Source organism: Saccharopolyspora sp. NPDC050389 (assembly GCF_040655595.1).
Classification (GTDB): domain Bacteria; phylum Actinomycetota; class Actinomycetes; order Mycobacteriales; family Pseudonocardiaceae; genus Saccharopolyspora.
Genome location: NZ_JBFAKG010000036.1, coordinates 1 through 95,390 on the forward strand (window position 1 = coordinate 1; position 95,390 = coordinate 95,390).

The window sequence follows — 95,390 nt, forward strand, 5'->3', positions numbered from 1 at the left end:
ACAGCTCATCAGGCACCAACCTCCGCGACAGCTCATCAACCACGAACCAAGATCATGCCCGCAAACCCGACCAAGATCCAAATGAGACACGCCCTTAGTGCATCCTGTTCAGCACCATTCGTAGTTTTCCTTTAGATTTTGTTCGCTGTGGTCCGAGCGTTGCCCGTCCCGGTATCGCGCGGACGTGCCCGTCACGTCCAACCCGCACCGACCCGTCCCCTGCCATGAAAGGCGGATACCCCGTGAGCCGAGCTTTGATCGTCATCGACGTGCAGAATGACTTCTGCGAGGGCGGCAGCGTTCCGGTGACCGGCGGCGCGGATGTGGCCGGCGCCATCGCCGATTTCGTGGACCGGCAAACCGGCTACGACTTCGTCGTCGCCACGCGCGACTACCACATCGATCCGGGCGATCACTTCTCCGAGCGACCTGACTTCGTGCACTCCTGGCCTCGCCACTGCATTGCGGGCAGCGAAGGCAGCGAGTTCCATCCGAACTTCGCGCCCGCCGTCACATCGGGGGCCGTCGACGAGGTCTTCCACAAAGGACACTACGCAGCCGCCTACAGCGGGTTCCACGGCGTGAACGAGCCCGGCAGCCCGCTGGCCGACTGGCTGCGCGAGCACGACGTCCGCCAGGTGGACCTCGTCGGCATCGCCACCGACCACTGCGTGCGGGCCACGGCCCTGGACGCGGTCCGCGAGGGCTTCGAAGTGCAGGTCCTGCTCGACCTGACTGCGGCCGTCGCCGCGAAGACCACCGACGCGGCCGTACAAGAGTTGCGCAAGGCCGGTGTGAAGCTCACCGGCAGCCCGGTGCTCGCGAACGACTGACCGGCCGCCAAGGCACAAGACAGCACAGTGCGCAGACGACTGGTCTGGAACGCACCGCCGTCACTACAGTGGCGCTTTGCGCGCCAGCCAGTTGCCGGTGAACCGCGCCGCCTGCACCATCCCGATTAATGATCATCACTGCGAATCGCTGGTGGCCGGAGGCGATCGCGATGTCCCCGAGGCCGCCGCCACCGACCACGCACGCCACCGCGCGCTCAATGTCCACCCCAGCCCTGGCAGCCAGTTCGTTCCCGGCTGCGGCGTGCGGCACGGACCCATCGGCCGTGCGCGGTGCGGAAACCCTTCGGTGGCGCCGGACTCGCCGGGCACCACCGACGCCCGATCAAGGCGGACCGCCAACGTGTGTTGAACGTGATCCAGCACGTCATCGTGGCGCGGAGTGGCGTTGGTTGGTGGCCGGGTCTTGCGGATGCAGACCCGCGCCCTGTGTCAAAAAGGTAGGCATCAACATCGCCCTGATGCGATGAAGGAGCGGGGCCTCCGCTCCTCGTGGGTCCGGAGGATGCTCGGGTGCTCACGTCACACGACGAAGGAGGCCCTTGTGTCTGAGCATGACAGCAAACAGTTCGTCGGCATCGATATCCACCGACGCCGGTCGGTGATCGTGCGGCAGAACCCAGCGGGACAGCGACTGGCGGTCACCCGCGTCGACAATGACCCGCTGGTTCTGGCGGCTGAAATCGCCAAGGCCGGCACCGACCTCGAGGTGGTGCTGGAAGCGACCTACGGCTGGTACTGGGCCGCCGATGTCCTCGCAGAGGCCAGGGCGCACGTGCACCTTGCCCATCCGTTAGCGGTGAAGGGATTCGCTTATCGGCGAGTCAAAACGATGTGCGTGATGCTAGCGATCTCGCTGACCTGGAGTTTCAGGCGTTCAGAACGCTGCCGCCCTTACGGCGCGCCCACCGTCATCCGAGCCATGGCGAAGTACCTCTCCGCCAGCTCGCGCGGAGTGAGTTCGCCTTCAGCGCGGTTCCACTGGGCGACACCGGTGCACATGGTGATGATCGCCCGGCTGACCTCAGCGGTCAGGAACGCTGCGAGATCCCGCGTGTAGCCCGACTGTGTGTTCTTAGCGCTGGCGACCATCTCCGCGCTCTGGAAGGGTTGCGTGGGCAGGTAATCATGAGGTGCTGTACTGCCCACACCAGCGTCCAGGTGATCAGAGGTTCGCCCGCTTGAGCTTTCCTGCCTGGTTGACGGTGGCTGCTGGCACGCTTGGCTCGACGGTTTCCGACTTCGCTGAACGCTCTGTCAGCGCAGCTGCGGACGGCCCCGGCATCCCAGCCGACGCCTCCGGCGCATCTTCGACCGCTTCTACCGGGCGCACACCCGAAGCTCACCGCCAGCCGGGCTCCGGCATTCGGCCTGGCCGCGTCAGTTCACTGCTCGATCATCGCCGCGTCGTGCCGCTCCTCCTCACTGGGCATCTCTCCATTCCGACCGAGCGCGATGTTCACCTGTTCCAGACGACCTCGATATCGGTTCTGACTCGGTAGCGTCGGGTATTCGTCGGTCACTGGGGTGCCCCGGTCACAGCCCACGTCCATGGTCTCGGACACCGAGAACTGATGGCTCACGGTGTGTTCAAGTCTGCATGCCGCCACCTCGACCCGATCGACGAACAGATGAACAGTGCCGCCCTTCCCGAGTCCACCGCCGTCGTAGTCGAACTGGATCTCCACGATGCGCGGCCCCGGTGCCAGCGGCGCAGTGCCGCGGACATAACTGCGGGTGCCACACCAGTTGTGGCAGTAGACCGGGCGGCCATCAAAGGACGGTCGGTACTGGTATTGGTCCGGCTTCAACTGGCTGGCTGTCGGCTGGACGATCACCGGCTTCCTGGTGTACTTGGTGTTGCCTGACGCCGCGGTACCATCCATGACCTGCCTGGCGATCACCGGCGCCGGCTACCTGATCACTACGTAGCGGCTCGCCGCGCGGTTGCCGCGGTTGCGCGCGGCCAACGGGCCCGTTACCCGCGCAGCACGCGCTGCGGCCACACCTCATTGCTGGCATTGGGAAGCCCTTTCAACCCGTCGCAGCAGGGGGCTTGTTGATGCCGTTGTACTGGCGAGCGGACCGCCATGCCTTGGGACTTGAGCCGAATTCAGAGCGGAACCAGCGGGAGAAGGTGCTGAGTGCGGAGAAGCCGAGCAGTTCTGCCACCTGGGTCAGGGGGCGGCTCTGGGAGCTGATGTATTGCTGGACGAGTTGCCTGCGGGTGGAGTTGAGGACCGACGAGAATGTTTCGTTGAACCTGGCGAGGTGTCGGTGCACGGTCTTTCGGTCAACTCCAAGACTGTGCGCGACCTGCTGGAGTGAGCAGCGTCCGGTCGGGAGCAATGCTTCGATGAGGTCCCGGATCCGGTCGACGTCGGCAGCGGGTAGCGGGGACGCGATCGCTTCGAGGTACTGCCGGGCATAAGGTCGCAGCAGGGGGTCGGAAAGGGTATTGGGGACGTCAAGATCACTGGCGTACACGACGACGCCGTTGAACTCCTCACCGAAGCGGATCGACCAGCCAAGCACGCGATGGTGGGTGGCGAGGTCTGCCGGTCTGTCGTGGCTGAAGCAGACGGCGACCGGCTTCCAGCCGTGGCCGGTGAGGCTGCGGATGTTGCAGAGAATGACGCCCACGATTAGTTGGGTGGCCTGGCGGCATTCGGCGAGAGTGCCCAGGACGTTGTCCACCTTGATGATGACAAGGCCGTTGGTTTCGACCATCCGGATCCGGAGTGCCTCGTTGTGCAGGTGCAGGTAGCGCGTGATCATCTCCAGCGCGCTGCGCACATCCGGCTCCTCGCGTGCAGCGAGGCTGACGGGGCCCAGATTTGAGAACGGCCGGTCTTCGGCGAGTCTCAAACCGAAATCGTCTCGACCGGTCGCGATCGCGGTCAGCTCCAGGAGCTCAGCGACCGCGTCGGCGGAGATCCATTTGTTGCGCACGGCCAGGTCGGTGGCGTGCAAGCCGACCGATCTCAGCAGTGGCAGCGGGTCGACGCTCAGGGTGCGGGTGAGTTCCAGGTAGCCGTTCAGCGCGGCGTTGCGGACAAGCGGTCTCACAAGGCACCTCCAGATGCCACAGAATGTCAAGTATTCTGCCACGTCAGGTCAAGCACCCTCGGTTGATCGCGCCTAATCTTCGGGCTATCCCGACACCGGAGCGGGCTGTGAACCCGGAGGATGCGCATGGTCAGGTTGTCGTGGCGCCGCGATCCACCGTTGATCTTGGACACTTCCGGTTCGGCGGCGCATCTCGTCTCCCGGCGTTATGCGTGGGGCGTGTTCGCGATGGCGTTCGCATTGGCTGTCACCGACTACGTCGACCGGCAAATCATCGTCTCGGCGTTCCCCTACCTGAAGACGGAGTGGGGACTGTCGGACACCGCGCTCGGTGCGCTGATGTCGGTGGTCTCGATCGTGATAGCCGTGGCCGCGCTGCCCACCGCGCGGATGGCGGATCGCTGGGGCCGGGTGAAGACCATCTCTGCGATGGGCTGCTTGTGGAGCCTTGCGACGATCGCGTGTGCCGTGTCGGGCAACTACGCGCAGCTGTTCGCGGCTCGGGCGCTGCTCGGCGCGGGCGAGGCGGGCTATGGAGCGGCCGGCGGAGCACTGCTGTCCAGCTACTTCTCCCAGCGGTTGCGCGCGACCGTGCTGAGTGCGTTCCAGGCGGCCGGACCGCTTGGAGCGGTCCTGGGTGTCCTACTCGGCGGCCTGGCTGTCGTGCACTGGGGCTGGCGCATCAGCTTGGCCCTCTTCGGTATTCCCGGCCTGGTACTGGCGCTGTTGTTCCTGAGGGTGCGCGACTACCGCACGCCCGTTCTTGCCGCCAAAGCTCCCGCGGGCGCCGAGAAGCGCGCTGGTGGGACGAGGACGGCCACGGCCCGACCAGGGATGTGGCTGACATTGGGTGAGCTGGTTCGTCCCCGCACGGCGATGGCGTGCTACGCGGGTGGGGCGTTGAACCTGATGGTGCTGTCCACTATGTACACCTGGCTGCCCAGCTACCTGGGAAGGGCTTACGGTCTGGCCACCGACAGGGCCGGCATGTGGGCCGCCATGGTGATCCTGGCCGGCTTCATCGGTGCTATCTCGTCCGGCTATCTCGCCGACCGCCGCGCCGCGGTGCGCCCGGCTCACAAGCTGGTTGTCCCTTCGGTGCTGGCAGCCGTGACTGCGGTGCTGCTGTGCACCGCGTTGGGCGCGCTGGCTCCCGGCGGCCTTCAGTTCACCCTCATCCTGGTGGCCGGATTCCCGCTTGCCACCGCGCTAGGCACAGCCCCGGCCGCCGTGATCGATGTCGTGCACCCCTCGTTGCGGGCCACCGCGGGCGGCATGGTGGTTCTCGTGCAGAACCTGCTTGGTCTGGCGGTCGGTCCGATCCTCACCGGGTGGCTCTCGGACGGCTTCGGCCTGCAGACCGCGCTCGCGGTCATGTCCCTGTTCTGTGTCGCCGCCGCCGCGGCCTTCTGGTTGGGCTCACGGACCTATGACAGGGATCTCGCCGCCGTGACCGGCAGTGCATCGGCGGCAACCACACCCCTCACCCGAGAAACGGAGTTGAACGGATGAACACCGACAGCGAGCCGACCCGTGCCGGGATCTTGAACCAGATGCGCGCCCGCGGCGCTTGGAACCCGTTGTGGGACAAGCTCTACGAGTGGGATCCGGCCTGGACCGAGCAGTTCATGGCCACTGGCATGCAGCCCTGGCAGAGCGGAGTGCTGGACCCGAAGGTCATCGAACTGCTCTGCATCGCCGTGGACGCTTCCGCCACGCACATGTACGCCCCCGGGGTGCGCCGGCACATCCGGGCGGCACTGGAACTCGGCGTCACTCGTGCGGAGATCCTCGAGGTCCTGAAGCTGGCGACGCTCGTCGGCATCCACGCGTGCAACATCGGCGTCCCCATCCTCGCCGAGGAGCTCGCAGCACGCGAGCAGCGCACCGACGACTGAGCACTCACCACAACCACGAAACCCACCCCAAGAAGGAGGCAGGACATGCATTTCCTCGACGACTCGCTGCTGCCGGAGAACCAGGAGAAGCTGGTCATCCAGGTCGCCCCGTACGGCCCCGAATGGCTGCCCGGTGACTCCGACGACATCCCGGTGACCATGGATGAACAGGTCCAGAAGGCCGTTGACTGCTACAACGCCGGCGCCCAACTGCTGCACATCCACGTTCGCGAGCTGGACGGACGCGGGTCCAAGCGGTTGTCGATGTTCAACGAGATGCTCGCCCGGCTGCGGGAGGCCGTGCCGGAGATGATCCTGCAGGTCGGCGGGTCCATCTCGTTCGCGCCCAAGGACGAGGGCGAAGCCGCGGAGTGGCTCGACTACGACACCCGGCACCTGCTGGCCGAACTCGACCCCAAGCCGGACCAGGTGACGATCGCGATCAACACCGGCCAGATGAACATCGTCGAACTGCTGACCCAGGACGACATCGCCGGCACCTCCATGCAGAACCCGCAGCTCTACAAGGCATACCGGGACATGGTCAGTGAGGCCGGCCCGGAGTTCTACCTCGAACATCTCAAGCGGCTTACCGAAAACGGAATCCAACCGCACTTCATGCTCGGAAACCTGCCCTCACTGGAAACCGTGGAGCGGTTGATCCGAGCCGGGGTCTACACTGGCCCACTCAATCTCAACTACGTCGCCATCGGCGGCGGAGCGGCGGCCTTGCACCCCGCGGACCTGGTCGAGTTCGCTCGTCGCAGCCCAGACGGTGCGGTACTCACCATCGAAAGCATCATGCGTTCCACACTGCCGATGAACACCATCGCCATCGCGTTGGGCCTGCACGTCCGGGTCGGCATCGAGGACAACCTGTGGGCGCCCCGCAAGGAGCGCATCACCTCCGTACAGCAGGTCCAACAGATCGTCCGCATCGCCAACGAGCTGGGACGCGACGTGGCCAGCGCCGAGGAAGCCAAGCGGATCTACCGGATCGGCGAGTACTGGTCCACTGCCGAAGAGACACTCACCTACCTTGGTCTGCCGCCGAACCGTCGCGCTGGTGAGCGGGGTGTCCCGCTGCGCCATCGTGCGCCGGTGAAGCCCGTCGGCATGCCGTCGGTCCACGAATCCGGCACCACTGGGACCGCCGGGGAGTCTCCGGTAGGGGATGCCCGCGCTCTGGTCTAGGACCGCGCGGCCGACCCCGCTCGATCAATTCGTGGGTGCGTCGGACCGTTCCCGTTCGCCGGGGCGGTCCGGCGCACCAGAACCTCTCCTCAATCGCGCCAAGCCCGTGGCGCGGCGTGCGCCGAGAACGCGACAACGGCGCACTGCACGCCAAACACCAACAGCTCTCCGCAGCGGGTGCTTGCGCTCGCCACCCATACTGCGAAAGACCCTGGAGTTCTCGATGCTCAACCTCGCCATCGTGTTGGAGGACAGTGCCCGGTCGGTGCCCGGCCGGGTGGCGGTCGTGTCGGGCGAGCAGCGGTTGACGTATCGACAACTTGACGCAGCGGCCAATCGGGTCGCTCACCTGTTGGCGTCGCGAGGAATCGTCAAGGGCGACAAGGTGGCGCTGTCATGTCCCAACATTGCGTGGTTTCCGGTGGTCTACTACGGGATCCTGAAGTCCGGGGCTGTGGTGGTTCCGCTCAATGTCCTGCTCAAGCGCCGCGAGATCGCTTACCACCTGGCCGATTCCGATGCGAGGGCGTACTTCTGCTTCGAAGGCGGTGCAGAGCTCCCGCTTGGCCGCGAAGGCCGCTCCGCGTTCGATGACACGGACGGTTGCGAGCACTTCTTCCTGATCGCCGGCGACCCAACGGCGCCGCCGAGCGCAACGCCCTCTGCGGGTGAAAGCGAGAACCTGGCCCACGCGCTCACCACGCAGCCCGCTGCCTTCGACACCGTAGTGGCAGAGCCCGGCGACAGCGCGATCATCCTGTACACGTCCGGCACCACCGGCCGGCCGAAGGGCGCCGAACTCACACACGCCAACATGATCTTCAACGCGCTGACCTGCCACAAGCTGTTCGGCGAGGTCGAGCACGACGTCCACCTGGTCGCTCTGCCCCTGTTCCACTCCTTCGGCCAGAGCGTGCAGCTGAATGCCGGGCTCGCCGCGCGGTCCACCCTGGTCTTGATGCCACGGTTCGACGCCCGAGGCGCGCTCGCGCTCATACGACGCCACGAGGTGACCTTCTTCGCGGGCGTCCCGACGATGTACTGGGGCCTGCTCGGCGAAGATACCGCCGATGCGGACGTGTCCGCCGTCGCGAGGAACCTCCGGATCGCCGTGTCCGGTGGCGCGGCCCTGCCGGTGGAGATCCACCGCAGGTTTGCCGAGACCTACGGATTGGAGATCCGCGAGGGCTACGGGCTCTCGGAAACAAGCCCGGTGGCAACCTTCTCCCCCCGTGGGACCCGGGTACGGCCAGGGTCCATCGGCGTGCCGATCTGGGGTGTGGAGGTAGACCTCGTGGCACCGGACTGGACCCCGGTCGGGCCGGGGCAGACCGGGGAGATCGCGATCCGCGGGCACAACATCATGAAGGGCTACTACCGCCGCCCAGACGCGACCGCGGAGGTCATGCGCGGCGGCTGGTTGCGCACCGGCGACCTCGCCTGCCGGGACGAGGACGGCTGGCTCTACATCGTTGACCGCGCAAAAGACGTGATCATCCGCGGCGGCTTCAACGTCTACCCGCGCGAGATCGAAGAAGTCCTGCTCGCCCACCCCGCTGTCAGCATGGCCGCTGTCGTCGGCATCCCCCACCACCGCCACGGCGAGGAGATCAAAGCCTACGTAGTCCCCACCCCAGGCGCGGACATCACCGAGGAAGCCCTCACCGACTGGGCCCGATCAACAATGGCCAGCTACAAATACCCCCGCCTCGTCGAGTTCCGCGACGCCCTACCCACGAATGCCACAGGCAAGATCCTCAAGCGGGAACTCCGCCGTACCGACCAGGCGACCCGCCCGCGGTAACCCATCAACCGCCAGACGCTCACCCCGCACCAAACCAGCCGGGGAAAGCCGGTTCGCCGCTCCCGGGCTGCACCGATCCACCAGAAGCATCCTGGCCCGCACGGTGCCATCGCCTGACCGGCGCGCTACCGCCGTCTGACCTACCGGAGGTTCTCATGGAGTTGTCCGGAAGGATCGCACTCGTCACTGGGGCGGGGCCTGGATTGGGCCGAGCGTGCGCGGTGGCGCTCGCCGCGGCCGGCGCGACGGTCGCCATCTGCGACGTGAACGAGACCGCGCTCACCGCCGCCAGGGAAGCGATCGAAGCCCACGGTCGTGAGTGCCTCGCGATCCGGTGCGACGTCTCCTCCAGCACCGAGGTTCGGACCATGTTCGAACGAGTGGCGGAACGTTTCGGCACCGTTCACGCCCTGGTCAACAATGCGGCACTGACACCCAGCCGCGAGAGTGACACCGCACGGCGCAACAAGCACTACGCGTACATGTCGACGCCCATGCCACGCCAGTCGCTGGGATTCACCCGCGAGATCAGCGATGAGGAGTGGCACCGCTACTGGGACGTCAACGTCCACGGAGTCTTCTACTGCACCCGCGAGGCGCTGAAGCTCATGGAGCCCCAACACGACGGAAAGATCATCAACATCGCCTCCGTCGCCGGACTGTCCGACCTCAGCGCGCACAGCCCGCACTACAGCGCCACCAAAGGTGCCGTCATCGCGTTCACCAAGTCGGTGGCAGCGGAGGTCGCCGGAGCCAACATCTTCGTCAACGCGATGGCCCCTGGCGGAGTGGCCACCCCAGAGTTCAACTCCTACCTGGACGACATCGGCGAAGAAGGCCGCAACCGCCTGTGGCAACATTGCCCGCTCGGTCGGCTCGGCACCGTTGAGGAATACGCCTCGCTCGTCGTCTACCTGGCCGGCGCCCACTACCTGATCGGTCAGGTCATCAGCCCCAACGGCGGCGCCGTCATCTGACCGACTCCGCTCGCACGTTCCACAGTAGACGCCGATACGTCGTAGCCGTCGGCGCGCATCAGGGCGTGGATCTTGCGGTGACCCCAGGCGGGCCAGTCCTGGGCGTATTTCTCCACGATCGGCTCGACGGCTTCCACCACTGGTGCCGGCCACGGACCTTTGGGCGGGTTCCCGGCCCGGCTTTTGATGATCCAGCGGGTGTAGGTGCGGCGCGGGATGCCGATCAACGCGGTGAACCTCGAGACCGGCATCGCCGCGTCTTGGCGGATCACCTCGAGGTCCTCGAAGGGGCCAGCCGCTCCGCGGATTTCTTCCACACCCGCAGCTCGACATGAGCCTCACCCAAGGCCGTGGTCAGCTCCTCGATCTGGGTCTGCAACTGCTCCTCACGACTCGAGGGCCCAGCCGTGCCGCCTTCAGCGATCCCGGCCCGGCCGCCCTCGAGGAACTGGGCCTTCCACCGCGCGACCTCAGCAATGGTCTTCTCGCCGGACAACACACTCAGCACGATCCGGATCTTGTCCTCAGCCGGCAACACCGGGGGACGGCTCATCGTCATACCTCCTGCTCAGGACCCTGCAAAACCCCTGAGCAACAAAGCCTGACGCACGACAATCCTGACCATCCCCACCCCTTAGTCGTCACTCGGAGAGACGGTCAACACGTGCTGTCGCAACGACTTCCGACCGGGTCGTCACCACGCGGAGGGGCTTTCCTGCGAGGCTGTGCGGCGCCCCTCCGCGTATCGTCAACTGCGCTACGCGCCCGCGCTGCTCACCACGCGGGCTTGGGGATCAACCGGATTCGGGGTGCCTTCGAGGTAGCGGACGCAGATGATGCCCTCCCGGTGACCGCAGGGGTCGAGTCGGTTGACAAGCTCCGGAGAAGTGCCGATCCGCACCACCATCTCGCCATTCGGTTCGGGCACGATCTGGGCGTCGTTGAGGCTGGTGACGTGATCGCGGAACTCAAGGGGCCCAAGCGGCCAAGGAAAGTTGCATTGCCTAGTTCAACGTCGACACCATGCGTAATCGGCGAAGAACAGCACAACGATGGACACATCCACAATGGACACCACTGCGGGCAGCACCACCTCGGCGGCGAACAACACCGCGGACTGACAGGGCCAACAGCTGGTTTGCCGTGAGGACAGACCGCACGCGGGACAACGTCGATGCGCCGGCAACTGCTCCGAGTCCAAGGTCCCCAGCAAGATCCCGTAACCAGCCGCGCCGAGATGCAAGGCTTGGTTACTCACGATCGGCAGCAAGGCCCAGGTGGCGCTGACCGGAAGGATGAACAAGGTAGCTCGGAGCAGGATTCGTCGCACCACCGAGGCGTAACGCACGTAGCAAGCACCGGCGTGCAGAGCGGGCAGGAGCCGTTCGGGGGTTGCGGCAGGTCGGCAGGAAGTCGTTTCCAAGACCCGAGCACCGCCACAATTCCCAAGAACGAAACCGCATTCACCGCGAACACGAGACTGGGACCGAACAGCGCCACGATCACCCCGGCGAGGGCCGGGCCGATCGCCCGCGCGACGTTGACATTCATAGCGCCCAGCGCCGCAGCTGCGGCGATCTGCTCCCGGGCACCGAGTTCAGGCTGCAGGGCCTGCCACGCAGGACCGGTCAACGTCTGGCCGCACTCCAGGAAGAACAACGGCAACAGCAGAACCGCCGGCGTCATCAGCCCCATCGCCGTCAGCACGGCCAGCGCGGTCGCGAGAACGGCCACGGCCTGCGGGGTTCCATAAGTCGGTTCATGGGCTGCGAGCTGCATATTTCGGTGTCCCCGGCAGACAGGGCATGATCGCGGGCCATGTCACTACGCCTGCTTTACCTGATCTTCGTGCGGATTGTGGGCTGGCTGTGGCTGCTCGGCCGTTCGCCAGCGTCCAAGGACATCGAACTCCTGGTACTTCGCCACGAAGTGGCCATACTACGCAGAACCAACCCGAAACCCCGGATGAACTGGGCCGACCGGGCCGTCTTCGCCGCGCTGATCCGGTTGCTGCCGAAAGCGCTACGGGCGCACCGATTGATCACCCCAGGCACAGTCCTGCGCTGGCATCGTCGCCTGGTGACCAGGAAGTGGACGTACCCCAACCACACCGGGCGCCCGCCCCTCGATGACGCCATCGCAGTGCTGATCGAACGCATGGCCAAGGAGAACCCCACCTGGGGATACCAGAGAATCCAAGGTGAACTACTCAAGCTCAGCTATCGAGTGGGTGCCTCGACGATCCGACGCGTCCTCAAACGATTACGCATCCCACCAGTGCCACTTCCGTTGCACGGATACGACCTGGCGGCATTTCCTGCGCATGCAAGCCTCGACCATGCTGGCATGCGACTTCTTCCACGTCGACTGCGCGGTCACCCTCAAACGAGTCTACGTATTCTTCGTGCTGGAAGTCAGCAGCCGGCGCGTGCACCTGCTGGGCACGACCACGAACCCGGACGGAACATGGACCACTCAGCAGGCCCGCAACCTGCTAACGCACCTTGGCGATCACATCGCCGAATTCCGATTCCTCATACGGGACCGGGCCGGCCAGTTCACTGCGTCGTTCGATGCGGTCCTCGCCGATGTAGGCATCCGCGTAGCCAAGACTCCCCCGCGCTGCCCGCGGGCGAACTGTTTTGCTGAACGGTTCGTGCGCACTGTCCGAGCCGAACTCACCGACCGCCTGTTGATCTTTGATGAACGGCACCTGCGTGCGGTGCTCTCGGACTACGTCCGGCACTACAACGGCAGTCGACCACACCGCGCCCGCGAACTCCGCCCACCGCGACCAAGCCACCCAGTTGCCAACCTCAGTCATGAGCGGATCAAGCGTCGACCGGTCCTGGGGGGCTTGATCAACGAGTACGAGCGCGCTGCGCAAAGCTAATTCTCGCCTTGCGCCATCAGATCACAGTGCTAGAGCATCAGCTCGGTCAAGAGAGGGTGCGGTTCGCCCCAGCTGATCGAGCGTTTCTGGCAGCGCTACCGCGCCGGCTGCCACGGAACGTGCTGCGCAGGCTGCGGCTGCCGGTGCGGACACCGTGCTGCGCTGGCGCCACGACCTCGTCGCACGCCGCCACGCTGCCCTTTCCAAACCAAAGCGCCCTTGCCGGCCACGCACCGTCCGATCCGTCCGGGCTTTGGTGCTGCGCCTGATAAAAGAGAACCCAAGCTGGGGATACCGCCGACTTCACGGCGAATTGCTCATCCTGGGCGTCACAGTGGCCGCCTCGACCGTGTGGGAAATCCTCAAGGAGGCGGGGATCGACCCGGCACCCGAACGGAACTCCAGCACCTGGGTGGACTTCCTGCGCTCCCAGTCCGACGCCCTGCTAGCTTGCAACTTCCTCGAAACCGTCATTCCATCCGGAGCGAGAGCGCACGTGCTCGCCGTCATCGAGCACACCACCCGGCGAATCCAGATCCTGGGCAACAGCCCGCACCCGACCGCGTCCTGGGCGACACAAGCCGCCAGGAATCCCGTCATGGACCTCGAAGACACCAGCTGCCGAGCGCGATACATGATCAGAGACCGGGACGGGAAGTTCCCCGCGCTGTTCGACGCGATCCTCAAGGACGCGGGCATCAAGGTCGTGCTCACCGGAATCCGTGTGCCCCGCATGAACTCCACCATGGCGAGATGGGTGCAGACATGCAGGCGAGAGCGGCTAGACCGCACGCTGATCTGGAACCAGCGCCATCTCCTTCACGCCCTACGTGAGTTCGAGAGGTTCTACAACAAACATCGACCCCATCACGGCATCGCCAACACCCGTCCGCTATGCCCACTCCCCCAACCGATCAGCGACCCCGAACAGATCAACCGACTCGACATACGAAGGCACGATCGCCTCGGCAGCATCCTCCACGAGTACCGGCATGCCGCATGACCAGTGCGGATGAGGTCTTTGGCAAGGGCACCGTCCGCTGTGTCCTGCCCGGCCGGGAAGGCGGGGATCGGCACGGTTGGGGTGACCAGAAGGTCGTACTACTCCTGGAAGGTGGCCGTGCGCTCGCACAGTGCTGCCCGCCGGACCATCGCTTCGAGATAGTCCAGGGCGGTGGTCGTGACGCCTGTGCGGCTGATCGCGGCCAGCCACGGGTCGAGCTGCCCCCGTTGCCGGGGCGTCAGACGTTCGACCACCTTGGCCGCCCCGGAGAACCACAAGGTGTGGTGGACGTCCTCGGGGTCGGGCTCGTCGATGCTCAGGCGGGGTTTCAGCAGGCCACCGATGAGCCTGTTGAACAGGGCGACCAGCAAGAGCGGGAGCGCGGCGCGGAAGGGGATGCGCCAGCCCATGCGTCGAAGTGCTCCTGCGCCAGTAGCAACATCAGGAGGTACTGCTGTCGAAGACGATGGCGGCGGCAGTGATGAAGAGGAAAAAGTCGTACCACTCAAGGGCGTTGCCGACGAGTGCTCCGACCGCGACCTTCGACGCGGTCTTTGTCATCGAGAACAGGAACGGGAACTGTGTTGGGGATTTCGCGGGAGGGCGTGACGTTGTCCATGTGTAAAGGGGACCTTCCGGCTTATGTCTCAGCGGGATGGCTGGACGCTAAGCCTTGCCCTCAGAGGCAACGTCAACGGGTGTGCGGGGAATAACGCGTCGGAAATAGGCTCGTGAGCAGCGGTCCCATGCGGCCGGGAAGCCGGCCGGGGTCATTCCGGGAGAAGCTCTGCGGTGCGGTCAGCGACCTCCTGCCGTAGGGCGTCGCGCACGGCCCGGACGGCGGGGTGGGTGGCCGCTTCCCGCCGCACGGCCAGCGTGATCGGCAGTCGGATGTCGACCTCGTTGGCCAGCAGCCGGCGCAGCTGGGCCCGGTGGGCCAGGAACGCCGGCAGCACGCCGATGCCCGCCCCCAGGCGGGTGGCTTCGAGCTGGGCGAAGACGTTCGTGGAGGAGAAGGCGGGGGTGAATCCCGGCAGATGGCGTTCGATGTCAAGGTCGCCGACCTGGAGCATCGACTCGATGTAGAAGATCAGCACGTGTTCTCGCAGGTCGGAAAGTGTCCCAGGGGACCCGCACCGGGCGAGGTACTCGTCGCTGGCGTACAGCCCCAACGTGTAGTCGGTGAGGTGTTCGGTCTCCAGGCGGCTCCCCGACGGTCTGCCGATGGCCAGGGCGAGATCGAAGCCGGACGCATGTAGGGCCAGCTGCCGGGTCGCCGTGATCAGTTCAGCCTGGAGACTGGGGTGGCGTCGGCGTATCCGGGTCAGGGCGGGCGTGGCGACGACGGTGCCGAAGCCGTCCGGGGCGCTCACCCGCACGGTGCCGTGAAGTGACGGCGCGTCCTGACCGGACACTGCGTCGACGACGCGCGCGAGGGCCTCCTCGATCGCGCGTGCGTTCTCCGAGACGGCCCTACCGGCGTCCGTCAGGGCCCAGCCCTCCGAACCGCGCTCGATCAGCCGCAAGCCCAGGCTCTTCTCCAATGCGGCGACACGGCGGGACACGGTGGTGTGGTCCACGCCGAGTGCGTCGGCCGCGGCCACCAGACGCCCCGTACGGGCGACCGCGAGCAGGTAGCGAAGATCGTCCGCGCGGAGCCAGCGCGGATCGAGCCTGCTGCGGTCCGCCTGCGGAGGCGGGGCCGGATCCCCGGCGGCTGGGCGGGAACGGGGGTGCACGGGAACACCCTATCTGCATTTCTGCACATCTCGTCTGCGTCATTGGCGATTGAACGCACATCGTCGCGGGTGTCACAGTCGAACAGCCCCGGCCGGAGCACCTAGCCACCCTCCCCTTCCTCCCACCGTTGAAAGGTTCTCCATGGTTGCCAGCCTGTCTCTGCCACGGATCATGCGCGTCGGCCGCGGCGCCGCCGACGAGTTGGGCGACGTCATCATGGGACTGGGGCTGAACCGCCCTCTCCTTGTGACGGATGCGTTCCTGGTCGGGACGGGCGCGGCGGAACACCTGAAGGCGACGCTGCAGAAGGCCGGGCTACGCCCGCGGCTGTTTTCCGACACCGTGCCCGACCCGACGACCGACTCCGTGGCCTCGGGCTTGAAGGCATTGCACGACCACGAGGCGGACTCGGTGATCGGGTTCGGCGGCGGCAGCCCGATGGACACCGCCAAGGCCCTCGCCCTGCTCGGCGTGCAGGGCGGTCACATGCGCGAGCACAAGGCGCCGCGCGTCAACCTCGGGCCGGCGCTCCCGGTGATCGCGGTCCCCACCACCGCCGGCAGCGGATCGGAAGCAACCCAGTTCACCGTCATCACCGACAGCACCACGGACGAGAAGATGCTCTGCCTGGGCCCGGCGTTCCTGCCGCTCGCCGCCGTGGTCGACGTCGAACTGACCATGTCGATGCCACCCCGGCTGACCGCCGACACCGGCATCGACGCGCTCACCCACGCCGTCGAGGCGTACGTGAGCCGCAAGGCCAACCCCTTCTCCGACAGCCTCGCCCTCACCGCGATCGGCACCATCGGCCGCCATCTCCGCCACGCCTACGCCGACGGCGGGGACGCCCAGGCCCGCGAGGCCATGATGCTCGCCGCGACCCAGGCCGGCATCGCGTTCTCGAACTCCAGCGTGGCCCTCGTGCACGGCATGAGCCGCCCGATCGGCGCCCACTTCCACGTCGCCCACGGCCTGTCGAACGCCATGCTGTTCCCCGCGGTGACCGCCTTCTCCGTGCAGGCGGCGCCCAGCCGGTACGCCGACTGCGCCCGCTCCCTGGGAGCCGCGGCCACCACGGACAGCGATGCCGTAGCCGCCGACAAGCTCGTCGACGCCCTCCGCAGCCTGTGCCGTGACCTGGAAGTACCCACGCCCCGTAACTACGGCATCGACCAGGACGCCTGGAACCGCCTGACGCCCCTCATGGCCGAGCAGGCGCTTGCTTCCGGTTCGCCTGCCAACAACCCCGTCGTGCCCACCACCGACCAGATCCAGGAGCTCTACTCCCGGATCTACGCCTAGAAATGGGTCTGATTCCCAGCCACTTGAGGAGCCGCGATGACCACGACAGCAACCGCCCCCGCACACATTGACCACTACATCGACGGCCGCCTCGACGACCGCGACGCCCAGCACCGCAGCGAGGTGTACAACCCGGCCACCGGCCAGGTGACAGGCCTCGTCGCCCTGGGAACGGCCGCGGACGTGGACGCCACGGTCCGGGCCGCCGCCGAGGCGTTCGAAACCTGGTCCGTCACCCCGCCACACGTCCGCGCCCGCATCCTGTTCCGGTTCCGAGACCTGGTGGAACGCGAGACGGACCGCCTGGCCGCGATCATCACGGCCGAGCACGGCAAGGTGCTCGACGACGCCAAGGGCGAGATCGTCCGCGGGCTCGAAGTCGTCGAGTTCGCCTGCGGCATCCCCCAGCAGCTGAAGGGGGAGTTCTCCGAGAACGTCGCCCGCGCGGTGGACGCGGTGTCCCTGCGCCAGCCACTCGGTGTGGTCGCGGGCATCTCGCCGTTCAACTTCCCCGCCATGGTGCCCATGTGGATGTTCCCCGTCGCGCTCGCCTGCGGGAACACCTTCGTGATGAAGCCGTCGGAGAAGGACCCCACCCTGAGCGTGGAACTCGCCAAGCTGCTCGCCGAGGCCGGACTGCCCAAGGGCGTGTTCAACGTCGTCCACGGCGACAAGACCGCCGTGGATGCGCTCCTCGCGCACGACGACGTCGAGGCGGTCAGCTTCGTCGGCTCGACTCCCATCGCCGAGTACGTCCACAAGACGGCTTCCGTCAACGGCAAGCGGGTCCAGGCGCTCGGCGGCGCCAAGAACCACATGGTCGTCATGCCGGACGCCGACCTCGACCAGACCGTCGCCGCGCTGATGGGAGCCGCCTACGGCTCGGCCGGCGAGCGGTGCATGGCGATCTCGGTCGTCGTCCCCGTCGGTGAGGAGACCGCGAACGCCCTGCGCGAGCGCCTCGTCGCCGCCCTCGCCGACCTCAAGGTCGGCCCCGGCACCGAGGACGGAGTCGAGATGGGGCCCCTGGTCACCAAGGCTCACCGGGACAAGGTGGCCGGGTACCTCGACGTGGGCACCGAAGAAGGAGCCGAGCTGGTCGTCGACGGCCGCCAGACCCCGTTCCCCGGGCACGAGGGCGGCTTCTTCATCGGCGGGTCGCTCTTCGACCACGTCACTCCGGACATGCGGATCTACCGCGAGGAGATCTTCGGCCCGGTACTCGCGATGGTGCGTGCCCAATCGTTCACCGAGGCTCTGAAGCTGGTCAACGACCACGAGTTCGGCAACGGCACGGCGATCTTCACCGCCGACGGCAACACCGCCCGCACCTTCCTGGCCAAGGTCAAGGCGGGCATGGTCGGCGTTAATGTACCGATCCCGGTGCCCATGGCCTTCCATTCCTTCGGCGGCTGGAAGCGGTCGCTCTTCGGCGACCACCACGTCCACGGCCCCGAAGGCGTGCGGTTCTACACCCGCTACAAGACCGCCACCACCCGCTGGCCCAACGACAGCCAGGTGCGCGCGGAATTCGCGATGCCGACCCATTCCTGAGGTGCTATCCGATGACGTTCAAGGCCGTTCCGACGCCTTTCCAAGGCGTCGGAACGGCCTTGCTCTCTGTGCCAAGCCATCTGCCTGGAATCCACCGGTTGGACCCGATGAGGGATTCGTTGTTTCAGAGGCGGGTTCCTGCTGGTGGGCAGGGCGAGTTCCAGGTAGCCGTCCCGGTGGCGGGGTAGACGAGGGCCTTGGTCGTGGCGGACGGAGCTGCGAGCATCAGCCGGTCCCGCCGTCGGCCAGCCTGAGCCCAGGTCGTCGATCGCGAACGTCGGGTGGCTGCGGCGGCGCACGGTCGCCCCGCCCGCTGGGACTCGGCCCAGCCGCTCCTGCGGAAGATGGTCGAGCCGTAGACCGCCTCGTCGTAGCCCCCTGCACCACTCCCAGACGTTTCCGAGCGTGTCGTGCAGACCCCACGCATTGGGTGCCTTGCCGCCAACGTCGTTGGCCCGCCCCCCGGAGTTGCCGACGTACCAGGCGACGGCGTCGATCTCCCCGTACCGGTAGCCGGTGGTGCCCGCCTTGCACGCGTACTGCCACTCGGCCTCCGTCGGCAGGCGGTAGCCCTCGGACGCCCAGTCACAGACCACGTCCCCGGTCGCCGTGTCGCAGGGGTATACGCCGGGGCGAGCCTGGAGCGCTCCGAGATCCGGCTGCCCGGCGGTCAGGACAAGCGCCATAGGCCGCAGTACGCCTCAACCTCAGTGCCGCGTAGCGCTTCAGAAATCCTTCAGCGCTGCTGACCTGGGTCCGTGGTCCGGCATGATCCGTCCTTGTGCTCGTACGGATGATCTACCTGCTCGCTGCACGGACCTTCGCGCGGCTCGCCCTGCTACGCCGGTCTACCGCAACGAAGAACGCCGAAATGCTCATCCTGCGGCACGAGGTCACGATGCCACGCAGACAGGTCACCGCGCCGAAGCCTGCCTGGCCGGATCGGGCGCTGCTGACCGCGCTCGCTCGGCTCCTGCCTCAGCGACTCCGCGGCCACCGGATCGTCTCACCACGCACCTTGCTCACCTGGCAACGGCGCCTGGTTAAACAGAAGTGGACCCAGACACCCTCACCAGGACGCCCGCCGGTATCCGAGAAGTTTCGCGACCTGATCATCCGGCTCGGCACCGCCAACTCCCGCTGGAGGTTCCGGCGCGTACACGGCGAACTACGCCGACAGGGATACAAGGTCAGCGCAGCCACCATCCGCCGCGCCCTGCGAGCCACCGGATTCCGTCCCGGGCAACGTCGACAGACGGCGCGCCGCGAATGGACCGCGTTCCTCAAAGCCCAAGCAAACGGTCTTCTCGCCACCGACTTCTTTCACATCGACACTATCGGGCTGCAGCGGCTATACGCCCTGTTCGTCATGGAAGTCCGCACCCGCACCGTTCACAAATCCTCGGCGTCACCGCCCACCCCACCGCCGCCTGGGCCACTCAACACGCCCGGCAGCCGCTGAGGCAGCTCGGCGACCGTGCCGCCACATTTACGCACCTCATCCGCGACCGCCACGCGAAGTTCACCGCCGCCTTCGACGCGATCTTCGCCAGCGAAGGCATCACGGTCACGAAAATTCCGCCGCGCAGCCCCAACTGCAACCCGCACGCGGAACGATTCATACGCTCCGTTCGCGAGGAGTGCACCAACCGAGTGCTGATCTCCGACAGAGGTCACGCGGAGAAGATCCGCCAGGAATACGCCTGCCACTTCAACACCCATCCCCCAAGCCCGCAACCAACGAGCACCCCTCGACGACCCGAACGCCATACCGCTGCCGACAGCTCGGATCGAACACCGACAAACCGTGGCAGGACTCATCAACAAGTACCGCCAAGCAGCCTGACGACCCGACGAAACCCCAACTCACAGCCAGCGAACCCTATTTGAAGCACTACGGGTGCTTGCGCTGTTCGAGGAGTACCTGGCCACCGTGCCGTGGGCGATCTACGACGTGCGCCGCACGTTCAGCCCGCGCAGCGACGGCCGGTTCAACCACGCTCGCACGGTCAAGATCCTCGACACCGGCAGTCGGGAAACCATGCACGCGCAACTACGCGCCTGCGCCCAAGCCGCCCGCCTCGAGGTCACCGTCGGCGATCATCGGTTCCCCGACGACCAGCACTCCCGCGCGTGGCGGCGCCGACGCAGGCCGGACAAGTCCCTGCTGATCAGCGACGCCGAGCACTTCCTCACCGTCGCTCCCGCCACCGCAGTCAACAAGACCGGCCCTGCATTCCCCCGCGCCTGGGCCAAGACCGGTTCCCGGCGCGGCGCAGGCTCGCCTCGCCGACGATCGCCAGCGCTCGACCACCAACCCCCGCCCGAAGGCCCGGCGCCGTTCTCCATGAACCGGCGCCGGGCCCAGTAAGCGCTCACTGATAGCGTTCGACCGCTGTGGGGCTGTCAAGTTTTGGGCTCTGTCGCTGATTGCGTGATCAACTTCGTGGGTCTGGTCGCCGGGGCTGATGGGGAGTTTGTGATCATGGTCGGTGTGTGATCACGAGTGGCTGGACGTGTTGCTGCCGCACCTGACCGGCGTGGTGGTGGAGCAGGTCGAGCGGGCCGAGCGGGGCGTGCTGGTCTGGGCGCGTGTCGAGGCTGAAGATGGTGTCTGCCCGTCGTGCGGCGGCCGGTCGCGGCGGGTTCACAGCCGATATCACCGTGGGCTGGCCGATGTCTCGGTAGCCGGCCACCCGGTGACGTTGCGATTACAGGTGCGCCGGTTCTTCTGTGATGACCTCGACTGTCCTATTCGGACGTTCGCCGAGCAGGTCGACGGCTTGACTGCCAAGCACGCCCGCAGGACGTCTCCGAGCCGCGCGGCATTGGAGCACATCGGGTTGGCGCTGGCGGGCAGGGCGGGGGCGCGTCTGGCGGCTCGGCTGGGGATGGCGGCCGGCCGGAGCACCCTGCTGCGGCTGGTGCATGCGCTGCCCGAACCCGAGGTCGGGACGGTCGCGGTGCTCGGTGTCGATGACTTCGCAATCCGGCGGGGCCGCAAGTACGCGACCTTGCTGATCGACGCGGTCACCCACCGCCGCCTCGACGTGCTCCCGGACCGCAAAGCCGACACTGTGGCCGCATGGCTGCGTGAGCATCCCGGTGTCGAGGTGGTCTGCCGTGACGGCTCAGCAGCCTATGCCGAAGCCATCCGCCAGGCCGCCCCGAAAGCGGTCCAGGCCAGTGACCGGTGGCACCTCTGGCACAACCTGGCCACGGCAGTGGAGAAGAGTGTCGTGGCCTTCGCCGCGTCCTGGAGCTCCACGCCCCGCGCGGCTGACTCGGCGCTAGCCGAGCGCACGCGGGAGCGGTTCGCCGCCGTTCACGAACTCCTCAACCAAGGGGTGGGCTTGCTGGAATGCGCCCGGCGGCTGGGCTGGGCGCTGAACACCGTCAAACGCTACGCCCGTGCCGAACGGGTCGAGGACCTGCTGCGCCCACCCCGTGCAACAGCGTGGAGGCAGGCGGCGCCCCAGGCGGGCGCCTGCGAAACCAGGCTTCGCCACTGGACGTTCTCGGCGTGGACAACCCGGTTCTGGCCGCGCCGATGGCCGGCGGTCCCAGCACCCCCGCACTGGTCTTAGCGGCGGCCCGCGCCAACGGACTGGGCTTCCTCGCCGGCGGATACAAGACCGCTGACGCGCTGGCCGAACAGATCACCGAGGTCCGTGGCCACGGCATCACCTTCGGGGTCAACCTCTTCGCGCCGAACCCCCTGCCGGTCGATCCGGAAGCCTTCCGACGCCATGCCGCAGCGATCGCCCCCGGCAGCGGACCGGCGCTCATACCTCGGCCGCTGCGTCCTGCGGCATCCGGGCACCCAGCAGGGCCAGGCAGTTCGCCCAAAGGACGCCCAGCTGGGACGTGTCGTTGTAGAGCTTCGCTAGCAGCACCTGTCCTTCGAGCTGCGCCACGACGGATCGCGCCGCATCACGGGGGTCGGCGACAGTGACCTCGTCGCGCTCACGCGCCTCGGCGACGACCGACTCCACCATGTCGACCTGGGCGTCGAATATCTCCTGCAGGCGCCGACGGATCGCTTCGGTCTGATTGCTCAGCTCCAGCGTAAGGTTCCCGAACAAGCAGCCGGAGACGGTGCCACAGCTCTGCTGCCCCGCGCGCTGACTCGCCTCGGTCTCCCCGAAGAGCTGCCGCAGCCGCTGCAGGGGTTCGGCGTCGCTGCGCAGGACGCGGGTCCATTCGCGGCGCTGGCCGGCCCAGTGCTCGTCGAGCACTGTCAAGGCCAGAGCTTCCTTGGACTCGAAGAAGTAGTAGAAGCTCCCCTTGGGAACCCCGGCCGTCTTGCAGATCTCGGCCACGCCCAGCGCCGAGTAACCACGCAGCTCGATGAGCGACTGCGCGACGCTGAGGATCACCTCTCTGGCATCACTGGTCCGTCCCATGGTTGCAAGTATACGACCGCTCGACTAATTTGTACTAGACCGGTCGGCTATTTTTCCAGAGGTCGCCCGGCCGCAGTCCGCGACCGCTCACCGCGGAAGCCGCTGCCCGCCGACACGCACAGACGAGAGCCGAAGCAATGAGCCATCCGATGCATGAGGTCCTGCGGCGCTGGAAGGCCGCTTTCGACAGCCTTCAGCCCGACGCCATGGCCGATCTGTTCACCCCCGACGCCCTCTTCCAGGGCTTCGGACCCGCCGTCCGCACGGGGCGGGACGCCGTGCGGGGCTACTACGAAGCCGTACCGGCCGGCCGAAGGGCCGAGGTGACGGTCCTGCATACCTACACGATCGGCGAGCAGGTCGCCGGAGGATTCGCGGACGTCACGTTCAGCGACGCGCACGGCTGGGAAGCCCATGTGCATCTGTCGCTGGTCCTCTCCCGGGACGACGGCGGCTGGCGGATCCGGCAGTACCACGTGTCCCGCGTCGACGCCGAGCAGTAGCAGGTCGACGCCGAGCGGCAGCAGACATGGTTGGGCCCGGCCGAGCACAGGTCGTGGACCGGCCTGCGCAGATCCGGGCCCTACGATGCCCTGGAGAGCCGTTGACATACACCGGCAGTGTCGATCCGGTACGCCGCGATCCCTGCCAGGACCACTCCAAACGCGAGCAGCAGCCCGTGCACCAGGGTCATGCCCAACGCCACCGCGGCACCGGCGCAGACCAGGAACGGCCGCCGGCACTGACGCGCGACGGAACTCGACTCCTGGACTGCCGTCACCAAGGCTGTCGACGCCTGATTCCTTCCACCGCCGTAAGGAGATCATCATGACCGCTACCGACCCGACCAGTTCAGCTCCGCATCGCGTTGCACTCGGCACCTGGCCCAGTCCTCTAGAGCCTGCCCCGCGCCTAGCCGCGGTTCTTGGCCTGGGCAAGGAAGATCTGTGGTTCAAGCGCGATGATCTGGTCGGGCTCGGTGGCGGTGGAAATAAGACGCGGAAGCTCGAGTTCACCGTCGCTTCCGCACTTGCGGCGGGAGCAGACACACTCGTGACTGTAGGTGCACCGCAGTCCAATCACGCTAGGCTAACTGCGGCCGCCGGGGCACGTCTCGGATTGGACGTCGTGCTTGTGTTTCCGGGATATCCCGGGGGAACGCGATCCGGCAACGTCACACTGGATGCCCTGTTCGGCGTGCGCGTGCATTGGGCCGGCAGCGTTGCCTACGAGCAGCTCGACCAAATCGCGAGAGACATCGCCAACCAGCTGCGCAAGGACGGCGCCCACCCCGCCGTCATTCCTTTCGGCGGATCCAGCCCAGTCGGAGCGCAAGGGTACGTCCGTGCTGGCGAAGAGTTGTTAAGCCAGCTGCCCGGCGCTCACACCTCCGTGGTTGCCCTCGGCTCCGGTGGCACGATGGCCGGCCTCGTCGCAGCTCTCGGATCCGAACATGTTCTCGGCATCGACACCGGCGCAGTCGCAGAACCAGCCAACGTCGTTTCTTCCTTAGCGACCGATACATCCGGCCAGACAATAACGGCGGAAGGGCTGCATATCCGCACCGACCAAGTCGGGGAGGACTATGCCCATCTCACCGAGGCCACTGCAGACGCGATCGAGCTGACCGCTCGTACCGAGGGCGTCGTACTCGACCCCACGTACACCGGCCGCGCCATGGCGGGGCTAATCGCCGCCGTACGTGACGGCATGATCTTGCGTGGCCAGACAACGGTTTTCTGGCACACCGGCGGCCTGCCGGGGCTGTTCGGCCATCCCAATGCGCTACATCGCTTCGAACGCACCCTCCGGCAATACCCTTGACCGCAGACCAGCGCGAGCTGCAGTTGGCGACGCGTGAGCTGGCGCAGAAGGTGCTTGGCCCGGTGGCGGAGCAGGTTCGTCACCTGCCGACTGCCCGAGGAGCAGTTCGCCGCCACTCGATCCGCGTACGAGCAGTTAGTGCAGGCAGGTTTGCTGCAACAGCTCATCCCAGCCCAGGCTGGCGGGAAGGGCAACGGCATGGTCGAGATGGCATTGGTGCACGCCGTAGACCCCAGCGTGTCGCTGACGACGTTCGCCACACTGCTGGGGCTGCTGCCGATGTTGCTCGGGGGCAGCCCTGAACAGCTCCAGGCCTTCTTGCCGCCGTGCCTGGCGCAGAGCGAGGCACCGCTGGCCTGGTTCTGCTTCAGCGAACCGGGTGGCAGCGCCAACTTTGACGTAGCAGCACCTGCCGAAGGAGTCCGCACCACCGCTCGTCTCGATGGCGAGGAATGGTTGATCAACGGCACGAAGCGATGGGTCTCCAGCGGCTCGGGCTGGGACGGTACGGGCGCGGATCTGCTCACCGTCGTCTGCCGCACCGCTCCCTACCCCGGACTCACTCATCTAGCCGCCACCGCGGTTTCGGCCTGAGGTCGATACCGGCCACGAGCACGCAAAAGCCTGACCGACCGGTGAGTTGCGAGGCCTGCCGATCAGCGGCGGCGGGCTCGCCACTAGCCAGGTGTTTCGCACATGTGTGAGAGTGGGCCGAATTCCGGAATGTGGCAAATGGCAACCCGAAGCTCAGGAGGACGCCTACACAACCCGGGTCGAACAACGGCTCCGGGAAAAGCCGAGGGCGAACAGCCAGAGGCAGCCGCAGCGCCGCCAGACCCACACCTGTAATGGACCTCCACGGGCCGTGGTCCTGGTGGCCGGTGGCCCGGACCGCTGGTGCTTGGCGTGTGTCGGTGTCCAAAGGCGTTCAGGTCTGAGAGGCCAGCCTCCGCAGGATCCGGGTGGCGGGCTCCGCGGTGGCATGGTGGTACCCGGTTCCAGCCCACAGATTGATCCGTTCGGGGTCGCCGGCTGCGGCGGCGGCCTGGCGCATCGGCCTGGTCAGATGGTGCAGGGCGGGGTAGCCGGAAGGGGCGAGGTCGCTGTAGTTATCGGTGAACCGGTTCGCCAGTGCCCGTGCGGGCCGGCCCGTGAACGCCCGGGTCACCACAGTCCGGCGGCGCGCCGGGTCGGCCAGCGCAGCCCTGTAGGGGAGTGACGTACCGGCTTCGTCCGCCCGCAGCAGGACCGTGCCGACCATCACCGCCTCGGCCCCGGTGCGCAGTGCCTCGGCCACCTCGGCCGGGGTAGCCAGCCCACCCGCGGCGACCAGCGGCAGCGACACCGCCGCCCGTATCCGCGCCAGCAGATCGGTCAGCGGGACGGAGGCCGGGACATGCTCCGGGGTGAGCGTGCCGGAGTGCCCTCCGGCGGCCGACGCCTGGACGACCAGCACATCGACGCCCGCATCCGCGGCCAGGCGGGCCTCCGCGGGGGACGTGACGGTCTGGACGACCAGGGTTCCGGCGGCGCGCAACGAGGCGATGACGGCTGCGTCCGGTACGGCGAAGGTGAAGCTGACGACCGGTACCGGCTCGGACAACAACAAGTCGATCTTGTCCTGCCAGTGGTCGTTGTCCTCGACGATTTCCGTCGCCCGGACGTCGATTTCGTAGGCCCAGGCCTCGGGGGCGATCGCTGCGGCATGGCGTCGGAAGGCTTCCGGATCGACCGGCAGGGGGTTCGGCGCGAAGAGGTTGACCCCGAAGGTGATGCCGTGGCCACGGACCTCGGTGATCTGTTCGGCCAGCGCGTCAGCGGTCTTGTATCCGCCGGCGAGGAAGCCCAGTCCGTTGGCGCGGGCCGCCGCTAAGACCAGTGCGGGGGTGCTGGGACCGCCGGCCATCGGCGCGGCCAGAACCGGGTTGTCCACGCCGAGAACGTCCAGTGGCGAAGCCATAAAGCATCTTCTTCCTCGTGAGATGGGGATGGACTTGATTTGGGACGGGAGAACGGCCCGTCCATCCGGTCACGGCAAGAGCTAATGCCGGTCGGTTCGCCGTCAGCACCAGACGCCCCGCCGGCAGCCGATTCCGGGGCAGCCGGCAGGGGCGCGGACGACGCGCCCCTGCCTCGGGCCCGCACAGGCAAGCCCAACCACATCTGCGCTCAGTACCCGGCGCTCTGGCCACCATCGACATGGAGGATCTCGCCGGTAACGAACGGGGCGTCCTCAAGGTAGACCACCGCGTCGACAATGTCGCTCACCTCGCCCATGCGACCGACCGGATGCAGTGCCGCGAGCGCCGCGTGGTTCTCCTCGGGATGCATCGGCGTCTTGATGGTGCCCAGCGACACGGCATTGCTGCGGATGCCGCGGCCGGCGTATTCGATGGCAAGCGCCCTGGTGGCGGACTGCAGACCGCCCTTGGTCAGGGAGGCGAGTACGGAGGTCACGCTGGAGTTGGCCTGGTCGGCGAGCGTGCTCGTGATCTGCACGACGTGCCCGCCGCCCTGCTCGAGCATGCGCTCGACCGCGAGCTGGGTGATACGGAAGAAGCCGTGCAGATTCACACCGAGCACCGCGTCATAATCGTCCTCGGTGTAGTCGGTGAAGGGCTTCGCGATGAAGATCCCCGCGTTGTTGACCAGCGTGTCGATACGGCCGAACCGCTCAACTCCTGCGGTGATGACGCGCTCGGCGGTCGCGCGGTCGGCGATGTCGCCCTGGATGGTGACGACGTCCGGGTCGCCCGACGCGGCGATGCGGCGCGAGGTGGCCACGACGCCGTAGCCCAGCTTTCGGTAGGCGGTGACAAGGCCCGCTCCGATGCCCTGCGACGCGCCGGTGACGACTGCGACCTTCTGAACCTGCGTGCTCATGATGACCTTCTTTGAGAGAGATGAGCCGACTGCGTACTAGCCGACCGGTCGCCTATAATAGTAGACGACCGGTCGAATTATTTCAACGGATGTGTGGTGCATGCCGCCGGGCGGCAGGGCGCGCGCCCGCGGAATGCATCGGCGGCGACCCCACCTCTACATGTCGTCGCCGGCGGCCGGCGAGGCCGCGCAGAGAGAAGGAGAAGCGTCATGAAGGAGTTCCTGGTCGAGCTCACCACCACCGTCCCCGAGGGCACCGACCCGGCCGAGGTCGACCGTCGTCGCGCCGCGGAAGCCGTACGAGCAAGGGAGCTGACTGCGACCGGTCACCTCGTCAGGCTGTGGCGCCCAGTCGGCGAGCTGCGCAGTATCGGCGTGTGGCGAGCCGCCGACGAGGGTGAGCTGTACGCGAAGGTACTCGGCACGCTGCCACTCTGGCCGTGGATGACCGCGGTGGTGACGGCCCTCGAGCCTCACCCCAATGACCCGGAGAGGACTGCTGTCACCGCCTAATCGCGCAGGCCCCAAGGGGCCGCCGCATCCGGTCTTTGACTTCATCTGGACCGGTCGTCTATAAATTAGTAGACCGGTCGTCTAGTTGACCGGATTCTCGATAACCCCCACCAGAAATCTCACAAGGAACGGAGCCGCCGTCGTGGCCACTCCCGTCAAGCTGTCGATCGTCTACTACTCCTCCACCGGCACCATCGCCGAGATCGCCAAGGAACTGCGCGATGCCGGGGTGAAGGCCGGCGCCGAGGTCCGCCTGGTGAAGGCCGCCGAGTTGGCCCCGCAGGCGGCCATCGAGGCCAACCCGGCGTGGGCGGCCAACCATGCCGCCACCGTGGACATCCCCGAGGCGACACCCGAGGACATCGAGTGGGCCGACGCCGTCCTGTTCGGATCCGCCACCCGGTTCGGCAACATCTCCTCGCAGCTCAAGCAGTTCATCGACACCCTCGGCGGGCTGTGGGCGCAAGGGAAGCTGGCCGACAAGGTCTACAGCGGCTTCGCCTCGTCCGCGACCCTCCACGCCGGCCAGGAGACGACGCTCCAGGCGCTCTACACCAGCGTCCACCACTTCGGCGGCATCGTGGTCGCCCCCGGCTTCACGGACCCGGTCAAGTTCGCCGACGGCAACCCTTACGGCACCTCGCATGTGGACGGGCAGGGCACGAACCCGGTGGACGACACCACCCGTGCCGCCGCCCGGCACCAGGCCGAGCGCATGGTGAGGATCGCCGCACAGCTCAAGGCAGCCTGACCGGCTGCCCGGAGCGTCAGGACAGGCCGGCGCCGCCACTACCGGCGGCGTCGGCCGAGACGTTCACCGCCCCGCCGCAGGGCGCCGACCCGGCCAGGCGACTCGGCCCGCCCGCGCTCATCGCAGCGTTAGGTCACGCGGTGCTCGCGCTCGCCGGAGTGATCGGATGAAGGCATGGCCGATGTTGCCGCGTCGGTCGGGAAGGCATCCGATGCGGCAAAGATGTCAAGCAGCCGCGGTAATCCGCTCACTAAATTGCGGCAGCTCGGTTGACGATCAACGCCCGGGCTGTTGACGGTCCATGGCCAGGTGCCGGTAGTCGCTGGGGGACATTGCCCTTGCCTATAACCTCATCCGAACTGGTGAGAAGCGGCGGGCACGACGAACGGGTAGATCGACCGCAGTCACTCAAGCAAGCGCTCCCATCCTGTCGCACCCCACGACATGATGATCGACTGCGCTGCTGCGACTGACCTACCTCACTGTGACCAACTCCCCGCAGCGGGTCAAGGTGGATCTTCAGTTCACGCTCTCGGAGTCCACCGGCGACGGCAACTGCTACCTGCCGGAGACCGAGCTGATCGCCGAGGCGGTGAAGATCTTCGCCGTCGACACCGGGCTGGTGATCGAATGCCTCGCCGAACTCGTCGCCGAGGAAGGTGTGGTCCGCGAGGAGATCCCCACCGATGACGACGAGGCGCCGACGGTCGCGATCTACCTCCGCAGGCGCCCAAAGCGAACGCCATCTGCGAGAGAGCCGTGGGCACCCTCCGCCGCGAAGTCCTCGACCGATTCCTGATCTACAACGAGGCCCACGCCCAAGCAGTCCTTGCCGAGTACATCCAGCACTACAACCGGCACCGCCCCCACCAGTCCCGGCAGCAATTGCCCCCAGACAGCGACGAACCTCTCGCCCCTGCCACCGTTACCGACCTCCAACCCCACCGGATCCAACGACGCCCCATCCTTGGCGGCCTGGTCAACGAGTACCGGCGCGCCGCCTGGACCAACGCCATCAGCACAGGTCACAGCACGATTCGTATTTTCGAGCGGGACAGGTTCAAGACACCCGTTGACCGCTCGATCTCCAGCACCGTCCGGGCGATGGTCTGGTTGAGGTGCCGGTCGCTGGCGTGATGTTCTGGCCGCTCGGGCGTCCTGCGGTGGTTGGGCCTTGCGGACCGGATTGAGAGCATCCCCCAGAAGCAGCAGCCAGATCGACCGGTGGTCGTCCAGCTTCTACTGGTTGCGGGAGCTGGCCTGCGAGTTTGGCGTCGACCAAGGCTGGTCCCTTGCCGCCGAAACACCGGAATGCATGCCACGGTCTGAGGGGAAGAGCCCAAGTCGTTGCGCGGCGTCGCCGTGGCGGAAATGGGCTCACTACCTGATGCGTGATGACCGCACGACTGCTTCTCGTACCCCTTCGAAACGGCGAGCATGCGCTGAAACTCGCTGCGATTCGTCGGCCTTCCAGATGCGCTCGGGTGCCGGGTCAGGCCGTGGCGTCGAGGTCGTCTGTCGATGTACGGGCGTCGGCGGTGACCTCGATCGCGGTGCGGACGAACGCGGCGACCGAGGCGGAGCGGGCCCCGCTGGGCCACGCGATCGAGATCGTGTAGGGGCTGGCGTCGGACACCGGCCGGTGGACGACGTCGTCTCGACGGTTGCGCTCGGCGAGCGAGAGCGGGATCAGGGCGACGGCCTGTCCGAGTGCCACCGCCTCCAGGAGTTGGGAGCTGTCGCGCACGAGGGGGCCCGGGGAGTCCGGGAGCGCGGCGGTCGGTGGTGGCGCGGGCTCGCCGGCCGGCCGGGGGGCGTGCGCCGGAGGCGTCGCGGTGAGGACGGGCCGGTCGGTGGGCGTGGCGGTGTCGCGGCCGGCCCAGTAGTCCAGTGCGGTACGGGAGGTCCCGGGCGGTTGCGGGAATGGCAGGCCCACGAGGTCGTGGCAGCTCAGGGACCCGTGCCGGGCGAGTTCGTGCCCGGCGGGCAGGGCGGCCACCCGCGGTTCGGATGTCAGCGGCTCCCGGTCGAGGCCGTGGTGGTCGGTGTTCGGCGAACCAAGCAGGGCGACGTCGGCGCGCCCGGTGCGGAGCATCGCGGGTTCCTCGCCGTAGCCGCTGATGATGATCTCCACGCGGGCGGCGTCGGGCCGTTTTCCGTACGTCTCGGCGATCCGCCGCAGCAGATCGGTCGCCACGCCGGGCTTGGCCGTGACGACCACGGTTGGTGTGTCGAGCGCGGCCCGGCGGGTGCGGTGAGCGGCCGCCGTCACCGCGTCGAGCACGCGTACGGCCTCGCCGAGTAGGACGAGCCCGGCGGTGGTCGGCGTGACCTGTCGGTTGCCACGCTCGAGAAGTTGTACGCCCAGCCGCCGCTCCAGCTGCCGGATCGCCCTGGACAGGGGCGGCTGCGCCATCCCGAGGCGCTCAGCGGCGCGAGAGAAGTTCCGTTCCTCGGCCACCGCACGGAAGTACCGCAGTTCCCGCACCTCCAGATCCGCCATACCGTCAGGGTATAGCGCAAGATCAAAGCCGTCCTTCCGGTTCTGGTGACATGGCTGCTGAAGTGGTCGGGCACGCAGAAGCGGGAGGAAGTCACATGACCGACAGGAGGGTGGCGCTGGTGACCGGCGCGAACAAGGGATCGGCCGGGAGATCGCCCGTCGGCTGGCGGCCGAGGACATGATCGTCTATCTCGGTGCCCGGGACGCAGAGCGCGGCCGGGCCGCGGCGCGGGACCTGAATGCCAGGGCGGGGGCCGACGTCCGCTTCGTCCGGCTGGACGTGACGGAAGAGGCACAGATCGCCGCCGCCGTACGGCGGGTCGACGAGGAGTGCGGCAGGCTCGACGTGCTGGTCAACAACGCGGGAGTCGTCGTCGAATGGGGAGTGCCGGTCCAGGAAGTCACGACCGAGCAGCTGCGGCGGGTCTTCGATGTCAACGTGTTCGGCGCGGCGGCGATGACTCGGGCCTGCGTGCCGCTGCTGCGCCGTTCCACGGCTGGACAGGTGGTGAACCTGTCCAGCCCGCTGGGGTCGCTGAGCCTGCTGAGCGATCCGGACGACCCGGTCTCGACCCGTGGCCTGTTGGCCTACAGCTCCTCCAAGGCTGCGCTCAACGCGATCACCGTGTTGTACGCCAACGCGTTGCGCGACGACAGCATCTGCGTCAACGCGGCCAACCCCGGCCTGGTCGCGACCGACCTCAACGCGCCCTCTCAGTTCGGCCGTGGTGTCCGCACGGCCGAGCAGGGCGCCGAGGTGCCGGTGGCACTGGCGCTGATGGGCGCGGACGGGCCAACCGGCGCGTTCTGCGGCGATAACGACAGCTCCGTCGACGCCACCGTTCCCTGGTGACCGGGCGACCGGCGCACGCGGTCGGCACGAGCAGTCGAGAATCGAAAAAGAAAGGGCTGACAATGGCTGACATTGAGCGGAACAAGCAGATCGCGACGGACTACCTCGACATGGCCTTCAACCGTCAACAGGTCGCCGAGGCGTTCGCGAGGTACGTCGGGGATGAATATGTTCAGCACAACCCGATGGCGCCGGACGGTGCGGCGGCCTCAGCCGAATTCCTCGCCGGGTTCGTCGCCCGATTCCCGAAGCTGCGGCTGGAAATCAAGCGTGTGATCGCGGAAGCGGACCTCATCGTCACCCACGCCCTGATGCGGACGTCGCCCGACGACCGGGGCACCGCCGTCGTGGACATCCTGCGCATCCGCGACGGCCGGATCGCCGAACACTGGGACGTCGCACAAGCGGTACCGGAAACCACCGCGAACAACAACACCATGTTCTAACGGGTGGTGATGTGCAGGTTCGATCGCGTGTCGTGAGGACTTCCGCGTCAAGTTGGGGAAGCGGTCGGGGTCAGGTGCGTGGGGCGAACAGCACGCGTCCAGGTCGAGCCGGGTCACCGGCGATTCCTCGGGCGGGGCAAGGTTGAGTACGAGGTCGCCCATGCGTCTCCCACCCACCGCGCGAGTGGGGCGGCCAGCTTCGACGGGAACTGGCCGACGCTCCCGTTGCGGACTCAGGTGTTCCACGCGCTGCCCGCCATCTCGGCGGAGCGAAGAAGGCATTGAACTCGACGTCGTACCCGTACCGGAGGGGAGATCAGAAGCGGCGTCCTGACCGGAACGTCGCCTTCCTTCAGCCACCCCGCCAATCCGTGGGCAGCCCTGCCACAAACCGTAACGAGGAAGATGGCTCCGGCAGATCAGCGGGGACGTATCGAACCTGCCATCCGGCCTTGATCACTGAGGGCAACGTAGCCAGTTCCCGGTCGTCGAGTTGCTCGTCAACACGCTGCCACACGCGCCAACGACCCATTCCGGCTACTGACCAGCCATGCACAAGTCATGTTATGGATGGGGTTTGCGGTTGACCGTTGACCGGAAGCGGCGGATTGGTCCAGGTGATCACGTGGTCAAGCCCGGTGTGAGGGTCATCGTGACGCCGCCCGTGTCACTGTGACGCGTCGGCGACCAACGACTTCAGAAGGCCGGCGATCCCGCGTCAGCGCGAACTCCACCGCGGACGTCTTTGATCGAATTTCGGTTGACCGACGCTCATGTGGTTGATTAGCCTTCCGGTCGTCGTCATGTCGAACTCAGGAGGATTGAGGCCAATGCCAGCGACCTCGGACAGGCCGCTGCGCACTGCCAGCTGGGCACTCGTGTCCCGCTGATCGGTTCGGGTTACGGAGCGGCCAGCTTGCCAGCACCGCGGTTTCGTTGCCCAACCAATGAAGGGTCTCTTTTCCGTGTTCGAATCCTTTGATTCCGACGTACACGCGTACCTGCGCGCGCTCGCGGGTGATCGCGCGCCTCGAGTCGGCCAGTTCGTGATGCTCCTCGACGCCACCGACACCGGTCCCTATCGCAACTACGCTGTTCCCGATGACGGCGCCGAACCAACGCCAGCCGACATCAACGCGCTGATCGCGGCCTTTGCCGAGCGCGAACGCAAGCCGAGGCTGGAATACCTCGCTACGGTGTGCCCGCGGGTCGAACCCGCCTTGCTCGACGCCGGGTTCGGCGTGGAGGCCCGGCTTCCGGTGCTGACCTGCGCACCCGATGACGTCGTGGCGGCCACTGTAGACAGTCCGATCGAGTTGGTACTGGCCAGCACCGATGACGAACTGCGGTTGGTCGCCGAAGCGCAGAACGAGGCATACGGTGCGCCGGACGCCACAGAACACGATGCGGCCAGGCTGCGTCGCACGCTCGACCGGGACGGCCTCGTTGCCCTCGCTGTGGACACCGCCACCGGGATCGGGGTTGGCGCTGGCCTGTGCACGCCACCGCACCGCGGGGTCAGCGAACTCGCTGCGGTCGGGGTGCGTACCGCGTACCGCCGACGTGGGATCGCCGCCGCGCTCACCAGCCTGCTTACCCGCGCCTGTCCAACGGTCGGCATCAACACGCCGTTCCTGATGGCAGCTGGCAGCGCAGAAGAACGCATCTACCAGCGGATCGGATATCGGCGCGTCGCCGAGAGCCTGCACATCTCTCGGTAGGCGGGTCACGTGAGCAGGCCGTGGGGTGAACCGAAGCACTACCGCCCCACGGCCATACCCGTGTACGTGCCGAAAATACGTCCGTGCAGGTCAAAGCTTTCGGCAGATGGTCGGTCAACGTCCGGCATGATCACGTCATGTGTTGGTCCGCTTCGTCTTCTCAGCTGTCGCTCACGCCTTCGCAACGCTGCGACTGTTGCCGATGACCGACCCGTGAGAAGGATGTTGAGATCCTGGCCTTACGCCACCAACTCACCGTGCTGCAACGGCAACTCGGCGACCGACGCCTGCAACTGCGACCTGAGGACAGGGCGTTCCTTGCCGCACTCCTCGTGCCGCTGGCTCGCTCGACGCTACGTCGGCTCCGGCTGCTGGTCAGCCCGGACACGGTGCTGCGGTGGCATCGGGAGCCGGTGAAACATCGCCACGCCTGCGCAAGCGCGAACCGCGGGCCTGGGCGTCCACGAACTCTCGCCTCGATCCGCCGTCTCATCCTCCGTTTGGCCACCGAAAACCCCTCCTGGGGGTATCGGCGTATTCACGGAGAACTCGCCCTCCTCGGTATCAAGGTCGCCCCTTCTACAGTGTGGGAGATTCTTAAGGCTGCTGGCGTCGGCCCGTCTCCGCAACGGACGACCATCACCTGGGCCAGTTTCCTGCGCTCCCAAGCCGAGGCCATCCTGGCGATGGACTTCATCGAGACCGTCACACTTTCCGGGCAGCGCCAATACATTCTCGCAGCCATCCACCACGCTGACAGGCTTGTCCGCATTCTCGGCACCACCGCGCACCCTACCCATGCATGGGTGGCGCAAGCCGTCCGCAACCTGCTGATGGACCTGGAGGACTCCGGAAACCTCTCGCAGATCAGGTTCCTCAACCGCGACCGCGACGCCAAGTACCCCGCCTTGATCGACAACATCCTCAGCGACGCCAGGATCAATACTGTGCTGACCGGTATCCGGATGCCCCGCATGAACGCAATCATGGAACGCTGGGTGAAGACGCTCCGCACCGAACTGCTGGACCGCACACTGATCTGGAACGAGAGACATCTCCGGCATGCACTGCGCGAGTACGAACGGCACTACAACCTGCACCGAACCCACCGATCACTCGCCGCCGCGGCACCCCTGCAAGCCCGGCCCCAGCCCCTTGAGCCCGACAGGATCGAACGCCTCGCCATACGCCGGTACGACCGACTCGGCGGAGCCATCCACGAATACCGACATGCCGCTTGAACTGCATGGACGTAGTTTTCGGCACCCACAACCGGCCAGCCTCACCAACTGCCCAGCCAGAGTGCCGCTAGCGGCAGACAACGACCTGGGCTGGCCCGATCAACACCAAGCGCACGGCACACCAGAACCACCCGTGCAGGTGAACAGCTGCGCCTCCCACAACGCGACCCCATTTCGGACCCGCGAAACCGGGCCTCCCAAAATCCTCCCAAAAATGCCGAAAAATCGAGTCGGCACCCTTCGGGACGATCACCCAAGATCCACATCGGGGCATGAAAAACCCGCTGACCTGCACTTTTGTGCCGGTCAGCGGGCTTCCGCGAACGTCGGGCTGACAGGATTTGAACCTGCGACCCCTTGACCCCCAGACATGTCCACAAGAGACACTGACCAGCGAAAATCCAGAAACCGCAGGACGAACTGGCGCTGCCCGCTGCCGTCCAGCGCAGTACAACGCGGTTCAGACCAACACGCTCCTCCCACTTTCCTCCCATCGCCAGCGTCAAAGCGGATCACTTGAACACCACTCGACGCGGATCCCATCGCACTGGCCCGAGCTCGCCTGTCCACCCACCTGCTGACACCAGGACACGGACGTCAAGCCAACATGGTCAGCAAAAACCAGTGATGAAGAACGCCAATCCCGCTCGAGCCATCTCCGCGCGTGCGAAGCCGACGCCGAACTACAGGCCCTTCTGGCGCTGCGCGAGGAACCGTCCCCACATACGCGGGGACGGTTCCCACACTCTTACGACCGGTTCCGGCTGTGGGGTTCCAAAGTTGGTCCGTGTCCTCCGAACTGCGGTGACGGTCCGCTTGGCAGACAGGGCTTGATCACGAGCCGTGTCGCTGCGTCTGCTGTACCTGATCTTCATGGGAGTTACAGGCTGGCTGTTGCTGCTCGGCCGCTCGTCGGCGTCCAAGGACGTCGAACTCCTGGTGCTGCGTCACGAGGTGGCCGTGCTGCGCAGAACCAACCCGAAACCCCGGATGGACTGGGCCGACCGGGCACTGTTCGCCGCGATGATCCGGTTGTTGCCGAAGCCGCTGCGCGCACACCGATTAGTCACCCCGGGCACGATCCTGCGCTGGCATCGTCGCCTGATCGCCAAGAAGTGGGCATATCCACACCGCATCGGGCGCCCACCCATTGACCACGATGTTGCCGTGTTGATCGAGCGCGTGGCCAAGGAGAATCACACCTGGGGATACCAGGGAATCCAGGGTGATCTGCTCAAGCTCGGCCACCGAGTGGGTGCCTCGACGATCCGCCGCGTTCTCCAGCGATTGCGCATCCCTCCAGCGCCCATCCGGTACACGGATACGACCTGGCGGCAGTTCCTGCGCACCCAGGCATCGACCATGCTGGCATGCGACTTCTTCCACGCCGACTGCGCGATCACACTCAAGCGGGTCTACGTATTCTTCGTGCTGGAGGTCGGCAGCCGGTAGGTGCACCTGCTGGGCGTAACCACGAACCCGGACGGAGCGTGGATGACGCAGCAGGCCCGCAACCTGCTCATTCACCTTGGCGATCACGTCACCGAATTCCGGTTCCTCGTCCGGGACCGGGCCGGCCAATTCGCTGCGTCATTCGACGCGGTCCTCGCCGATGCGGGCATCCGCGTGGTGAAGACAGGCCGGACACGACGATGTGATTGTCGGACATGGTGAGACCTCAGGTGGGTGGGTGCGGGCAGGACTTGGCCCCGCAGAAGAGGAATGGACGACGACATGGCCCTGCGGCGTCGCGGTCAGCAGCGTGCCGAGAGCCTGCAAGTCCGGGGATCACCCGGAGATGTCGTCTTCACCCACCACGTCGAGTCTCCTTCACGATGACTTCCCCCGAGATTAGCAGCAGCGGCCCGCGCGGGTCGTGCGGAGATGAGCCGGGCGACACCTTTGGGCAGCGGCCGCGGCTTCGCTGTGGAGCCGTGTTAGCTTTCCGCGCATGCTCATCGAGGTGGACATACTCCGGTCGCCGAGCCGCTGACGGCTCGCGACGCCCCCTCTCACCGAACACACCTTCGCCCCCGAGCGTTCCGCTGCTCGAACTCGGCGCGGTCGCATGCTGCGCGGGCTCACCACCACGCGCACCGGTCTCGGCGCGCGGTGAAGGATGTGCTGACTTCCAGGAGCAATCCATGACGCATGAAAAACCTCGGCACCCGTTCGATCCCGAACTGGCCGCCGTGTTGCCGGCGCTCGAAGGCCACGTTCCGGTCGGCATGAGGCCGGACCGGCTGGAGCACTACCGTTCGCTCCGCTTTCCCGGCATCGACGAACAGATCGGTGACCGTCCCGTCAAATGCGTCAGCCACACGATCCCCGGGTACGGCGGGGCGGAGATCGAGGTCTCCGTCATCTCCCGCGAGGACCACTGCAGCCGCGGGCCCGGGATCTACCACATCCACGGCGGCGGCATGGTAATGGGAAACCGGTTCTCCTCCGTTCATCCGCTCATCGATTGGGCGCTGAAGTACGACGCCGTCGCCGTCACGGTCGAATTCCGGCTGGCGCCGGAGCACCCCGACCCGGTCCCCGTCGAGGACTGCTACGCGGGCCTGCGGTGGATGGCGGACAGCTCGGACGATCTGCTCTTCGATCGCGACCGCTTGGTGATCTTCGGCGGTAGCGGCGGAGGCGGCCTCGCCGCCGGAACCACCCTGCTGGCTCGCGACCGCGGCGGCCCGAAGCTCCTCGGCCAGCTGTTGCAGTGCCCGATGATCGATGACCGGAACGAGACCGCGTCATCGCACCAGTACGACGGAATCGGCGTCTGGGACCGGACGAGCAACCTGACGGCGTGGACCGCGGTCTTGGGCGAGCGGCGGGGAACCGCCGATGTCTCGCCGTATGCAGCGGCTGCCAGGGCCACCGATCTCAGCGGCCTTCCTCCGACGTTCATCGATGCCGGCTCGGCCGAGGTGTTCCGGGATGAGGACGTCGCCTTCGCGAGCGCGATCTGGGCCGCCGGAGGTATTGCGGAACTCCACGTCTGGGGCGGGGCCTTTCACGGATTCCACGACATAGCACCGGAATCCGCGCTGGCCCGGGCCTGCGTAGCCGCTCGCGAATCGTGGCTGGAGCGCCTGCTCCGCCACTAGCGGATCGTGATCGGTTTCGACGGCGACCGACGAGCGGCCTGGCGCAGATGACGGCTCACATCGCCGACGAAGCGGATGCGGACACGCCGCTCCGCGAAACGCCATCGTCCGTCAGGGAGGAAGATCGAACATTGGGTGGGTCGAGATCTTGAGAGCGAGTGCGCTGCGCGCGGTTCGGCCTACACGCGCGGCGGTGCTGGCTCCGCCGCGTAGGCCGATGCCACTCAATTCAATTGTCCGGGCAAGAAATCTGGTACCGGTCGAGGATCGGGGTCTGGGGACCACCCCTCGTCGAAATGTCTGTAGGGCCACCGCGGACCGTTGCGGACCAAGTCTTGGAGTGCTCCCAGCAGCCGGTCGATGTGCTCAGTCGTAGTACCGAGGCCGATGCTGGCCCGCAAAGCTCTGTTGTGCTCGTGCCCGCCGATCCGTTCCAGCATGGAATGCACGGCTTGGTGCGCGCAGAATGCCCCGTCCCGCACGCCGACTCCGTGCTCCGCGGCGAGCGCGGTCGCGACGAGTCGCGGGTCCGCGGGTTCGCCTGCGCAGTCGGCGACGTCGAACGACACGACACCGATCCTGGGATGCTCCTCGTCCCACATCCCGAGCTGGCGCACACCGGGGATCTCGACCAGACCCCGCCGCAATCGGGTTGCCAGTTCCTCTTCTTGCTTGGTGATCAGGTTCCAGCCGATATCCGACAGCGTGTCGCAGGCGACTGCCATCGCATGGACGCCCACCACGTTCGGGGACCCGGCCTCGTGACGATGCGGCAGACTGGACCAGGTCACGCATTCCCGGCCTGCATCTTCGGCAACCCGCGCGGTGGCTCCGCCACCGGCCAGGTACGGCTCGGCGGCGTCCAGCCAATCGGTCGCTCCCACCAGGGCGCCTGCACCGAAAGGTGCATACAACTTGTGCCCGGACAGTGCCACCCAATCAACATCCCAGTCCGCCAGTTCCAACGGCCCATGCGCAGCCAGCTGGGCCGCGTCGAGCACGGTGCGCGCGCCATGCGCGCGGGCCACTTCTGCCAACTCCACCACCGGCCACAATTCCCCGGTGACGTTCGAAGCCCCGGTGATCACCACCAGTTTCGGTCCTTCTGGGGCAGCGGCCAGCTCGGCGGCCAGCGTCTGCACAGCGTTCGTCGCGCTGGTCGGCACCCCCATGCGGCACACCCGGGCCCCGGCCCAGGGCAGCAGCGCCGCATGGTGCTCGGTGGAGAAGCGAAACACCGTGGTGCCCGGCGGAAGCGCACGTCCGAGGAGATTCAGCGCGTCGGTGGTGTTCCGGGTGAAGAGCACCTCGGAATCCGGTGTGGCGCCGACGAATCGACGGACCGCTCCCCTGGCCTGTTCGAAGACCCGCGTGCACACCTGGGAGGTGAACCCAGCGCCTCGGTGCACGCTGCTGTACCAGGGCAGCAGTCGCTCGACCTCGCGATGGACGTCGGTCAGGCATGGAGTGCTCGCGGCATAGTCCAAATTGGCGTAGGGCACCGACTGCCCGGTCACCAACGGCACTTCCAGATCAGCGCCGATGACGCTCGGAACCTGCTCGAGCCCGGCAATCGAACTTGATTCGGTCAGCACGCTGTTCTCCTTCACCACCAAGGGAAAGCCTCAGAACCTCTGACCAGCTTCACCGTATCGGTCCGTGACCTGATCGCGAAGTCGTTCCGGGGAAGCTGCCGGTACCGAGATCGAGGAAGCAAAACCATCGTTCCCACCAAAACAAGGCATTTCGTCTTACTCGAATTGCATCCATCCACAGTAGGCAGGCACGAGTCAAGCGCGCTTGCATCGACCGCACCTCACGCACCAGCAGCGGCACGCCGGACGAGTCGCACATCCACGAACCGCCCGGCCTTCGCCGCCGACAGCGAGTCCAGACAGCCGCCCTTGCGCAGCGGGTTGTTGGCGACCACACCGACGCTTCGGCCACCGAGCCGGCCGAGGCCGACCACGATGTTCGGGGCCCACTTAGCCTGCAGTTCCTCGAAATCCAGGGTCCCGTCGTCCTTCTGATCGAGGATGCTGCGGATCACCGGCTTGACGTCGTAGGCGCGCTGCGGACGGTCCAGCAGCAACGCGCGCAGACCTTCCTCGCCCTGCACGGAGTGCAGGGCGAACAGCAAGTTCCTCAGATGAGGCTTGCGGCTACAAGAGCTATCGTGACGCTATGTCCGCCTGCCATCCGCGCAGTGCCGCACGTACGGCGTAATCGAAGGATTCCGTGTCTTGCCGGAGAAGCAAGTCACTCAGTTCTAGGGTGACCAGACCGTGCACTAGTGCCCACAACGCCGAGGCGACTGCCATCGGGTCCTCTTCGACAAGGCTGCCGGTCTTGATGCCGCGTTGCACGGTCTCCAGCAAAGGTTCGAAGGCGCTGGCTCCTGCTCTGATGAAGTCCTCATCCTTCTCGTCGTGGTGACGACTAAAGGTGGCCCGGTAGTAGTTCGGGTCCGCTAGCGCGCTGGCGCGGTAAGCGTGGGCCAGCTGCACCAAATGCTCGACTGGGCCAGGAGCCGGATCCACCGATCGGAGTCGCCAGCTCAACCGACGGAACCCCTCGATGTACAGCGCGCGCAACAGGTCGGACTTTCCACCGAACAGTGAATATACGGCGCTGGTCGAGGTGCCTGCAGATTTGGCGAGATCACGCAGGCTGAGGGCGTCGCTTCCGCCCTCAGTCAGGAGCTCGCCGGCGCGATCGAGCAGTCGGAGACGAAGCGTCTCGTCGTACACCTTCTTGCGTCCCATCCGCAACAGTGTACCATAACAGCGTTTCGCTCCACGATGGGGCGGCAACAAGCAGGCCCGGCAGCGTTCGCCTGGAGTTGTTGACGACCCCGCCGAAACAGTGTTACATAAAGGTGTTATGTCAGGATCGAATGGCGCATGGGGATCCTATGCGGGGCGACTTCCCGTGATCGGTTTGATCATGTCCGTCTCCATCGGTCCCTACGACCCCACAGCGGGCCACCGGCCGGCAAGCGGGGCACCAGATTGCCGACACCCCATGTGTCCATAGGCCAGGCGAATGCCGTTGCGCAACGATGTTTCGAACCTGAGGAGCGGTTTTGCAAGGTATGGAGCTTACGGACGCGTCGCGATACATCGCGGGAGCCGTGCTGCTGACGATCGTCGGGATTGAGTTCGGCGGGTGGTTCATGACCCAGATCGTCCGAGGCAAGGTAGCGATGACCACCTTCCAGAAGACCTTCGCGCGCGCCGGTCACGCACACGCTGGTGTGCTCGTCACGTTGAGCCTGGTGACGTTGGTGCTGGCCGATTCGGCCGGACTGCACGGAGCTTTGGGGTGGCTGGCCCGGATCGGAGTTCCGGCGTCGGCAGCGCTCATCTCCGCTGGGTTCTTCTTCTCGTCAATGGGACGCGGCGAGGTGACGAAACCGAACGGGCTGATCTGGTTGGTGTGGCTGGGCGCGCTCTCGTTGGGAGTAGGCGTGGTCACCCTGGGAATCGGTTTGCTGGCGGCGTGAACGGAGCCCAATCGGGCTTGTGGAGGCGCTCACCAGTGGAACGCTTGCTAGCGACGGACGTGACTGCACGCCAGTCCAGATTTGCACCGGAGGAGTCGATTTGACCACACACCGCGGTCAGTCGGACGTACGCACCGAAGGCTTCAGGAACGCGACCGAACAGCCAGTGCCCACGGAGCTCCCCAGCGAAGGAGTCATTCCTACCTGGCTCGCGGGAACCCTGCTGCGAAACGGCCCCGCTCACTTCGGCGAGGGCCGGACCGCTCTCCGGCACTGGTTCGACGGCCTGGCCATGGTGCACCGCTTCCATCTCGAGGGTGGCCGGGTGACCTACAGCAACAGCTTTCTGGATACGCCCAACAAGAGGGCGTTGGCCGATGCGGGCAAGCTGACCTACCCGGAATTCGCAACCGACCCCTGCCGTTCGCTCTTCAAGAAGATCTTCACCCACTTCTCCACCGACCGCCCTTCGAACTACAACGGTTCGGTCAACATCGCACGCATCGATGGCAAGGTGAGCGGGATCACCGAGACGCCCCTGCCGATCGAGTTCGATCCGGCCACGCTCGAAACGGTCGGCGTCGTCGACTACGACGATCGCCTCCGCGGCAACGTCACGTCCGCCCACCCGGGCGTGCACCCCGGCTCTGGCGACCTCGTGAACTACCTGATCCGCTTCTCCCGCCAGAGCTCCTACACCGTGTACCGCCAGCCCTCCGACTCTTCCAGCCGAAGCGCGGTCGCGGTGATCCCGGTGGACCGTCCGAGTTACATGCACAGCTTCGCGGTAACGGAGAACCACGCAGTCCTGGTTGAGTTCCCCCACGTCGTGGACCCGCTGTCGTTCGTCCTCCGCAACCGCGCCTTCATCAAGAACTACCGGTGGAAACCACGCCGCGGCACCAACATTCGTGTCATCGACCTCGAAACCGGTGAGGTCAACACCCTGCACCTGCCTGAGCCGCTCTTCGCTTTTCACCACGTGAACGCCTTCGCAGATCCCCACGCGCCAAAGCGGCTCCACCTCGATCTCGTCGGCTATTCAGACACAGCCATCCTCAACTCCTTCTACCTCGACAATCTGCGATCCGGGAAACCGATTCCGCACGCCGATCTCATCCGCATCGACCTCGACCTGGAGGAGGGGACTGCTGAACGCCGGATCCTGACCTCGATGGGCGCTGAACTGCCACGCATCGATCCTGATCGCGAGGGCCTCCCCTACCGCTTCGCGTACGGTATCCGAGCAAGCAGCGAGCGGGGCTTCTACGACCGCTTGGTGAAGGTGGACACGCACTCGGGCGAGCATCTCGTGTGGGAGCAAGAGGGGCTTTATCCCGGTGAGCCGGTTTTCGTCCCGTCCCCGGACCGGGATCCGCACGACGAAGACGATGGCGTGATCCTCGCGGTCGCACTCGACCTCCACGGACGCAGCTCGGTACTGCTCGTGCTGGATGCTCGGGACATGCGAGAACTGGGGCGAGCCAGGACACCTCAGACGATCCCCTTCGGTTTTCACGGCACGTTCATCGATCCGCAATAAGAACTCGAAACGACCGAGCCCGGCTCCGCATCCACCACCGGCGATGATGAAGAGGCGGCCACTTGCCCAAGGAGATCGCGGGGGGCGCGTCGCCGGATCACCATGGAAAGGCGATAAACGATGCTCCGCCGTTCTGCGCGCAAAGCGAAGACTCCCCTCCTGCGGCCGGCCCCAGAACACGACGCTTCCTGCGAGCCAGGCCAACGTTCGCCGAACGGGTTCATCGATGCCCCCGGGCCGGGCCGCAGTGCTGCCGAAAGCGCATGGCGGTGGTGCCGGGCCGCCCGCCGCAAGGATCTCGACGCAGCCAAGTCCTTGCTCGCGACGAACGTGGTCCTCCACACGCCGATGACGGACTCGTTCCGCTTCGAGGGGCGGGCGGAGGTCGGCTCCTTGCTGGGCATCCTCTTCTCGAAGCTGGACTACCTCGACTACCACACCGACGTCGGTGAGGGCGCGACCCGCGTAGTCGGCTTTCACGGACGATCGAACGGCATCGAGTTCGAGGAGTACCTCGTCCTCTCGTTCGACGAGCAGCACCGGATTCGACACGCCGTGGTGGCAGTGCGCGGCATGTCCGGTCTCGCTCTCATCTTCTCCACGATCGGGCCTGATTTGCTGCGCATGCACCACTCCCGATGGGGCGCCGGTCTGGCCCGCTTCGGCCTGCCCATCATCACGCGCGCAGTGGTCGCGATGGAGCGATGGCTGCTCCCGCTGGCGGAACCCAACCGGGACCGGGCATGAGGCCACCACATCCCTTTTTCACATGGGCGGCCGCGCTTGGAAGTTCCGTGCGACAGGTGCGGGTAGGTCCTCTTGCCCACGAGGTGTCCGGCCCGCAGCGGTCGTCAGGTTCATCCCACGGGTGGATATGGGTCCGGGAGCACTTTGGCGCGGGCCAGCACGTCAGCGATGCGAGTTAAAGTCTCCTCGCACATGACGAGGTCGCCCTCATCGACCTCGTCCCAAGCCGCAGCGGCGGCCTCGTCGGTGCGGCGCTCCAGGGTGGCTCGCTCTTCATACCCTGCGGCTGTCAGGGTTCCGTCGGTTGACATGAACTCGCGTTCGCACATCCGCTCCTGCGCCGCAGCTCGGTCCTGGTCGGAGAAGCCGCGGAAACGCAACCAATCGTGCGCCAGTCCGCCCGCAGCAATGGCTGACACGTGGGCCTCGCAGGCGTCGACACCGGCGGTCACGAGCACTGCGGCGTGCCCGTCTCCACGGTGCTCGCGCAGCACGGTCGATGCTTGCCAGAGGCGGGTCAACGGGTCGTCCGACCGGGGAAGGGCGCGATGGGCAGCGAACATCGCCCTACCGTGCGACGGCTCGCTCGCCAGAGCCGACTCGATGGTGATTGCCGCCGTCCACAACGCGTCCGCAGATGGCATCTCATCCCCGAGCAGCTCGAACAGCGAATCGCGAGCGCCGGCTTCGCGTGCTGCGAGCACGTTCGAAGCAGAGGCGAATGTCCACGCGCGCGGGAGGATCCGTTCAACGAGGGAAGGATGGAAGCTGAACAACACGGCCGACCCGAGGGCTGCACCGACCGGCCCGAGTGCGGCGACCCGGCCAGCGATGTACGTCATGAGACCGCCACGCAATCCCGCCTTTGCGAAGGCCTCGCGCGCCGGCCGCGCGAAATACGTCACCGCGTGCAGAGGCTCGCACTGCCGCCAGATGCGCCGCTGAACAGGTACCAGTCCTGAGCAGGTGGCTCGGGCCGTCACGGTGCCACCGCCGATGCCATCATCTCCTCGACCAGCCCCGTGGTAGCACGACCGTCGCGGAAGGCGGTCGTGTCAAGGACTTCGCGCAAGAAGGGGATTGTTGTGCGAACCCCTGCACCGCGCACGAGGAACTCGCTCAGCGCGGCCCGCGACCGGCGGAGCGCGGCCTCCCGGTCCTCACCCCAGCAAATCAGTTTCGCGAGCAACGAATCGTAGTGGGGGCTCACCGGCATCCCCGCGCTGCAGTGGGTGTCGACCCGGACGCCCGGCCCGCCGGGGAGTCGGAACTGTTCGAGGTGTCCGGTGGCGGGCCGGAAGTTGTGCTCGGGATCCTCCGCGTTGACTCGACACTCGATAGCATGCCCTCGCAGCACGACGTCGCCCTGCGCGAACGAGAGCGGTGCCCCGCTCGCCACCAGGATCTGTTCCCGGACCACGTCGATTCCCGTCACAGCCTCGCTCACCGGGTGCTCGACCTGGATGCGGGGATTGATCTCCATGAAGTAGGCGCGACCGTCGTCGTCGACGATGAACTCCATCGTCCCGGCCCCCTGGAAATCGACCGCCTTGGCGCCACGGAGCGCTAGCTCAGTGATCCGCTCACGTGAAGCTGTGTCCAGCGCTGGCGAAGGAGACTCCTCGATCAGCTTCTGGTTGCGTCGCTGCACCGAGCAGTCGCGCTCGCCGAGGTGGACAGCCCCTCCTCTTCCGTCGCAGAGGACCTGCACCTCGACATGGCGCGCGGAATTGAGGTACCGCTCGACGTAGACGGAGCTGTCCTTGAACAGCAACTGGGCGGTCTGCCGCGTGGTCCGGAAGATCGTCGGAAGATCTGCGTGCTCGCGCACCACCGAGATCCCGCGTCCCCCACCTCCCGCCGAAGCCTTCACCACCACCGGCATACCGATGGAGGAAGCGATCTCCTCGGCATCACGCACGCTTGGCACCGTGCCGATGGAGCCGGGGAGGATCTCCAGCCCGGCTTCCTGCATGATCGCGCGGACCGCCGCCTTGTCCGCCACCTCCTCCATCACCTCGGGCGGGGGGCCGACGAACGTGATTCCGTTCTCAGCGCACACTTCGGCGAAGTCCGAATCCTCGGCCAGGAAGCCGTAACCCGGGTGGATCGCGTCGCTCCCGGTCTTCAGCGCAGCTTCGATGATCGCGGGGATGCTGAGGTAGCTCGCGCGCGAGTCAGCTGGCCCGATGCACACGGTTTCGTCGGCAAGCTCCACCGCCAACGTGTTGGCGTCCGCTTCGGAGTAGACCGCCACGGTCGAAATGCCGAGATCACGGCAGGCCCGGACGACGCGGACGGCGATCTCTCCCCGGTTGGCGACCAGCAGCTTGCGGAACATCACAACTCCTCGTCAGGTGCGATGCTCACCAGGGCTTGGCCGTATTCGACCATCACGCTGTCGTCCACGTGGACGACCTCCACACGGCCGTCGCAGTCCGCGTAGACCGCGTTCATCAGCTTCATCGCCTCGACGATCCCCACCTGCTGGCCTGCCAGCACGCTGTCGCCGACCTCGACGAATGGCTTCTCACCGGGCGCCGGACAGCGGTAGAAGGTGCCCACCAGCGGGGCTTCGACGGCGACCAGGCCGTCATCCATCGGGACGTTCGCCTCGGCACGGGTCGCCCTGGCGCCGGTTGCAGAGGGAGCAGCGGCCCCGGGGCTTTCGCCCCACTCCAGGTCGATGTGGCACTCGCCGACGGCTGCTCGGACTTGGCGCAACGGCCCCGGCACGCGCGCAACGAGCTCCTCGACCTCACGTCGGAGCGCGCGCAGCGACTCCTCAGCACGTTCTGCACTCATTGAGTCCTCCCAGCTCATCTCACTCGGCCAGGCGGCCGAAATCGTTGTACCGCTGCTCGCGCTGGCGCATCAGCTCGTCACGGTCGATGCCCATGACGTCGTCGAGCGCCCAGGCCAAGGCCGCCCCGACGCTCTGGATGGCGCACCGCGGGTCGGCCCCTGCGCCCCCCTCCGGCTCCGGTACGACGGCGTCGACGATCCCGAGTTCGAGCAAGCGGGTGCTGGTGATGCCCAGTGCTTCAGCGATCTCGACGGCCTTGTCCGGAGTGCCGTGCAGGATCGTCGAGGCGCCCTCCGGACTGATCACCGAAAAATAGGAGTTCTCCAGCATCAGCAAGCGGTCGGCGACCGAAATACCCAGCGCCCCACCGCTTCCACCTTCGCCGGTGACGACGCTGACCACCGGTACTGCGACCCGCACCATCTCCATGATTGCTGTGGCAATGGCGTATCCTTGGCCGAATTCCTCGGCCTCCAGACCGGGATAGGCGCCTGGAGTGTCGACAAAGGTCAGCACAGGCATACCGAACTTCTCAGCGTGCCTTAACAGGCGGCGTGCCTTGGCGTAGCCCGAGGGCTGCGGCATCCCGAAGTTGTGCGTGATCCGGCTCGCGGTGTCGGTGCCCTTCTGGTGCCCGAGGACAACCACTGGGACGCCCCGGAACGCGCCGACACCACCGATGAGGGCAGGATCGTCAGCGATCTGGCGGTCGCCGTGGAGCTCAATGAACTCGTCAAGGAGGGACGTGATGTAGTCCAGGGTTGTTGGCCGCCCTACATCCCGCGAGAGGGTGAGCACGGTACGCGCGTCGAGCTCGGGTAACTCACCGGGAGCCGTCACCACAGCCCGCTCCTTTGTGGTGGGCAGGGGTGGGTGAGCAACCGTCCGGTGCAGGCGCAAGAGGGTCGTGATCCAGGAAACCAAGGAATCACGGGGGACGACATCATCGATCAGTCCTTGCTCGAGAAGCTTTTCGGCGGTTTGAAACCCCGGGGGTAGCTCGTCGCGGATGGTCTGGCGGATGACATTCGGCCCGGCGAAGCCGATCCGAGCGCCTGGCTCTGCCACGATGACGTCGCCGAGCATCGCGAACGACGCCGTCGCACCGCCGAAAGTGGGGTCGGTGTTGAGGTTGACGCACAGCATCCCGCTCTCGTGGACCGCAGAAATGGCCTGGGCCGTCTTCGCGAGTTGCATCAGCGAGGTCGTGCCCTCCTGCATCCGGGCTCCGCCCGAAGAGCTGATGAGCAACAGCGGGAGCCGGTGGGCTACAGCGTGCTCGGCGCCAGCTACCACCAACTCGCCGACTCCAGCACCGATGCTGCCCCCCATGAATCGGAAGTCGAGGCTGACGACCACAACCTCTTGCCCTCCGATCGTCCCTCGCACCGCCACCGCAGCGTCGTCGAGGCCAACGCGTTCTCGTGCCTCGTCCAGGCGCTCCCGGTAGTCGCGGGTGTCGCGGAAGCCCAGGACGTCGTCGGTGTGCGCCCACCCGGGCACGACGCGGATCGAGCCCGGATCGAGCAGGTGGGCCAGCCGATCTGCCGCCGAGAGCCGGTGGTGATGGCCGCACGCGGGGCATACGCCACCGGATCGGCGAAGGCGTTTGATGTAGACGTAGTCACCGCAGGATGCGCAGTGAATCCATGAAACTGCGTCGGGGCTGTTCCCTGGAGTGGGCAGCGCGCTCGTCCCCAGCGCCGGCACGATGGCACCATCCTCCGAAACCGGTTGGAGTGGTAACGCGGTCTCGGCGGTGGCTGGATCGCGGGAAACGATTCTCATGACCGCTCTCCTCTCGGGGTCGAACCCTCTGCAAGGGCAAGCTGGCGGTGGGAGAACAGACGACCTTCGCGGTGCAGGCGCAACATCACCGCGGCAGCTGAAGCGACAGCGTCGGCACTCACAACGCGCCCGCCGGGCTCGAACCGCTCCCACAGTCGCCCAAGGCACACAAGCAGGACTGCTGGGTCGATCCCGCCGTTGGGCAAAGACTCGGCGCTGTGAGCGGCGAGGGCCACAACGGCGGCGGCCGCGTGCAGCACCGCGTAGTCCTCGGCCCGACGGTAAGCCTCGTCGGAGCGTGGCCAGGACGAACCGTACCGTTCGGCGAGCTCCTCGACCTCGCGGCGCAGCACCGAAAGGCGTTCAACGAACCGACGTCCGAGGGAAACCGCTGCCCGCAGGTGGTCTGCCGACCCGTGCGCGCCAGAAGTGGACCGGTCCGAGGCCTCAGCTCTCGCCTCGAGCGCATCGAGTACGCCTGGCATCGCCGTGACCACGTCGTCACCGTGCCGGCTTCGCATCTGCAGCCGGGCCGGTTCGAACTGGGGCAGGGTGGCGTCGAAGTCGTAGATGACCGCACTGCGTCCGGCCGCCACGTCTCGAACTTCGGCGTCGACCTCAGCTGGTGCCTTGGTGAGCTCCCGCAGCGACGACACGATGTTCTTGAGGTTCACCACGACGTTGCCCTCGGCGAAGTGGGAGATCCACAAATCGCGGACGAACTTGTGGAACACCCCGTAGTGCGGGTCACTTCTGACGAAGTGGCGCGCGCCGAGCACCGTCGAGAGCGTGCCCATCGTGGCCTCGAGCATCGTAGGGACGAGGTACTTCGACACCGACGAAGTTATGCTCACCTGATCCGGTGCCGCTTGCAGCGCGCGCACCGCGCCCGTAGCCACGGCATCGGCAACCAGCAGATCAGCGAATGCGTCGACGAGCTGTCGGCGGGTGTAGGGCACCTCGATCACGGTCTCGCCGAAAAGCATCCGGGTCGAGACGAAGTCGAGGGTCAGACGCAGCCCGCTGTCGACGCAGCCGAGGGCCATCGCCGGAGCGAGCGCCCGCACCGCTAGGGCCGCTTTGACCGCGATCTCCATACCCGCGCCCTCGGCGCCAATGCGTGCCGAATCAGGAACTCGGCAGTTGACGAAGGCGACACCGCCGTTATCGATGGAACGCAAACCGTGCAGCCGAATTCGCTCGCGGGGCCGCACAGCCGACGCTGGACAGGATCGCCGGTCGACCATGAGGATCGAGAAGGCCGCCGGACCAACCCGCTCTCCCGTGCGGGCGAAGACCGCGATGACCTCGCCGATCGCGGAGTTGCCGATCGGCCATTTCTCACCGTTGATGACGTAGCCACCGTCGACCAGCTCTGCCCTGGTCTCATCAGCGACGATGTCGCTGCCGTGCGCGGCTTCGGAGAGCCCCCAAGACATGGCGGTTCCGTGACAAATCCGTTTGACCCACTGCTCTTTCTGCGCGTCCGTGCCCGCCACCCAGACCGGCATGAAGCTCAGGCTGGTAGTCGCGAGCGACGTGGCCAGGGATGGATCGCGTCGTGCCACGAGCCGGAAGAGTTCCAAGCTGTCCTGAACATCGACTGCGCGGCCGCCGTGGGTGGCCGGAACCTGGTACTCGTGCAACCCCCATTCCTGCAGGTGAGCCATGCCCTCGTGGTGGAAGGCCTCACGGTCGTCGTGGTCGAGTGCGGTCGCCCAGCCAACCACTGACGCGAGGTCTTGGGGCGCTCCGAGGTGCTTCTCGAGGTCGGCGGCGAGCTTTTCCACGTTGCGGACATCAGTCATACCGGGCTCCACGTCTTGGCCTCGGCCAGGCGGACCGGGAGCATCGTGAGCAGTGCACCGCCATCGATGAGCGAGCGGCCACTAGCGGCGATTCCCTCGGCGAGATCGTCAGCCAGCCGCGGCCAAGCCCGATCCGCAATCGCGAATAGATGGGTGAACACCGCTCGCAACCAAACCGTGCTACCCGGTTCGGTGCCGTAGAGCGAGCGGTCCTGGTTGAGGCGCCAGAGGTGCACAGCACTGGCCGCTCCGTGCAGCGCGGCGAACGTATCCGCCACTTCCACGAGGTCCACTCCCGGCGTGATCGCCACGAGGCGGAGCTCGCTGACCTTCCGGGCGAGTTCCTCGATCCACGGCACGAGCTCGTCCGGGACGGAGCGCAGCAGATGAGCTTCGTCGGTCGCGAACACCGAGAGAACGTCGTCCGGGCCACGGGATGCCATTCGCAACTCGGTGGGGTCGTAGTCGGGGGGCTCTGCCCCCAAGTCGTGCACCGCCTCAACTCGCTCGCGCGCACCGGCCGAAGGATTTTCGAGGTTCCTGAGCAAAGCGGGGATCTGCCCGGATAGAACCCGCGAGGTGGCCTCCGGCCCGGTGTCGACGTACCGCAGCACTTCGGCATCTCGCCGGACCTTGTCGAACAGCGCGCCTACGCCCTCGCGCACCACCGACCACGTGCCGAGCAGGTCACCGCATTGCCTGACCACGGTGTCGGTCGCATCCGTGACGACTCGTTTGACGACGCCGGACCAGTGCGAGACCGACGGCGGGCAGACCTGCAGCGCCCGCCCCGCCACTACGCTCGCGACGTCGGCGGCGAGGTGTGCTGAGATCGCCGTCGCGAATGCCCGACGCGGGCGGGGATGATCGAGCAACGGCTTGCCAGCCACCTCACGGCTCCGGCCGTACTCGTGCGTGAGCCGGAGCGCGCTATCCGTGCATGCGAGATTGGCAGCGCTTCCGACGATCCGGACGACTTGCAGCGCCCGCATGGCCACTTCGAGGCCACGACCGGCCTCCCCCACCAGTCGATCACGGGGGACCTCCAGCCCGCGGAACTCGTACCGGGCGAAGTCGATACCCCGCATGCCCATGCAGACGATGGGCTCGCTGTGCGACCGGACAGCGGCCAGGTCGTCGGCGCTGAGCAGAAAGCCGCTGAACGCCGCTGGCCCGCGCTCACCAGTCCGCGCGACGACGTATGCGGCTCCGGCTCGGTGCCCAAGACCGACCATCCACTTCTCGCCGTCGAGCCGAACAGGGTCCTCCCCCTCGCTATCGAGGGCCGCGCGGCATTGGCCCGAAACCACGTCGGCCCCATGTGCAGGCTCGGAAAGGGCGAAGGCGACTGGAGTGCCGGCGTCCAGCAGCGCGACCACCCGACGGACCTGTTCGACCGAGCCAGCCAGGACCACGCAGGTCGCGGCGGTGATGCTGAACATCGCCGCAGGCATCACCGCGAGGTCACGGCGGGCGGCCACCCGGACCTGCAACATCATCGCGTCCAGCGGCACCCCTGTGCCACCGACGGTCCGCGGAAGAAACCCGAGGTGCAGTCCGGCTCGGTCGGCCACCTCGGCCCGAAATGCCTCAGGGAACTCGCCAGCTTCATCGCGCACTAAGCCCTCATGGAACCCGAAGATGTTCGCCTCGTCCGTGGCGTCACCGAGGGCAGCGTCAAGGATCTCCGCGACGTGGGGCGCCGTCCTAGTCACGAGGACCGACCTCCTCCCGGCCGGTGCTCAACCCCAGCGGGCAGAACTGTGCCTGCTGCCCGAAGCGCGCAAATACGGCCAGCGAAAGCGGCGCCGTGCATAAGCTCACGCGCAACGGTGGCAACTTCGCGTCCGGCCGGGTGCGCAAGCGGGGTGCCCGCTACCCACTGGTTGAAGGCACCCATCGAGGGCCCGCACCAGATCTGGTAATCCTGCACCCGGTCCGCTTCGCCGACACTTGCCCACCGCGAGGCCATACCCAGGTACCACCGGAACACCAAAGCCATCCGGCGCTTCGGCGCATTTCGCGCCCTTTCGAGCTGGGCGGGGTCGCGACGGCTGAAGTACTCCTCGCACTGCGCCCAGACTTCGTCGACTGACTGGCCGAGTATCTTGGTCTCGAGGTGCTCGAGTTGGAGGGCCGGGATGTCCTCAAGCGAAGCGTGCGACGCGTAGAGCGCGTAGAGCTTCTTCGCCCGCATCGGGAAGAATGTTCCCCGTTTCAGGACCTGCAGTTGGACGCCGAGCTCGAACATGTCCGCCGCCGGGGCCATGTCGCAGTCGGTCGGCTCAGCCTCGGCGAGCAGGGCGCGGACCGCGTCGGAGGTGCCCGATTCGCGACAGGACTGGTTGACCGATCCCGTGACCACGTAGTCAGCACCCGCAGCGAACGCCGACCACACCGCTGCCGGTGTTCCGAGGCCCCCCGCTGCGCCAACACGGACGCTGTGGGCGCCGCTCCGGTCACGTTGACGCAGCATGGCCGGCAGCAGAACCGCCAACGGCTGGCGGTCGGTGTGCCCTCCAGAATCCGCCTCCGCCGTGAGGTCATCACACATCGGCACCAGCATCGCGAGCTCGGCCTGCTCGGCGGTGATCGCCCCCTCAGCAAGAAGATCGGTAACAATCTCGGACGGGGGCGGCGCTAGGAACCGCTGGGCCACCTGATCCCGGGAGACCTTGGCTATCACCCGGTTCTCGGCGATTGGCACCCCGTCAGGCCCGCGGCGCAGCCCGGCGACCCGGTACCGCACGATGCTCGGAGTGACGTCGAAGAAGGCCGAGGCCTCGACACAACGCACCCCGTAACGCAAGCACAGGTCTACAGTGGCGCGCTCGAGCTCGATTTCATGGGGGCTGTGAATGAGGTTGCAGGCCCACGGCCGGTCGGGAACCTCTGCGATGAATCGCTGCAATGCACGCTCAATGCGATCCGGGATCAGGCCGGCTGCGCCGAAGGAAGCGAGCAGCCCTTCGCGCGCCATCGCGATCACCAGATCTTCGGACGCAACACCACCCGCCATCGAGCCGGCCATGTAGGCCAGGTCAGTTCCGTGTGCGGTGCGGAACGCGGCCGATCCCAGTTGCGTTGGTGGGAGCGGACCAGCAACGGCAAGCAGGGTGTGCCGCGGGGCGGGGACCGCAGTGAGTCCAATCGTTCCGTCATCGTCGACGACGTAGCAAGGGCGGTCGGTGTCGCCGAGGAGGGCTCGCACCCCTTCCACGTCGGCGACCGGTGCAACGCAGTCGACCGCGGTCAGGGGATTCTCCACAACGGTCATCGCAATCCTCCTTCACGGGCCTCGACAGCGAGCCCACCGATCTCGTAGATGCGAAGGTCGCCCTTCCACAGGTGGCCGTCCGCGATGACGACGAACCTGTCGGCCTCGGGGCGGATCTCGGTGACATGAACCTCGAGGCGGGTCTCGCCGTCGTCGGGCAGGACCTGCCCGCGGTACCGCCAGGACATCTCGACATCGACCGGGACGTGGAAGACCGGCCGGTCGAGCACTCCCTCGGTGAGACCGCCCCGCAGGACGATCAGCTTCAGGGCGTGCAGCATGGCCTCGACGCCGAGCGACCCGGGCATGACCGGGTCGCGGTGGAAGTGGCAGTCGAAGAACCACTCGTCCGGCACGATGCGACGGCACGCCCAGGCATAGCCCAGGCCCTGGCGGCCGCCGTTGAGCACAACTCGCGCGCGGTCGAGCAGCGGGAAGTGGTCGACCGGCGAATCGTGCCGCTCCACCAGGATCAGCCTGCGGTACTCGTCGGCGCTGATTTCGACGGCCTCGTGGCCTGCGCCGTCGCTCTCCAGCCAGGAGGGCACCGCTGCACCGTTGTCGAGCCCGACCTGGTTCTCGAGGGCGCTGGCGGTGAAGTAGCCGAACAGCGACTCGCCGGCGTAGAAGGGCTCACCATCGACGCAGAGCTCGTAGGAGAACCTCTGGAGGATCGAGTTCATGTAGGACCCGGAGGACAGCATGGTGGTGCGGTGCTCGATCGTCTTGCCGCGCAGGTCGACTTCGCGCAGCAGCCGGGCCTTGCCATCGAGGTTGCGGATGCTGAACGACTCCTCCGGAGTGCCGAGCGTGACTCCGAGGTAGTAGCCCAGCAGGATGGCCGCCTGCAGCGAGGTCTCCATGAGCACGCAGTTCGGCGTGATGTGCGGGTTGGTCTCCCGGAAGTACCAGGAGTCCGCAGCCGCGTCGTATTCGGTGATCATGGTCTCGCCACCGCTGAAGGTCCCGCGCTCTCCGGTCATCTCCACGATCCGGTCGACGAACTGGAAGTCGCCGTTGGGGATGTGCGGCGCGCGGTGGTCGTGGTAGACGTCGAACTCGGGTCCCATCGCGGTGCCGAGATCCCCGCGTGCGGCGTGGGCGAGGTGCATTTCGTTGATCATCACGTCGCGCCCGTCGTGCGTGCGGCGTCCCAGGAATGGAGGGATGCCGCCAGCATCTGGGCGGTACGGGGTCCCCTCCTTCTCCCGCAGTTGCACCCCGAAGTTGCGCATGCTCACGATGGGCTTGCCCGTGTCGTCGTGAACGGTGATGTTCGCGATCACGGTCGGCCGCGGGACCAAGGTGAGGTCCTCGATGTCGACCTCGTAGCGGATCGAGCCGGTGTCGGGCGTTACCTGGCCCCGCACCTTCACCTCGGTCCGCAGTCCTGGGACCGTCTGGAATCGCGCGTCGGGCAAGCACAGGTGCATCCCGAGCGAGAGGGCGTAGACCTGCAGGAGGTGCACTCCACCCTCGGCCATCATCGAGCCCGCGAGCACCGGATCGTCGATGAAGTGGCAGGCGAAGTACCAACCCTCGGGGTCGAGGTGGGCCGTCGCACTCAGATGCCCCAAGCCGCGCGGCCCCCCGGTGCGGTCGATCAACGTGATCTCGTCGATCAACCGGAGCTTGGCGTCGGGCAGGCGCAGGGAGCGGTTGGCACCCTCGGGCTGGGCGTGAGCCGGTCCGAACACCGCGGCGCGCTCACCGCGGGCAAGTGCCTCGAGCTCTTCTGCCCCGAGGCGATCCACGTCCGTATGGGCGAGGGGTTTGAACCATCCCCGCGGACGATCCTCAGTGGACGGTGCTGCTAGGACCCCACCTGATGCTTCGAGTTCTTCCTGGGTGAAGAATCCAGCTGCGGCGCTCTTCAGCTCGAGGATCAACTCGCCATCGGCGTAGCAGAGGTAGGAGAAGAAGAACATCAACATGTCGCCGTTCCAAGCGAACCTGTCGATGGAGATGTCGTAGCGCAGGGTCTGCCCCTCATGAGGCAGGTCTCCGTGGAACACGAGCGTGCTGTCCAGTAGGCGGTAGCGGCGATCGCCCTTGTTGAGCAGATCGATGCCCAGGTAGCTGATGAGCAGCATGTCGCACTGTCCGGCCTCGATCGTGACGGCCGGCGGCGACAGGCCGTCCACCGAGAACCAGGCATCCTTCGGAATGTCGAACTCAGTGCTGATGGACGACGGCTCGAAAGTGCCGGTTCGACCCTCGAGAGCGACCACGCGGTCAACGAACAGGTAAGGCGGAGCAGGCAGTCGCACCCGGGACCGATATGAGTCGACCTCGGCGAACCGCTCGCCGAACACCGGGGCCACCGATCCGGTGGCGAACTCCAGGAGATCGTCGCGGTTCCAGATGATCCGCGGGTCCACGCGCACTAGTGATTGGGCGGGCTCCGGCGACCGCACCGCGTCGGGTGTCGGGTCTGCGGCGGCCGGGTCAAGGGCTCCGCCGACCGATGCGTCAGTCGCGGCGCCAGCCAACCCACCAACGCTGACGGCCCGTTCGAGCAGGTTCAGCGAAGCGAGCTGGGCCACCTTCTGCGACAGAAGCAACTTCTCATGTGCGGCGCGCACGCCGGTCCGCAGCTTTTCATCGACCAGCGATCGGACAGCCGCCTCCGAGACCGGGCGTCCCGCCGCTACGTCGGCGCGGGCGGTAGCGGGCTCCGCCGGGGCAACCATCGGCGGCCCAGGCTCCTGCGTCACGATTCGTGCAGCAGTGATTGGACTCTCCGCTTGCGTGCCGAACTCGATCGGCTGGTGCTGTACCGGTACGAAAGCCTTACCGACGAAACCGACACCTGCCGGTGCGGCCGGGACAGGCTCCAGGACCTGGGTCCGCGCTCGCTCGTCGACAGCGTCTCCTGGACGCGCGCCGTCCAGCGCCTCCTGGGCCCGCTGGGCGATCCGCTCCGGGATGGACTCCCCACCGCACTCGACGCGCACCCGGCGCCGCACTGCCTCGGACGTCAGCGGGCGCAGCTGATCGAGCCGGACTGGCACGCCGTGGCTGGCGAGCATCGCGACCGCACGTGCGAGGCCGTCTGCTGTCGAAATGCCCCGGCGATCGACCGCGACCGCGAGGTGCGGGAGATCGCCGAGGATCTCGCTGACCCAGCGCGTGCAGCTGGCGGCCGGGCCGACATCGATGAACACCCGATGCCCGTTCGCGTACGCCGCTCGCACGAGCTTCGGGAAGTCCACCGTTCTGCACAACGTCTCGGCGATTCGCTGCGAGAGTTCCCCGCGCCCCGCTCCTTCGAGCACCCCACCGTCGAAGGCCGAGAACAGCTCAAGACCGGCGGGCATCGTCGTTGGGTGGGAATTCAGCGCCGCCAGCTCGTCGAAGTGGGGCCGCACGATGTCGCAGTGCATGATGTGGCGAGTTGGGGTCCGCGCACCTCGGACGTCGAGGGCGTCGAGCAGGCCCTGGCAAGCCTCGGGTGCCCCGGCTACGACCGCCTCCGTCGGGGAGTTGATGTGCGTCAGGAACAGCCGGTCGGTCCGCTCGACATGCCGGGCGACCTCTTCGACGTCACCCAACACGAGATAGGACGACCACACCTGGCCGTCCTCGATGTCGGCCCCTAGCCCCCACGCGCTGCGCACAGTGGTGCGCGCGCCGGTGAGCAGGTGGCTGAACAAAGGAGACTCCCTCAGCGCACGGTCGTCGCGCGCCGCGGCCTCCCAGACTCCGAGTGCGAAGAGCATGCTGCTCTCGCCGAGCGAGTAACCCAGCGCTCCCCGCACCGGCAGTCCAAGCGCTGTGCGCAGCAGTTCGGTGTGCAGGACCGCGAGATTCGTGCCAGCAGCCAGCATCGTCGGGATGTCATCCAGCAGTTCGGCCTCGTACTGCATCGCCGTGCGGCGATCCGGGACGCGCCGCCGACGCGGGTGCAACCGGTCGGTCTGGAACTGGGCATCGGGCGATGCTGCAAAGGACTCGAAATCCGCGAGGAGCCCGGGCGCCAGCCGGAACAAGTCGGCCGCCGCTGTCGGGTACGCGCTGAACGCCCCGGGGAAGACCAGTGCCACGTCCTGCGCATGCAGTGGGCGCGGCGTGCAGTAGCTCCCTCGCGGCGAGTTCCAGATCCGGCCCTCGGCGAGACTGCTGGGCAGGTCGCGAGACGCGGCGTCAACCTCTGAACGCAAGCCGTCGCCGTCGTCTGCGACGAACACCGCGGTAAGTCCGCCGGTCCGGTGCTCGTCGAGGAACCGTTGCACGACCGAAGCCACATCCACGGCGCCCGCGAGCTCGTCGCGGAGGGCGCCAAGAGCGTTCACCAGGTCCTCAGCGTCCGTGCCTTGGACGGGGAGGACCAGCGGGCCGTTGGGCGACCATCGCAGCACAGACGTATCAGGGGCGGTGACACCTCGCCCGCTGACAATGGCGTGGGCGTGCGACCCTCCACTGCCGGTGATGCTGACGGCGGCAACCCGATGGTCCTCAGGCGTGCGCCGCAACCAGGGGCGCTCTGTAGGCGCCACCCACCACTGCGCAGCACTGCTCGCGGGAACCATCTCGGTGCCCTCACCAGCTTCGGGGAGCGGCCCTGGCGGCGGGATGGTTCCAGTCGAGACCGCCAACGCGGCCTTGACGACCCCGAGCAGCCCGGCGAGGTTCCGCGTGTCGCCTACGAGCGGAGCCAGTGAGGAAAGCGCTGGTCCCGCCGCTTCGTCACCAGCTGCGTCGGCGTAAACCCGCTCGAGCCCGAGGAGTTCGCCGGTCCCGACGTCGACCGCAGCACGGCTCTCGACAAGGCCCACCGAATCGGCACTCATACCTGCCGCTGCGAGGGCTTCGCGGGCGGACTGGGCCACGGTGTCGGCGTCGGGTTGACCCATGAGGCGGTCCGAATGGTGCGGATAGGCCGTCGCCAACGATTCCAGGCATGCGTAGGCCTCGCCGGATGCCCCAGCGCGGGTGAGCACAACGGCGGCGGCACCCTCACCTATGGCTGCAGGGCTCTCTGGTCCGTCATCGTCCGCAGCGGCTTCGACGACTCCCCCGGCGAGGTCTACCGCACCGACCAGCACGGCATCGATCGACGGGTCGGCGAGCAGAAGGCGACCCACGTCGAGGGCGGCCGCGCTGCCAGCGCCGTCCGAGGCCACGGTGAACGACGGGCCGGTGAAGTCGTAGCGGGAGCTGATGCGGCTGGCCATGATGTTGCCGATGTAGCTCATCACCTGGCCGGAATCGATCGGGCTGTGGATGCCGTCGCGCACGGCCTCCTCGAGTGCCGCCATCTCCTCGCTGTCGAGCGCCACCCCTGCCCGCGCGCACTCATCGCGAACGTGCGCCCCGATGTCGAACCGGGCCCGGTGCCCGTGGGCGTGCTGCTCCATCTCCATCGCGATGACGACGCCGACGCGCTGGCGAGCCGGGGATCCGGAGCGCGAGCCGGGCAGCTGGTACCCGGCATCGGCCAAGGCCTCGTCGGCGACCTTGACCATCAACAGGTGCTGCGTGTTGAAGTCGGTCAGCTGCGCGGGCGGGATGCGATACGAAAGCGGGTCGATGTCGAACGAACCACAGTAGGCGCCGGCTGGTCGATCGGCGGCCTGCACGCCGGAACATTCCCCCAGCCCGTACCAGCGATTCGGGAGCACCTGCCCCAACGAGGGACGGGCGGTGAACATACGTCGCTCGAAATCCGCCCGGCCATCGATGTTTCCCACGTGGACACCGATTCCCGTGATCAGCATGGGCGTTGTCCGAGGTGCCGGAGCCGAGGCAGCACCTGGTGGCACCGGGTCCGACTCCTCTTCCGGTGAGGACAGCACGAGGTGCGCGTTCGTCCCCCCGAAACCGAAGGCCGAGGCCGCCGCCCGGCGGGGCCCGCCGTCGCGTACCGGCCAGTCCCGAGTAGCGGAGACGACCTCCCCCGCCCCCAGACCGTTGATCACGTCCTCCACACCTGGCGTTGCCGGAATCACGCCCTCGTGCAATGACTTGATCAACTTCAGAACGCTGGAGAACCCCGCGACGGTCAGCAGGTGGCCCACGTTGGCCTTGACCGACCCCAAGGCCGGGCGCGGGCTGCTGAAGAAGCGGTGCAGACCATCGGCCTCGGTGCTGTCGCCGAGCGGGGTACCGGTGGCGTGGCACTCGATGTAGTCGATGTCCTGCGGATCGACACCGGCCTCCGCGTAAGCCAGCCGGTACGCCTCCAACTGCCCCTCGACGTTCGGGCTGAGGAGGTGCCTTCCCGCCCCGTCGTTGGAAAGTCCGATGCCGTCGACGACGGCGTAGATGCGATCGCCTTCGGCCAATGCGTCGGCGAGCCGCTTCACGACGAACATTCCGGCGCCCTGCCCGGTGATGATCCCGTCGGAGCGAGCATCGAACGGCTGGCTGACCCCGTTGCTCGGGTAGGCGCCGAGGTCGGAGAAGGACAGGTGCATCAATACTGGGTCGGGAGCACAGAGCGCGCCAGCCAGCATCACATCTGCGCGTCCGGCGCGGAGGTAATCACCGGCGAGCTTGAGGCTGTAGAGCGCAGAGGAGCAGGCGGCGTCGAGAGCCAACTGGGGTCCCCGGAGACCGAGGGCCTCGCCCACCACTCGAGCTGGCAGCCCGAACGCCCGCAAGTTGGCCGGGTCGGTCGCGGGCCGGCGGGGACGCCCCGAACGTGGCGGGAGCACCCCGGCCGCGCGCAGGCCGGCTGCCGCTCCCTCCTGCCAGAGGGGCAGCGCCCGTTCGCAGGACGACCAGGTGGGGAACGAGTAGTTGCCCAGGACCAGCCCCACTCGATCGCCCGACAGCACCTCCAGATCGGCGCCCGCATCTGCGATCGCCTCGCGACCGACGTGCAACGCCCAGTGGAAGGACCGGTCGAGCCTGCGCAACCAGGCCTCCGGAAGACGCAGACCGCCGAGGTCGATCTCCACGTCGTCGACGAAGCCCCCGCGGCGGGAGGTCACAGCGTGCCGGTCGTCTCCCCACCCACCGGGCGTTGCGGGATCAATCCCGAAGTCCGCGGCTTCGCCCTCACGTCGGGAATCCCGGCCTTCGAGCAAGTTCTCGAAGAACTGCTCCGGCGTCCTCGCCCCCGGCAGGATGCAGGACACGCCGACGATGGCCAGTTTGCTCATGTGTGCCACCTCCTCGTCACCGCTCGCGAACTGGCCTTCATGCGCGCTCTGGGAAGAAGCGGCGGGCGAGGTCCGGCGTGGAGACGAGCGTGACGTCGCAGAAGCGTGCGAGTACGTCGCCGTCGAACGTCGCGGCCGCGACGTCGAGGCCCCAGGTCGGACCGTCACCTACCGGAGGCTTCTCAACGACCAGTGCGACCGGCTGGCCAGGTGTGGCACGGCGGACGGTGCGGAATTCCCGCCATCGCATCGGGAGGCTGTGCGCGCCGCAGAGCTCGTGGACTGCGACCAACGCGGCCTGCAGCATGAGGTCGGCGAGCATCGGGTCGAACCGGGAGCCTTGGAAGGCCTCCAGCAGCGGAGGGACCTCGGGAATCATGCACTCGAGCGCGAGTCCGTCGGACGCCTCCCGGGTGACCCGAGTGATGTGGGCGAGCGCCGGCCCGTGGAACAACGACGATCCGTAGAGATCGTCGGCCTTCCTGCCAGTGCCAGCTCTGGGCAGTCCGACAGCGAGCGGTCGTTCTCGATTCGAAGCGTCCAAGCAGAGCCCGACCGAGTACGCCGGTGCGCCGTCATCACCGCCCGTGAGCCCCCGTGCTGCGACCTGCACTTTGCTCTCCGACGGCTCGTCCCGCACCGAGAAGCGCAGCCTGCGCGGCGCATCCGCGTCGAAGACGATCCCGCGCTCCACGCGGAAGTCGATGCCACCACCAACCTCGGCTCGGGTGATGCCCTCGACCACGCGGATGCAAGCTCCGAGTGCGAAGGTCGCCGGTAGCACCGGGTACCCACCGATGCTGTGATCAGCAATGGTGGGATCTGCGGACATGCCCGCGATGCGCCGCTCAACCTCCATGGCCACGGGCGGCCGGATCGTCTGCACGGCCGATAGCGGTGCCTCCGGGCCAACGAGGGTTACTTCGTCACCACCTCGTTCCCGGCTGAAGTGCGCAGCGAAGCACCGAGCACCGTAGTCGAGGTCGATGAGCTCGACTCCTCGGTCCTGGAACATGCGCGCGATCGAATCCGACACCATCCCGCCGTGCCACGCGCCCCAGTTGATCGCAGTCGCGTGGCACTGGGGATGCGCAGCGCGGAATGCTCGCGCAATGCCGTTGAGCGCGCTGTTGGCCATGGCGTAGTCGGCCTGCCCCCGGTTGCCGAACAGCCCAGCAGCCGAGGAGAACAGCACGAGATGGCGCAGTCGGTCAGCGTCCACCGCGTCGAGGATGTGGGTGAGACCGTCGATCTTCACCCCGAGCACGCCCTCCGCCTCCTCGCGATTCTTCTCTGCGATGAGTCGGTCGGCGAGAAGACCGGCCCCATGTACGACCCCGGTGATCTCGTTGCGGTAGGGAGCGAGGGCCTGCCGGACCGCAGCCGCGTCGGTGAGGTCGACCTGGAGGTACTCGACGCGGGCGCCTGCTGCGGAGATGGTCTCGAGCGTGTTCCGGACTTCCCGCGCCGCGGTAAGCGCCTCGTAGCGTCGGCCGACATCGACCGGGGTCGGTTTCGCGCCCTCTCCTGCGATCCTGTCCGCGATGGCCCGCTTGAGCTTCGCCTCCTCCTGCAACCCCCGAGTCCATTCCGGCTCGTCCTCGAGGCGGGTGCGTCCCAGCAGCAGCACCCCAACACCGGATCGCGCCACCAGCTCCTCCACGCACCGAGCAGTTACGCCCCGAGCCCCGCCTGAGACGACTAGGAGGTCGGATGCGTCCACTGTCAGCCGCCCGGTATTCGGCCCGACCGGTTCCACCCGATCCACCTGCCGGCGATCCGTGGTCGGGTAGCGGACATCGACGGGATCGACCGACGCGTCGAGGAGTTCCCGGACAACCAGGTCCGCGGCCGCTCGCGGTTCGATCCCGAGATCCAATGCGAGCGAACGAGCGAACACCGACGGCGTCTCGATCGCGAAGGTCTTCGCAAGCCCGCCTAGCCCGTCGAGCACAGCGGTCCCCGCCGCCGTCCCTCCGGATCGGTGAACGGCCAAGAAGGCCGCGCGCCGTCCCTCTGCTGCCTCCTTCAGAGCCGGCTGGGAAGCTCCGGCGACGAGGAGGGCGCGCACCAGCTCTTCAGCGGCCTCGGCCCAGCTAGGCAGTTCGGCAGGCGCGAGTACCAGCACACAGTCGAGGCGTCCCAACTGTTCGGCCGTGGCTCGGACGAGTTCGCGGACTGATGCCGTGTCCCAGCGGTCGAGCCGATGGCCGGGCTCAGTGGATTCCGAATTCGGACCTACGACAAGCCGGACCCGAAAGCCACGGTCCTCCAGTACCTCGACAACGGAAGTCGCGGCCGGGTCGCCCTGATCAACAACGAGAGCGACCGCGCCGTCGACGAAGGCGTCAACTCTTGCGTCCGGCCGGGCGATCTCAGATTGCACGACCCGCCGGATTGCGACCTCGCTCGCCCACTCATCACTGCCCGGAATCGACTCCCCCTGATCGACCGCTGTCTCCGCAACGGACGCAGGCGATTCCTCCACGCCGACAACGGAACCCGCGCCAGCATCCACAATGCCCACACCCGAAACAATCACACCCGCAATATCACGCAAACTCCGCAACTCAGCCATCTGCTCCGGCCCCACCTCAGGCATCCCGGGGAACCGCTCACGCACCGCCCCCAGAATCTCCACCCGCTTGACCGAATCGATCCCCAAATCGGCCTCAACATCCATCCCAGCATCAAGCATCTCCACCGGATAACCAGTCTTGTCAGCAACAACCTCCAACAACACCGACTCCGCCGAAGCCAACGCCCCCTCATCCACCGCTGTCTCCACAACAGACGCAGGCGATTCCTCCACGCCGACAACGGAACCCGCGCCAGCATCCACAATGCCCACACCCGAAACAATCACACCCGCAATATCACGCAAACTCCGCAACTCAGCCATCTGCTCCGGCCCCACCTCAGGCATCCCGGGGAACCGCTCACGCACCGCCCCCAGAATCTCCACCCGCTTGACCGAATCGATCCCCAAATCGGCCTCAACATCCATCCCAGCATCAAGCATCTCCACCGGATAACCAGTCTTGTCAGCAACAACCTCCAACAACACCGACTCCGCCGAAGCCAACGCCCCCTCATCCACCGCTGTCTCCGCGACAAACGCAGCATCGAGTTTCGTGGCAGCGCCGTCCGGCGGGACTGTCACCACCGATTTCCCGGTCGACCCGTTCGATGCGGCCTGCTTGTCCGCAGTCGACTCCGCGAGCGTGCTCGGCGCGCTCAGTGCCGGCATATCCGGTCGAATCGTTGGGAGGACCGGCTCGACCCCTTGAGCGTCCGTCAAGAACCTCAGTTGTGCTTCGCTAGCCCTCTCATGGGCTCTCGTGATGGCTGCAACCTGGTCGCCCACCGCGACGAGGGCCGCAGCCACGTCTGCGGAAAGCATGCCCCCGGCACTAGCCTGCTGCGTGATCTCGGCGAGCCGCTCGGCGACCTTTTCCTGGACCTGCAGCAACTCCTGGTGCACCATGGTCTGCTTCTCCACCGACTCTGCGATCTGCTTAGCCCCCTCCACCAGCCGCACGGTCTCCGCCGACGCCATTGCTGTCGATGGGTTGCCCGCAGCATTGGTATGGTCCCGGTTCGAAGTAGCGGCCGACGTCTCCTCAATTGCGGGGCTGGGAGCGGCAAGGGCGTTGGCGTAGGCCTGCCGTCGTTCGTCGGGAACGTAGTTGACCCCGCGCAGCGGAATCGCAAACTTGGGCTCGCGCTTCTCCATGACAGGTGGGAGGTACCGGTTAACTCGTTCGAGCGGTACCCCCGCCGTGAGCAGCTGCGCAACTGCGCCCATGAGGTCTTGGTCGCTCGTGTCCGGGCGCCCGGCGTCGGTCGAAACCACGAGGACTTCGTCGTGCTCCTCCGGCAGATTCGCCGACACCAAACTTGCCAGGATCTTCTTCGGACCGATCTCGACGAAGACCCGAACGCCATCGGCGTACATCGCCGCGATCTGGTCAGCAAACTCCACCGGTTCGACGATCTGGCGGACGAGCGTTTGGGCGTTTGCGTCTGCGTCCTCGATGTAGCTGGCTCCGTGGGTGTTGCAGTAGACACGCGATGCCGCACCGACTTGCACCCCGTTCAGAGTGCGCGCGAACTCGGCCCGCGCGGGCTCGACATAGCTCGTGTGAAAGGCTGCCGCTACCGGCAGCGCATAGGTCTTCAGCCCCGCCGCCTTGCACCTCTGGGCGAAGGCCTCGACCGCCTTGGTGCCGCCGCCGACGACCGTCTGAGCCGGCGAATTGACGTTGCAGACGTTCACGTCGCTGTGCCCTTCGAGCAAGCTCCGGACCGTCGCGCTGCCCGCGTCGACCGACAGCATCGTTCCCGGGTCGCTGCCGTCCGCCCCGCAGGCAGCCATTGCCGCGCCGCGGGCACGCGCGGCACGAAAGTAGTCCTTGCGATTAAGTGCCCCGGCAGCCCACAACGCAGTGAGTTCGCCGAAGCTATGGCCGACAAACGCAGTTGGTGTCAGTCCGAGCTCACACAGGAAGTCGTAGTACCCGGCCGATAGTGCGCCGATGGCGGGCTGAGCGTAGTCAGTCCGCCGAAGCATCTGCTCCTGCTCAGCGCGTGCTTCCCCGGTGTTCGCCGGCGGGGGGTACGTCACGAGACCGACCGGTTCACCAGACGCGTCGATCGCGTCGATCTCAGCGAATGCGGCGGAAATGTGCGGTACGACCAGGGAGGCGGCTCGCCCCATGTCCACGTGCTGGCTGCCCTGCCCGGCGAAAGCGACCGCCAGGGTCTCAACACCCGCGAGGGCTCGGCGACGGTAGTGGATGCCCTTCGGGTGGTCGAGCACGTCGCGGCCATTCGCCGAGCGAAGCAGTTCGCAGGCGAGTTCCCTCCGCTCGGCCAGGTCATCAGCCCCGTGGACGAGCACCAGGCGGGCGTGATCGGCCGGGACCGGCCCCCCGTCAGCCGGCGGCTGGTCCGTGACAGCTGCAACCAGGGTCTCGAGGTCCGGGGCGTGCCACAACGCCACACCGGACGCGCTGTGCCCGGCACGACCAGCCGCAGCCGTCGGAGCCTCCTCCACGACGCAATGGAAGTTGGTACCCCCGAAACCGAATGACGACACTGCTCCGCGACGGCGGCTCTCCGGGCTGGGCGGCAGCCAAGGACGCGCGGCCGTGTTCGGGTAGAAGATCGACCTCGAATCGGCGAGAGGAGCCGCTGGGGCCTCGACGTTGATGGTGGGCGGCAAGACCTGGTGATGCAGGGCCAAGGACATCTTGATGAGCCCGGCTGCACCTGCCGCCGCTTTCGTGTGCCCGATCTGCGACTTCACGCTGCCGATCGCGACGCTGTGGGGTGGGCAGTCGTGTTCGGCGTACAAGGACTTCAGCGCACCCAGCTCAGTTTCGTCCCCCGCTGGTGTCCCCGTTCCGTGCGCCTCGACGAGACCGATGTCAGCCGGCGTGCATCCAGCGTCGTCGTACGCCCGACGCAGTGCCCGGATTTGTCCGCTCTCCCGCGGCGCGTAGATGCTCTTGAAACGCCCGTCGCTCGACGACCCGATGCCAGTGATCACGGAGTAGATGCGGTCCCCGTCGCGCTCGGCATCGGCAAGGCGCTTCAGAGCGAGCATTCCGATGCCTTCGCCGATCATCGTGCCGTCGGCGTTGCGGTCGAAAGGCCGGATCTGCTCCGACCGCGACAGTGCTGGCGTCTTTGAGAAGCACATGTACATGAGGATCGTGTTCTCGGCGTCACAGCCGCCGACGAGCATCATGTCGGCCCGACGGTCGACCAGTTCAGCCACCCCATAGCGAACCGCAGCGAGCGAGCTCGCGCATGCGGCGTCGAAGGTGCAGTTGGTGCCGCCGAGGTCGAACCGATTGGCTATGCGTCCAGCCACGACGTTGCCGAGCATGCCTGGGAAGGAGTTCTCCTCCCACGGAGCGAAGGCTTTGCGGAAGCGCTCGACGACCTCGTCCGCGGCTGCGTCCGAGAGACCGCAGCTCTGCACCACTTCCCGCAGAACCGGTGCCTGGAGACGAGTCGCGAGTGGCTGGGTCAACGAGTTGGCGCCGGTCACACCGAGAGTCACGCCCGTCCGGCTCGGGTCGTACCACGACGCGTCCGGGCAACCAGCATCCGCAAGCACATCCCGGGCTACGCCAAGACTCAGCAGTTGCAGGATGTCGGTGACGCCGAGGATGTTCGGGGGGATGCCGAACTCCATCGGGTCGAAGTCGACCTGTGGCACGAACCCGCCTCGCCGGCAGTAGGTCTTGTCCTCGGCGGTCGGGTCGGGGTCGTAGTAGTCCTCGATGCGCCAATGGGATTCGGGGACGTCCTCCATGCAATCCCGACCTCGGACGACGTTCGTCCAGAACTCCTGCTTGTTCCTGGCCTGAGGGAACAAGCAGGCGATTCCGACGACCGCCACCGGCTCATCGGCCAGTCGGCGTCCTTCTCGCTGCTCAGTCTCTACGTCGCCCACGAGTGCACTCCTCGGGTCAGGTGCGTTCGTCGCTTGTCAATGGCGCAGTGCGGAATCAACCAAGGCGGCAATCGATTTGGCCGCCTCGGGGTTGCTGAACATCGTGTAGTGGTCACCCGGGCAGTAGTGGACAGCGACATCACCGACGACCGGTTCCCATCCGAGGGACGAGACGTCGTCGAACAGCCCACGCTGTGGGCGGACGAGCGTGACCGGGAAAGCCGGTGGTCCCGGGTCGAATCCGTCGTGCAGCTGCTTGTTCCGCAGTATTCCGTCGACGAATGCTTCGAAAACCTTGCGCAAGCCCGCTACGGATGTGTCCCGTTCCATGATTCCGCGTTGCTTGCAGCGTTCGAGGATTGCGGAAAGTCCCTCGGTAGTCGTCATGTTCTCGAAGTCGGAGTAAGCAAAGCCGAGCGGCGCACCGCGTTTGGCACCGAAGTACATCGCGAACCAGTCGAGGCCTTCCCTGCTCGGCAACGAGTCACCGAACTTCTTCCCCGGGTCACCCTCGCCCGGCGCGATGCTGTCGAGCAGGAACAGATGCTCGACGACGCGGTCGGCGGCCAGCCGCTCCGCCGTGCCGTAGGCGAGGACGCCGCCGAACGACCAACCGAGCAGCACCACCGGTCGGTCACCCGCGAACTCGTGAATCTCGGCCACAAATCGTTCGGCGATCTCCGCGACGGTGATCTCCAGCGGTTCGCCGCCCAACATCGATCTCCGGTACTCCGGAATCTTGTCGATCTGCAGGACTCCCAGGCCGATCCCGCCGAGCTCCTCCGCGAGCGCCTCGTAACTCCTGACGAGCAGCGCACCGGGATGGGTCACAACGACGACACCCTCGTCTGCGCCCGGTGCGGCGAGCACCTCCATCCCGCCGTCCGATCCCCCTCCAAGCCGGCGGGCCGTCCGGTCAGGCGACATGCTTGCCGGCCTCCTCGACGATGTACCGCGCCAGCTGCGAGATCGTCGGGTGGTACCAGAGCGCCGTCGTCTCGAGCTCCATGCCGAGCCAGCTCTCGAGTTCACCGGCGAGCACGAGCGCCTCGTTCGACTCGATGCTGAACTCGTCGAAGTACTGCTCGGTGTCGACCTCGGAAGCCGGGACGCCCAGGCGATAACCGATCTTCTCCGCCAGCCAGTTCTCGATCTCGGACACGGTGAAGGCGGCCATGATTTCCTCCTCGAATTCGACCTGCGTCGGGCAGGCGTCAACGAACGCCCGATGAGGGATTGCGGGGCTCTCGCTCAGGCGAGCGTTACCGTGCGCGAGAGGATTCCCTCGGCGGCCGCCAGTCCGGAATCGAACGCCGATTCATGCATACCGATGATGTCTTTACCCAGTTTGCGGGAGTGCAGATAACCGCCGCAGAACGTGATCGGACCTTGCATCGCGGCCTGCCACAATTCCTCCTGCAACGATCGGACTTCGAAGTTGATGACCGGATGCCGGTAGTCGAAGGATGCGAGCAAGCGCTCCTCATCGATCTCCCCCGGATAACCGAGGGTCACGAAGTAGTCCTGGTCGGCATCGAGCGACTGGAGCGCGTTCATGTAGAAGACGACCCAAGCGTCCACGTCGTCGCCGACCGCGCGGCGCCCGTAGTTCCAGCTTCTCCAGGAAGCCCGGTCGGCAGGCATGACCGATGGGTCGGTGTGCAGCAGAACGCGGGACTGCGAGTAAGGCACCTTGCCGAGCACAGCCGCCCGGTCCGCGGCGAGCCCTTCGACCAAGCGCAGCCCATCGTCCGCGTGGAGGGCCATGACGACGCGGTCGAATCTCTGCGTGCCCGCGGCGCTTACGACCTCGACCTCACCGTCGATCTCGCGGACGCGCTCCACCGGGCAGGACAGCCGGACCTCCGCGCCGCTGCGTTCGAGAGCCGCCACCGCTCGCTCCACATAACGAATGCTCCCACCCTCGACGGAGCGCCAGTCGACCTTCTGCCCTCCGAGACCTCCGCTCCCGTGCGCGATGTAGAAGGCGATGACGGTGGCAGCGGTCATCTCCCAGATCCGTTCGGCCGGGACCGCCCAGGCCGCCGAGCAGATGAGCACTACGAAACCCCACTTGAAATCCTCGGAGTACCCCTCGCGTTCGAGGTACTCGCCGAGAGGCAGGTTCGCTTGGCCACGAAGGAAGTGCTTCGGCGCGGTCTCGTGAAACCACTGCGCTTCCAATTTGATCGACGCGAGCGCCGGATGCGAGTCCATCGCGGACTCCCCGAGCGGCGCCTGCAGATCCTCCGAAGTGTATTGCCACCCGGCGTCGTTGTCGTAGAAGGAGAACCCGCCGACGTGGCGCACCGAGGACACGCCGAGCTCCTCGAAAAATTCTGTTACACGCGGGTAGTACGGCTCGTTGAACACCATGAATGCGGTGTCCACACCGATTGTTCTCCCGCGATCCTGCACTTCTACGCTGTTAGCGTGGCCACCAGCACGCGAGTCAGCCTCGAACACGGTGACATCACACGCCGACCGGAGCTTGTAGGCCGCCGATAGCCCCGTGATTCCGGCACCCACGATCGCCACTCTTGTGCGCATACATCCGCCTCGCATCACTCTTCGGGTAGGACAGGATAGAGACTCAACAGAAACGGAGCGGCATGGAGGCAGCTATCCGCTCTACTCTCGAACCTGTCAGGATGCCGCTCGAGAAGTGTTGTCCATCATGGTCAGCTACCTCTGCCCCAGACTGGTCACTCGCCCTGGTCGAGGGCATACGAAGGGTCTAGCGGTCGCCGTACGTCCCGGCCGCCGGTCGATCCTTCGCAGCGACCAGGCCGGCCGGGTGACGTGGCGCAGCTCAGTCCTCGTACGGAATGAAGTCGGGCTTGCTCGCGCCGCAGACAGGGCACACCCAATCGTCAGGGATGTCAGCGAAGGCGGTACCAGGAGGAATCCCGCCGTCCGGGTCCCCCTCGGCAGGGTCGTAGATCATGCCGCAGCGCAGACAGATCCATAGATCTCGGGTGGAGACGGTCATCCTCGGTTACCCTTCGCTCGTGTCGTTCAGGGGTCGATCGTGTCGGAGGCGGCACGGGTGAAGCGATTGGCACGACGGAACGTTCCGAAGTCGTTGAACCGGACCCCGTTTTCGCGCAGCACCTTCTGGCAGTCGCGCTTGATAGCTTCCCGGATCCAGAAGGGGTCGCGGACCAAGAAGTGATGGATGGCGTGAGTCTCACCGAAGTTGAAACACAGCGCCTGGAAGGGCTTGAGCCACCACTTCGTCCACACTTGGGTCTGCTGGAGGACGTTGTGCGCCTCAACATCACCGTAATAGTGCAGATTCGAACTCACGAAGTAGATACTGAAGCTGCGGATCGCGTTCGGCGCAAGAATCGTCACGGCCAAGATGCCCAGAAGCTCCTGCCCTGGGACCTGCGCCGGGCCGAAAACCCACTGATAGACATGGATACCGATGAAGATGTGCCAAAGCAGGTAGTGCATTGCCCCGAGCGGAAAGTAGGACATCCGGTTGATGTTCGTCAGATACCGGGCTTCCTCCGGCGTCCGGGCCTCCTGTTCCACGTAGGCCTGAACTAGTTGGGGCATCCGGAACGGCTTGGTATATATGCCGATAAACGAATCCAGAAGGGTGATGAGTCGGTAACTTCCCCAGCCCTCACCGTTGGTGATGGCGCGTTCCTCGAGGTCGGATTCCGTGCCCGAGACCGCGTGGTGGTGCAGATGCAACCGGCGCCGGACCCACGGGTTGATGGTGCTGGGCCGCAGCAACCAGACGCCGAACATCATCGTATTGTGCACGATCCGGTTTGTGCGGAAGTACATCGAGTGGATCAAGTCGTGCTCCAGCTCGTGTAGCAGTGAGAGCCAGAACGCGCTAATCAGAATGGTCGCCCACCCAGGCAAAACGCCGGCGATGTAGAGCCACGCGTCGGCGACCACGCCGAGGATCGACACGACGAAGATCGCCAAGCCGACTCCGTCCTGATGCCGGGTGAGCCAGGGATGCCTGACTCGCCAGTCGTCACCGATTTCGATGATCGACTTCCGGATGGTCGCGATCTGGTCAGCGTCTTCACGTCCGAGATGCCGCTCACCTGGTAGCCGACTTGCGATTGCCATGTCTCACACCTCCAACTTAGAGAGCGACTGTTCCGTAGTTGCTTGGGGGTTGGCCAAGCACCACACTGATCGGCATTCCGTCGCCGGAAAAGACCAGGTACAGCCTGAGACCCCAGTAGAACCGGGAATGGGTGGCGCAGTAGCCGTAGCCGACGTGTCCGGCCAGGTCCGAGCGCTTGACCGTTTCTCGCGACATCCCGCAGGGCACGGGAGCGGCGTCGGCGATCCACATGCCGCCGGACCAGGAGGGGCAGCATTCGGCTAGGACCAAGATTGTCTTGCACAGCAACGGTTGCGCGGCCTTGAGCCGCTTGTGGTAGCCCGGCTGCTTCGGCGGGTACGGAAACATTGCCCGCCAGGCCGGGCTGCTGTGAACGTGGCGGATCCACCGGCGTTCGGAGTGGTGCCCCAGCAGGACCTGGGCCACTGCCAGCGTGAGCAGCTCGCTGTCGGGCAGCTTGGGCTCTCGGCCACGGCCGGTGCGGGGTACAACCACGTGATCGTCGATCAGTACATAGAGTGCAGTCAGGAGGGTGTTCAGTTCTTTGCACACACATTGATCTTGAACACCCTCCTCCCATGTCCACGGACCGGTCGCACTTCACATGACCTTCACGGAATCAACCGTCTAGCGGGCTGCTTTGCCCGAGGACAAGCCACACCAGATGCAGGCCAGAAGATCACCCCGACTCCACGAGTCCTCGAATTCATTGCCACAGCTAACCAGACCCTCGGTCGCCAATCCGGCAGCTAGACCGGCAGCTACAAACGGCTTCCGGAAGGAGGAAACTGCCGTTGACACCCCACCGCGCAACGATTCAGGATACGCACCACGGGCAGACCGGGCTGAGCTCATCTTCCGCGTCAAGAAATATGCCGCCGGCTGCGGCCGATGAAACTTCCACCAATTTCCAACTGGACCTGTCGAACCAGGTTCAGCAACGTGAAGCGTGAGTCATCGGCTTCCGAATGGCGGATCAAACCAAGCACCAGAAGACTATGGACTACCCGCGCCGCCTCGTAAGAGCTGGTGCGCATCATCTTCACGAGGTCATCGACGGACCAGGCGCTGGTCTCGTCGGCGAGCTTGATGATTGCCTTGTGGACACCGGGCTCTAAAGTCGCCAATGCACTTCGAACTGACTCGTGTATGTCAAATCCGGTGCGCTGTGCCTCCGGAGCACTGATCACTCTGAACGGGTCGTTGGTCAGCTGTGCCAACAACTGCTCGGGCGAATGGATGAGCGACCACTCAGCGCTGATCTGCACTGCCGCAGGCAGCCCGTCGAGCTGACGGCAAAGTGCGGCAACGACGGTAGCGTTGTTGTGGAGTTGGAAACCGGGTCGCATCTTCCGCAGGTGCATCAGCAACAGCCGTACCGACGGGACCTGCGCCAGTCTGGGCAGATCGGCTTCCTCAGAAAGCGTCGGCAGGGCCAGCGGGCCGAGCGGAAATACGCACTCGCCGGGCACGTTGTACGGCGCTCGTGACGTGACCAATACGCGGAGGTGCGGGCACTGACGCAGCAGCGCGACAATGGGGTGAGCGGGCGAACGCGTAGCGTCATGCCCGTCCACTATCAGGACGGTGTCGGGCGCCCCGATCGACCTGAGCACTCCGTCCAGGTCAAAGTCCGACCTGAGCAGGGCCTTTCCCAACAGGGATCCGTTTGAATCTGGCTCCGTGGTGGCATCGTCGTCAATAGGCGGTATCCACGCCACGGAGAAGCCCTCTTCGTGAATGCCGGTGGCCACCTCACGAGCAAGCGTCGTCTTGCCGACTCCGCCCAGACCAACCAGGGTAATCCAGCGTTGACTACCGGCGCTGAGCAACTCGATCAATGACTTGCGTTCCGATTCGCGGCCGATGAGCGCGTCAATGCGAGCGGCTGGCGGGAGCGAGGGCAACTGCGCGGGGCCAGCACCGATCGGATGGCGCTGGGCCGCGGCTTCCAGCGCAGCACGGCCGGTCTCGCCGAGTCGCAGCGCGTCGGCGAGGAGCCGCACGGTATCCCTCCTCGGGAACCGGGCACGACCACTCTCCAAGTCGCGAATAGCACGCTCGCTCAAAGTGCTGAGCTCGGCCAGCTGCCGCTGCGTCACACCGGTATTCAACCGGTACTTCCGTAACAGTCCACCTAAGCCGACGTTCCGATCATTCATGCCGGTCCCCCGAACATTGGTCGCCGCAACGCTTCCGCGCTCGGTGCAGTTTCAAGGACACGTCACTTGTCCGCCACCACCCGCCACTTGGGTACCGAGCCGGCGATTCTCGACCTCACCAACATGGTCGTCACCGCCGGCGCGCTGGACTCCGAGCTCTTCCGGCCGTTCGGGCCGACCCGCGACGACATCCCGTTGCCCTACAAAACCTTCCGCGCAATCCGAAGTAGACCGGTCAGCGGGCCGGAATCAGGACGCCGCAGGTCATTTCACCAGAAGGCTGCCGAGCGACCGCCGGATGAGCGCCGCCCACTCGTTCCGGACCCGGGGCCTGTCCTCCTCTTCCGTCTCGGCCAGTGTTAGCCCCGCCCCGCCGAGGATCCAGAAAATGAACCGCAGAGTGCTTTCCAGCCCGGTCGATTCCACGTAGCCGGCGTCCACCAACGCCCGGACGAACTGCTCGACCAAACCGAGGAAGTACCTTTCCTCGCACTCGCGGAAGCGATCCCACCCGAGCGCTATCGGGCCCTCCAACCACACCAACCGCCCGTAGTCCGGGTCGCAGCACCTGTCGAGGAACGCTTCAACCGCGTTCATCGCCGCTTCCCAGGGATCCGCGGTGGCCATGGCGGAGGCCATGATCTTCTCGACCGCTTGGGACTCCTGCTCGCCCAGCACGGCTTCGAGCAACGCCTGCTTGTTGTTGAAGTGGTGGTACACAGCGCCACGGGTCACCTGGCTCTTCGACGCCACGTTCTCCAGAGAGGTTCCGGCGTACCCGCGCTCGGCGAAGAGAGCGGTTGCCGCTTCGAGCAACGCCGCTCTGGTTTCTTCCGAATACATCTCGCGACGGCGTTTAGAACTTGACATGAGTTATACATCCCCGACATACTCCGTGCATGTGACAGACAATCAGCATGCGACGTTCGCCAAAATCTGTACATCTCGTTTGTCAACGGCTACGACAGCAGAACTTCCGCCATCATGAGGCTGCGCAGCCGCGCCAAGATGCGGGCCCTGTTGGACTGATCGAGCCCGTCGGAATTCCGAGAACACCAACTTGCGCCAGGCTTGCTGACCATCGGAAAGGCATCTCGCGATGAGTTGCGGGAGACCTTCAGACTCTTCGGTCCCTGTGACATCCAAAACGATCAACCACCAAGGCAATAATCCCAAACTGGCTGTCCCCGACAGAGTCCAGCACCGGAAACCAAACTCATCAGCAGGGTTGCATCCCTAGCCGGCCTTCTTTGCTTGTTCAGCATAAAGAGCCTCGGTAGCCGCGGAGTCGAGAATCGAGATCATCCACTCCTCGAACGCAACGCCCGAGCGCTCGGCGGCCACGCGCCACCGATCGACCAGTTCCGCGTCAAAGCTCAGCCGCCGCAGGGACGCTTCGGGCTTCTCCGGGTCGGGCTGCCGACTGCGGCTCAGCCGGAGCTGATGTCGCAACTGGTTCCTGGACCACCCCTTCTTCTCCGCCTTTTCGAGCCACGCTTCCTGCTCATCGGCGGGCAGTGCCGCAACCTCCGCATGGTGCTGAAAGCTCAGCGCGTCACGCCGGCGTGACAACGGAACCCGACGTGCAACCGACGCGTAATTGCGCAAGGTGCCGTAATCCAACCCGGTGGCTTCGACCGCACGCGCGTAACGATCCGGATAGTACTCCTTGCCGTACACGGCCCAGTCGCCCAGGCACCATGCCGACGAATCCACGATCCGCGTCAGCCGCCGACCGGCGCGTTCCCAGTCTGCGAAGTCCAGTCTTCTCGGGAAGCGGAGACCGACACTCGTGAGAAACACGCTGCTGTCGTCCTGCGCCCCGTTCCGCTGTAATCGTCGCCCATCACCGATACCGGTGACCGCGTCACCGTCGATCGTCTTCTCGGTACCCATGCTCTCCCTTTGATCACGCTAATCGCTCAGACAGAAGGCCTTCTCTGCTTGTTTCGGACATTGCAGAACAAAAGGGAAACGGTAACAGCGAAAGGCCTTAGTTCGCAAATCCTCCAGAAATCAGCTTTCCCCACGCCGAATCACGACCCGATCCAACAGAACGCCCACAGCAACAGCGAAACTTCTGGCCATCTTCAACAGCCATGCCACTCCCTATTTCTCGAATCGAACTTCCATGCGGCCGCATCACGAAGTTTTTTCACCTCGAGGCTATGACTTCAACTCCTCCGCCGTGCATCATTGACACATGCACAAAGCTGCAACAGTGCACCGCTGCGGCGAACCGGCACCGGCGCCTGGGGATGCCGCCGTTCTGAGCAGCGGCAGCTACCTCCGCAAGCGGTCGATCACACCTGCTTACGCCGAGCATGCAGGGCACCGGAATTTGCTAGACGTCGCGGTTCTGAATTAACGCGCGCTCGCGTGAGCTCCGCAACCGCTCGGCGGCAAGATCAATAACACTTGGGTCAACGGAACAACGATCTTGGAGCACGTGGGCCGTTGGAACGACTACGCTCCGTCTCGTAGGTCTGGCCCACTGGCATCGGGAGGCGCGCCCGGCGTCGGCCGAGCCCGCCCCGGGAGGTAGTCGAGAGCATGCACAGCGGTTGCGACGAGCCTCTTAAGGATAAGACGAAGAAGCTTTGCGAGGACGGGCTGAGCCTGTACCAACACGCTGTGATCACCGGCTCGGTCCCAGCCGACGACGCGCCGAAGTGCTTGTGGCGATTAGGCCTCCTCGAAGAGTCACCCTCGGATCCGCACAAACTCGTACCGGTCGCCGTCGACCTCGCGTTCGCTCAGCTTGCCCGCCCCTTGGAGGAAGCGATAGCGAAGAACAGATCCATGGTCAACTGGCTGGCCAAAATCTTCGATCCTGTACAGGCCGCTTACACGGAAGCCAAACGTGCGCAGCAAATATGGGTCACGGAGCTCTCGGGCCAGTCCCTGATCCGTTCGGCCCTGGAGCACGCGGTCAGCTCCTGCACGCAGGAGCTGATCACCGTCCAGCCGGGCGGTGGTCGCGATCCCGAATTGCTCCGGGACGCCTTGCGCCGCGACCTCGCCATGCTGCGCCGCGGGGTCCAGCAACGCACCCTGTACCAGCATTCGGCCCGTTTCCACGCACCGACGCGCAGCTATGTCGAGGAGATCATCAAGGCCAACGGCCAGGTCCGAACGCTCGACGAGATCAGCGAACGGATGATCATCTGCGACCGCGAGGTGGCCTTCATCCCAGGCACCGAGGATCGGGCGACCTCCGCGCTGGAGATCAGGCACCCGGCCATAGTGGACTTCCTGCTCAAGAGCTTCGAAAGGGCCTGGGAACAAGCAGCGCCTGTGAACGCCAAGGACAACATGAAGGATCAGAGGATCGTCGACGAGACGCAACAGGCGATCTTGCGCCTGTTGGTCGCAGGGCACACTGACGAGACGATCGCTCGCCGGCTGGGGAAGAGCCGGCGGTCGGTTGCCGGGTACATCAGCAAGATCTCCGCAGAACTGGGGAGCCACAGCCGCGCTCAGCTCGGCTACTTCATCGCCACCTCCGGGTTGCTCGGCGCGGACCGCACGTAGTCGGAAGCGGAAACGGGTGCAGCCGCGCACACCGCAGCACCGGCGCCGAAGGCACGCCGTGCGTCATTGCCCAGGGCGGTCATCGCGACTGCACAGGCGGGATAGCAACGCTTCGCAGAGTTTCGCTGACACGGGGATGTTGAAGATCGCGCCGACTTTGCCGACGCTGGCGATCGAGCCCACCGAACCGATCGACCCGATCGACCCGACGCTGCCGAGGCTGGCGATGCTGCCCACGGAGGCGATCGACGCGATGCTTCCCACGCTGATGAGGGACGAGAGCGAACCCGTGCTGCGCGGCGAGCCGCTGCTCTTGCAGATTGGTCGACCGGAGTCGTTGATCCCCACTGGCACATTCCACCTTCCGAACGGGTAGGAGGAGGGTCGAGACGAGATCCCGCTGCTCTTTGCACGCGCCTCGCAGCATCCTAACATAACAGTGTTACAAGTGGTTAGTGTATTGACTCTTGCAGGCGGTGGGCAAGTCCATGAGCAAGTCAAGGAAGGCCTTCGAGGCGCGGACGCACCTCGTCGAAGCCGTGATCCGGCTACTGTCCGAAGAGGACCCGTCGGCGATTCAGGCCCGGCGCCTGGCACGTGAGATCGGGACGTCGACCATGGCCGTCTACTACCACTTCGGCGGAATGCCCCAGCTGCTGAGCGAAGTCGCCCTCGTCGGCTTCCGGCGACTCGACGCCCGGCTTGGCGCCGTTCCGGTCACCGACGACCCGGTGGCGGATATCTGCCGGCTCGCACTCACCTACCGCGACGTCGCCCGCGAGAACCCCCACTTGTACGACTTGATGTTCGGCCTGTCCGCTCCCGAAGGCCACCGCCCCGACCCGAGCCCGCACCAAGTCGGCGACCAGAACGCCGACGGGGTATTCGAGGCGGAGGCGGCGAACGCCTATCGCCATCTCGTCGACGCCTCTGAGCGCGCGATGCTGGCGTCCCGCATCCGCGAGGACGACCCCGCCACGATCGCCGCTCAGCTCTGGAGCTTGCTGCACGGATACGTCACCCTCGAACTCGCCGGCCACTTCGACCACCTCACCGACAGCACCGAGCAGATCCTCCTCCTGCTCGGCAGGAACCTGCTGATCGGGCTGGGAGACACGCCCGAACGCATCGAGGCGTCGGCCGCGTTCAGCCTCGATCCCCGACCTTGATCCCGCTGCGATCGAGCACGGCGCAGCCGTTCGAGGTGGTCAACGCTCCGCGGTCACGTCACTGGGTTCGCCACCGTGCCCCGGCGGTGCGGCGGTTCCGGAAACGCTGCCGTTGCTCGGTACCCGGTCAGGTGAGCGACCGATGTGGACGGCCGATCCACCGACGACTCGCGACGGCCACCAGTTCCACCTACCCAGCAGCTGGATCGCAGCCGGTACGAGCAGGGTGCGGACCAGGAAGGTGTCTATCAGCAGCCCGATCCCGATCGTGAAGCCGACCTGCGCGAGGATGGCGACGCTGCCGGACAGCATCGCGAACATGCTCACCGCGAAGATCACGCCCGCGGAGGTGATGACGGGTCCGGTCGATATCATCGCCCGCGCGATCCCGCCTCGGGGCTCGCGGATGAGCTCTTCCCGAATGCGCGATATCAAGAACAGGTTGTAGTCGGCGCCGACCGCAACCAGGATCACGAAGGCGACAGGGGCGACGCTCCAGCTCAGGTCGATGCCCAGTGCGTGTTGCCAAACGAGCACGGCGATCCCCATCGCGGCGGCGTAGGACAGGATCACCGATGCCAGCAGGTAGATCGGCGCGATGATGCTGCGCAGCAGCACCATCAGGATCAGCAGCACGGCCAGCACGGCGAAGAGGGCGAACGCGGCGAAGTCATTCGTGATCAACTCGTCGAGGTCGTTGTTGTTCGCTCCCATACCGGTCAGGGTCACCCGGCTGCCGTCCAGCGAGGTACCGCGGAGCGCTTGCTGCGTCGTGGGCACGATCTCGGCGGAACTCCGCATCGCCGCCTCGCCCTGCGGCTCGGTCTTGTGCATCACGAACAGGCGGGCGGTCCGGCCGTCCTGGGACAGGAACATGCCGCTTGCGAGCGCCATCCGCGGGTCCTGCAACGCCTCCGCTGGCAGGTAGAAACCGCCGATCGACGGATCGCCGGCCTGGGAACCGATCGTGCGCAGGAAATCGGCGGCGCGGGTCAGACCGGCCTGCAGCTCCGCGACGGACTGCGGCGCCACGGTCGTACCGTCGCTCAACCGCACCTGCCCGTCGGGAGACGCCGCGACGCCTTCGCTGATGGCGCGGGCCGCCTGGGAGACCTCGTTGGCTCCCGCGGAAAGCTGTCCGAGGTTCTCCTTCAGCACGCGCTGCCCCACTGCCAGGCGTTCGGTACCTGCTTTAGCCGCCGCCAGGCCATTTCGGAGGTCGCCGACTCCTGCGGCGAGATCACCGTTGCCGTCGGCTATCACATGCGCGGCCGAAGCGGCTTCGGTCAACCCCGGCAGAAGCTGATCACGCTGGCCGGCGAGAATTTCGTCGATGCCCTGGCGCGCTTGGTCGCAAACCGGATCGAGACCGCACACCGGATCGTTCCGGAGCGCGTCCGCGGCGACGCCGAGACCGTCCACCGCCATCTTCGTCTGGTCGCGGGCCAAGTCCAAGCCGGTGGCCAATGCCTTTGCCCCGTCGGCGAGCTGTTGCGCGGCATCCTGCGCCTGGTCCGCGCCGTCAACACCAGCACCGAGCCCGGTTCGCGTCGAAGTCAAACCGTTCAGGAGCTGGTCGGCGCCGTCGATGGCGCGCGTCACGCCGTCGGAAAGCCTGCCGCTTCCCTCCGCCAGCCTGGCGGTGCCCTGGGCGAGTGTTCCGATGCTGTCATTGAGCTGCTGCACCCCGTCGTTGAGCGCATCGCCGACCTGGCCGGCCTGCTGCCCGATCGAGGCCTCGGTGATCGTCGAGCCCAATGGCCGGGTCACCCCCCGGACCATGGCGATCTCGTCGATCTTGGAAACGTCCGAGGAAGCCATCTCCAGCGCCGCGAGATCGCGCGGGTTGCGCATGTCGCGGTCGGAGTCGATGAGGACGTACTCCGGGTAGACCTCGTTGGGTGGGAAGTGCTTCGCCATCAGCGCATTGCCCAGGTTGCTGTCCGTGGACGCGGGTTGCACCGAGTGCGTGTCGTAGCTTGGCCGGATACCCGGGTAGAAAGCGGCCAGCGCGCCGAGGATCACCAGCCCCGCGACGAGAACCCGGGCCGGACGAAGCGTGACGTGCTTCCCGATGACATTCCATCGATGTGTTTCGCTCTTTCGCCGAGGTCTGGCGTAACCGCGCTTCGCGACCACGGCCAGCACGGCCGGGCAGAGGGTGAGCGCGGCCAAAAGCGTGACCGCAATTCCGATGGCGATCGCCGGACCGGTGGCGTAGAAGAAGCTCACCTCGGCCAGCGCCATGCCGGAGCACGCGACTATCACTGTCGCCGCGGAAGCGAGGACCACGGTCGCCACGCGCTTCAGGGCCGCGGCGACGGCGTCCTCGGCGTCGTAGCCGGACCGCTGGTACTCGTGGAACCTGCTGATCAGGAAGACGCTGTAGTCAGTACAGGCACCGAACACCACCACGGTGAGGAAGGACGCGGTGAACGTGGACACGCTGAAGACGTCGAGCCCGAAGAACGCCACCACCGCACGAGCGGTCGCCAGCGAGATGCCGACCGTGGTCAGCGCTACCATCGCGGTGATCATCGAGCGGTAGATCAGCAGCAGGATGCCCGTGATCAGCGCGACGGTGACGATCGTGATGCCGAGCATGCTGTGCTCCATCTCGGCCTGCATGTCGGCGACGGTGGCCATCGGCCCCGTGATGTGGACTTGCAGGCCGGGCGGCCGCTGCTCCTGCGCGACCGCGCGAAGAGTTTGGATCTGCGCGGTTGTTTCGGGCGATCCGTTGTGCCCCCAGAGACCGAGGGGGATGTACCTGGCCTTGCCATCGCGGCTGGCCAGCGCTTCCTTCAACCCCGGCTGCGAAACCACGTCCTGCACGAAGGCGACTTCCGCCCGCTGGTTGCGCAGGCGGTCGACGAGGCGCTCGTAGTACTGCTGGTCGACGGCGGAGAACCCGTTCTCGTCGGCCAGGACGACGATCACCATGCTGTTGGCGCCGGCTCCGCCGAACCGCTTATCCATCTCGTGCAGTGCACGCACGCTCACCGCATCGTCCGGAACCATCGGACTGGTGCTTCGTCCGATCACTTGCTCCAGTTGGGGGACCGCGAGGTTCATGGCTCCCGCGATCAGCAGCCAGAGCAGGATGACGGCTCCGCGCCGGCGCACGACTCCGCTGGCCAAGCGCTCGAGCAAAGCTTCGCTGGCCCGCCTCATCCGACCTGCACCGCCGTCATGCGACCCCTCCCATGATGCCAGCCGGAACGAAAAGCCGTGGCAGCCCCAGGAATCGCGGGCAGCCGTTCCAGGGGCCGTTATAGAACACTGTTATGCTTCGTGTCAAGCACGCCGGAACCCACGAGTTCTGGGCAACGGAGCGGAAAAACCGGCCGCGGCCGCACCGGGGAGCCGCGGCATGTCCGACTACTCCCCGGCTCCCGGAATCGGTTCGAACCCGTACCGCATCCAGTTCCGCAAGACCTTCTCCCGAACGTCCTGCGGACAAGTCGTGTCGAAACGGCTCCGCCTCGCGGGCCAGGATCGCGGCGACGGCAGGCAGTCGTAGATCAAACGCGACGACTTCCAGCTCTCGTAGTAATTGATGTGGTCCACGTCCAAGTACGGCGACATGGGCCAACTGATCCGGCCATCGATGCGCAACCGGCCGCCGGGCCCACGGTCGTTCCGGCTGTCGATCGCCCAGATCACCTCGTCGACGTCGCTGGGATCTATGTCGTCCTCGGTGACGATGACAGAGTTGATCATGTCGCCCGCCTTGCAACCCCACACCGAATTCGCGACACGACGGCAAAACGCTTTCGCGTCCAGCCCCAGCTCGGTCCAGCTCGACCGGACCGCCACCACCAGCCACCCGTTGCACGAGGAGAACGGACTCCAGGCCGTCGCGATCGGCAACCCGTCCGCGCGGAGCTGGTGGACGGCCTCGGCGACCATTGCCGGCCCCGTGATGGTCTGTTCCTCCGACGGCAGCTCCCCGCCGGGCATGAACGGGTAGATCGGGCGATCGCGGTAGGTCATCGTGTTGAAGTGAACGACCGGCGCAGGCAACTCGTAGTCCGGGTAGATGTACCCGGTGAACTGGCTGAACGGGCCCTCCAGACCGACACCCGTGGCCGAGAAGGTTCCTTCCAGCACGATCTCCGCGTCCGCGGGCACTTCCAGGTCGACGCTCTCGCACCGCACGACGTCGACCGGCCTGTTCAACAACGCACCCGCGTACTCGACTTCTGACATGCCGGCCGGGATCGGCATCGACGCGGCGAAGAGCAATGCCGGATCGACGCCGAGAGCGATCGCGAACGGCATGTCCTGCCCGATTTCGCGCCACTGGTCGTGGATCACGCCGATGTGCTGCGGCGGGATCACCGAGCTGAAGCCCGTGCGCGCGTCCGACAGCATGATGCGGCTGATCGACCAATTCGTCCACGAACCGTCAGGCGACCGCGTGATGACGATACCCATCGTGTTCACGTAACGCTTCCCGCTCTGGTGCAGGCGCGGTGCCGGCAGCCGCGTCAAGTCCAGGTCGGCGCCGGCGACGACGTTCTCCTTGCACGGCGAATCGGCCACGACGTTCGGTGCGACGCCCTCGCGCTGCCGAGCTCCGCACAACTCTTCGACCACGTCGGCGGCCGAGCACCGCTCCGAGAGGAACAGCGCCAACCCCAACCGCGCCAGCTCGTACCCGCGGTCCGAACTGGTTCCCGCCAGGGCGCTCACCGCCTGGAATTCCGGGGAAGCTCCGGCTATCTCGCGGAACAGCGGGGCCGGCGCACCGCGCTCGTAGCAGAGCCTGGCGATCGCGCTCATCTCCATGTTCACATCGACGGGTCGTTCGATCTCAACGACCTGACCGATCCCGCGCAACGCCTCGATGTACCCGCGCAGTCCGAATTTCCTGCTCATACCAACTCCCGCAACGGCCGTGCCATGCCCGATTCCCCGCCCCTCGAACGATCACGTCCCCACGAGGAAGCTCCCCATCGACTGCTCGACGATGCCGACCGCCAGCGCGAACCCGGCGGCGCTCAGGATTCCGATGGACAGTCCGAAGAAACGTCTGCGGACCGCCGGAAGTTCGTCGCGGAGCGCGAAGATGCGCTGGGGCCACACGTGCCACGACAAGTACACGAACAGGCCGATCGTCGCGAGAATCGCGGCGGACTTCACCGTTACCAGCCACGGCCAGACGGCGCCCAGCTCCGCGCTGTCGCCGGCCCGGAGGACGACGATGAGCACCCAGGTCGGAAGCATTACCCCGATTACCGCCAACAGGGTGTAACGCGTGCCGTGTGCCATTCGCGTGGCGAAATCCTCGAAGTACTCCGGATCCTCGTCCTGCGCCGGGTGTCGTTGCACGATCAGCACGCTGTAGATCTGCGCGCCGAACCATCCGCCGAGTGCGAGCGTGTGAGCGACGTAAAGAATGACCATCAACATGGCAGGTAGACCTTCTCATCTTGGTCGGGCATCTAGCGCGTTTCCCGGGTGCCATCGCGGCGGATGGCGTCGACGATCCGTCCAGGAAGCTTGTCCTTCCGCTGCCAACGGTCTCCTTCCCTCGTCCTCCATTCGGCCGCGTGCTGGGCCGCCGCCAACTTCTCCCGGCCGCCATCCGGGCGCACGTTGAAGTAGTCGAACTGCAGCCGCAAGCCGTACTCGTGGATGGCACTCAGGCTCATCACCGTCTCGACGGTGTCGAACGGCATCGCCTCGCGCAGATGGTCGACCTTGGTGTGCACGGCGCGAAGTTCACCCGTGTTCGTTCCAACCCGGTACTGCTCCGGGACCACGGAATGCAGGTAACCGTCCAACACCGCACCCAACCAGGCGTAGTAGTTCGCGAAGTACACGTTCCCAACGAGGTTTCCCTCGTAGCTCGACGTGGAGAACTGACGCCGCGAGATCACGGTTTTCCGCCGCGGCTCCCGCACTTCCTCGACCAGGCACGCCCCCAGATCCACCACCACCTCGTCCGGCACCGGCCGGACAGCCTCTCCGCTCCGCACCGTCATCGGCCGGAGAAATTCGTCGAGGTACTCGGGCTGCGGTCGCGGCGTCACCTTCCCGTGGCCCAGGATCTCCACCCACGTCGTGGACATCTTTCCCCACGCAACCCGGGTCAACCGGCCGTCGTCAGCCACCTTGCACCACTCGGCGACGATGTCGTTGGTCGAGTTGAACCGGCCCCGTATCGCCGAGACCCACAGGTTCCCTTCGACGATGTCGTCGGCGTGCAGGTCCCCCTCGACGAATATCTCCGAAAAATTCGTGACCATCCCCCACTTCCCACTGGTCATCAGCTTGGAGATCCGGCCGTTGGTGGGCTGCGCGGTCCCTCTCTCGCGGAGTTTCCCGAGCCAGAAGGCGTAGTGCGGGAAGTAGACGGATCCGCTCGGGCTCGACGCCTCCCGGTAGGAGACGTGGTAGCGGGCTCCCGTCGACGGATACCCGCCCGGCCCTGTCGCCCGCACGATCGTCCGGAGATGGGGCGAGGCGTAACCGTGCTCCCGCTCGTCCACCTGCGGCAGGTCGTCCACCCAATGTTCGCGCTGCTGGCCGTTCTCGGTCGCCTCGTCGTCCGCCACGGTCAGCGCGATCATCTTGTCCTGGTTGCGCGTCAACATCACCGGAAACGTCAGCACCAGATGCTCATTGCCCTTCAGCAGGACCGCGTTGTCCTGACGCCGGACGAACGACAGCTCCACGTGCTTCCGGCCATCCGCCTTGCGGGTCGCCTCGGCCGCCGCCCAGAGACGGGCACCGGCGACCTCCGGTGGTTCCCCCAGTTCGACGAGTTCCCGCAGCAGCGGTTCGCGGGCGCGTCCCAGCAACGACACCCATTCCGCCTCCGATCTCGGCTCGATCGCCACGATGTCGCACCCGTGCGCAAATTCCGCGGCACTGCCGAGACAAGTCTCGTCATCATGCGCGAGCGACACCTCGATCTCATCGCCCAGCGGACCGAGCACGTACGGGCGCCCCGATTCCGTCCAAGCGATCTCCACGACGTCTGTCATTCCGCCTCCCGCTGCGCGACGACCTTGCCGATGACCTCTTGGAAAACCGGACGTTCACGCTCGTGGCGCGCGTCGCGCCCCTGCTCGTGTATCCCCGGTGTGTGCGAGATCGTCACGTTCGGGACCGCGACTCCGAGCGCACTGCCGTGATCCGCGGCGGCGGCATCGATCAGCCTCTTGTCGCGATCGGCCGGATTCGCCAACTCCTCCGCCGTCGGATTGTCCGGCCGCTTTTCGATTGCTCTGGACCGATAGTCCGTCAGCTGGATGGCGACGCGGCCGTCGACGACCGCCGCCACCTTCGCATCGACGTAGGCCCCATCGGTCACCTTGTCGTACACGAGACCGTCCACGACGCCTGCCGCGAACCGCTCCGGATGGAGGTCGATGGCACCGATGGAGAACGGGAGGCAGATGTCCTGCGGGACCACCAGCTGGCCAGACTGCAACAGGACGTCCAGCAAGAACGGATCACCGAGGACGTACTCGCCATCGACCTTCCGCAGTTCCGCCTCGAATCGGCAGTGCTGCGAATCCAAGCTGTGGAGCTTCCGCAGTCGTTGGTACCGGGGACCTTGGAACAACAACCCGCCGTACAGGTGTTTCACCGGGTCGATGTCCAGCCGCGCAAGACTGGCGGGAAGCTCTCGTCGCGGCGTCTCGCCGGTGGCGTCCAGCACTACGAACTCCGCCGAGAACTCGGGAGCCGAATGCGACCGCTCGGTTCGGATGGCAGCGAGCACCCGCACCTCGTCGGAGTCGGCGAGCCGCTCGCACACCTGCGCTTCGACCCGGATCCGCGTGGGTACCTCGTGCCGGACGGTGATCGGTCGGCGCAACGCGACGTTCTCGATGCGCACGCGGTCGAGCGCCTGGCCCGTCACGCACCGCACGGCCTGCGCCATTGCCTCCAGTCCGAACACCGTCGGGAACAACGGCGTTCCCTTCCAGACGTGGTCCCGGAGGTAATCGTCGCGCTGCATGCTCAGGGACGTCTCCGCGGCGAGCTCCACACCCGGCTCGAGGCGAACGATTCGTTCGAGGTAGCGAGCCTTCTCGGGGAGGTTCCGCCCCTGCCGGTACCACGTGTCCAGGCCACCCAGGCGGCCGGTGACGACTACCTGCGTCGCTCCCGGGCACGAGCTGATCAGGCGCAGGAAGTGCCGAACGCCGTCCGCAGTCGGAATCGAACCGACGCCCATCTTGGCGAGTTGGTCGACGCTGCCCATCCGCGCGCCCATGCCGGTCTCTCCCCACACGCTGTAGGCGATCGAAGCGGCAGCGCAGTCCTTCCGGTGGTCCGCGAATTCCCGGACCACCGAATCCAGCATCTGGTTTCCGAGCGCATACCAGCTGTTACCCGGCATGCCGGTAACGCCGATGATGGAGGAGACACCGACGAAGAGCTTGATGGGCATCTCCTCGGACGCGCGCATCAAGTTGATCGCACCCGCTATCTTGGGCGCTACCTCGTCGAAGGCTGCGGCGGCGTCGGTCTGCTCCACCCTCCGCGGCCGGTTGAGGCCCGCCCCGTGCACGATGGCAGAAACCGGGCCCACCTCCTCCGACACAGTGGACAGCAGCGCCCGCACCGCGCTGAGGTCTGTCACATCGCATTGGAGGTAGCGGGCTTTCAGCCCCTGCTCGGCAAATCGCCGAAGGGTGGCGCCGACCTCGTCGCTGCTGTTCCGCGGCGTCGTTCCCACCAACGCGACCGTCGCGCCGCACGTCGCGGCGAGCGCCAGCGCGCACTCGGCCATGATTCCCTTGCCGCCGCCGGTCACCACGACGACATCGTCCCCATCCAACTTCACCGGACGGAGCTGGAAATCCTCGCCTTCCACCAAACGTGCTCGCGGGGCGCGTCGCACGTGCTCGGCATCGTATCCGGCGGCGGAGAAAGGCGTTGCGACCTGGAGTTCGGCGGCCACGTGTCTCGCGACGGAATCAGCCGCCAGCTGCGGAGCGAAGTCGAGCACGCGAACCTTCATTCCCGGTCGCTCGTGGTGCACCGAAGCTGCGAACGCATCGGCGCTCGAAGCGGCGAACGAGCCGCGCTCGTTGGCAAGCGAGAGCACTCCGCCGAACTGAACGAAGGTGAGACTTCCTGCCGGTGCCTCGGCCGACCGCAGCGGCGGTACGACCTTCGACAGCCGCTGCACCGTTCGGAATATCGCGTCGGCCGGCTGCTCCGCCGCCCGAGCGGACGGCAACACGGCGACAACATGTTCTGCCCGAACAGGATCGACGAAGTCGAAGCCACTGGATGCGACGTCGGCACCGAGGCTCGCGAACAGATCGGCAAGCGCCTGGCCGAGCTCGGCGTCGCTTTCCTCCGCGACGACCAGGACGGAACTTCCGTTGAAGTCGTCGATGCTCTCGTCGTCCACCGCAACGACGACCGGATCGACGACGAAGCTTCGCACCCAGGGTGAATGCACGTCCACCTGCGCCGGGCTGGTGACGCTCTCCGGTGGAGCGCTGGTCCGACTCGCGGTCACCTTCTCGATCGTCCGGACGATGTCGGCCAACGTGCCGCCGGTGAGCTCGCTCGGATCGATGTCGTCGCCAACGCCGAGCCCGGCACAAACCTTCGCGACCGCTTCCGCCGCCTTGATGGAGTCCAGGTTCAGGTCGTCGATCAGGCTGAGGTCCAGCGCGAGCGACTCGGTGGCGAATCCGGTCAGCTCGGCGATCACGTCGCACAGCAGACCCGCGACGTCGGAACTTCCTGATGCACCGGTACCCGCGCCACGTCCGGACGTGCTCGGTGACACCGCTGTGATCGCGTCGGCGATCTCGGCTATCGTCCCGTTCGCGATCTCGGCGGGGTCGATGTCCGCCTGGAGCTCCTCGGCAACTCCCCCGATCACCTCGGCGGCCTTGATGGAGTCGAGGTTCAAGTCATCGAGAAGCCGCAACCCCTGATCCATCGAGGCCGCTTCGTAACCCGTCTTCTCGGCCAGGACCTCGATGAGCCGGGCAGCCGCGCTTGTCCGCAGCCGGCCGTTGCCGGACACCGCTGGTGTTGCGTCGGGTACGACGGGCGGTGATTCCGACATGCCGTGCTGCGGGGTACGAGGTGCGTCCGCAGGGGCGGCGGGCACGGCCGCGTCGCGACGTGCTCCAGGCTCCGCGCCGATGTCCGCCCGAACAACGTCGATGAGGAACTGCCCGCGCCGTTCGAGGTACTCCTGCAGCACGTCTGCCGGGTTAGCGGTACTCCCGTTCTCGTACGAGCTCGGCGGGTGCACCCTGGACGGCGCGAACGGCGCCTCAGCCGGGTTCTGGATGAACGTCTTGCCGGCCGCCGCGACGAACGGACGAACCAACCGGTCCGCGTAGAACGACGACCAATCCACCTCGGCGCCGCGTGCGAAGGCGGCCGCCACCGCGATGTTCAAGTCCCGGTCCGCGTCCGGACGCGATGCTATCGGCAGGCAAGGCGTGCCGTCCGGCCCGTTGGTCGCGTTGATCAACCCGGTGAGCACCCGACCCGGGCCCACCTCGAGGAAGTAGTCGCACTCCTCGGACGCCGCGTTGACCACGTCTACCCAGTTCACGCGCGCGACGATCTGGTCGGCCACCAGCGTTCGAAGATCGAATCGCTCCGTCAGCAACTCGCCGCTCGCGCACGAGTAGCACGGCACATCCAGCGTGGCGAACTCATCGGACAGCGGCGCGTCCGCCAGGAACTGATCGCGTGCACGTTCCATCAGGCTCGAATGAAACGCGTTCGACACCAACAGGCGCGAACATGCCACGTTCTGCTCCCGGGCGTGCCGGGCGACCTCGTCGATCGCCTGCTCGGTTCCCGCGACGACGATCTGGTCCGGTGCGTTGACATTCGCAACTTCAAGGCCCGCACCGACTTCCGCGATCAGCTTCCTCGCTCGCGCGTAGTCGCAGCCGAGGCTCGCCATCGCCCCCGGCTCCCCCGAGAGGTTCGCCATCGCGCGACCCTTGGCTGCCGCCAGCTCGATCAACGTGCGCGCGTCATACGCCCCGGCCGCGTAAAGCGCCACCAGTTCCCCAAGGCTGTGGCCGGCCACCAGCGACGGGGTGAGGTTCAGGCGCCGCAGGTATTCCACCCAGAGCAACGAGGCCAACGCGATCGCGGGTTGCGTCACCTCGGTCCGACTGAGCGCCGCATTCCATTCGGCCACCTCGTCGCCATCACGCGCCCGCGTCACGTCACGCCAGATCGAGCCGCTCACCGGCTGCGACCCGCATGCCACCAGCCACTCGTCCGCCTGGGCCACCAGCTTCCGCGCCCATCCGCACCGCTCGACGATGGTGCGCGCCATTCCCAACTGCTGTGCTCCCTGCCCCGGAAACACGTAGCCCAGGCGATGGCGCACGCTGTGCGAGATGGTGATCTCTCTGGTCGGTGACCGGACTTCGCCAGGTGCCGGCGGAGCGTTCTCGATGTCCCGCACGAGCTCGCGAAGGCGATCCCGAAGCTCCCCCGGCCGACCGGCCACCAGGGCAGCGCGAACGGGCGCCGCGACGTCGACCTCGTTCGAGAGCTTCGCCGCGAGGTCGACGAGTTCCGCCACGCTCGCCCCACCGCAGAGCGCTTCGACCTCGCGTGCGCGCGAGATCAATGCCGGAACCGACGTGGCCGCGAGCGTGAAAAGCTCGGTTTCCTGGTGCGACGCCATCAACGCGCGTTCGTCCAGTGACGTTCCCAGCTTCGTCGATGGCGCATCCGCCGACTCGAGGACGGCGTGGCAGTTGATGCCCCCGAATCCCATCGCCTGCACTCCAGCCCGGAGGACGGATCCCGGCTCGCGCTGCTCACCTTGCACGATCGGGAACAGCGCAGTGGCTTTTTCCCGGAAGATCTTGCTCGGCGAATCACAACCTGCGAGCGGTGGCAGCACTCTTCGATTGACCGCCATGGCCGTCCTGATCAACGCCAGCACGCCGGACGCGGCTTTCGTGTGTCCGAGCAGTGTTTTCAGCGATGTCACCCCGACTGCGCGGCGCGCCGGCTTCGCCTCCGCGTCCACGGCGAGCTGGATCCCGCAGAGCTCCGCCGGGTCGCCGACCGGTGTCGCCGTTCCGTGCCCCTCGATGAACGCGACCGAACCCGGCTCGAAACCGGCGAGCTCGTAAGCCCGGCGCAGCATGATGGCTTGGGTGCCGGCATGGGGCTGGGTAATGCCGCCCTTGCCGTCGCTGGAGATCCCCCAGCCTCGGATGGTCGCGTACACGTAGTCGCCATCCCGACGGGCGTCCTCAAGTCGTTTCAGCGCGACAACGCCGCATCCTTCGCCGGGTATGAAACCGCTCGCGCGTTCGTCGTAGACGTTCATGTCGCCGTGCGTGAGGGCCCCCAGACGGGCGAACCCGACCAGTTCCATCGGATCGAGACTCACATCGACGCCACCGGCCAGGGCGAAGTCGATCTCGTCCGTGGCCAGGGCTTTCGCGGCCGTCGCGACGGCGAGCAACCCCGACGAACAAGCACCGTCCACGACGTATCCGCCACCGCGAAAATCCAGGTAGTTGCAGATGCGCCCGGCGATGGTGTTCGACAGCACGCCGGCGAGCGTGTCCTCGTTGGGCTCCCGGAAGGCGGACTTGAAGTAGTCCTCCATCGTTTCTTCCAGCTCAGCCACCAAGGGTTCGGGCATTCCCCTGGCGTTCGCCGCGGCGCGCAAAGACCGCTTCACGTAAGGCCACCGCAGTCGCATCGCCCAGGATCGCGTGTGGTCCCCGGTGAGTGAGTTTCCGATGAGCGCAGCCGATCGTTCGGTCGGCACCGTCTGCCGGCTGTATCCGGCGTCGGACAGCGCTTTCAGCGCTACTTCCAGGGCGAGCCAATGCGCGGTATCCGTGGATTTGAACGTCGACTCGGGGATCCGGCGCTTTGCCCAGTCGAATGTGAAGTCGTCGAGCAGCGCCGCACGATCGGCGTACGTCTTGTCCACCGCCCCGGCCGCTTCGGTGGGGTCCTGCCAATAGTCGGCGAGCGGCATCCGACAGTCCGGGAACTCGCGAAACTGTCGACGCCGCGCCAGGGAATTCTCCCAGAACTGCCCCAATTCGCTTGCGCCCGGAACCCAAACACCCATTCCGACAATGGCCACAGCTGGACTAATCATTCAGGCAACCCCGGCATTCTCGAAATCTGTCGTGCTCAACAGGTCTTCATGGATCCACTGGCTCGCCGCGGTGACCGGGCCGCCGAGGCCGGATCGTCGTAACCGTGCAGCAGGGACCGGGTTGGAATGCCGAAAATCGGGATGAGCCGCGCGACCACGAAAATATCGCCCCACAGCCCGAGCACGCCATTGGCAACCAGCAGCGCCGGATGGATGTCAGCCCCTACGACGAACTTCATCAACCTCGGCAGCCGCATTTCAAAGCCGACTTCGGCGCGGCCCGCGACCTGCTCTTTCGGGATCGTTGAAACCCGGCAGCGGCGATCCCGTATCTCTATGAGGTAGTGCACTCGATCACCGTTGGCGAGGACCACCCCGAGGGCCGTTTTCGTGGTGAAATCCGAGCCGTACACCGTGGTCGCGGCACGACGCCGGAATCGCAGTCGAAGAACGTGCGGCAACGACTTCAGTATCACCCACTTGACGCCGCGTGCTTCCAAGACACCGTCCGGCAGTGCGGCGACCGATCTCGCGATAGCTGTCTCGAGTTCTTCCCGCAGCTTGGCGCGTCGGGATCGGCTGGTCGCCGCGCCGCCGGCGGTGGGCCAGTTGAACCGGTACAAGCCGACTGCCTGATCGGCCGCGCGTTCCGCATCGCTGCCCGGACTCATGGTCGTGATCACGTAGTCTCCAATGCTCGATTCGAGCGCCACGCACGCGCGAGCAGCCCGGGGGTGAACGCCCCGACCGGGGTGAGCCTGCGACTGCCGAAAGCACCGAGACGTGCGGCGACGACCTGGTCCGTCGACGCCGCACCGAAGAGCGTCCGCTCCATCGCATTCATCCGCCTACCGGTTGCGAAGTTGGCGTTGAATGCCTGGTGCGTGCTCAAACGGCGAAAATGCGCCCACGCGTACTTCCAAAGCCCAGGCGCGAGAGCCTTGCCGGACAGAAGCGGTCCGATAGTCGCCTCGGTGAGCCATTCGGCGGCCTGGAAAGCCCAGCCACAGCCCGCTCCCCAAAGATAGTCCGTCACCAGTGCAGCATCACCGATCAGTGCGAGGCCTGCGGCGACGGGCATCCGGTATTTGCTCTCGTAATTCCTGATCGGAATGATTTTCGAAACTCGGCGCGCTCGGCTGAGATCCGGTCCGTTCGGCAGGCGCCCGAAGACCGACAGCAGATGGCCGTCCATATCCTCGAGGCATTCGTCCATGCGTTCATTCGGCACCATCGCCGCCAGTACCGTGCGACCATCATTGGGCAGCAGGTACGCGACGTCCGGGTCGAGCAGCCACAGTCGCGACGTCGTCCACGCCGATCCGCCGGAACGCGACACGTAGTCCGCACCCGATTCGTCGCGAATGCCGACATAGTGCGCGAAGCAGCCAAAACGGCCGTGCGAGCTCTTGATCGCACGCACGCCTGCGAGACCGGCCACGGTGGAATGCCTTCCGTCCGCGCCGATCGTCAAGCGAGCGTCTATCGTGATCAGGTTTCCCGAAGCGGTTCGGGCGATCAGTCCGGTAACGCGCCCTTCATCGCGCTTGAGTTCCTGCACACGCGTTCCCGACAGAAGTTGGACGCCCGCCGCGAGGACCATTCGCCGCAGTAGTGGGTCAAGCTCTGAGCGACGTATGTTGTATCCGTAGGTCGACTTCGGACCATCGGCAATTCGGGGAGGATGAACCCACCCGGCTCGCGTGTAGAAACCCAGCTCACTACGGACGCCGCCTGCGGCTTCAATTTCCTTCTCGATACCCAAACGACGCAACGTGGGCACTGCCGACGATTGGATCAAATGCGTGCACGCACGCTTGAACGTGTCGATGTTCCGATGCGCCTCGACCAAGGTTACCCGCAGTCCAGCGCGAGCATACGCTAAAGCAGCAGTGCAGCCCGCGATGCCCGCACCAACGATGACCACGTCGCAGCGTTGAGCCACCTGCGCCTCCTCGTGGTTGGATATGGCCGCTACGCGAGCATGACTTCCATAGCGTGAACCTGTCGACGATGTTCCGGCACTTCTTCGGCGCGTATCGTCCACCGGCGTAGTGCGCTAGCCAATTCAATTGCCGATTGATCACATGATCACCCGACCCTAGAATGGACGATATTCGCTATGCCTGTCAACGTTCAGCTATATCGAATCAGCCTCCGATCAGGCAAGACAAGCAGGATTCGATCATCTCAGGCGCTCCAGCGGAAGTGGTGCCGATCCAAACGTCAGTCGACTTTTCGTTTCTAGCAGCTGACGACAATCAGCCATGCCAGATTTCACAATTCCGCATGAACATTGGAAGCTCCGCGTGTCACGCCGGCGTGACACCAGGAATGGATGCCACCGGCGCGGGATGGTGCCCAGGCCGGCGCGGCGACGAAGACGGGATCGCCCGGATAGTGGCCCGCCCGAACCAGGTCCGAGCCTCCCCCGCCTCGACATCCAGCGGAAGCGAAAACAGTTGTTGTGAAATGGATCGCGGAGTTCTACAATGGACGGCTGCGGCACAGCCGATGCGGAATGCGCTCACCCATCGACTACGAGAACGCCGTCACCCCCGAGCCAGCAGCAGCATAAGTGGAGTCCTCCACGCTTCGGGGGGAAGCTCAAGGCAGGCTTTCGACGCTGATCTCGTTTTCCAGGTTGGTGAACCCGCTGACGTACTGCGCTTTCGGGCTCGACCGGTCGGGACCTAGCACAGACCTGACTCCTACGTCGGGAAACCGATACGTCCATGGAACACAGCGGTGCTGGCTTCATCAAGTGATCGCAGGCCGCCGCAATGACCTGGTCAGCATCCGACGCGCGCATCCGGGGATCCGTCAGGAATCTCCCGGCTGATCAGGGACGGACTTTCGGGCGACCAGCCGCTCAACGATCCCCAGCTTGAACCGTTCGTGCTGCTCGATGACGAAACCGGCTTCCCGCGTCTACCACCACGAGGCGGACAAGCGGTCGAGCGGAATACGACAGGAAAGGTTCGGCGAAGATGGCGACGGACAAAGCCCCCTCAGTGCTGGTGGTCAGCGCGCATTCTGGCGACTTCGTGTGGCGAGCGGGTGGGGCGCTCGCCCTGTATGCCGAGCGCGGCTACGACGTGCGGATCGTGTGCCTGAGCTTCGGCGAGCGCGGCGAGTCTCAAGGGCTCTGGAAGCAGGACGGGATGACTTTGGAGAAGGCCAAGAGGCCGCCGCGCTGAGGCCGAGGCGAAGGAGATCGCTCCCGTCCAGACCGCAACCATGACCCACCCGCAGACGTCTTCAGCGGCATTCGATGGGTCGCCGGGGCGGGTCATCGTCGATGGAAGTGGACTGACGGACCCGTGCGTAGCGCTACTGCGGTTGAGCTGGGCTCTTCCGCCCCGGGCAAACCACGTGCCGGTTTCCCGCCTCCGCAGAGCCTGCAAATGCCGCGAGGCGCGTAACAGAGGACGAAATCCTTTGCTGCGGCCTAGACCAGAGACGACGAACGCGCCCCCTCACCCAGTGAAAGACGCAGGGGCTCGTTGGTTCAGGCGATGCGGTTCTCCGGGGCCGCCGAAAGTCGCCCCCACGCTCTTCGCTGTCGTCGAAGGCCACATTGTCAACGGCGGCCGAATGTGGGCTCTGGCACGGTTTCCGTGAATCTGGCCCGAGGCTCAGTCGCTGAGCAGGATGCGTTTGCGGAGCAGGTCGGGCTTGGCGCGGCCGAACATCTGTCGTTTGATCATTTTTATGCGGTTGACGTGTC

The 95,390-nt window shown here is 66.1% G+C and carries 81 protein-coding genes and 1 pseudogene; 37 read left to right on the plus strand and 45 right to left on the minus strand.

Annotated elements, in window-relative coordinates; translation table 11 throughout:
- Positions 1-242 precede the first annotated feature (242 nt).
- Together AB0I53_RS23440 and AB0I53_RS23445 are read left to right on the plus strand one after the other, a co-directional pair.
- A complete protein-coding gene (locus AB0I53_RS23440) occupies positions 243-833 on the plus strand; it encodes an isochorismatase family protein (RefSeq protein WP_358606605.1) in 591 nt (196 codons plus the stop codon).
- A gap of 76 nt (positions 834-909) precedes the next feature.
- Complete coding sequence (locus AB0I53_RS23445) at positions 910-1,203, plus strand: hypothetical protein (protein WP_358606608.1); 294 nt, start codon at positions 910-912, stop codon at positions 1,201-1,203.
- A gap of 165 nt (positions 1,204-1,368) precedes the next feature.
- Here AB0I53_RS23445 and AB0I53_RS23450 read toward each other — a convergent pair whose 3' ends face one another.
- The 4 genes from AB0I53_RS23450 to AB0I53_RS23465 form a co-directional block, all read right to left on the minus strand.
- Positions 1,369-1,641 (minus strand): hypothetical protein, encoded by a 273-nt coding sequence (locus AB0I53_RS23450; protein WP_358606610.1) that lies wholly within the window; start codon positions 1,639-1,641, stop codon positions 1,369-1,371.
- Positions 1,642-1,745: 104 nt separating this feature from the next.
- Entirely contained in the window at positions 1,746-1,943 is a 198-nt protein-coding gene (locus AB0I53_RS23455) for a hypothetical protein (protein WP_358606613.1), read from the minus strand.
- A 293-nt stretch (positions 1,944-2,236) separates the two neighbouring features.
- On the minus strand, positions 2,237-2,755 hold the full coding sequence (locus AB0I53_RS23460; RefSeq protein WP_358606616.1) for a hypothetical protein: 519 nt from the start codon (positions 2,753-2,755) through the stop codon (positions 2,237-2,239).
- 130 nt (positions 2,756-2,885) lie between these two features.
- Entirely contained in the window at positions 2,886-3,962 is a 1,077-nt protein-coding gene (locus tag AB0I53_RS23465) for an AraC family transcriptional regulator (RefSeq protein ID WP_358606618.1), read from the minus strand.
- An 84-nt stretch (positions 3,963-4,046) separates the two neighbouring features.
- Between AB0I53_RS23465 and AB0I53_RS23470 the strand changes: the two genes are divergently transcribed.
- From AB0I53_RS23470 to AB0I53_RS23490, 5 genes are all read left to right on the plus strand, one after another.
- Entirely contained in the window at positions 4,047-5,432 is a 1,386-nt protein-coding gene (locus tag AB0I53_RS23470) for an MFS transporter (protein WP_358606621.1), read from the plus strand.
- Positions 5,429-5,818, plus strand: a complete 390-nt coding sequence (locus tag AB0I53_RS23475) for a carboxymuconolactone decarboxylase family protein (protein WP_358606624.1) — start codon at positions 5,429-5,431, stop codon at positions 5,816-5,818. The genes AB0I53_RS23470 and AB0I53_RS23475 overlap by 4 nt, the downstream gene beginning before the upstream one ends.
- A gap of 45 nt (positions 5,819-5,863) precedes the next feature.
- A complete protein-coding gene (locus AB0I53_RS23480; RefSeq protein ID WP_358606625.1) occupies positions 5,864-7,012 on the plus strand; it encodes a 3-keto-5-aminohexanoate cleavage protein in 1,149 nt (382 codons plus the stop codon).
- Between the two features lie 223 nt (positions 7,013-7,235).
- Positions 7,236-8,816, plus strand: a complete 1,581-nt coding sequence (locus AB0I53_RS23485) for a long-chain fatty acid--CoA ligase (protein ID WP_358606628.1) — start codon at positions 7,236-7,238, stop codon at positions 8,814-8,816.
- A 155-nt stretch (positions 8,817-8,971) separates the two neighbouring features.
- Positions 8,972-9,793 carry an SDR family NAD(P)-dependent oxidoreductase gene (locus AB0I53_RS23490; RefSeq protein WP_358606631.1) on the plus strand — a complete coding sequence of 274 codons (822 nt, stop codon included), beginning with the start codon at positions 8,972-8,974 and terminating at the stop codon, positions 9,791-9,793.
- Here AB0I53_RS23490 and AB0I53_RS23495 read toward each other — a convergent pair.
- The 5 genes from AB0I53_RS23495 to AB0I53_RS23515 all read right to left on the minus strand — a co-directional run bounded on the left by AB0I53_RS23495 (position 9,757) and on the right by AB0I53_RS23515 (position 11,572).
- On the minus strand, positions 9,757-10,065 hold the full coding sequence (locus AB0I53_RS23495) for a hypothetical protein (protein WP_358606634.1): 309 nt from the start codon (positions 10,063-10,065) through the stop codon (positions 9,757-9,759). The two genes, AB0I53_RS23490 and AB0I53_RS23495, sit on opposite strands and share 37 nt — an antisense overlap.
- On the minus strand, positions 10,062-10,346 hold the full coding sequence (locus tag AB0I53_RS23500) for a transposase (RefSeq protein WP_358606637.1): 285 nt from the start codon (positions 10,344-10,346) through the stop codon (positions 10,062-10,064). The genes AB0I53_RS23495 and AB0I53_RS23500 overlap by 4 nt, the downstream gene beginning before the upstream one ends.
- Positions 10,347-10,550: 204 nt before the next feature.
- Positions 10,551-10,721: a hypothetical protein gene (locus AB0I53_RS23505; RefSeq protein ID WP_358606640.1), complete on the minus strand. Its 171-nt coding sequence runs from the start codon at positions 10,719-10,721 to the stop codon at positions 10,551-10,553.
- An 81-nt stretch (positions 10,722-10,802) separates the two neighbouring features.
- Positions 10,803-11,141, minus strand: a complete 339-nt coding sequence (locus AB0I53_RS23510; protein WP_358606643.1) for an MFS transporter — start codon at positions 11,139-11,141, stop codon at positions 10,803-10,805.
- Positions 11,048-11,572 carry an MFS transporter gene (locus tag AB0I53_RS23515; protein ID WP_358606646.1) on the minus strand — a complete coding sequence of 175 codons (525 nt, stop codon included), beginning with the start codon at positions 11,570-11,572 and terminating at the stop codon, positions 11,048-11,050. Before AB0I53_RS23515 ends, AB0I53_RS23510 begins: the two co-directional genes overlap by 94 nt.
- Positions 11,573-12,116: 544 nt before the next feature.
- Between AB0I53_RS23515 and AB0I53_RS23520 the strand changes: the two genes are divergently transcribed.
- Entirely contained in the window at positions 12,117-12,686 is a 570-nt protein-coding gene (locus tag AB0I53_RS23520; RefSeq protein ID WP_358606648.1) for an integrase core domain-containing protein, read from the plus strand.
- A gap of 154 nt (positions 12,687-12,840) precedes the next feature.
- The gene (locus AB0I53_RS23525; protein WP_358606651.1) at positions 12,841-13,689 is read left to right on the plus strand and encodes an integrase core domain-containing protein; all 849 of its coding nucleotides are present in this window, start codon (positions 12,841-12,843) and stop codon (positions 13,687-13,689) included.
- Between the two features lie 98 nt (positions 13,690-13,787).
- Here the strand turns inward: AB0I53_RS23525 and AB0I53_RS23530 are convergent, their stop codons facing one another.
- Both AB0I53_RS23530 and AB0I53_RS23535 read right to left on the minus strand, forming a co-directional pair.
- A complete protein-coding gene (locus AB0I53_RS23530) occupies positions 13,788-14,099 on the minus strand; it encodes a hypothetical protein (RefSeq protein ID WP_358606654.1) in 312 nt (103 codons plus the stop codon).
- Between the two features lie 360 nt (positions 14,100-14,459).
- Complete coding sequence (locus tag AB0I53_RS23535) at positions 14,460-15,428, minus strand: LysR family transcriptional regulator (RefSeq protein WP_358606657.1); 969 nt, start codon at positions 15,426-15,428, stop codon at positions 14,460-14,462.
- A gap of 142 nt (positions 15,429-15,570) precedes the next feature.
- Between AB0I53_RS23535 and AB0I53_RS23540 the strand changes: the two genes are divergently transcribed.
- Both AB0I53_RS23540 and AB0I53_RS23545 read left to right on the plus strand, forming a co-directional pair.
- Complete coding sequence (locus AB0I53_RS23540) at positions 15,571-16,731, plus strand: iron-containing alcohol dehydrogenase (protein ID WP_358606660.1); 1,161 nt, start codon at positions 15,571-15,573, stop codon at positions 16,729-16,731.
- Positions 16,732-16,767: 36 nt separating this feature from the next.
- Positions 16,768-18,285 (plus strand): CoA-acylating methylmalonate-semialdehyde dehydrogenase, encoded by a 1,518-nt coding sequence (locus AB0I53_RS23545; protein WP_358606663.1) that lies wholly within the window; start codon positions 16,768-16,770, stop codon positions 18,283-18,285.
- Here the strand turns inward: AB0I53_RS23545 and AB0I53_RS23550 are convergent.
- Complete coding sequence (locus AB0I53_RS23550) at positions 18,210-18,971, minus strand: SUMF1/EgtB/PvdO family nonheme iron enzyme (RefSeq protein ID WP_358606666.1); 762 nt, start codon at positions 18,969-18,971, stop codon at positions 18,210-18,212. The two genes, AB0I53_RS23545 and AB0I53_RS23550, sit on opposite strands and share 76 nt — an antisense overlap.
- 107 nt (positions 18,972-19,078) lie before the next feature.
- Here AB0I53_RS23550 and AB0I53_RS23555 point away from each other — a divergent pair, with 107 nt between their 5' ends.
- From AB0I53_RS23555 to AB0I53_RS23575, 5 genes and pseudogenes are all read left to right on the plus strand, one after another.
- A complete protein-coding gene (locus AB0I53_RS23555; RefSeq protein WP_358606835.1) occupies positions 19,079-19,747 on the plus strand; it encodes a hypothetical protein in 669 nt (222 codons plus the stop codon).
- A gap of 98 nt (positions 19,748-19,845) precedes the next feature.
- Entirely contained in the window at positions 19,846-20,175 is a 330-nt protein-coding gene (locus AB0I53_RS23560; protein ID WP_358606829.1) for an integrase core domain-containing protein, read from the plus strand.
- A 10-nt stretch (positions 20,176-20,185) separates the two neighbouring features.
- Positions 20,186-20,656, plus strand: coding sequence for a hypothetical protein (locus AB0I53_RS23565; protein ID WP_358606669.1), 471 nt, complete (start codon positions 20,186-20,188; stop codon positions 20,654-20,656).
- 121 nt (positions 20,657-20,777) lie between these two features.
- Positions 20,778-21,872, plus strand: coding sequence for an ISL3 family transposase (locus AB0I53_RS23570; protein WP_358606672.1), 1,095 nt, complete (start codon positions 20,778-20,780; stop codon positions 21,870-21,872).
- A pseudogene (locus AB0I53_RS23575) lies at positions 21,836-21,997 on the plus strand (nitronate monooxygenase); the annotation flags it as partial. The gene AB0I53_RS23570 and the pseudogene AB0I53_RS23575, both read left to right, overlap by 37 nt.
- A gap of 73 nt (positions 21,998-22,070) precedes the next feature.
- Here the strand turns inward: AB0I53_RS23575 and AB0I53_RS23580 are convergent.
- A complete protein-coding gene (locus AB0I53_RS23580; protein ID WP_358606675.1) occupies positions 22,071-22,691 on the minus strand; it encodes a TetR/AcrR family transcriptional regulator in 621 nt (206 codons plus the stop codon).
- A gap of 149 nt (positions 22,692-22,840) precedes the next feature.
- Between AB0I53_RS23580 and AB0I53_RS23585 the strand changes: the two genes are divergently transcribed.
- Entirely contained in the window at positions 22,841-23,194 is a 354-nt protein-coding gene (locus AB0I53_RS23585; RefSeq protein WP_358606678.1) for an SgcJ/EcaC family oxidoreductase, read from the plus strand.
- Positions 23,195-23,274: 80 nt separating this feature from the next.
- On the opposite strand, the gene AB0I53_RS23590 is transcribed toward AB0I53_RS23585, so the two are convergent.
- Positions 23,275-23,472, minus strand: a complete 198-nt coding sequence (locus AB0I53_RS23590; RefSeq protein WP_358606681.1) for a hypothetical protein — start codon at positions 23,470-23,472, stop codon at positions 23,275-23,277.
- Between the two features lie 47 nt (positions 23,473-23,519).
- On the opposite strand from AB0I53_RS23590, the gene AB0I53_RS23595 reads away from it, so the two are divergent.
- Positions 23,520-24,515: a D-cysteine desulfhydrase family protein gene (locus AB0I53_RS23595; protein ID WP_358606684.1), complete on the plus strand. Its 996-nt coding sequence runs from the start codon at positions 23,520-23,522 to the stop codon at positions 24,513-24,515.
- Positions 24,516-24,548: 33 nt separating this feature from the next.
- Complete coding sequence (locus AB0I53_RS23600) at positions 24,549-25,109, plus strand: acyl-CoA dehydrogenase family protein (protein ID WP_358606687.1); 561 nt, start codon at positions 24,549-24,551, stop codon at positions 25,107-25,109.
- 334 nt (positions 25,110-25,443) lie between these two features.
- Here AB0I53_RS23600 and AB0I53_RS23605 read toward each other — a convergent pair whose 3' ends face one another.
- Both AB0I53_RS23605 and AB0I53_RS23610 read right to left on the minus strand, forming a co-directional pair.
- Positions 25,444-26,475 (minus strand): nitronate monooxygenase, encoded by a 1,032-nt coding sequence (locus AB0I53_RS23605; protein WP_358606690.1) that lies wholly within the window; start codon positions 26,473-26,475, stop codon positions 25,444-25,446.
- 209 nt (positions 26,476-26,684) lie between these two features.
- Positions 26,685-27,398 carry an SDR family oxidoreductase gene (locus AB0I53_RS23610; protein WP_358384175.1) on the minus strand — a complete coding sequence of 238 codons (714 nt, stop codon included), beginning with the start codon at positions 27,396-27,398 and terminating at the stop codon, positions 26,685-26,687.
- A 210-nt stretch (positions 27,399-27,608) separates the two neighbouring features.
- Here AB0I53_RS23610 and AB0I53_RS23615 point away from each other — a divergent pair, with 210 nt between their 5' ends.
- From AB0I53_RS23615 to AB0I53_RS23630, 4 genes are all read left to right on the plus strand, one after another.
- Positions 27,609-27,911, plus strand: a complete 303-nt coding sequence (locus AB0I53_RS23615; protein ID WP_358606693.1) for a muconolactone Delta-isomerase family protein — start codon at positions 27,609-27,611, stop codon at positions 27,909-27,911.
- Between the two features lie 142 nt (positions 27,912-28,053).
- Positions 28,054-28,662 (plus strand): NAD(P)H:quinone oxidoreductase, encoded by a 609-nt coding sequence (gene wrbA / locus AB0I53_RS23620; RefSeq protein ID WP_358606696.1) that lies wholly within the window; start codon positions 28,054-28,056, stop codon positions 28,660-28,662.
- A 484-nt stretch (positions 28,663-29,146) separates the two neighbouring features.
- Positions 29,147-29,461 (plus strand): hypothetical protein, encoded by a 315-nt coding sequence (locus tag AB0I53_RS23625; RefSeq protein ID WP_358606699.1) that lies wholly within the window; start codon positions 29,147-29,149, stop codon positions 29,459-29,461.
- Positions 29,422-29,799 carry an integrase core domain-containing protein gene (locus AB0I53_RS23630; protein ID WP_358606701.1) on the plus strand — a complete coding sequence of 126 codons (378 nt, stop codon included), beginning with the start codon at positions 29,422-29,424 and terminating at the stop codon, positions 29,797-29,799. The genes AB0I53_RS23625 and AB0I53_RS23630 overlap by 40 nt, the downstream gene beginning before the upstream one ends.
- Positions 29,800-30,154: 355 nt before the next feature.
- Here the strand turns inward: AB0I53_RS23630 and AB0I53_RS23635 are convergent, their stop codons facing one another.
- On the minus strand, positions 30,155-31,165 hold the full coding sequence (locus AB0I53_RS23635) for a LysR family transcriptional regulator (RefSeq protein ID WP_358606703.1): 1,011 nt from the start codon (positions 31,163-31,165) through the stop codon (positions 30,155-30,157).
- A 178-nt stretch (positions 31,166-31,343) separates the two neighbouring features.
- Here AB0I53_RS23635 and AB0I53_RS23640 point away from each other — a divergent pair, with 178 nt between their 5' ends.
- From AB0I53_RS23640 to AB0I53_RS23670, 7 genes are all read left to right on the plus strand, one after another.
- On the plus strand, positions 31,344-32,018 hold the full coding sequence (locus AB0I53_RS23640) for an SDR family NAD(P)-dependent oxidoreductase (RefSeq protein ID WP_358606706.1): 675 nt from the start codon (positions 31,344-31,346) through the stop codon (positions 32,016-32,018).
- Positions 32,015-32,464: a nuclear transport factor 2 family protein gene (locus AB0I53_RS23645; protein ID WP_358606709.1), complete on the plus strand. Its 450-nt coding sequence runs from the start codon at positions 32,015-32,017 to the stop codon at positions 32,462-32,464. Before AB0I53_RS23640 ends, AB0I53_RS23645 begins: the two co-directional genes overlap by 4 nt.
- Before the next feature lie 1,049 nt (positions 32,465-33,513).
- The gene (locus tag AB0I53_RS23650) at positions 33,514-34,185 is read left to right on the plus strand and encodes a GNAT family N-acetyltransferase (protein ID WP_358606832.1); all 672 of its coding nucleotides are present in this window, start codon (positions 33,514-33,516) and stop codon (positions 34,183-34,185) included.
- Between the two features lie 257 nt (positions 34,186-34,442).
- The gene (locus AB0I53_RS23655) at positions 34,443-35,426 is read left to right on the plus strand and encodes an integrase core domain-containing protein (RefSeq protein ID WP_358606712.1); all 984 of its coding nucleotides are present in this window, start codon (positions 34,443-34,445) and stop codon (positions 35,424-35,426) included.
- Between the two features lie 843 nt (positions 35,427-36,269).
- Entirely contained in the window at positions 36,270-36,878 is a 609-nt protein-coding gene (locus AB0I53_RS23660; protein WP_358606715.1) for a hypothetical protein, read from the plus strand.
- A gap of 42 nt (positions 36,879-36,920) precedes the next feature.
- The gene (locus AB0I53_RS23665; RefSeq protein WP_358606718.1) at positions 36,921-37,100 is read left to right on the plus strand and encodes a hypothetical protein; all 180 of its coding nucleotides are present in this window, start codon (positions 36,921-36,923) and stop codon (positions 37,098-37,100) included.
- Positions 37,101-37,570: 470 nt separating this feature from the next.
- The gene (locus tag AB0I53_RS23670) at positions 37,571-38,533 is read left to right on the plus strand and encodes an alpha/beta hydrolase (RefSeq protein WP_358606721.1); all 963 of its coding nucleotides are present in this window, start codon (positions 37,571-37,573) and stop codon (positions 38,531-38,533) included.
- 224 nt (positions 38,534-38,757) lie between these two features.
- Here the strand turns inward: AB0I53_RS23670 and AB0I53_RS23675 are convergent, their stop codons facing one another.
- The 3 genes from AB0I53_RS23675 to AB0I53_RS23685 all read right to left on the minus strand — a co-directional run bounded on the left by AB0I53_RS23675 (position 38,758) and on the right by AB0I53_RS23685 (position 41,298).
- On the minus strand, positions 38,758-40,146 hold the full coding sequence (locus AB0I53_RS23675; RefSeq protein WP_358606724.1) for an aminotransferase class V-fold PLP-dependent enzyme: 1,389 nt from the start codon (positions 40,144-40,146) through the stop codon (positions 38,758-38,760).
- A gap of 203 nt (positions 40,147-40,349) precedes the next feature.
- A complete protein-coding gene (locus AB0I53_RS23680; RefSeq protein ID WP_358606727.1) occupies positions 40,350-40,673 on the minus strand; it encodes a carboxyl transferase domain-containing protein in 324 nt (107 codons plus the stop codon).
- A 31-nt stretch (positions 40,674-40,704) separates the two neighbouring features.
- Entirely contained in the window at positions 40,705-41,298 is a 594-nt protein-coding gene (locus tag AB0I53_RS23685; protein ID WP_358606731.1) for a TetR/AcrR family transcriptional regulator, read from the minus strand.
- Between the two features lie 329 nt (positions 41,299-41,627).
- On the opposite strand from AB0I53_RS23685, the gene AB0I53_RS23690 reads away from it, so the two are divergent.
- The 3 genes from AB0I53_RS23690 to AB0I53_RS23700 all read left to right on the plus strand — a co-directional run bounded on the left by AB0I53_RS23690 (position 41,628) and on the right by AB0I53_RS23700 (position 44,328).
- On the plus strand, positions 41,628-42,038 hold the full coding sequence (locus tag AB0I53_RS23690) for a hypothetical protein (RefSeq protein ID WP_358606734.1): 411 nt from the start codon (positions 41,628-41,630) through the stop codon (positions 42,036-42,038).
- Between the two features lie 100 nt (positions 42,039-42,138).
- On the plus strand, positions 42,139-43,581 hold the full coding sequence (locus AB0I53_RS23695) for a carotenoid oxygenase family protein (RefSeq protein WP_358606737.1): 1,443 nt from the start codon (positions 42,139-42,141) through the stop codon (positions 43,579-43,581).
- 348 nt (positions 43,582-43,929) lie between these two features.
- Entirely contained in the window at positions 43,930-44,328 is a 399-nt protein-coding gene (locus AB0I53_RS23700) for a hypothetical protein (RefSeq protein ID WP_358606740.1), read from the plus strand.
- Positions 44,329-44,438: 110 nt separating this feature from the next.
- Here the strand turns inward: AB0I53_RS23700 and AB0I53_RS23705 are convergent, their stop codons facing one another.
- From AB0I53_RS23705 to AB0I53_RS23790, 18 genes are all read right to left on the minus strand, one after another.
- Positions 44,439-45,233 (minus strand): hypothetical protein, encoded by a 795-nt coding sequence (locus AB0I53_RS23705; protein WP_358606743.1) that lies wholly within the window; start codon positions 45,231-45,233, stop codon positions 44,439-44,441.
- Positions 45,234-45,307: 74 nt separating this feature from the next.
- Positions 45,308-46,669, minus strand: coding sequence for an acetyl-CoA carboxylase biotin carboxylase subunit (locus AB0I53_RS23710; protein WP_358606746.1), 1,362 nt, complete (start codon positions 46,667-46,669; stop codon positions 45,308-45,310).
- Entirely contained in the window at positions 46,669-47,133 is a 465-nt protein-coding gene (locus AB0I53_RS23715) for a biotin/lipoyl-containing protein (protein ID WP_358606749.1), read from the minus strand. The genes AB0I53_RS23710 and AB0I53_RS23715 overlap by 1 nt, the downstream gene beginning before the upstream one ends.
- A gap of 19 nt (positions 47,134-47,152) precedes the next feature.
- On the minus strand, positions 47,153-48,922 hold the full coding sequence (locus AB0I53_RS23720) for an acetyl-CoA carboxylase carboxyltransferase subunit alpha (RefSeq protein WP_358606752.1): 1,770 nt from the start codon (positions 48,920-48,922) through the stop codon (positions 47,153-47,155).
- Positions 48,919-50,730: an acyl-CoA dehydrogenase family protein gene (locus tag AB0I53_RS23725; RefSeq protein WP_358606755.1), complete on the minus strand. Its 1,812-nt coding sequence runs from the start codon at positions 50,728-50,730 to the stop codon at positions 48,919-48,921. The genes AB0I53_RS23720 and AB0I53_RS23725 overlap by 4 nt, the downstream gene beginning before the upstream one ends.
- Positions 50,727-52,445, minus strand: a complete 1,719-nt coding sequence (locus AB0I53_RS23730) for an acyl-CoA dehydrogenase (protein ID WP_358606757.1) — start codon at positions 52,443-52,445, stop codon at positions 50,727-50,729. The genes AB0I53_RS23725 and AB0I53_RS23730 overlap by 4 nt, the downstream gene beginning before the upstream one ends.
- The gene (locus AB0I53_RS23735; RefSeq protein WP_358606760.1) at positions 52,442-54,007 is read right to left on the minus strand and encodes a PfaD family polyunsaturated fatty acid/polyketide biosynthesis protein; all 1,566 of its coding nucleotides are present in this window, start codon (positions 54,005-54,007) and stop codon (positions 52,442-52,444) included. The genes AB0I53_RS23730 and AB0I53_RS23735 overlap by 4 nt, the downstream gene beginning before the upstream one ends.
- Positions 54,004-61,116, minus strand: coding sequence for a beta-ketoacyl synthase N-terminal-like domain-containing protein (locus tag AB0I53_RS23740; RefSeq protein ID WP_358606763.1), 7,113 nt, complete (start codon positions 61,114-61,116; stop codon positions 54,004-54,006). Before AB0I53_RS23740 ends, AB0I53_RS23735 begins: the two co-directional genes overlap by 4 nt.
- A gap of 37 nt (positions 61,117-61,153) precedes the next feature.
- Complete coding sequence (locus AB0I53_RS23745) at positions 61,154-67,585, minus strand: SDR family NAD(P)-dependent oxidoreductase (RefSeq protein WP_358606766.1); 6,432 nt, start codon at positions 67,583-67,585, stop codon at positions 61,154-61,156.
- A gap of 36 nt (positions 67,586-67,621) precedes the next feature.
- On the minus strand, positions 67,622-68,512 hold the full coding sequence (locus AB0I53_RS23750; protein ID WP_358606769.1) for a thioesterase domain-containing protein: 891 nt from the start codon (positions 68,510-68,512) through the stop codon (positions 67,622-67,624).
- Positions 68,502-68,762, minus strand: a complete 261-nt coding sequence (locus tag AB0I53_RS23755; RefSeq protein ID WP_358606772.1) for an acyl carrier protein — start codon at positions 68,760-68,762, stop codon at positions 68,502-68,504. The genes AB0I53_RS23750 and AB0I53_RS23755 overlap by 11 nt, the downstream gene beginning before the upstream one ends.
- A 74-nt stretch (positions 68,763-68,836) precedes the next feature.
- Entirely contained in the window at positions 68,837-70,123 is a 1,287-nt protein-coding gene (locus AB0I53_RS23760; RefSeq protein WP_358606775.1) for an FAD-dependent oxidoreductase, read from the minus strand.
- Between the two features lie 274 nt (positions 70,124-70,397).
- Entirely contained in the window at positions 70,398-70,577 is a 180-nt protein-coding gene (locus AB0I53_RS23765; RefSeq protein ID WP_358606777.1) for a rubredoxin, read from the minus strand.
- 26 nt (positions 70,578-70,603) lie between these two features.
- On the minus strand, positions 70,604-71,683 hold the full coding sequence (locus AB0I53_RS23770) for a fatty acid desaturase (RefSeq protein WP_358606780.1): 1,080 nt from the start codon (positions 71,681-71,683) through the stop codon (positions 70,604-70,606).
- A gap of 16 nt (positions 71,684-71,699) precedes the next feature.
- The gene (locus tag AB0I53_RS23775; RefSeq protein WP_358606783.1) at positions 71,700-72,236 is read right to left on the minus strand and encodes a hypothetical protein; all 537 of its coding nucleotides are present in this window, start codon (positions 72,234-72,236) and stop codon (positions 71,700-71,702) included.
- 311 nt (positions 72,237-72,547) lie between these two features.
- Positions 72,548-73,846 (minus strand): helix-turn-helix domain-containing protein, encoded by a 1,299-nt coding sequence (locus AB0I53_RS23780; protein ID WP_358606786.1) that lies wholly within the window; start codon positions 73,844-73,846, stop codon positions 72,548-72,550.
- A gap of 264 nt (positions 73,847-74,110) precedes the next feature.
- Positions 74,111-74,662 carry a TetR/AcrR family transcriptional regulator gene (locus AB0I53_RS23785; RefSeq protein WP_358606789.1) on the minus strand — a complete coding sequence of 184 codons (552 nt, stop codon included), beginning with the start codon at positions 74,660-74,662 and terminating at the stop codon, positions 74,111-74,113.
- Between the two features lie 420 nt (positions 74,663-75,082).
- Entirely contained in the window at positions 75,083-75,742 is a 660-nt protein-coding gene (locus tag AB0I53_RS23790; RefSeq protein ID WP_358606792.1) for an LmbU family transcriptional regulator, read from the minus strand.
- Positions 75,743-76,480: 738 nt separating this feature from the next.
- On the opposite strand from AB0I53_RS23790, the gene AB0I53_RS23795 reads away from it, so the two are divergent.
- The 3 genes from AB0I53_RS23795 (at position 76,481) to AB0I53_RS23805 (ending at position 78,549) form a co-directional block, all read left to right on the plus strand.
- Positions 76,481-77,380, plus strand: a complete 900-nt coding sequence (locus tag AB0I53_RS23795) for a LuxR C-terminal-related transcriptional regulator (RefSeq protein WP_358606795.1) — start codon at positions 76,481-76,483, stop codon at positions 77,378-77,380.
- Positions 77,381-77,519: 139 nt separating this feature from the next.
- The gene (locus AB0I53_RS23800) at positions 77,520-77,756 is read left to right on the plus strand and encodes a hypothetical protein (RefSeq protein ID WP_358606798.1); all 237 of its coding nucleotides are present in this window, start codon (positions 77,520-77,522) and stop codon (positions 77,754-77,756) included.
- A 112-nt stretch (positions 77,757-77,868) separates the two neighbouring features.
- Positions 77,869-78,549: a TetR/AcrR family transcriptional regulator gene (locus AB0I53_RS23805; RefSeq protein ID WP_358606801.1), complete on the plus strand. Its 681-nt coding sequence runs from the start codon at positions 77,869-77,871 to the stop codon at positions 78,547-78,549.
- A 39-nt stretch (positions 78,550-78,588) separates the two neighbouring features.
- On the opposite strand, the gene AB0I53_RS23810 is transcribed toward AB0I53_RS23805, so the two are convergent.
- From AB0I53_RS23810 to AB0I53_RS23840, 7 genes are all read right to left on the minus strand, one after another.
- Positions 78,589-81,690: an RND family transporter gene (locus AB0I53_RS23810; RefSeq protein WP_358606804.1), complete on the minus strand. Its 3,102-nt coding sequence runs from the start codon at positions 81,688-81,690 to the stop codon at positions 78,589-78,591.
- A 240-nt stretch (positions 81,691-81,930) separates the two neighbouring features.
- Positions 81,931-83,433 carry a UbiD family decarboxylase gene (locus tag AB0I53_RS23815; RefSeq protein ID WP_358606807.1) on the minus strand — a complete coding sequence of 501 codons (1,503 nt, stop codon included), beginning with the start codon at positions 83,431-83,433 and terminating at the stop codon, positions 81,931-81,933.
- Between the two features lie 51 nt (positions 83,434-83,484).
- Positions 83,485-83,967 (minus strand): hypothetical protein, encoded by a 483-nt coding sequence (locus AB0I53_RS23820; protein ID WP_358606810.1) that lies wholly within the window; start codon positions 83,965-83,967, stop codon positions 83,485-83,487.
- Positions 83,968-83,999: 32 nt separating this feature from the next.
- Complete coding sequence (locus tag AB0I53_RS23825) at positions 84,000-85,547, minus strand: hypothetical protein (RefSeq protein WP_358606813.1); 1,548 nt, start codon at positions 85,545-85,547, stop codon at positions 84,000-84,002.
- Positions 85,544-91,660, minus strand: coding sequence for an SDR family NAD(P)-dependent oxidoreductase (locus AB0I53_RS23830; RefSeq protein WP_358606816.1), 6,117 nt, complete (start codon positions 91,658-91,660; stop codon positions 85,544-85,546). Before AB0I53_RS23830 ends, AB0I53_RS23825 begins: the two co-directional genes overlap by 4 nt.
- A 35-nt stretch (positions 91,661-91,695) precedes the next feature.
- A complete protein-coding gene (locus tag AB0I53_RS23835; protein WP_358606819.1) occupies positions 91,696-92,343 on the minus strand; it encodes a hypothetical protein in 648 nt (215 codons plus the stop codon).
- On the minus strand, positions 92,340-93,605 hold the full coding sequence (locus AB0I53_RS23840; RefSeq protein ID WP_358606822.1) for an NAD(P)/FAD-dependent oxidoreductase: 1,266 nt from the start codon (positions 93,603-93,605) through the stop codon (positions 92,340-92,342). The genes AB0I53_RS23835 and AB0I53_RS23840 overlap by 4 nt, the downstream gene beginning before the upstream one ends.
- Before the next feature lie 1,045 nt (positions 93,606-94,650).
- On the opposite strand from AB0I53_RS23840, the gene AB0I53_RS23845 reads away from it, so the two are divergent.
- Positions 94,651-94,860 (plus strand): PIG-L family deacetylase, encoded by a 210-nt coding sequence (locus tag AB0I53_RS23845; protein WP_358606825.1) that lies wholly within the window; start codon positions 94,651-94,653, stop codon positions 94,858-94,860.
- The last annotated feature ends 530 nt before the right edge of the window (positions 94,861-95,390 follow it).

Bases quoted from the DNA above. Each gene is read 5' to 3' on its own strand.
- AB0I53_RS23540 (WP_358606660.1), top strand. From the start codon at position 15,571: ATGGTTGCCAGCCTGTCTCTGCCACGGATCATGCGCGTCGGCCGCGGC.
- AB0I53_RS23595 (WP_358606684.1), top strand. From the start codon at position 23,520: ATGACCGCTACCGACCCGACCAGTTCAGCTCCGCATCGCGTTGCACTC.
- AB0I53_RS23740 (WP_358606763.1), bottom strand. From the start codon at position 61,116: ATGAGCAAACTGGCCATCGTCGGCGTGTCCTGCATCCTGCCGGGGGCG.
- AB0I53_RS23720 (WP_358606752.1), bottom strand. From the start codon at position 48,922: ATGAGAATCGTTTCCCGCGATCCAGCCACCGCCGAGACCGCGTTACCA.
- AB0I53_RS23750 (WP_358606769.1), bottom strand. From the start codon at position 68,512: ATGTCGCCTGACCGGACGGCCCGCCGGCTTGGAGGGGGATCGGACGGC.
- AB0I53_RS23790 (WP_358606792.1), bottom strand. From the start codon at position 75,742: ATGGGTACCGAGAAGACGATCGACGGTGACGCGGTCACCGGTATCGGT.
- AB0I53_RS23650 (WP_358606832.1), top strand. From the start codon at position 33,514: ATGCTCCTCGACGCCACCGACACCGGTCCCTATCGCAACTACGCTGTT.
- AB0I53_RS23700 (WP_358606740.1), top strand. From the start codon at position 43,930: ATGACGGACTCGTTCCGCTTCGAGGGGCGGGCGGAGGTCGGCTCCTTG.
- AB0I53_RS23830 (WP_358606816.1), bottom strand. From the start codon at position 91,660: ATGATTAGTCCAGCTGTGGCCATTGTCGGAATGGGTGTTTGGGTTCCG.
- AB0I53_RS23780 (WP_358606786.1), bottom strand. From the start codon at position 73,846: ATGAATGATCGGAACGTCGGCTTAGGTGGACTGTTACGGAAGTACCGG.
- AB0I53_RS23815 (WP_358606807.1), bottom strand. From the start codon at position 83,433: ATGAGCAGGAAATTCGGACTGCGCGGGTACATCGAGGCGTTGCGCGGG.
- AB0I53_RS23845 (WP_358606825.1), top strand. From the start codon at position 94,651: ATGGCGACGGACAAAGCCCCCTCAGTGCTGGTGGTCAGCGCGCATTCT.
- AB0I53_RS23605 (WP_358606690.1), bottom strand. From the start codon at position 26,475: ATGGCTTCGCCACTGGACGTTCTCGGCGTGGACAACCCGGTTCTGGCC.
- AB0I53_RS23640 (WP_358606706.1), top strand. From the start codon at position 31,344: ATGATCGTCTATCTCGGTGCCCGGGACGCAGAGCGCGGCCGGGCCGCG.
- AB0I53_RS23515 (WP_358606646.1), bottom strand. From the start codon at position 11,572: ATGCAGCTCGCAGCCCATGAACCGACTTATGGAACCCCGCAGGCCGTG.
- AB0I53_RS23480 (WP_358606625.1), top strand. From the start codon at position 5,864: ATGCATTTCCTCGACGACTCGCTGCTGCCGGAGAACCAGGAGAAGCTG.
- AB0I53_RS23545 (WP_358606663.1), top strand. From the start codon at position 16,768: ATGACCACGACAGCAACCGCCCCCGCACACATTGACCACTACATCGAC.
- AB0I53_RS23580 (WP_358606675.1), bottom strand. From the start codon at position 22,691: ATGGGACGGACCAGTGATGCCAGAGAGGTGATCCTCAGCGTCGCGCAG.
- AB0I53_RS23735 (WP_358606760.1), bottom strand. From the start codon at position 54,007: ATGACCGTTGTGGAGAATCCCCTGACCGCGGTCGACTGCGTTGCACCG.
- AB0I53_RS23765 (WP_358606777.1), bottom strand. From the start codon at position 70,577: ATGACCGTCTCCACCCGAGATCTATGGATCTGTCTGCGCTGCGGCATG.
- AB0I53_RS23825 (WP_358606813.1), bottom strand. From the start codon at position 85,547: ATGACAGACGTCGTGGAGATCGCTTGGACGGAATCGGGGCGCCCGTAC.
- AB0I53_RS23770 (WP_358606780.1), bottom strand. From the start codon at position 71,683: ATGGCAATCGCAAGTCGGCTACCAGGTGAGCGGCATCTCGGACGTGAA.
- AB0I53_RS23485 (WP_358606628.1), top strand. From the start codon at position 7,236: ATGCTCAACCTCGCCATCGTGTTGGAGGACAGTGCCCGGTCGGTGCCC.
- AB0I53_RS23725 (WP_358606755.1), bottom strand. From the start codon at position 50,730: ATGACTGATGTCCGCAACGTGGAAAAGCTCGCCGCCGACCTCGAGAAG.
- AB0I53_RS23475 (WP_358606624.1), top strand. From the start codon at position 5,429: ATGAACACCGACAGCGAGCCGACCCGTGCCGGGATCTTGAACCAGATG.
- AB0I53_RS23550 (WP_358606666.1), bottom strand. From the start codon at position 18,971: ATGGCGCTTGTCCTGACCGCCGGGCAGCCGGATCTCGGAGCGCTCCAG.
- AB0I53_RS23615 (WP_358606693.1), top strand. From the start codon at position 27,609: ATGAAGGAGTTCCTGGTCGAGCTCACCACCACCGTCCCCGAGGGCACC.
- AB0I53_RS23555 (WP_358606835.1), top strand. From the start codon at position 19,079: ATGATCTACCTGCTCGCTGCACGGACCTTCGCGCGGCTCGCCCTGCTA.
- AB0I53_RS23685 (WP_358606731.1), bottom strand. From the start codon at position 41,298: ATGGGACGCAAGAAGGTGTACGACGAGACGCTTCGTCTCCGACTGCTC.
- AB0I53_RS23690 (WP_358606734.1), top strand. From the start codon at position 41,628: ATGGAGCTTACGGACGCGTCGCGATACATCGCGGGAGCCGTGCTGCTG.
- AB0I53_RS23820 (WP_358606810.1), bottom strand. From the start codon at position 83,967: ATGTTGATGGTCATTCTTTACGTCGCTCACACGCTCGCACTCGGCGGA.
- AB0I53_RS23530 (WP_358606654.1), bottom strand. From the start codon at position 14,099: ATGGGCTGGCGCATCCCCTTCCGCGCCGCGCTCCCGCTCTTGCTGGTC.
- AB0I53_RS23585 (WP_358606678.1), top strand. From the start codon at position 22,841: ATGCATGAGGTCCTGCGGCGCTGGAAGGCCGCTTTCGACAGCCTTCAG.
- AB0I53_RS23490 (WP_358606631.1), top strand. From the start codon at position 8,972: ATGGAGTTGTCCGGAAGGATCGCACTCGTCACTGGGGCGGGGCCTGGA.
- AB0I53_RS23450 (WP_358606610.1), bottom strand. From the start codon at position 1,641: ATGGGCAAGGTGCACGTGCGCCCTGGCCTCTGCGAGGACATCGGCGGC.
- AB0I53_RS23710 (WP_358606746.1), bottom strand. From the start codon at position 46,669: ATGTTCCGCAAGCTGCTGGTCGCCAACCGGGGAGAGATCGCCGTCCGC.
- AB0I53_RS23665 (WP_358606718.1), top strand. From the start codon at position 36,921: ATGACGCAGCAGGCCCGCAACCTGCTCATTCACCTTGGCGATCACGTC.
- AB0I53_RS23610 (WP_358384175.1), bottom strand. From the start codon at position 27,398: ATGAGCACGCAGGTTCAGAAGGTCGCAGTCGTCACCGGCGCGTCGCAG.
- AB0I53_RS23520 (WP_358606648.1), top strand. From the start codon at position 12,117: ATGCAAGCCTCGACCATGCTGGCATGCGACTTCTTCCACGTCGACTGC.
- AB0I53_RS23670 (WP_358606721.1), top strand. From the start codon at position 37,571: ATGACGCATGAAAAACCTCGGCACCCGTTCGATCCCGAACTGGCCGCC.
- AB0I53_RS23755 (WP_358606772.1), bottom strand. From the start codon at position 68,762: ATGGCCGCCTTCACCGTGTCCGAGATCGAGAACTGGCTGGCGGAGAAG.
- AB0I53_RS23635 (WP_358606703.1), bottom strand. From the start codon at position 31,165: ATGGCGGATCTGGAGGTGCGGGAACTGCGGTACTTCCGTGCGGTGGCC.
- AB0I53_RS23500 (WP_358606637.1), bottom strand. From the start codon at position 10,346: ATGAGCCGTCCCCCGGTGTTGCCGGCTGAGGACAAGATCCGGATCGTG.
- AB0I53_RS23805 (WP_358606801.1), top strand. From the start codon at position 77,869: ATGAGCAAGTCAAGGAAGGCCTTCGAGGCGCGGACGCACCTCGTCGAA.
- AB0I53_RS23715 (WP_358606749.1), bottom strand. From the start codon at position 47,133: ATGAGTGCAGAACGTGCTGAGGAGTCGCTGCGCGCGCTCCGACGTGAG.
- AB0I53_RS23470 (WP_358606621.1), top strand. From the start codon at position 4,047: ATGGTCAGGTTGTCGTGGCGCCGCGATCCACCGTTGATCTTGGACACT.
- AB0I53_RS23455 (WP_358606613.1), bottom strand. From the start codon at position 1,943: ATGGTCGCCAGCGCTAAGAACACACAGTCGGGCTACACGCGGGATCTC.